The 113,444-nt window shown below is 68.2% G+C and carries 109 protein-coding genes and 7 tRNA genes (1 of these 116 running past the window's edge); 38 read left to right on the forward strand and 78 right to left on the reverse strand.

The window, feature by feature from the left end; all coding sequences use genetic code 11:
- Positions 1 to 696 (forward strand): class I SAM-dependent methyltransferase (locus K6T84_RS06775; RefSeq protein ID WP_329786661.1); only part of this gene is annotated, 696 nt, incomplete at its 5' end.
- Between the two features lie 63 nt (positions 697 to 759).
- On the opposite strand, the gene K6T84_RS06780 is transcribed toward K6T84_RS06775, so the two are convergent.
- Positions 760 to 1,191 carry a DinB family protein gene (locus K6T84_RS06780; RefSeq protein ID WP_225401959.1) on the reverse strand — a complete coding sequence of 144 codons (432 nt, stop codon included), beginning with the start codon at positions 1,189 to 1,191 and terminating at the stop codon, positions 760 to 762.
- A 297-nt stretch (positions 1,192 to 1,488) separates the two neighbouring features.
- Positions 1,489 to 1,911, reverse strand: a complete 423-nt coding sequence (locus K6T84_RS06785) for an NUDIX hydrolase (protein ID WP_225401423.1) — start codon at positions 1,909 to 1,911, stop codon at positions 1,489 to 1,491.
- A gap of 93 nt (positions 1,912 to 2,004) precedes the next feature.
- Here K6T84_RS06785 and K6T84_RS06790 point away from each other — a divergent pair, with 93 nt between their 5' ends.
- The 6 genes from K6T84_RS06790 (at position 2,005) to K6T84_RS06815 (ending at position 6,355) form a co-directional block, all read left to right on the forward strand.
- Positions 2,005 to 2,784: a GntR family transcriptional regulator gene (locus tag K6T84_RS06790; protein WP_225401422.1), complete on the forward strand. Its 780-nt coding sequence runs from the start codon at positions 2,005 to 2,007 to the stop codon at positions 2,782 to 2,784.
- A 100-nt stretch (positions 2,785 to 2,884) separates the two neighbouring features.
- Entirely contained in the window at positions 2,885 to 3,307 is a 423-nt protein-coding gene (locus K6T84_RS06795; protein WP_225401421.1) for a plasmid replication, integration and excision activator, read from the forward strand.
- Complete coding sequence (locus K6T84_RS06800; RefSeq protein ID WP_225401420.1) at positions 3,304 to 4,620, forward strand: FtsK/SpoIIIE domain-containing protein; 1,317 nt, start codon at positions 3,304 to 3,306, stop codon at positions 4,618 to 4,620. The genes K6T84_RS06795 and K6T84_RS06800 overlap by 4 nt, the downstream gene beginning before the upstream one ends.
- On the forward strand, positions 4,617 to 4,943 hold the full coding sequence (locus tag K6T84_RS06805; protein WP_225401419.1) for a hypothetical protein: 327 nt from the start codon (positions 4,617 to 4,619) through the stop codon (positions 4,941 to 4,943). The genes K6T84_RS06800 and K6T84_RS06805 overlap by 4 nt, the downstream gene beginning before the upstream one ends.
- Positions 4,944 to 4,946: 3 nt before the next feature.
- Positions 4,947 to 5,186 (forward strand): helix-turn-helix transcriptional regulator, encoded by a 240-nt coding sequence (locus K6T84_RS06810; protein WP_225401418.1) that lies wholly within the window; start codon positions 4,947 to 4,949, stop codon positions 5,184 to 5,186.
- The gene (locus K6T84_RS06815; RefSeq protein WP_225401417.1) at positions 5,186 to 6,355 is read left to right on the forward strand and encodes a site-specific integrase; all 1,170 of its coding nucleotides are present in this window, start codon (positions 5,186 to 5,188) and stop codon (positions 6,353 to 6,355) included. Before K6T84_RS06810 ends, K6T84_RS06815 begins: the two co-directional genes overlap by 1 nt.
- 26 nt (positions 6,356 to 6,381) lie before the next feature.
- On the opposite strand, the gene K6T84_RS06820 is transcribed toward K6T84_RS06815, so the two are convergent.
- From K6T84_RS06820 to K6T84_RS06830, 3 genes are all read right to left on the reverse strand, one after another.
- Positions 6,382 to 6,455, reverse strand: a tRNA-Phe gene (locus K6T84_RS06820).
- A 30-nt stretch (positions 6,456 to 6,485) separates the two neighbouring features.
- Positions 6,486 to 6,559 (reverse strand) — tRNA-Asp (locus K6T84_RS06825).
- A 32-nt stretch (positions 6,560 to 6,591) separates the two neighbouring features.
- Positions 6,592 to 6,664: transfer RNA gene (locus K6T84_RS06830), tRNA-Glu, on the reverse strand.
- Between the two features lie 134 nt (positions 6,665 to 6,798).
- Here K6T84_RS06830 and K6T84_RS06835 point away from each other — a divergent pair.
- Positions 6,799 to 6,871, forward strand: a tRNA-Lys gene (locus K6T84_RS06835).
- A gap of 207 nt (positions 6,872 to 7,078) precedes the next feature.
- Entirely contained in the window at positions 7,079 to 8,176 is a 1,098-nt protein-coding gene (locus tag K6T84_RS06840; protein ID WP_225401416.1) for a Fic family protein, read from the forward strand.
- A 28-nt stretch (positions 8,177 to 8,204) separates the two neighbouring features.
- Here K6T84_RS06840 and K6T84_RS06845 read toward each other — a convergent pair whose 3' ends face one another.
- From K6T84_RS06845 to K6T84_RS06860, 4 genes are read right to left on the reverse strand one after another with little or no spacing between them, the layout of a single operon-like run.
- On the reverse strand, positions 8,205 to 9,110 hold the full coding sequence (locus tag K6T84_RS06845; RefSeq protein WP_224864536.1) for a class I SAM-dependent methyltransferase: 906 nt from the start codon (positions 9,108 to 9,110) through the stop codon (positions 8,205 to 8,207).
- A 38-nt stretch (positions 9,111 to 9,148) separates the two neighbouring features.
- Positions 9,149 to 10,501 (reverse strand): amidohydrolase family protein, encoded by a 1,353-nt coding sequence (locus K6T84_RS06850; RefSeq protein WP_225401415.1) that lies wholly within the window; start codon positions 10,499 to 10,501, stop codon positions 9,149 to 9,151.
- Positions 10,495 to 11,646: a CoA transferase gene (locus tag K6T84_RS06855; RefSeq protein ID WP_225401414.1), complete on the reverse strand. Its 1,152-nt coding sequence runs from the start codon at positions 11,644 to 11,646 to the stop codon at positions 10,495 to 10,497. Before K6T84_RS06855 ends, K6T84_RS06850 begins: the two co-directional genes overlap by 7 nt.
- Entirely contained in the window at positions 11,643 to 12,575 is a 933-nt protein-coding gene (locus K6T84_RS06860) for an enoyl-CoA hydratase/isomerase family protein (RefSeq protein ID WP_225398553.1), read from the reverse strand. The genes K6T84_RS06855 and K6T84_RS06860 overlap by 4 nt, the downstream gene beginning before the upstream one ends.
- 110 nt (positions 12,576 to 12,685) lie before the next feature.
- On the opposite strand from K6T84_RS06860, the gene K6T84_RS06865 reads away from it, so the two are divergent.
- Together K6T84_RS06865 and K6T84_RS06870 are read left to right on the forward strand one after the other, a co-directional pair.
- The gene (locus K6T84_RS06865) at positions 12,686 to 14,200 is read left to right on the forward strand and encodes a class I adenylate-forming enzyme family protein (RefSeq protein ID WP_225398552.1); all 1,515 of its coding nucleotides are present in this window, start codon (positions 12,686 to 12,688) and stop codon (positions 14,198 to 14,200) included.
- Positions 14,197 to 14,502, forward strand: coding sequence for a hypothetical protein (locus tag K6T84_RS06870; protein WP_224864531.1), 306 nt, complete (start codon positions 14,197 to 14,199; stop codon positions 14,500 to 14,502). Before K6T84_RS06865 ends, K6T84_RS06870 begins: the two co-directional genes overlap by 4 nt.
- Here the strand turns inward: K6T84_RS06870 and K6T84_RS06875 are convergent, their stop codons facing one another.
- From K6T84_RS06875 to K6T84_RS06945, 15 genes are all read right to left on the reverse strand, one after another.
- Positions 14,503 to 15,159 (reverse strand): fatty-acid--CoA ligase, encoded by a 657-nt coding sequence (locus K6T84_RS06875; RefSeq protein WP_225398551.1) that lies wholly within the window; start codon positions 15,157 to 15,159, stop codon positions 14,503 to 14,505.
- 16 nt (positions 15,160 to 15,175) lie between these two features.
- On the reverse strand, positions 15,176 to 15,703 hold the full coding sequence (locus K6T84_RS06880) for a hypothetical protein (RefSeq protein WP_224864529.1): 528 nt from the start codon (positions 15,701 to 15,703) through the stop codon (positions 15,176 to 15,178).
- Entirely contained in the window at positions 15,700 to 16,308 is a 609-nt protein-coding gene (locus K6T84_RS06885) for a TetR/AcrR family transcriptional regulator (protein WP_225398550.1), read from the reverse strand. Before K6T84_RS06885 ends, K6T84_RS06880 begins: the two co-directional genes overlap by 4 nt.
- A 96-nt stretch (positions 16,309 to 16,404) precedes the next feature.
- Positions 16,405 to 17,553 carry an acyl-CoA dehydrogenase family protein gene (locus K6T84_RS06890; protein WP_224864527.1) on the reverse strand — a complete coding sequence of 383 codons (1,149 nt, stop codon included), beginning with the start codon at positions 17,551 to 17,553 and terminating at the stop codon, positions 16,405 to 16,407.
- 9 nt (positions 17,554 to 17,562) lie between these two features.
- Complete coding sequence (locus tag K6T84_RS06895) at positions 17,563 to 18,708, reverse strand: thiolase family protein (protein ID WP_225398549.1); 1,146 nt, start codon at positions 18,706 to 18,708, stop codon at positions 17,563 to 17,565.
- A gap of 5 nt (positions 18,709 to 18,713) precedes the next feature.
- On the reverse strand, positions 18,714 to 19,508 hold the full coding sequence (locus K6T84_RS06900) for an enoyl-CoA hydratase/isomerase family protein (RefSeq protein ID WP_224864525.1): 795 nt from the start codon (positions 19,506 to 19,508) through the stop codon (positions 18,714 to 18,716).
- A complete protein-coding gene (locus K6T84_RS06905; RefSeq protein WP_224864524.1) occupies positions 19,508 to 20,689 on the reverse strand; it encodes a CaiB/BaiF CoA transferase family protein in 1,182 nt (393 codons plus the stop codon). The genes K6T84_RS06900 and K6T84_RS06905 overlap by 1 nt, the downstream gene beginning before the upstream one ends.
- On the reverse strand, positions 20,689 to 21,879 hold the full coding sequence (locus tag K6T84_RS06910; protein WP_225398548.1) for an acyl-CoA dehydrogenase family protein: 1,191 nt from the start codon (positions 21,877 to 21,879) through the stop codon (positions 20,689 to 20,691). Before K6T84_RS06910 ends, K6T84_RS06905 begins: the two co-directional genes overlap by 1 nt.
- A gap of 63 nt (positions 21,880 to 21,942) precedes the next feature.
- Complete coding sequence (locus K6T84_RS06915) at positions 21,943 to 23,649, reverse strand: thiamine pyrophosphate-binding protein (protein WP_225398547.1); 1,707 nt, start codon at positions 23,647 to 23,649, stop codon at positions 21,943 to 21,945.
- 21 nt (positions 23,650 to 23,670) lie between these two features.
- The gene (locus K6T84_RS06920) at positions 23,671 to 24,660 is read right to left on the reverse strand and encodes an acyl-CoA dehydrogenase family protein (RefSeq protein ID WP_224864521.1); all 990 of its coding nucleotides are present in this window, start codon (positions 24,658 to 24,660) and stop codon (positions 23,671 to 23,673) included.
- On the reverse strand, positions 24,660 to 25,817 hold the full coding sequence (locus K6T84_RS06925; RefSeq protein WP_224864520.1) for an acyl-CoA dehydrogenase family protein: 1,158 nt from the start codon (positions 25,815 to 25,817) through the stop codon (positions 24,660 to 24,662). Before K6T84_RS06925 ends, K6T84_RS06920 begins: the two co-directional genes overlap by 1 nt.
- Complete coding sequence (locus tag K6T84_RS06930; protein ID WP_224864519.1) at positions 25,814 to 26,596, reverse strand: enoyl-CoA hydratase/isomerase family protein; 783 nt, start codon at positions 26,594 to 26,596, stop codon at positions 25,814 to 25,816. The genes K6T84_RS06925 and K6T84_RS06930 overlap by 4 nt, the downstream gene beginning before the upstream one ends.
- Positions 26,593 to 27,510, reverse strand: a complete 918-nt coding sequence (locus tag K6T84_RS06935; RefSeq protein WP_224864518.1) for an acyl-CoA dehydrogenase family protein — start codon at positions 27,508 to 27,510, stop codon at positions 26,593 to 26,595. Before K6T84_RS06935 ends, K6T84_RS06930 begins: the two co-directional genes overlap by 4 nt.
- Positions 27,507 to 28,658, reverse strand: coding sequence for an acyl-CoA dehydrogenase family protein (locus K6T84_RS06940; protein WP_225401413.1), 1,152 nt, complete (start codon positions 28,656 to 28,658; stop codon positions 27,507 to 27,509). Before K6T84_RS06940 ends, K6T84_RS06935 begins: the two co-directional genes overlap by 4 nt.
- Before the next feature lie 2 nt (positions 28,659 to 28,660).
- A complete protein-coding gene (locus K6T84_RS06945; RefSeq protein ID WP_225401958.1) occupies positions 28,661 to 29,785 on the reverse strand; it encodes a CaiB/BaiF CoA transferase family protein in 1,125 nt (374 codons plus the stop codon).
- A 164-nt stretch (positions 29,786 to 29,949) separates the two neighbouring features.
- Here K6T84_RS06945 and K6T84_RS06950 point away from each other — a divergent pair, with 164 nt between their 5' ends.
- Genes K6T84_RS06950 through K6T84_RS06970 form a run of 5 tightly spaced genes read left to right on the forward strand, consistent with a single transcriptional unit; the run spans position 29,950 to position 36,029 of the window.
- Entirely contained in the window at positions 29,950 to 31,560 is a 1,611-nt protein-coding gene (locus K6T84_RS06950; RefSeq protein WP_225401412.1) for an SMP-30/gluconolactonase/LRE family protein, read from the forward strand.
- The gene (locus K6T84_RS06955) at positions 31,557 to 32,285 is read left to right on the forward strand and encodes a GntR family transcriptional regulator (RefSeq protein WP_225401411.1); all 729 of its coding nucleotides are present in this window, start codon (positions 31,557 to 31,559) and stop codon (positions 32,283 to 32,285) included. Before K6T84_RS06950 ends, K6T84_RS06955 begins: the two co-directional genes overlap by 4 nt.
- Positions 32,282 to 33,796: an AMP-binding protein gene (locus K6T84_RS06960; protein ID WP_225401410.1), complete on the forward strand. Its 1,515-nt coding sequence runs from the start codon at positions 32,282 to 32,284 to the stop codon at positions 33,794 to 33,796. The genes K6T84_RS06955 and K6T84_RS06960 overlap by 4 nt, the downstream gene beginning before the upstream one ends.
- A 2-nt stretch (positions 33,797 to 33,798) precedes the next feature.
- Positions 33,799 to 34,572, forward strand: a complete 774-nt coding sequence (locus K6T84_RS06965; protein ID WP_225401409.1) for an SDR family NAD(P)-dependent oxidoreductase — start codon at positions 33,799 to 33,801, stop codon at positions 34,570 to 34,572.
- Positions 34,569 to 36,029 carry an acyl-CoA synthetase gene (locus K6T84_RS06970; RefSeq protein ID WP_225401408.1) on the forward strand — a complete coding sequence of 487 codons (1,461 nt, stop codon included), beginning with the start codon at positions 34,569 to 34,571 and terminating at the stop codon, positions 36,027 to 36,029. Before K6T84_RS06965 ends, K6T84_RS06970 begins: the two co-directional genes overlap by 4 nt.
- Positions 36,030 to 36,047: 18 nt before the next feature.
- Here the strand turns inward: K6T84_RS06970 and K6T84_RS06975 are convergent, their stop codons facing one another.
- The 3 genes from K6T84_RS06975 to K6T84_RS06985 all read right to left on the reverse strand — a co-directional run bounded on the left by K6T84_RS06975 (position 36,048) and on the right by K6T84_RS06985 (position 37,514).
- The gene (locus K6T84_RS06975) at positions 36,048 to 36,470 is read right to left on the reverse strand and encodes a PIN domain nuclease (RefSeq protein WP_225401407.1); all 423 of its coding nucleotides are present in this window, start codon (positions 36,468 to 36,470) and stop codon (positions 36,048 to 36,050) included.
- A complete protein-coding gene (locus tag K6T84_RS06980; protein WP_224864510.1) occupies positions 36,461 to 36,670 on the reverse strand; it encodes a type II toxin-antitoxin system VapB family antitoxin in 210 nt (69 codons plus the stop codon). The genes K6T84_RS06975 and K6T84_RS06980 overlap by 10 nt, the downstream gene beginning before the upstream one ends.
- Positions 36,671 to 36,731: 61 nt before the next feature.
- A complete protein-coding gene (locus tag K6T84_RS06985; RefSeq protein ID WP_224864509.1) occupies positions 36,732 to 37,514 on the reverse strand; it encodes an enoyl-CoA hydratase in 783 nt (260 codons plus the stop codon).
- A gap of 173 nt (positions 37,515 to 37,687) precedes the next feature.
- On the opposite strand from K6T84_RS06985, the gene K6T84_RS06990 reads away from it, so the two are divergent.
- The 3 genes from K6T84_RS06990 (at position 37,688) to K6T84_RS07000 (ending at position 40,110) form a co-directional block, all read left to right on the forward strand.
- Positions 37,688 to 38,338, forward strand: a complete 651-nt coding sequence (locus K6T84_RS06990) for a TetR/AcrR family transcriptional regulator (protein ID WP_224864508.1) — start codon at positions 37,688 to 37,690, stop codon at positions 38,336 to 38,338.
- Positions 38,339 to 38,503: 165 nt separating this feature from the next.
- Positions 38,504 to 38,941 carry a Zn-ribbon domain-containing OB-fold protein gene (locus tag K6T84_RS06995; RefSeq protein WP_224865670.1) on the forward strand — a complete coding sequence of 146 codons (438 nt, stop codon included), beginning with the start codon at positions 38,504 to 38,506 and terminating at the stop codon, positions 38,939 to 38,941.
- 14 nt (positions 38,942 to 38,955) lie between these two features.
- A complete protein-coding gene (locus K6T84_RS07000) occupies positions 38,956 to 40,110 on the forward strand; it encodes a thiolase family protein (protein WP_225401406.1) in 1,155 nt (384 codons plus the stop codon).
- Positions 40,111 to 40,120: 10 nt separating this feature from the next.
- Here K6T84_RS07000 and K6T84_RS07005 read toward each other — a convergent pair whose 3' ends face one another.
- The 8 genes from K6T84_RS07005 to K6T84_RS07040 all read right to left on the reverse strand — a co-directional run bounded on the left by K6T84_RS07005 (position 40,121) and on the right by K6T84_RS07040 (position 47,838).
- Entirely contained in the window at positions 40,121 to 41,146 is a 1,026-nt protein-coding gene (locus K6T84_RS07005) for a CaiB/BaiF CoA transferase family protein (protein ID WP_224864506.1), read from the reverse strand.
- Positions 41,143 to 42,099 carry an LLM class F420-dependent oxidoreductase gene (locus K6T84_RS07010; RefSeq protein WP_224864505.1) on the reverse strand — a complete coding sequence of 319 codons (957 nt, stop codon included), beginning with the start codon at positions 42,097 to 42,099 and terminating at the stop codon, positions 41,143 to 41,145. The genes K6T84_RS07005 and K6T84_RS07010 overlap by 4 nt, the downstream gene beginning before the upstream one ends.
- A gap of 4 nt (positions 42,100 to 42,103) precedes the next feature.
- Positions 42,104 to 42,514: a methylmalonyl-CoA mutase C-terminal domain-containing protein gene (locus tag K6T84_RS07015; RefSeq protein ID WP_224864504.1), complete on the reverse strand. Its 411-nt coding sequence runs from the start codon at positions 42,512 to 42,514 to the stop codon at positions 42,104 to 42,106.
- Positions 42,515 to 44,092 carry a methylmalonyl-CoA mutase family protein gene (locus K6T84_RS07020; protein ID WP_225401405.1) on the reverse strand — a complete coding sequence of 526 codons (1,578 nt, stop codon included), beginning with the start codon at positions 44,090 to 44,092 and terminating at the stop codon, positions 42,515 to 42,517.
- 80 nt (positions 44,093 to 44,172) lie between these two features.
- Complete coding sequence (locus K6T84_RS07025; protein WP_225398532.1) at positions 44,173 to 45,027, reverse strand: MlaE family ABC transporter permease; 855 nt, start codon at positions 45,025 to 45,027, stop codon at positions 44,173 to 44,175.
- A 3-nt stretch (positions 45,028 to 45,030) separates the two neighbouring features.
- Positions 45,031 to 45,834: an MlaE family ABC transporter permease gene (locus K6T84_RS07030; protein WP_224865669.1), complete on the reverse strand. Its 804-nt coding sequence runs from the start codon at positions 45,832 to 45,834 to the stop codon at positions 45,031 to 45,033.
- Positions 45,835 to 45,961: 127 nt separating this feature from the next.
- A complete protein-coding gene (locus K6T84_RS07035) occupies positions 45,962 to 46,780 on the reverse strand; it encodes an enoyl-CoA hydratase/isomerase family protein (RefSeq protein WP_224864501.1) in 819 nt (272 codons plus the stop codon).
- Positions 46,777 to 47,838, reverse strand: coding sequence for a phosphotransferase family protein (locus K6T84_RS07040; RefSeq protein WP_224864500.1), 1,062 nt, complete (start codon positions 47,836 to 47,838; stop codon positions 46,777 to 46,779). Before K6T84_RS07040 ends, K6T84_RS07035 begins: the two co-directional genes overlap by 4 nt.
- Before the next feature lie 119 nt (positions 47,839 to 47,957).
- Here K6T84_RS07040 and K6T84_RS07045 point away from each other — a divergent pair, with 119 nt between their 5' ends.
- Both K6T84_RS07045 and K6T84_RS07050 read left to right on the forward strand, forming a co-directional pair.
- The gene (locus K6T84_RS07045) at positions 47,958 to 49,448 is read left to right on the forward strand and encodes an acyl-CoA carboxylase subunit beta (RefSeq protein WP_224864499.1); all 1,491 of its coding nucleotides are present in this window, start codon (positions 47,958 to 47,960) and stop codon (positions 49,446 to 49,448) included.
- Positions 49,448 to 49,837, forward strand: coding sequence for a lipocalin-like domain-containing protein (locus K6T84_RS07050; RefSeq protein ID WP_225401404.1), 390 nt, complete (start codon positions 49,448 to 49,450; stop codon positions 49,835 to 49,837). Before K6T84_RS07045 ends, K6T84_RS07050 begins: the two co-directional genes overlap by 1 nt.
- On the opposite strand, the gene K6T84_RS07055 is transcribed toward K6T84_RS07050, so the two are convergent.
- The 12 genes from K6T84_RS07055 to K6T84_RS07110 form a co-directional block, all read right to left on the reverse strand.
- On the reverse strand, positions 49,824 to 50,792 hold the full coding sequence (locus K6T84_RS07055; protein ID WP_225401403.1) for an NADPH:quinone oxidoreductase family protein: 969 nt from the start codon (positions 50,790 to 50,792) through the stop codon (positions 49,824 to 49,826). The two genes, K6T84_RS07050 and K6T84_RS07055, sit on opposite strands and share 14 nt — an antisense overlap.
- Positions 50,792 to 51,388, reverse strand: a complete 597-nt coding sequence (locus K6T84_RS07060; protein WP_225401402.1) for a TetR/AcrR family transcriptional regulator — start codon at positions 51,386 to 51,388, stop codon at positions 50,792 to 50,794. The genes K6T84_RS07055 and K6T84_RS07060 overlap by 1 nt, the downstream gene beginning before the upstream one ends.
- Positions 51,389 to 51,395: 7 nt before the next feature.
- A complete protein-coding gene (locus K6T84_RS07065; protein WP_225401401.1) occupies positions 51,396 to 52,694 on the reverse strand; it encodes an acyl-CoA dehydrogenase family protein in 1,299 nt (432 codons plus the stop codon).
- 14 nt (positions 52,695 to 52,708) lie between these two features.
- Complete coding sequence (locus tag K6T84_RS07070) at positions 52,709 to 53,467, reverse strand: SDR family NAD(P)-dependent oxidoreductase (protein WP_224864494.1); 759 nt, start codon at positions 53,465 to 53,467, stop codon at positions 52,709 to 52,711.
- Between the two features lies 1 nt (position 53,468).
- Positions 53,469 to 54,515, reverse strand: a complete 1,047-nt coding sequence (locus K6T84_RS07075) for a phosphotransferase family protein (RefSeq protein WP_225401400.1) — start codon at positions 54,513 to 54,515, stop codon at positions 53,469 to 53,471.
- A 177-nt stretch (positions 54,516 to 54,692) separates the two neighbouring features.
- On the reverse strand, positions 54,693 to 55,871 hold the full coding sequence (locus K6T84_RS07080; RefSeq protein ID WP_224864492.1) for an NAD(P)/FAD-dependent oxidoreductase: 1,179 nt from the start codon (positions 55,869 to 55,871) through the stop codon (positions 54,693 to 54,695).
- 36 nt (positions 55,872 to 55,907) lie between these two features.
- On the reverse strand, positions 55,908 to 56,732 hold the full coding sequence (locus K6T84_RS07085; RefSeq protein WP_224864491.1) for a mycofactocin-coupled SDR family oxidoreductase: 825 nt from the start codon (positions 56,730 to 56,732) through the stop codon (positions 55,908 to 55,910).
- 126 nt (positions 56,733 to 56,858) lie between these two features.
- The gene (gene tuf / locus K6T84_RS07090; protein ID WP_224864490.1) at positions 56,859 to 58,049 is read right to left on the reverse strand and encodes an elongation factor Tu; all 1,191 of its coding nucleotides are present in this window, start codon (positions 58,047 to 58,049) and stop codon (positions 56,859 to 56,861) included.
- 90 nt (positions 58,050 to 58,139) lie between these two features.
- Complete coding sequence (fusA, locus tag K6T84_RS07095; protein WP_224864489.1) at positions 58,140 to 60,242, reverse strand: elongation factor G; 2,103 nt, start codon at positions 60,240 to 60,242, stop codon at positions 58,140 to 58,142.
- Between the two features lie 74 nt (positions 60,243 to 60,316).
- The gene (gene rpsG / locus K6T84_RS07100; protein WP_224864488.1) at positions 60,317 to 60,787 is read right to left on the reverse strand and encodes a 30S ribosomal protein S7; all 471 of its coding nucleotides are present in this window, start codon (positions 60,785 to 60,787) and stop codon (positions 60,317 to 60,319) included.
- Positions 60,787 to 61,161: a 30S ribosomal protein S12 gene (gene rpsL / locus K6T84_RS07105; RefSeq protein WP_007767794.1), complete on the reverse strand. Its 375-nt coding sequence runs from the start codon at positions 61,159 to 61,161 to the stop codon at positions 60,787 to 60,789. The genes rpsG and rpsL overlap by 1 nt, the downstream gene beginning before the upstream one ends.
- Before the next feature lie 264 nt (positions 61,162 to 61,425).
- Positions 61,426 to 62,055, reverse strand: coding sequence for a TetR/AcrR family transcriptional regulator (locus tag K6T84_RS07110; RefSeq protein WP_225401399.1), 630 nt, complete (start codon positions 62,053 to 62,055; stop codon positions 61,426 to 61,428).
- A gap of 154 nt (positions 62,056 to 62,209) precedes the next feature.
- Between K6T84_RS07110 and K6T84_RS07115 the strand changes: the two genes are divergently transcribed.
- Together K6T84_RS07115 and K6T84_RS07120 are read left to right on the forward strand one after the other, a co-directional pair.
- A complete protein-coding gene (locus K6T84_RS07115) occupies positions 62,210 to 62,572 on the forward strand; it encodes a DUF3060 domain-containing protein (protein ID WP_224864486.1) in 363 nt (120 codons plus the stop codon).
- Positions 62,569 to 62,985, forward strand: a complete 417-nt coding sequence (locus K6T84_RS07120; RefSeq protein ID WP_225401398.1) for a DUF3060 domain-containing protein — start codon at positions 62,569 to 62,571, stop codon at positions 62,983 to 62,985. Before K6T84_RS07115 ends, K6T84_RS07120 begins: the two co-directional genes overlap by 4 nt.
- A gap of 7 nt (positions 62,986 to 62,992) precedes the next feature.
- Here the strand turns inward: K6T84_RS07120 and K6T84_RS07125 are convergent, their stop codons facing one another.
- From K6T84_RS07125 to K6T84_RS07185, 13 genes are all read right to left on the reverse strand, one after another.
- Positions 62,993 to 63,757: a crotonase/enoyl-CoA hydratase family protein gene (locus K6T84_RS07125; RefSeq protein WP_225401397.1), complete on the reverse strand. Its 765-nt coding sequence runs from the start codon at positions 63,755 to 63,757 to the stop codon at positions 62,993 to 62,995.
- Positions 63,754 to 64,458, reverse strand: a complete 705-nt coding sequence (locus K6T84_RS07130; protein ID WP_225401396.1) for a PaaX family transcriptional regulator C-terminal domain-containing protein — start codon at positions 64,456 to 64,458, stop codon at positions 63,754 to 63,756. The genes K6T84_RS07125 and K6T84_RS07130 overlap by 4 nt, the downstream gene beginning before the upstream one ends.
- A 23-nt stretch (positions 64,459 to 64,481) precedes the next feature.
- Complete coding sequence (locus K6T84_RS07135) at positions 64,482 to 65,417, reverse strand: crotonase/enoyl-CoA hydratase family protein (protein ID WP_224864482.1); 936 nt, start codon at positions 65,415 to 65,417, stop codon at positions 64,482 to 64,484.
- A gap of 24 nt (positions 65,418 to 65,441) precedes the next feature.
- The gene (locus K6T84_RS07140; protein ID WP_225401395.1) at positions 65,442 to 67,082 is read right to left on the reverse strand and encodes an acyl-CoA dehydrogenase family protein; all 1,641 of its coding nucleotides are present in this window, start codon (positions 67,080 to 67,082) and stop codon (positions 65,442 to 65,444) included.
- 266 nt (positions 67,083 to 67,348) lie between these two features.
- Positions 67,349 to 68,107, reverse strand: coding sequence for a deoxyribonuclease IV (locus K6T84_RS07145; protein ID WP_224864480.1), 759 nt, complete (start codon positions 68,105 to 68,107; stop codon positions 67,349 to 67,351).
- Between the two features lie 5 nt (positions 68,108 to 68,112).
- Positions 68,113 to 69,576, reverse strand: coding sequence for a glutamate-cysteine ligase family protein (locus K6T84_RS07150; RefSeq protein WP_225401394.1), 1,464 nt, complete (start codon positions 69,574 to 69,576; stop codon positions 68,113 to 68,115).
- A gap of 153 nt (positions 69,577 to 69,729) precedes the next feature.
- Complete coding sequence (locus tag K6T84_RS07155) at positions 69,730 to 73,680, reverse strand: DNA-directed RNA polymerase subunit beta' (RefSeq protein WP_224864478.1); 3,951 nt, start codon at positions 73,678 to 73,680, stop codon at positions 69,730 to 69,732.
- 38 nt (positions 73,681 to 73,718) lie between these two features.
- Positions 73,719 to 77,273, reverse strand: coding sequence for a DNA-directed RNA polymerase subunit beta (rpoB, locus tag K6T84_RS07160; RefSeq protein WP_225401393.1), 3,555 nt, complete (start codon positions 77,271 to 77,273; stop codon positions 73,719 to 73,721).
- Between the two features lie 356 nt (positions 77,274 to 77,629).
- Positions 77,630 to 78,676 carry an ABC transporter ATP-binding protein gene (locus tag K6T84_RS07165; RefSeq protein ID WP_329786662.1) on the reverse strand — a complete coding sequence of 349 codons (1,047 nt, stop codon included), beginning with the start codon at positions 78,674 to 78,676 and terminating at the stop codon, positions 77,630 to 77,632.
- A 96-nt stretch (positions 78,677 to 78,772) separates the two neighbouring features.
- Complete coding sequence (locus K6T84_RS07170) at positions 78,773 to 80,293, reverse strand: carotenoid oxygenase family protein (protein WP_225401392.1); 1,521 nt, start codon at positions 80,291 to 80,293, stop codon at positions 78,773 to 78,775.
- A 101-nt stretch (positions 80,294 to 80,394) separates the two neighbouring features.
- Positions 80,395 to 80,781 carry a 50S ribosomal protein L7/L12 gene (rplL, locus tag K6T84_RS07175; protein ID WP_224864475.1) on the reverse strand — a complete coding sequence of 129 codons (387 nt, stop codon included), beginning with the start codon at positions 80,779 to 80,781 and terminating at the stop codon, positions 80,395 to 80,397.
- Positions 80,782 to 80,820: 39 nt separating this feature from the next.
- On the reverse strand, positions 80,821 to 81,447 hold the full coding sequence (rplJ, locus tag K6T84_RS07180) for a 50S ribosomal protein L10 (protein WP_224864474.1): 627 nt from the start codon (positions 81,445 to 81,447) through the stop codon (positions 80,821 to 80,823).
- A gap of 229 nt (positions 81,448 to 81,676) precedes the next feature.
- Complete coding sequence (locus K6T84_RS07185; RefSeq protein WP_225401391.1) at positions 81,677 to 82,114, reverse strand: anthrone oxygenase family protein; 438 nt, start codon at positions 82,112 to 82,114, stop codon at positions 81,677 to 81,679.
- A gap of 71 nt (positions 82,115 to 82,185) precedes the next feature.
- On the opposite strand from K6T84_RS07185, the gene K6T84_RS07190 reads away from it, so the two are divergent.
- Genes K6T84_RS07190 through K6T84_RS07200 form a run of 3 tightly spaced genes read left to right on the forward strand, consistent with a single transcriptional unit; the run spans position 82,186 to position 83,090 of the window.
- Positions 82,186 to 82,509, forward strand: coding sequence for a winged helix-turn-helix transcriptional regulator (locus K6T84_RS07190; RefSeq protein ID WP_224864472.1), 324 nt, complete (start codon positions 82,186 to 82,188; stop codon positions 82,507 to 82,509).
- Positions 82,510 to 82,552: 43 nt separating this feature from the next.
- Positions 82,553 to 82,783 (forward strand): hypothetical protein, encoded by a 231-nt coding sequence (locus K6T84_RS07195; RefSeq protein WP_225401390.1) that lies wholly within the window; start codon positions 82,553 to 82,555, stop codon positions 82,781 to 82,783.
- Entirely contained in the window at positions 82,773 to 83,090 is a 318-nt protein-coding gene (locus tag K6T84_RS07200; protein ID WP_224864470.1) for a type II toxin-antitoxin system PemK/MazF family toxin, read from the forward strand. Before K6T84_RS07195 ends, K6T84_RS07200 begins: the two co-directional genes overlap by 11 nt.
- Before the next feature lie 7 nt (positions 83,091 to 83,097).
- Here the strand turns inward: K6T84_RS07200 and K6T84_RS07205 are convergent, their stop codons facing one another.
- Positions 83,098 to 84,012: an ROK family protein gene (locus tag K6T84_RS07205; protein ID WP_225401389.1), complete on the reverse strand. Its 915-nt coding sequence runs from the start codon at positions 84,010 to 84,012 to the stop codon at positions 83,098 to 83,100.
- Positions 84,012 to 88,157, reverse strand: coding sequence for a glycoside hydrolase family 38 N-terminal domain-containing protein (locus K6T84_RS07210; protein ID WP_225401388.1), 4,146 nt, complete (start codon positions 88,155 to 88,157; stop codon positions 84,012 to 84,014). Before K6T84_RS07210 ends, K6T84_RS07205 begins: the two co-directional genes overlap by 1 nt.
- Before the next feature lie 126 nt (positions 88,158 to 88,283).
- Between K6T84_RS07210 and K6T84_RS07215 the strand changes: the two genes are divergently transcribed.
- The 5 genes from K6T84_RS07215 to K6T84_RS07235 all read left to right on the forward strand — a co-directional run bounded on the left by K6T84_RS07215 (position 88,284) and on the right by K6T84_RS07235 (position 93,426).
- Entirely contained in the window at positions 88,284 to 89,189 is a 906-nt protein-coding gene (locus tag K6T84_RS07215; RefSeq protein WP_225401387.1) for an alpha/beta fold hydrolase, read from the forward strand.
- Positions 89,186 to 90,541: an ABC1 kinase family protein gene (locus K6T84_RS07220; RefSeq protein WP_225401386.1), complete on the forward strand. Its 1,356-nt coding sequence runs from the start codon at positions 89,186 to 89,188 to the stop codon at positions 90,539 to 90,541. Before K6T84_RS07215 ends, K6T84_RS07220 begins: the two co-directional genes overlap by 4 nt.
- A 5-nt stretch (positions 90,542 to 90,546) precedes the next feature.
- Positions 90,547 to 91,452, forward strand: a complete 906-nt coding sequence (locus K6T84_RS07225) for an alpha/beta fold hydrolase (RefSeq protein WP_224864465.1) — start codon at positions 90,547 to 90,549, stop codon at positions 91,450 to 91,452.
- 57 nt (positions 91,453 to 91,509) lie between these two features.
- A complete protein-coding gene (locus K6T84_RS07230) occupies positions 91,510 to 92,373 on the forward strand; it encodes a cyclopropane mycolic acid synthase family methyltransferase (protein ID WP_224864464.1) in 864 nt (287 codons plus the stop codon).
- 162 nt (positions 92,374 to 92,535) lie between these two features.
- Complete coding sequence (locus K6T84_RS07235) at positions 92,536 to 93,426, forward strand: cyclopropane mycolic acid synthase family methyltransferase (RefSeq protein WP_225401385.1); 891 nt, start codon at positions 92,536 to 92,538, stop codon at positions 93,424 to 93,426.
- A gap of 57 nt (positions 93,427 to 93,483) precedes the next feature.
- Here the strand turns inward: K6T84_RS07235 and rplA are convergent, their stop codons facing one another.
- From rplA to K6T84_RS07290, 11 genes are all read right to left on the reverse strand, one after another.
- Complete coding sequence (rplA, locus tag K6T84_RS07240; protein ID WP_225401384.1) at positions 93,484 to 94,191, reverse strand: 50S ribosomal protein L1; 708 nt, start codon at positions 94,189 to 94,191, stop codon at positions 93,484 to 93,486.
- A 152-nt stretch (positions 94,192 to 94,343) separates the two neighbouring features.
- Positions 94,344 to 94,772 (reverse strand): 50S ribosomal protein L11, encoded by a 429-nt coding sequence (gene rplK, locus K6T84_RS07245; protein WP_224864461.1) that lies wholly within the window; start codon positions 94,770 to 94,772, stop codon positions 94,344 to 94,346.
- A gap of 25 nt (positions 94,773 to 94,797) precedes the next feature.
- Positions 94,798 to 95,583, reverse strand: a complete 786-nt coding sequence (gene nusG, locus K6T84_RS07250; RefSeq protein ID WP_224864460.1) for a transcription termination/antitermination protein NusG — start codon at positions 95,581 to 95,583, stop codon at positions 94,798 to 94,800.
- A gap of 23 nt (positions 95,584 to 95,606) precedes the next feature.
- Positions 95,607 to 96,038, reverse strand: a complete 432-nt coding sequence (gene secE / locus K6T84_RS07255) for a preprotein translocase subunit SecE (protein WP_224864459.1) — start codon at positions 96,036 to 96,038, stop codon at positions 95,607 to 95,609.
- 47 nt (positions 96,039 to 96,085) lie between these two features.
- Positions 96,086 to 96,158, reverse strand: a tRNA-Trp gene (locus K6T84_RS07260).
- 189 nt (positions 96,159 to 96,347) lie between these two features.
- Entirely contained in the window at positions 96,348 to 96,848 is a 501-nt protein-coding gene (gene hadC, locus K6T84_RS07265; RefSeq protein WP_224864458.1) for a (3R)-hydroxyacyl-ACP dehydratase subunit HadC, read from the reverse strand.
- 8 nt (positions 96,849 to 96,856) lie between these two features.
- The gene (gene hadB / locus K6T84_RS07270) at positions 96,857 to 97,285 is read right to left on the reverse strand and encodes a (3R)-hydroxyacyl-ACP dehydratase subunit HadB (protein ID WP_224864457.1); all 429 of its coding nucleotides are present in this window, start codon (positions 97,283 to 97,285) and stop codon (positions 96,857 to 96,859) included.
- Positions 97,272 to 97,748, reverse strand: coding sequence for a (3R)-hydroxyacyl-ACP dehydratase subunit HadA (hadA, locus tag K6T84_RS07275; protein WP_224864456.1), 477 nt, complete (start codon positions 97,746 to 97,748; stop codon positions 97,272 to 97,274). Before hadA ends, hadB begins: the two co-directional genes overlap by 14 nt.
- An 11-nt stretch (positions 97,749 to 97,759) precedes the next feature.
- Positions 97,760 to 97,927, reverse strand: coding sequence for a 50S ribosomal protein L33 (gene rpmG / locus K6T84_RS07280; RefSeq protein WP_024440978.1), 168 nt, complete (start codon positions 97,925 to 97,927; stop codon positions 97,760 to 97,762).
- Positions 97,928 to 97,964: 37 nt separating this feature from the next.
- Positions 97,965 to 98,038, reverse strand: a tRNA-Met gene (locus K6T84_RS07285).
- Between the two features lie 39 nt (positions 98,039 to 98,077).
- Positions 98,078 to 98,150 (reverse strand) — tRNA-Thr (locus K6T84_RS07290).
- 126 nt (positions 98,151 to 98,276) lie between these two features.
- On the opposite strand from K6T84_RS07290, the gene K6T84_RS07295 reads away from it, so the two are divergent.
- Positions 98,277 to 98,993 carry an MBL fold metallo-hydrolase gene (locus K6T84_RS07295; protein ID WP_224864455.1) on the forward strand — a complete coding sequence of 239 codons (717 nt, stop codon included), beginning with the start codon at positions 98,277 to 98,279 and terminating at the stop codon, positions 98,991 to 98,993.
- Between the two features lie 20 nt (positions 98,994 to 99,013).
- Positions 99,014 to 99,847: a DUF8453 domain-containing protein gene (locus tag K6T84_RS07300; protein ID WP_224864454.1), complete on the forward strand. Its 834-nt coding sequence runs from the start codon at positions 99,014 to 99,016 to the stop codon at positions 99,845 to 99,847.
- A gap of 4 nt (positions 99,848 to 99,851) precedes the next feature.
- On the opposite strand, the gene K6T84_RS07305 is transcribed toward K6T84_RS07300, so the two are convergent.
- Genes K6T84_RS07305 through K6T84_RS07315 form a run of 3 tightly spaced genes read right to left on the reverse strand, consistent with a single transcriptional unit; the run spans position 99,852 to position 101,821 of the window.
- Positions 99,852 to 100,895: a patatin-like phospholipase family protein gene (locus tag K6T84_RS07305; RefSeq protein WP_408066070.1), complete on the reverse strand. Its 1,044-nt coding sequence runs from the start codon at positions 100,893 to 100,895 to the stop codon at positions 99,852 to 99,854.
- 12 nt (positions 100,896 to 100,907) lie between these two features.
- The gene (cynS, locus tag K6T84_RS07310; RefSeq protein ID WP_456341107.1) at positions 100,908 to 101,360 is read right to left on the reverse strand and encodes a cyanase; all 453 of its coding nucleotides are present in this window, start codon (positions 101,358 to 101,360) and stop codon (positions 100,908 to 100,910) included.
- 23 nt (positions 101,361 to 101,383) lie between these two features.
- Positions 101,384 to 101,821 carry an SRPBCC family protein gene (locus K6T84_RS07315; RefSeq protein ID WP_224864451.1) on the reverse strand — a complete coding sequence of 146 codons (438 nt, stop codon included), beginning with the start codon at positions 101,819 to 101,821 and terminating at the stop codon, positions 101,384 to 101,386.
- Positions 101,822 to 101,877: 56 nt separating this feature from the next.
- Here K6T84_RS07315 and K6T84_RS07320 point away from each other — a divergent pair, with 56 nt between their 5' ends.
- Entirely contained in the window at positions 101,878 to 102,393 is a 516-nt protein-coding gene (locus K6T84_RS07320) for a hypothetical protein (RefSeq protein WP_224864450.1), read from the forward strand.
- Positions 102,386 to 103,003, forward strand: a complete 618-nt coding sequence (locus K6T84_RS07325; RefSeq protein WP_224864449.1) for an RES family NAD+ phosphorylase — start codon at positions 102,386 to 102,388, stop codon at positions 103,001 to 103,003. The genes K6T84_RS07320 and K6T84_RS07325 overlap by 8 nt, the downstream gene beginning before the upstream one ends.
- An 11-nt stretch (positions 103,004 to 103,014) precedes the next feature.
- On the opposite strand, the gene K6T84_RS07330 is transcribed toward K6T84_RS07325, so the two are convergent.
- Entirely contained in the window at positions 103,015 to 104,124 is a 1,110-nt protein-coding gene (locus K6T84_RS07330) for a 6-phosphofructokinase (RefSeq protein WP_225401383.1), read from the reverse strand.
- Complete coding sequence (locus K6T84_RS07335) at positions 104,121 to 105,284, reverse strand: zinc-binding dehydrogenase (protein WP_225401382.1); 1,164 nt, start codon at positions 105,282 to 105,284, stop codon at positions 104,121 to 104,123. The genes K6T84_RS07330 and K6T84_RS07335 overlap by 4 nt, the downstream gene beginning before the upstream one ends.
- 53 nt (positions 105,285 to 105,337) lie before the next feature.
- On the opposite strand from K6T84_RS07335, the gene recC reads away from it, so the two are divergent.
- The 3 genes in view from recC to recD are tightly spaced (at most 5 nt apart) and all read left to right on the forward strand, a layout consistent with a single transcriptional unit that may run on beyond the window.
- Complete coding sequence (recC, locus tag K6T84_RS07340) at positions 105,338 to 108,622, forward strand: exodeoxyribonuclease V subunit gamma (protein ID WP_225401381.1); 3,285 nt, start codon at positions 105,338 to 105,340, stop codon at positions 108,620 to 108,622.
- Entirely contained in the window at positions 108,622 to 111,909 is a 3,288-nt protein-coding gene (gene recB / locus K6T84_RS07345; protein ID WP_225401380.1) for an exodeoxyribonuclease V subunit beta, read from the forward strand. Before recC ends, recB begins: the two co-directional genes overlap by 1 nt.
- 5 nt (positions 111,910 to 111,914) lie before the next feature.
- Positions 111,915 to 113,444: the 5' portion of an exodeoxyribonuclease V subunit alpha gene (gene recD / locus K6T84_RS07350; protein ID WP_225401957.1), read on the forward strand. Its footprint extends 210 nt past the window's final position; only the first 1,530 of its 1,740 coding nucleotides appear in the window; it begins with the start codon at positions 111,915 to 111,917; its stop codon lies off the right edge, out of view.

Here is a 113,444-nt window from a genome sequence, read left to right on the forward strand (position 1 = left end):
AACCGAAACGGAGGTCGCCTGAAACACCCCGATCCACAGGTATTGACAATTCCTCAGATCGGAGCCGGATCCGGGTCTATTGCTAGTTGGCTCGCGCGCGAGGCCGGTGATCCGACGCTAGTTACCACCACCGACATTGACACCCGGCTGCTTGGGCCGCTCGCGGATGCGGGAATCCAAGTGCTTCAACACAATGTGCTTACCGACGAGTTTCCGGCGGGCTCCTTCGATATCATCCACATTCGGGCGGTCCTCGAGCACATCGCACACCGTGAGCATGTCCTCGACCGGATCAGTTCGTGGTTGGCGCCTGGCGGCTGCTTGGTGGTCGTGGACTGCGCATCGTTCCCCCTGGCCAGCAGCCACAACCTGATTTTCCGTACGGCGATCGAAGCGTATATCGACATGGTTGCACTGACCGGCACCGACTATGAGTGGGCTCGCAGATTTCCGGAGCCGCTGCAGCGGCGGGGATTTCGTGATATCGGAGTTTCGGCGATGGTGCCCACGGTGCAGGGCGGCACTCCATTCGCTAAATTCTGGAGTCTCACCCTGGAAGCAGTTCGACCTCGGCTGCTCAATGCCAAGTTGATCGGGAATGAAGAGATCGACCGGGCGCAACACCTACTGGCCGATCCTGAATTCTTCGATCTCGGACCAGGATTTTTAGCGGCCTGGGGACACCGCCCACACTAAGCACGGAACAGGCCGGACAATGAGCGAAAATTAAATGCAACCGGAAACGAGTTACATTCGGCATCACATCTGGCGGCGAACATCTATCAAATGGTGATGCAGCTCATGGAGCGTGTGGGTAGCAACCCAGCGAAGCGAACGCTCTCCCGGCTCCGGGTCTGGGTACGGATAGGGATAGATGATTGTTCGATCCCAGTCGGCAGCCGACAGTCTGCGAAAAACATTCGATAATAACAGCGCTGAGTCATGGAGTTCTCGCGCGACATCACCGGGGCGTTGGTCGTTATAGCCGTCGTGCTCAACCCTCTCATCACGCCCCATCGATTCCGCGACGGGCCGGTCCCGACGGCGAGCGGCCAAAACCCTTTCGCGCTGCACATACAATAGATCGCGGACGTGACATGCATACTCCAGCGGCGACCACACGCTCGGAGAAGGTCGAAGTTGAAGGGAGGTCGCACTGGCAGCCTGAAGCAGGCCAACGTAGGCATCGATTAGCGGAGTCGCTGCTGCAGCAAAGTCATCTACGACTAGCTCGTAATCAAAACCACATTCAACGCATCCAGCCACATTGTCTCCCTAACCTACGTTTCCGGATGAAATTACAAGCGCGGCAAGAATACCGCCTTGTAACCATTGCCGCTCCACGGACCGAATAACATACTCGTCATCAAGCCAACCTTCCACTCGGGGACGAAGCCGAGAGATCCCACTGCAGCGAACTGACCAACGAACCTCTGCGCCGCCCGGTCCGCGGAGAGACCTACGAAGCATAAACCGGTACGCCCTCGCCTACATGAGATTGATCCCGTCATGCACTCGCGACTGCGGCAGCTCTTCGAACGCATCCAATACACGTATCCCAAATGCGGGCGTCATCATTCTCTGTACGTCTCCGGTTGTTACCCAACGGATTTCACGAGCCTCATCGGTCACATGAGGTGCGCCACCAAGCGATCGGCAGCGGTACACCAGAGCGACGATTCCGTGGGTTAGGTTCTTGTAGACGCCGGTGAGCCGCTCGACCGTCACCGCAAGTCCGGTTTCTTCCAGCACCTCGCGCCGTACGCCGTCCTCGAATGACTCATCGAGTTCGAGGACACCGCCGGGGGCTTCCCAATGGCCGTTGTCATCGCGTTTGATGACCAGGACGCGGCCGTCGCCGCGGACCACGATGCCGGCGACGCTGACCGAATGCTTCGGCGTGGTTGCCATGCGAGACTCCATTCTCCGGCCGACCTCCGATAGTGACAGGGTCGTGTTGACTCCTTACACTAGTCGTCTAGACATGCAAGGGAAGGCTCGTAGGTGCTGCAACTTGGCCAGATCGACCGGGCGGACGACAAACCGCCGTATCGACAGATCGCCGGAATGCTGCGCGAGGCGATCAACTCTGGCCAGCTCACCGCAGGAGAACGCGTACCGTCCGAAGCCGCGTTAAGCGGGCACTTCGGGGTAGCCCGCATGACTGTCCGCCAGGCCGTACAGGAGCTGCGTTCGGAGGGCCTGGTGGTCTCCGAGCACGGTCGCGGAGTGTTTGTCCGCCCCGCGCCCCCGATCCGCCGACTTGCATCCGATCGGTTCGCGCGGCGACATCGAGCCGAGGGCAAGGCAGCGTTCACCGTCGAGGCAGAGAAATCGGGTTACACACCACAGGTCGACAACATCGCGGTGACGCGTGAGACGCCGAACCCGGCTGTAGCCGAACGCCTCCGATTATCGGAAGGCGACGAAGTTGTGGTGCGATCACGGCGTTACCTCGCCGATGGCCGGCCAGTTGAGACGGCGGTCTCCTACATTCCTGCCGCATTCGCCCGCGATACGAAAATTGAGCAAGTCGACACCGGGCCTGGTGGCATCTACGCGCGGCTTGAGGAAGCCGGCCACACGCTTGCCCGATTCACCGAAGAGGTTGGCGCGCGGATGCCCACCCCTGAAGAGCGCCGAGTCCTGCAACTCGCGGCCGGCGTGCCGGTGCTGACCGTGGTCCGAACGGCTTTCGACACCGACGACGTCGCTGTCGAAGTATGCGACACAGTCAAGGCAGCACCCGCCTACCTGCTCGAATACGGCTTCTCGGCCCGCTGAGACTTCGCGAGACAACCAATCACCGCACTACCCTTGACAAACTCCCCTAGGCAACTAGGGTCGATAGTCATCTAGTCGATCTCGTCGAAAGGTTTCCGCAATGTCCATCCGCAAATGGCTCCAGATCGGCAACGATCAGGTGTTTTCACTCGGCGCGTACCTGGTGTCCGAGGTGACGCCGATGATTGATTTCGACAAGTCCGCCGGTGACAACCGCGTCCAGGCGACCGACCGCGATACCGGTGTGCCGATGTGGCAGGTCGAAGTGCTCGACGGCGATCCCGCGGCACCGAAGCGCAGCCGAACCGTGACCGTCAAGTTCGCCGCCCAAACACAGCCGACTGCACCGGCCAACACCAGCGGAACGCCGTTTACCCCTGTGGTGTTCGAAGGTCTGATGGCCCTGCCGTACATCGAGCGGTCGGGCGATTTCTCGCGGATCGCTTGGTCCTTCCGAGCTTCGGGAATGACAGCGCCGACCAAGACCTCCACTGCGGCCAACACGGCTAAGGCGTCAGCATGAACCCCGACCCGTTCGCACCCGTCGATCCAGACACACCGCTGCGGCTCGACCATCTCCTGCACCTGGTGACGAATCTCGTCATGTGGGTCGCGGTCATCGTGATGATCGCCGGTTCCGCCTTGATCTACTGGCGGTTGAGCTCACCGGAATCCTACGAAGAACAGTTCGCGGGACCTGCCCGCCTCATTCGTTGGCGGCTTTGGGCACACATGTCGTGGCAGCGCCTCTGCAAGCGTTGCGGCCTGTCAGCCTCCGAACAGGTCACTCATCGCGATCGCGAAGGACGCCAGGTGACCTCAATCCGCTGGTTCCATCCGAAGCTGGTGGGAACGGAGGTGACCCCCAGCAGCCTGCGTCTGACGGTGCGGGCCAGGATGGGCCAGACCGTCGATGACCTGGAGAGGGCCGTTCCGGCGATTCGTGACGCCGCGCGTGCCCACTCGGCACGTTCGGTTGTGGTCTCGCCCGGCACCATTCGGATCGACTTGGTCATGCGCGAGCAGCTATCCACAGTCGGCAACGCGGCGCCGACGACGACGGTCACCACAGCACGAGTCAGGCTGGGGCGGTGCGAGAACGGCTCCGCCTGGACTCTTCCACTGAGCGGCCGGCACACCCTGACCGTGGGTTGCTCCGGCGCAGGTAAAGGTTCCGTCTTCTGGGGTATCGCCGGCGGACTTGGCCCCGCGGTGGCCGCCGGCGTGGTCCGACTGGTGGGAATCGATCTCAAATACGGCATCGAGTTGTCGGTTGGCTCAGCGTTGTTCACCAAGATCGCAACCACCGAATCCGATGCCGTGAAAACTCTTGCCGCACTGGAACAGTTGATGGATAAACGCGGTACTGCGATGGCGGGCCGCGTACGCGATCACACACCGACTGCATCGGCTCCGCTGACGGTGTTGCTGATCGACGAGCTGGCCGGAGTCACCGCGTACATGAGCGACCCTGCTCTCCGTAAAGAAGCCTCAGCATCGCTGTCGCGGATTCTGACCAAGGGCCGCGCCCTGGGGATCGTGGTGGCCGCGTTCCTGCAAGACCCACGCAAGGAAGTCCTGCCGATGCGCGGCCTCTTTACCCAAACCATCGCACTCCGGCTGCGGTCTCGCGACGAGGTCGCGATGGTGCTCGGCGACGGGATGGCCGACGCCGCACCTGCACATCGGATCAGCCCCGATGCACCGGGCACCGGCTACGTCGTCGCCGTGGACGGCCAGGTGACCAAGGTGCGATCGGATTTCTGGACTGACGATCAAATCCGTGCCATTGCAAAGCAGTACGGTCGTACTTCGGGGCGAAAGGCAGCGCAATGATCGACAGCCTGCCCCTCGTCGAACCGCCTGACCGGGAACGGTTGGCCCGGCGCGCCGACGATCTTCGACAGCGTGCCGCGCTGGTTCGCCGATGCGGATGGGACCAGTACCGCCATCGCTGGTCCAGCGGCGAAGTCCTCGGTGTCGCGCTGGTCCTGGATGACCAGGCTGAACTGCACGGCCGCGGTGAGACGACCGACTCCGCCCTTTCCACCTGGGCGTTCACCCTGTGGGGAATCGTCTGCGGCGAATCCGACACCGCCGCCGGGCTGCCGTTTACGCGCGCCTGGTTCGACGCCATCCGGTGCCAGGCCACGAGGTGAGAGATGACGATTACTCATGGCCTGCGGGATGCCCTCGTCACCGCCGGCACGTTCCCCGAGTTACTCACCGCCGAGCAAGTATCGGCATTACTTGGCGTCTCCGCTGCAACCCTCAACCGCTGGGCTGCACTGCGCGAAACCACCGGTGAGCAGATCGGACCGCCCTGCTACACACTCTCGGAGCGGGTGCGCCGCTGGGACTGTGCTGAGGTCCGGGCCTGGCTGAAACAGGTGCGGCGGTAATGGCCGGCAACACCCCACGCGGCATCCGCAAGCGCCTCAACGCCGCCGGGGAGCCCCGCTACCAAGTGCGCTACCTGGTCCGCGATCCGCAGACGCCCTCCGGCTGGGTGGAGACGTCAGCCACGTTCCCGACGCTGCGTGAGGCGAAGGCGTTCAAATCCGAACGCGACAACGAAGCCGCGCTCGGCGCCCGCCGCTTCGATCCCCGCCTCGGCCGCACACCGCTGAACCGGATTTGGACGCAGTTCGCGGACTCCAAGAAGCCCGCGGTGTCACCGAAGACCTGGAGCGGATACGCCCAGCACTGGGAACTGCGGATCGCGCCGCGCTTCGGCCATGTGCCGGCCGACGAGATCACCCGCGCCGCTGTCCAAACGTTCGTGGACGGGTTGAGCGTCGGCCCGTGGGCGAAGGTGTCCACGCTGCGGCTACTGCGGTCGATCCTCGACGTCGCCCACCAGGACGGCCGTATCCACCGCAATCCCGCCACCGGCGTCTCAGCGGGCCGCATTCCGGAGCGGGAACGTCACCGCTACCTCACCACGCAGGAAGTCCAAACACTCGCCGCCGCGTGCGGGGATCAGGGCGACGTCGTGACCATCCTGGCCTACACCGGGCTGCGCTGGTCCGAACTCGTCGGCCTCCGCGTCAAGGACATCGACCTCACCGCCCGACGCCTCTACGTCCGCCGGGCCGCGCCCGAGGTTGAAGGCCGCATAGTTATCGGACCGCCGAAGACCCGCGCCGGCATCCGGACCATCCCGCTCCCCCAGGTCGTCATCGACATCTTCAAGGGGCGCATCACCGGGCGGGAACCCGACGAACCCGCCGTCACCTCACCGAACGGAGCAATGCTGCGATCGAACAATTGGCGCCGGCATACGCACTGGAACAAGGCACTCACCAAGACCGGGCTGGTACCGCTGACCATCCATGATCTACGCCATACCTACGCCAGCCTGGCCAGAAAATCCGGCGCGGATCTGCGCTACGTGCAGAAAACCATGGGCCATTCAACACCGACCGTCACCGCGAACATCTACAGCGACCTCTACGCCGACGAGCTGGATCAGGTGGCAACGAACCTCGATCAGCTTCACGCGAGCGAGATTCAGACACCGAAGACCGGACAAGAACCGGACGAATCAAACCGACAACCGAGTGCATGAACCGTGTCTATGCAGGTCAAACCAAGTGGCCAGGGCCGGGATCGAACCGGCGACCTTCCGCTTTTCAGGCGGACGCTCGTACCAACTGAGCTACCTGGCCGGAAGGCACCAGGTGCCTCGCCGCGTAAAGCGACCCTGACGGGACTTGAACCCGCGACCTCCGCCGTGACAGGGCGGCGCGCTAACCAACTGCGCCACAGGGCCTTGCTGTTCGCTCCGCCGTCACGCGATGCGAGTACCCCCAACGGGATTCGAACCCGTGCTACCGCCGTGAAAGGGCGGCGTCCTAGGCCACTAGACGATGGGGGCCAGAACCGAATCTCTCCGAGGCACTCGCAACGTTTCACGTTGGGAGCTTGGCTAGCTTAGGGCACGGTGGGCCCAATCCTCAAACGCGCCCCCGCTCGGGCCGGATCGGGGAGGCAGTATCCTGTTCCGGCGCGGCCCCTATAGCTCAGTTGGTAGAGCTACGGACTTTTAATCCGCAGGTCCCAGGTTCGAGCCCTGGTGGGGGCACTTCAGGCATCGCCGGTGCGGCGGCCTAGCCGCCCGGCACCCAACCCGGCCGATGTGATGCTTTTCATATCGGCCGATTCGCGCCCGAGGCCGACCGGACCTGCGACGTCCGGAGATATGCAAACCAACTTCGCATATGACCCGGATATGTAAATTTTTCCGTGGAAACTTTACATATGACCCATCGGGCTGGGATCGTAGAACTCCATGACCAGCTGGCGACCGGATCGTCCTTACAACGAACTGCCACCGCCTCCACACGCCGACGAGCTCGAGACACGCCCCGTCCTCAGGGCTGCGATCAGCGCGAATAAGGCTTTGGCCCAGCTGGATCAGGCCGCCGTCTCGATCCCTGACCCGACGGTTCTGATCAACTCGCTTCCCGTCCTGGAAGCGCAGGCAAGCTCGGAGATCGAGAACATCGTCACGACGACGGACGAATTGTTCCGGCACCTCGACAACGATGAAAGTGCTGATTCCGCAACTCGCGAGACGCTGCGCTACCGCACAGCCCTACGCATCGGCTTTGAACTGGCCAAAGACCGGGGAGTGACCAGCGCAACCGCCGCCGCCGTCTGCAGCGCGATCAAAGGTCGCGAGATGAAGATCCGCGCCGTTCCCGGCATACGGATCGCGAACCCCGCAACGGCGGAAGTCATCTACAGTCCCCCGGAAGGGCGTGACGTCGTCGCCGAGAAGCTCAGCAATTGGGAACGCTTCGTCCATCGTGAGGACGGTCTCGACCCACTGGTCCGCATGGCAGCTGCGCACTATCAGTTCGAAGCCATCCACCCGTTCTCTGACGGCAACGGGCGGACTGGGCGGATCTTGAACGTGTTGATTTTGGTGGACGCCGGCCTGCTCCGGTTACCCGTCCTCTATCTGTCGCGGTACCTCATCGACTCGAAGAACGACTACAACCGACTCCTTCGTTCGGTAACGGCCGAGTCCGCCTGGGAAGAGTGGGTCCTCTACATCCTGACCGGTGTCGAACGGACTTCGCGGTCCACTCTTCGAAAGATCGCGGCCATCCGTGCGCTACAAGAAGACTTCGGACGAAGGGCACGTGCGGTGTCCAAGGGCGGCGGAGACTCTGAGTTTCAGTCGGTCCTCTTCGAACAGCCCTACTGCCGGATCAACACCGTCGTGGAGCGCTGCGGGGTATCGCGCCCGACCGCCACCTCCTGGCTCGGAGCCTTGGCCGAAGCCGGCCTGCTCCAAGACGTCAAGGTCGGCCGCGACCGGTTGTTCATCAACCGAGAGCTTCTGCACCTGCTGATTCGGCCCGAACCCACGGACTTGTAATCCGCAGTCCGTAGGTTGACATCGCGCCTCAGGCCGGCAGCACCGCGCTCAGATACGTCAGATCCCCGAACGCCACCGCCAGGGCATCGTCGCCGTACTGCAGGCCGGCATCGTGATAGAGCTCGGTGACCTGCCTGCCCGACACCGTCCAGCCGGCACCGGTCAGGTACTCGACGATGTGGCTGCGCTCGCCGTGGTAGACCAGATCGCCGATCTCGACCTCCATCCCCAGCGCGGACAGCTTCTCCCGGTGCTCGCGCCACTCCGGGCTGGAGAACACCGAGGTGTCCTGGATGAACTCGCATGCCAGCCGACTGCCCGGGGCGCTGAGCCCGGTGATGGTGTCGAACAGCGCGTCCTGGGCGTCGGGCTGCAAATAGACCAGCAGGCCCTCGGCGCTCCACACGGTGGGCGCGGACGGGTCGAATCCGGCGGCCTTGAGCGCACTCGGCCAGTCGTCGCGCAGGTCGATGGCGACCGTGCGGCGCTCCGCGGTCGGCTCGGCGCCGAGCCCGGCCAGGGTCGTGGTCTTGAAGTCGATCACCTCGGGCATGTCGATCTCGTAGACGACGGTGCCCTCCGGCCAGGCCAGCCGGTAGGCGCGGGAGTCCAGCCCGGAGGCCAGGATCACCGCTTGACGGACGCCGGCCTCGGTGGCGGCCAGGAAGTGCTGGTCGAAGAACCGGGTCCGTACCGCCATGCCGTGGCTCATCTTGTCGGGGTCGAATTCGTCGCCTTCGGCGTAGTCGACCTGGCCGTCGACCATGCGAGTGAAGAAGTCGATGCCCACCGCGCGCACCAGCGGCGCCGCGAACGGGTCGTCGATCAGCTTCTGCGGCCGTGAGCTGGCCAGCGCCCGCTGGGCGGCCACCATGGTCGCGGTCGCCCCCACACTGGTGGCCAGGTCCCACTTGTCACTGTCCGAACGCGTCATTGCCGTGCCTTCCCTGATCCGCAAAGTACATAGACAGGCTACACACTGCCGGGGCGCTGGTGCACCACCTCGCCCGCGACGACGGTCATCGCCACCAGATCCGCGTCGAGCGCGGCCAGCACCTCCTCGGGCCCGCCGGCCAGCACGCACACGTCCCCGGGTTCGCCGGGTGCGATGGTGCGCGGCGTCGCGGGGCGGTCGGCCCGGCCACAGAACAGCTGCAGCGCTTCGCGGGCCGTGACGGCCTCGGCCACGCCCAGCACGGCCCCGGCGCGGGTCTTCCGCTGCACCGCGGCGCGCATCGCCGCCCAGGGATCACCGTCACCGAACGGTGTGTCGGTGGACAGTGCCACCGGAATCCCTTTGCGGCGCAATGTTTCCAGCCGCCATAGCTCATGGTGGTCTTCCGGAGTTATGTCGGCCAGGTAGCTATCGCCGCGTTCGGCGACGAAGCCGGGCTGGGTGACGACGGTGATGCCGAGCGCGGCCAGGTCCGCCAGCCGGTCGTCGGGCACCACCGCGGCGTGCTCGATCCGGTCGTCGCGGTGCGTCCCGGCGCTCTGCCATGCCGCGATCGCGACGGTGAGCTGCGCGTCGGTGACGCAGTGCAGGGCCACGCCGTGGTCACGGGAGTGGTTGTGCGACAACGCCGTAGTGAGCTCATCGAGGTCCAGTCGGGCGTCGTCGAGAATGATCTTGGCCGGGCCGAGCGTGACGCCGGGCGCCGCGGCGGTCCCGGCGGGCGCCAGGCAGTGCAGGCGCTGCAGCAGCTCGCCGCGGCGGCGCGCCGCGCCGAACGTGGTGATGTCAGCGCTCGTGAAATCCGGTGTGGCATCGGTGATCCCGGTGACCCCATAGCCGGCCAGCCTGCGACTCAGCCGGGTCAGCGACGGTTCCCGGTGCGGCACCGGCGGCACCGGATCGCCGTGCGCCCGCAGCAATCGGCCGTCGGCGGGCCCGGCCATGCCGAGCCGGGCCAAGCCGGTGGAGCTGAGTACCCACAGTGCGCCGCTGCGGTGTGCCACCCGAACCGGGACGTCGGGTGAAATCCGGTCCAGCAGTGCGGCATCAAGCTCCCCGGCGACGGATTCGTGGTAGCCGTAGCCGCGCACCCAGCCGTCGTCGTCAACGTGGGCGGCCCGCAGCGCAGCCTCGAACTGCTCAGGAGTGCCCACCTGCGGCGGGCCCAGACACACCGACTCGCATGCTGCCGCCGCCGACCGCAGGTGCAGATGGTGGTCGTGCAGCCCGGGTAGCACGGTGGCGCCGGCGGCGTCGTAGACGTCTTCGCCGCGGCGCGGCCGTAGCGCCTCGGCGACCTCGGTGATGGTCTCGCCCAGCCGGATGTCGACGCCCGCGCCGTCCAGCGTCCTGGCCCGCTGGATCAGCACCGCGACACCAGCTCCCCGACCCGGGCGTTGTCGGCGCCCAGCGCCGGGCCGGCGGCCTCGATCCGCGGGCGCTGCGGCGCCAGCACGGGATGCTCGCCGGCGCAGTGCAGTGGCAACGCGGCGTAGCCCGCCGCAACCGACGCCAGCGACACACCGATCACCTCACCGCCGCCGCGCCCCAGCGCATCGACCACCGCGACGGCCGACTCGATCCCGGTCAGCGGATCGGCGATGGCGTCGCCGCAGAACACCGGCCCGCCCGCCTCGTCAAACCCCACCAGCCCGCCGGCCACCGCGGCGTCGTCGCCGAACCCGGGGAAACTCCCGTCGGCATGGGCGGTGATCTGCAGCCACACCCGCCCGGGCCGGGCGGGCACGTCGAACGGCCCCAGGCCGCGGCGGGCCAGCGCAGCGGGACGCGAACCCTCCAGCACCACGTCGGCGGCACCCAGCAGCTGGGCAAGAAAGGCCCGATCGGCGTCGAAATCGACCGCGCAGGACAGCTTTCCGCCGTTCACCCAGTCGAAGAACTCGCGCGGTCCCAAACGGCTGCCGTCCGGGCGGGCCGGACTTTCGACCTTGACCACCGTCGCACCGGCCTGCGCCAGCAGCCGCCCGCACAACGGTCCGGCCCACAGCGAGGTCAGGTCGACCACCAGGGCACCGCGCGGCCCGCGGGCCGGTCCGCGCGGTCCGGCCGGCCGGATGGCCGCCGGTAATGCGGCGGCCTCCCCCAGCGCCGCCGCGGGGATGTCAAGCAGCCGGGCCCGGGCCACCACCTCGGCCACCGGCCTGTCGGAAGCCCAACCGGCCAGCGCCGCCCAGGGTTCGCCGGGCTGATCGGAGCTGATCAGCGCGCCGACGGCGTCGACGTCGTCGGGCCGGGACAGCGTGAGCGCCCACCAGCCATCCGTCGCAGCCAGCAACCGGGAGGCTCCCCCGGCCGAACAGCGACCGGCCCGGGTCCAGCCCCGCAGCGCGGCGCGCCCGGCCAACAGGGATGCGGCATCAACGCCGAGGCCCAACCGGCCCAGCACCTGCCCGGCGTGTGCCAGCACCGCGGCGCGGGAGAAGTCGGGCGGCCCGTCGGGCGCACCGGTCAGCCAGGCCAATCCCGAGGCGCCCCAATCGGATGCCACGCTCACGAGACCTCGTCGACCAGGCCCCACCGCAGCGCGGTGCGCGCATCGATGGTGCGCCCGGACAGGATCAGATAGCCGGTGCGCCACCGCCCGATCCGGCGGGTGATGCTGACGGTGCCGCCGGCACCCGGGACCAGCCCCAGGCTCAACTCGGGCAGGCCCAGCACGGTGTCGGGGTGCGCGGTCATCCGCCCGCAGTAGGCGGCCATCTCCAGGCCACTGCCGAGCACCTGGCCGTGGATCTCGGCGCGGCAACGAGCTCCGAGCCGGGAGGTCAGTGCGTCCAGCGCCAGGGCGGGGCTGTACCGGGTGCGCGCCAGATGGGCGCTGGCGACATCGGTGAACCTGCCGAATTCGGCGAGGTCGCCGCCGCTGCAGAACGACGGTCCGGTCCCGCTGAGCACCACCTCGCTGATCGAGGTGTCGGCCCGGGCGACGGCCAGCCCGTCCAGCAGTCCGGCGCGCATGGCGTTGCTGAAGGCATTGTGGCGCCCGGGCCGGTTGAACCGCAGCGTCAAGGTGTCGCCGTCGCGGTCGATCAGGACCGGGTCGGGTGTTTCGGGCACCTCGGCAGGCCCCCGCTCGGCGAGCCACCGCGCGAATTCCGGTCCGCCCTGCAGCGTCGAGTAGGCCAGCGACTCGGTGGTCACCCCGGCCGACGCGGGCGCGGTGGGGTCGACGGCGCGCAGCACGTCGTCGCAGATCGCGGCGGCGTGCGGGTGGGCCCGGCAGTGGGCCTCGATCTCGGCGAGGGCACGGGGCACCGAGAGCACCCGGATCACCCGACGATCGGTGTCGTCACGCTCGGTCAGGGTGAAGGTGGCACGGTCGAGCCGAGGGTCGGCGGGGTCGAACCTCGATCCGGTCGCGATGACGATCCCGGCGCCGGGCTCGGTGTCGGGTTCCCCGTCGAGGTCGACAACGCTGATCATGACGCATGTCAGGGTAGGCGACGGAAAAGGCCCAGCAGACCGACGCGGACGGTATCGAAACTACCGAAAAATGATAATGTCGTTCTCATGACGGTTACCGGAGCCGCACGGTGAGCATTTCGTTGTTGCTGGAGATGGCCATGTCCGGCGACCCCGACCGGGTTGCCGTCGTCTCCGAGACCGCCCGTCACACCACCGCCGAACTCAACGCGCTGGCCGACGCCGGCGCGGGCGTCATCAACGCCACCGGGGCGCGCAGTGTGGCCTATGTCGGGATGGGCGGCGACATGCTGCCGCTGCTGCTGTTCTCCGCGGCGCGCGCCGGACAGCCGTTCGCCCCGTTGAACTACCGGCTCAGCGGCCCGGCGCTGCGCGAGCTGATCGACCGTCTGCCGGCGCCGCTGGTCGTGGTGGACAAAGAGTACCGCGACCTGATCAGCGAAGCGGGCGACGTCGGTGTGGCGCTGATGGATTCGGATGAATTCTGCGCGGCCGCCCGTACCACCGCACCCGACGTGCAGTGGCCCGACCCCGACGACGTCGCAGTCATCCTGTTCACCTCCGGCACCACCTCGCGACCCAAAGCCGTTGAGCTGACCCACAACAACCTGACCAGTTATGTCACCGGCACGGTGGAGTTCGGTTCGGCCGACGCATCCGACGCCGCACTGATCTGCGTCCCCCCCTATCACGTCGCCGGCGTCGGCGCCGCACTGAGCAATCTCTATGCCGGCCGAAAGATGGTGTACCTGAGGCGGTTCAGTGCCCCCGAGTGGATCCGGCTGGTCGCGGGCGAGCGGGTCACCACCGCCACCGTCGTGCCGACCATGCTGGAGCGCATCGTCGCCGAACTCGAAGCCCACCCCACTGCGCTGCCCACCTTGCGCAACCTCGCCTACGGCGGTTCGAAAGTGGCACTGCCGCTGGTCCGTCGGGCCCTGGACCTGCTGCCGCAGGTGGGCTTCGTCAACGCCTACGGCCTGACCGAGACCAGCTCCACGGTCACGGTGCTCACCCCCGAGGACCACCGCGAGGCGTACGAGTCCGGCGACGAGGCGGTGCGCAGGCGGCTGGGTTCGGTGGGCCGGCCGGTCCCGGGCCTGGAGGTGGTGATCCGCGACGACGACGGACGGCCGGTACCAGCCGGGCAGCCCGGCGAGCTGTTCGTGCGCGGCGAACAGGTCTCGGGCACCTACACCGGCATCGGATCGGTGCTCGACGCCGACGGCTGGTTCCCCACCCGCGACCTGGCCGTGCTCGACGACGAGGGCTACCTGTTCATCATCGGGCGTTCCGACGACACCATCATCCGCGGTGGCGAGAACATCGCCCCCGCCGAGATCGAGGACGTGCTGGTCGAACACCCCGAGGTCAGCCAGGTCGCGGTGGTGGGGGCACCCGACCCGGAGTGGGGCCAGATCATCGTGGCGTGTGTGGTCCCCACGCCCGGGAAGTCGCCGGATCCCGCCGTCCTGCGAGAGTATGTTCGAGAGCAGCTGCGCGGGTCCCGGACCCCGGACCGGATCATCTTCCGCCCCGAACTGCCGACGACGCCGACCGGCAAGGTGCTGCGTCGCAACATCGTCTCCGACCTGCAAAATGCCGATATCGAAGGGGCACAATGATCAAGTCCGGTACCCGCCTGAAGAGTCAGGTCTGCGACACCCAGGTGATCGTGGTCAAGACCGCCGACAGTCTCGATGAGCTGCGCGCCGGCGGTGCCCCGATGGTGCCGCTCGACTCCGACACGGCAGGCGGGGACGCGAGCTTGGACCCGGAGTTCGCCGCGGGTGCGGTGATGGGCAAGCGCTACGTCGACGACGCCGGCGCCGAGGTGCTGGTCACCAAGGCCGGCGCGGGCACGTTGAGCATCGGCACGGTGCCGATGTCGATCAAAGAAGCCAAGCCGCTGCCGGCCAGCGACTGATCAGACGCGCATCAGGTGCGCCAGGTGGCCGACGAACACCGGCGGATAGACCCCCACCCCCGCCCGGGTGATCCAGTCGTCGGAGAAGGCCGGTTGGCTGATCCAGGCGCCCGCTCTAGCGGCGGCCACCTCCTCGGTGGTCTCCTGCAGCATGAACACCTCGCGGGGGTTGTCGAAAGCCTGGAATACCAGGACCTTCCGGATTCCCGCCGCGGCGAAGTCGTGGGCGGTGGCGTGCACGTGGGCGATCAGCGTCGCGGCGTCGGCGACTTCGGCTACCGCGGCCACCACTGCCTCCGGCGGTTCGGCGGATTGTTGGGTCGGACTGGGGTCACCGTCCCCGACCGCGATGCGTTCCACCAGTGAGCCGGCGAACACCGCCGGGATGTCGTCGACGCCCACGGCGTCGAACCACTGCATGAACGCCCGGTTGCGCAGGATGTCGACCACCGGCTGCTCGGCGCGGATGGCCAGCACCGCCAGTACCCGGCCGGGATCGACCGCCGAGGTGTAGACGAGTACGTGCCGGGCTCCCAGGTGGGCCAGGGCGTCGCGCTGGCGTTCCAGCAGCGGCCAGACCCGGCTCGGGTCGGGCACCCGGTAGTCGGTCACCAGCACCAGGGAACGCGACAGTGCCTCAGGCTCGATGTCGGTCAACGCCGGGTTGCGGAGCTCAGCTGGCCGGGCTCAGGTCCGCGGCCACCGAGGGACACTCCGCCGGGCCGCGCCGGAACAGCTCGACGCGCGCGGTGGCTGCCGCCGGGTCTGCGCCGGCCGCCATCAGCGCCTGGGCCTTGAACACCCGGGCGGCCGCGCTGAGCCGGTGCTCGCGCATGTCGACGTCGGAGTCCAGTTCCGCCGGCACCGCACCCCACAGGATGACCTCGGTGCCGCCGTGTTCCAGGGCGTCGCGCACTCCGTCGCGCACCCGGTCGTCGCGCGCGAACATCTCGGCGCACACCGCGATGGTCTGCGGGTGCGGCCACTGCTCCCACTGTTTGAGCACCGACGCCAGCTCCAGCGCCCGCACACCGAGGATCTCCAGCGGCCGGGTGTCGCCGACGTCGCGCAGCAGCACGGTCACGTCCCAGCCGGCCGCCGCCCGGTCGTATAGCCATCCGCCGGCTGCGGCGACCACGTCGGTGGCGCTGCCGCCGACGACGTCGAACCGGTACCGGGATTCGGACTCGGCGGTGTTCACCGCACGGCTCCCTGCGGAGCGAAATCTCGCGCCAGCGATTCCGCGTACCCCGTGAACACGTCGGTCAGAGGTATTGAAGGATCCAGCAGCCATGACATCTCCATTCCGTTGACAAATGCGATGATCTCCGCGGCCTTGGCGTCCGCGTCGAGGTCTGTGCGATAGCGGCCGGCGGCCATGCCGCGCCGAATCAGGTCGGCGACGATCTCCAGCGAGCTGCGGTAGCGCTCCAGCATCCGGTCGTGCAGAGGCGCCTCGGGCTGGACGTTCTCGGCGAGCAGCACGGTGAACGTGCCGACCAGCTCTGGCGCCCTGGTGAACCGTTCGGCCACCCGCTGGATCTCTTCGATCAGGTCGCCGCCGCGGTCGGCGTGGATGTCGTCGTCGGCGTCGCGGGCGTCGAGCACGGCGTGCAGCAGTTGTTCCTTGGACGCGAAGTGGTGCAGCAGGCCGGCCGCGCTGACGCCGGCGATCCGGGCGATCTGCGCAAGCGAGGTGTTGCGCCAGCCGTTCCGGGCCAGCAGATGCTCAGCGGCCAGCAGAATCCGCTGCCTGCGGTCCTCACCTTTGGCGAGAAGTGTGGCGTACGGCCGGGGTGACGTCACCGGTCTCCTTCGGGGGGTAACCAACCAAGTGAACACACAGTAGGTTGGTTAGGGCCATTGTGACAAGGGTCTCATCGAAGAATTTTTCTCCCCGGCTTACAACCCGAGCGATTTGGCGATGATCACCTTCATCACCTCCGAAGTCCCGGCATAGATCCGGGCCACCCGCGCATCGGTGTACAGGCGCGCGATCGGGTACTCCATCATGTAGCCGTAGCCGCCGAACAGCTGCAGACAACGGTCCACCACCCGGGCCTGCATCTCGGTGCAGAACAGTTTCGTGCGCGCAGCATCGGCCCCCGACAGCCGTCCCTCGACGTGGTCGATGACGGCCCGGTCGAGCATGCACTGGGCGGCCTCGATCTCGGTGGAGACCGCGGCCAACTCGAACTTGGTGTTCTGGAACGACGCCACCGACGACCCGAACACATTGCGGTTCTGCACATAGTCGATCGCCGCGGCCAGCGCCGAACGGGCCTGGGCCACCGAGCCCACGGCGACGGTCAGACGTTCCTGGGCGAGGTTGTGCCCGAGGTAGCCGAATGCCGCGCCCTCATCCCCCAGCCGGTTGGCCACCGGCACCCGAACGTCGGCGAACGACAGCTCGGCGGTGTCCTGGACCTTGCAGCCCATCTTGTCCAGTTCGCGGCCCCGCTCGAAGCCCGGCATCCCGTCCTCGACCACCAGCAGCGTCAACCCGTTGCGCCGGTTGTCGGGGTCGGTGGCGGTGCGGGCCACCACGATCACCAGGTCGGCCTGAATACCGCCGGTGATGAAGGTCTTGGCGCCGTTGAGGACGTAGTGATCGCCGTCCCGCACCGCGGTGGTGCGCATGCCGGCCAGATCCGATCCGGTGCCGGGTTCGGTCATCGCGATGGCCGTCAGCAGCTTCCCGGCGGCCAGCCCGGGGAACCACCGGGCCCGCTGCTCGGCGTCGGCGTAACGCAGGAAGTACGGCAGGATCACCTCGAGCTGGGTGCGCACCGTGGACAGCGTGACCAGGGCGCGGGCCGCCTCCTCCTGCAGCACCACGTTGTAGCGGTAGTCGTCGACGCCGCCGCCGCCGTACTCCTCGGGAATGGACATGCCCAGCATCCCCAGTGAGCCCAGGTGCTCGAAGACCGAGCGCGGCATCCGGCCGGCCTTCTCCCATTTGGGGTATTCGGGTACGACGTGCTTGGCAACGAAGTCGCGGGCCAGGGCGCGAAACGCCTCGTGGTCTGGCGTGAACAGATCCCGGTGCATGCGCCGGCCCTAACCGACCAGCTCGACGATAGTGGCGTTGGCGGTCCCGCCGCCTTCGCACATGGTCTGCAGCCCGTAGCGAATCCCGTTGTCGCGCATGTGATGAATCATCCGGGTCATCAGCACCGCACCGGAGGCGCCCAGTGGATGACCCAGCGCGATCGCCCCGCCCAGCGGATTGAGCCGCTCCTGCGCGGCGCCGGTCTCGGCCTGCCAGGCCATCGGCACCGGAGCGAACGCCTCGTTGACCTCGAACACGCCGATCTCGTCGATGCCCAGCCCGGCCCGCTTGAGCACCTTCGCCGTCGCCGGGATGGGACCGGTGAGCATCAGCACCGGGTCGGCGCCGATCACCGCGCCGGCGGTGTAGCGCACCAGCGGGGTCAGCCCGCGGCGGGCGGCCTCCTCTTCGGTCATCACCAAAAGCGCTGCGGCACCGTCGGATATCTGCGAGGAGTTGCCGGCGTGGATCAGCCCTTCGTCGCGGAACGCCGGCTTGAGCCCGGCCAGCTTCTCGGGCGTGGTGCCGCGGCGGATGCCCTCGTCGGCGTCCACGACGCCGGCATCGGTGGCGACCGGCACGATCTGATCGGCGAACGCCCCGGCGTCCTGCGCGGCGGCGGCCCGCTCATGCGAGCGCGCCGCGTACTCGTCGACTTTGGCTCGGTCGAAACCCCACTTCTCGCAGATCATCTCGGCACCGATGCCCTGGTTGAACTGGAATCCGTCATAGCGGGCAAGGGCTTTCGGCCCGTAGGGCTCTCCGGTGGCGCGCGCGGCCCCCAGCGGCACCCGGCTCATCACCTCCACCCCGCCGGCCACCACGATGTCCTGCTGACCCGACATCACCGCCTGCACCGCGAAGTCCAGCGCCTGCTGACTCGACCCGCAGGCCCGGTTGACAGTGGTGCCCGGGATGCTCTCCGGCCAGCCCGCGGCCAGCACCGCGTACCGGCCGATGTTGGACGACTGGTCGCCGACCTGCGAGACGCAGCCCCACACCACGTCGTCGACGACGTCCGGGTCGGTTTCGGTGCGATCCATCAGTTCGTTGAGCACGATCGCGGACAGGTCCGCGGCGTGGGTGCCGGCCAGGCCGCCGTTGCGTCTGCCGACGGGGGTGCGTACCGCGCCGACGATCACCGTTGCTCGCATCTGGTCTACTCCTTCGGTTTCGTCGGCCATCCGCCGGTGAAGCGCGGCGTGCGCTTCTCGGCGAATGCCGCGTAGGCCTCCGCGGCGTCGGTGCCCGCGAAATTGAGTATCTGGGAACGTGTTTCGCCTGCCAGCGCCTCGGCCAGGGTGGCATCGGCGCCCTGGTTGAGCAACGCCTTGGTCTGCGCCAGGGCCCGCGGCGGCCCGGCGGCCAGCCGGGTGGTCAGGTCGTCGACGAATCCGTCGAGCTCCTCGGCTCCCACCACCCAGGTCACCAGGTTCAGTGCCTGCGCTTCGGCGGCGTCGATGGTCTCGGCCAGCAGCGCCAGCCGCTTGGCCTGCTGCAGCCCGACGAGTTTGGGCAGCAGCCAGGACCCACCCAGGTCGATCGAGAGCCCGCGTTTGGAGAAGATCTGGCAGAACGTCGATTCCGGGGTCGCTACCACCAGGTCGCAGCCCAGCGCGAGGTTCCAGCCGGCGCCCACGGCCACGCCGTCGACCTTCGCGATGGTGGGGATCGTCAGCGCATGCAGGGCCAGTGCGACGTCGGAGAGCCGGCGCAGCTTCTCCACCGGGTGGGAGTCGTCTCCGGTGCCGATGTCCGCACCCGAGCAGAACGCACCGCCGGCGCCGGTGATCACCAGCACCCGCAGGTCCGGGTCGTCGGCGGCGTCGCGCAGCGCGTCGCGCAACTGCCGCCACAGCTCCGGGTTGATCGCGTTCTTGCGGGCGGGCCGGTTGAGGGTGAGCGTGCGCACCCCGCCGCGGTCAGCGCGCAGCAGGACGGGTTCGGCGCTCATCAGATCGCACCGCTGTCGCGCAGGCCGGCGATCTCGGCGTCGGTCAATCCCAGTTCGCCCAGCACCGCATCGGTGTGTTGGCCCAGGCCCGGCACCGCGCCCATCGGCGGGTCGTAGCCGGCGATCACCGGCGGCGGCAGCAGCGACGGGATCTGCCCGGCCGGGGTCTCGATATTGCGCCACCGATCGCGCTGCGCCAGTTGCGGATGCGCCAGCACGTCGCTGGGCAGGTTGTAGCGGGAGTTGCCGATTCCGGCCGCGTCGGCGGCGTCCTGGATGTGCGCCAGATCGTGTCGGGCGCACCACGCCGCGATCGCCTCGTCCAGGATCGCGCGATGCGCCACCCGGTCGGCGTTGCCGGCGAAGCGCGGGTCGTCGGCGAGGTCGTTGCGGCCCAGCAGTTCGCGGGCCAGCCGCTGCCACTCCCGGTCGTTGGTGGTGCCCAGCACCACGGTGTGCCCGTCGCCGGTCGCATATGCGCCGTAGGGGGCGACGGCCGGTGAACTCATGCCCAGCGGCTGCTGGTCGATGCCGGAGTGCCGCGCATAGGTCAGGTGGTAGCCCATCATCTCGGCCATGGTGTCGAACAGGCTCACGGTCACCGACGGCGCGGGTGCGCTGCGGTCACGGCCGATCAGCACCGCCATGATCGACAGCGCGGCGTACAGGCCACTGGTGACGTCGGCGACCGGCGGCCCGGGTTTGGCTGGGGCGCCGGGGTTTCCGGTCACCGAGCACACTCCGGACTCGGCCTGCACCAGCAGGTCGTAGGCCCGCTTGTGCGACAGCGGGCCGTCGGCCCCGTAGCCGTCGATCTCGAGGCTGATCACTTTCGGGTGCCGGCGCGCCATGTCGGCCGCCGACAGGCCCAGTCGCGCGGTGGCGCCGGGGGCCAGATTGGACACCAGCACGTCGGCGCGGTCCAGTAGCCGGTGCAGGATGTCTCGTCCCGCTTCGCTTTTCAGGTCCAGCGTCACCGATTCCTTGCCCCGGTTGACCCAGACGAAGTGTGCTGCCTGGCCAGCAACCACGTCGTCGTAGTAGCGGGCAAAGTCACCGCCGTCGGGGTTCTCGACCTTGATGACGCGCGCCCCGAAGTCCGCCAGTGCGCGGGTGCACATCGGGGCCGACACCGCCTGTTCCAGCGCCACCACCGTGACACCGGCCAGCGGTGCGGGCATCAATAGCTCCTCGGCAGGCCGAGGACGTGCGAGCCGAGGAAGTTCAGGATCATCTCCTGGCTGACCGGCGCGATCTTCATCAGCCGCGACTCACGGAAGAACCGGGAGATGTTGTACTCCTCCGAGTAGCCCATTCCCCCGTGGGTCTGCAGCGCCCGGTCGGCCGCGGCGAAACCGGCGTCCGCGCAGAGGTATTTGGCCATGTTGGCCTCACGCCCGCAGGACTTGCCGTTGTCGTAGAGCCAGGTGGCCTTGCGCAGGATCAACTCGGCGGCGTCCAGGCGGGCCAGTGAGTCGGCGAGCGGGAACGCGATGCCCTGGTTCATGCCGATCGGCCGGTCGAACACCACCCGCTCGTTGGCGTATTTGACCGCACGGTCCAGGGCGACCCGGCCGATGCCGAGGGCCTCGGCGGCGATCAGCATGCGCTCCGGGTTGAGCCCGTGCAGGATGTAGGAGAAGCCCTTGCCCTCTTCGCCGATCCGGTGTTCGGCCGGGACCCGCAGGTCGTCGATGAAGACCTCATTGGAGGACACCGCATTTCGGCCCATCTTGGGGATCGGCCTGATGTCGACGTGGTCGCGGTCGATGTCGGTGAGGAACAGGGTGAGCCCCTCGGTGGGTTTGCCCCCACGCCTCTCCACGTCGTCGCGGGACTCGGTGCGGGTCAGCAGGAGGATCTTCTCGGACTCGAGCGCTTTGGAGATCCAGACCTTGCGGCCGTTGACCACATAATCACTGCCGTCACGCTTGGCGAACGTGGTGATCCGTGACGTGTCAAGACCCGCAGTCGGTTCGGTGACGCCGAAGCACACATGCAGGTCACCACTGACTATGCGCGGCAGGGTTTCGGCTTTCATCTCGTCCGAGCCGAAGACCACGACCGGTTGCATGCCGAAGATCGACATGTGGATGGCGCTGGCGGCGTTCATGCCACCACCGGAACGTGCCACTTCCTCGGCCAGGATGGTGGCCTCGGTGATGCCCAGCCCGTGCCCGCCGAACTCCTCGGGGATGGTCATGCCCAGCCAGCCGCCGCCGGCGATGGCGTCGTAGAACTCCCGCGGGAATTCGTGCGCCTGGTCCTTGGCCATCCAGTAGTGATCGTCGAACTTCGCCGCGAGTTCGGCGACCGACCTCCGGATCAGTTCCTGGTCCTCGGTCAGCTCGAAGCTCATTCCGCCGGACATGCTCTCCTCCAGCCCATCAGCGCGTGGAAATTCATTAGGCGAAAACGAGAATAACATTCTCGTCTATTGGGTGCCCTCCGCGTACCAGGTACGGAATTCCGCGTAGTTGGGCATCTCCTCGGAGTTGGCCTTCGGATCGATGCAGACGTGGATCACCGAGGTCCCGCCGCGGGCGAAGGCTCGCTTGACCGCCGGCCCGATCTCGGCCTCATCCTCGACGAATTCGCCGTGGCAGCCCATGCCCTGCGCGATCGTGTCGAACCGGACGTTCTTGCTCCAGTGCACCCCCGGCTGCGGCGACGGCTGCTCGAAGGTCCGCTTGTACACCCCGACTTCCAGGCCCCATTGGTGGTCCACGCCGACCACGCAGACCAGCGGCAGGTTCAGCCGCGCCGCGGTCTCCAGCTCGGCGATGTGGAACAGGAACGCCGAGTCGCTGGTCAGCAGCATCACCGGCCGCTTGCCGCCTTCGGCCACCGAGGCTCCCACGGCATAGGGCAGCCCGGTGCCGAGGTGCCCGAAGTTCTGGTTCCACATCACGTCGTGCGGCTTGGCCTGCGAATAGGTCCACTGGAAGATGACGGTGGCGCCGCCGTCGCGGACCATGATGCCGTCCTCGGGGAACGCCTTGCTGGCCTCGACCACGTAGCGCGCCGGGTGCACCGGACTGCGGCCCGACGGCGCGGTGGCCGCCAGCTCGGCCAGCTGGTCGGCGTCCTGCTTGACCCACCGGGCCAGATCGGCCGACGCGGCGCGCGGGGTCTTCTTGAGGGCCTCGACCAACTGCGGGACCACCCCGCGCAGGTCACCCACCAGCGGCACGTCGATGGGCCGGTTCACCCCGATCGCCAGCGGGTCCTGCTCGACGTAGATCCACTTGCGGTCGGCGTTCTTGTCCGCCCAGTGCCGAGTCGTGCCGTAGTGCACCGGCTCGCCGAGCTCGGTGCCCAGCGCCACACAGACATCCGAGGCGGCGACGGCTTCGACGGCGGCGCTGGAGAACCCGTACGGGAAGGTGCGGTCCTCAAGCCCCGGGATGAACGCGGTGCCACCGGAGGTCTGGATCACCGGACAGGCCATCAGCTCGGCGAGCTCACGCACCGCCGATCCGGTGCGCGAGGTGTGCACTCCGTGGCCCACCAGCAGGATCGGGCTGGCGGCATTGCGGATGATCTCGACGGCTTGGGCCAGCTCGGCGGCCCCGGCGCGCTGATTCACCAGCCGGTAGCGGTGCGGCTCGGGCGGGCCGGCGACGTCGAGCTCTTCGAGGATCACCTGCGACGGGTATTCGATGTAGGCCGGCCCGGGGGTGCCCGACATGGCGCGGCGGATCGCCTCGTGCACGATCTCATCGGTCTGGTCGGCGTACTCGATGGACGCGCTGTACTTCACCGACGGCGCGAAAAGCTCTTCCTGGCGCACGAACTGGATACGGCCGCGCCGCACCCGGCGCTCGGTGATTCGGGCCCGCTGGCCACCCAGGAACACCACCGGGGAGTTCTCCACCTTCGCGCACATCATCGCCCCGGCGATGTTGGCCACCCCGGGGCCCAGCGTGCCGATGCACAGCCCGGGCCGCCCGGTCATCCGGGAGGCCGCCTCGGCCATGAACCCGGCGCTCTCCTCGTGGTGCGGCGCCACCACCGACCAGCCGCGCTGCTCGGCCTCGACGAACATGTGCACGAAGTTGGGGTCGGGGATGCCGAACAGCGTGTTGACGCCCTCGGCTTCGAACAGCTCCAGAATACGACGATAGACGGGTACACCCATGATCGAAACTCCTTGTTGTACTTACTGATATCGGTGAGCGAGCTTTCTGCGGTGCGCTGCCGGTGAACCGAACAGCGACCGGTTGAACGTGGCGCGTTTGAGGTAGACGTGGATGCCGCTCTCCCACGTGTAACCGATGCCGCCGTGCAGCTGCATCGCCTTGCCGACGACGTCGACGGCGGCACCGCAGGCGTAGGACTTGGCCATCGCCACAGCGGTGTCGGCGTCGGTGTCGGCCAGCACTGCGTCGATGGCCTCGCGGATCAAGGCGCGGGCCACCGAGTTCTTCACCAGCATGTCGGCGCAGGCGTGCTTGACAGCCTGGAAGGATCCGATGGGCCGGCCGAACTGGGTGCGGGTCTGCGCGTAGGACACCGTGGCTTTCAGCATCGCCTCGGCCAGCCCGAGGCTGTCGCAGGCCACCGCCAGCGCCGCCCGATTGCCCAGCGCCGCTGTTCGGTTGGCGGCCAGCACCGCATCGACCTCGACGCCGTCAGCGGTCACGGTGGCGACGCTGCGGGTCTCATCGAGCAGCGGCTGCGCGCTGACGGTCAGGTCATCGGCCACCACCACGACGTCGGCGCCGCCCGCGTCGGTGGCCGCCACCAGCAGCCGGTCCGCCCCCGCCGCGTCCGGCACGAAGTCGGCGCGTCCGGTCAGCCGGCCGTCGGCCGAGACGGTGAATTCACCCAGCACCGCGGTCGCGCGGATCGTGCCGTCGGCGATCCCGGCCAGCAGCGGGTCACGAACGGCGCTGTCGGCCACGGTGTTCAGCAAAGCGACGGACAGCACCGCGCCGCCGAGGTAGGGCGTGCTCGCCGCGGCCCGGCCCAGCTCCTCGCAGATCACTGCGACCTCGGCGAAGCCCGCCCCCGACCCGCCCAGCTCCTCGGGTACCTCCAGCCCAGCCCAGCCCGCCGCGACCAGCGTCGTCCAGTCCGCGCCCCGGGAAAGCACGTCGGCGGCGACGGCCCGCAGGTCGTCATGCAGCTCGGTGAATTCCGTTGCCATCAGGGCACACTCGGTTCTCGCGGTAGGCCCAGGCCGCGCTCGCCGATGATGGTGCGCTGGATCTCGCTGGAGCCGCCCGGGATGGTCCACTCCCAGGATCCGATGAAGTCCAGCACCCAGGCGCCGGACTCCCAGCCGCCCGACGCCGGTTTGGCCAGCACGGTGTGGGCGGCGGGCCCACCGATCTCGGCGCCGAAGTCGGTGACCCGTTGCAGCAGTTCGCTGTAGAACAGCTTCACGATCGAGGCGTCGGCCGGCCCGGCGCGGCCCGCCTCGACGTCATGCACCAGCTGTCGGCACATCGCCCGCAGCCCGGTGATCTCGATCTCCAACTGCGCCAGCCGATCCGCCACCACCGGGTCGTGTTTGGGGGCGGCCTGCACCAGCCGGCGAAAACCCGCGCCTCCCAGCCGCTCGGCCAGCTCCAGCATGGTCAGTCCGCGTTCGGCGCCCAGCGTCGCCTGCGCCACCTGCCATCCGGCGTTCTCCGCGCCGATCAGATTCGCCGCGGGGATCAGCACGTCGTCGAGGAAGATCTCGCAGAAATGGTCGTCGCCCACTGCGTTTCGGATCGGCCGCACCTGCACACCGGGGCTGGACATGTCCAGCAGGAAATACGAGATGCCCTTGCGCTTGGGGGCATCCGGGTCGGTACGGGCCAGCAGCAGGCACCATTGGGCGTGCCGGGCGCCGCTGGCCCAGAGCTTCTGGCCGTTGACCACATAGTCGTCGCCCACCCGGCGGGCGGTGGTACGCAGCGACGCCAGATCCGAGCCCGCTTCGGGTTCGGAGAAGCCCTGCACCCAGATCTCGCCGTCGCAGACCGCCGGCAGATGCCGCCGTTGCTGCTCCTGTGTGCCCGCGGCCAGCAGGGTGGCCGCCGCGTGGTGGATGCCGACGAACGCCAGCACCAGCCGGGGTGCGTCGTGGGCGGCCAATTCCTGGTACAGCACGGCCTGATCGGCCACCGACATGCCGCCGCCCCACTCCCGCGGCCAGTGCGGCACCGCGAAGCCGGCGCTGTGCAGGGTGGCGAACCAGCTCCGTTGGAAGGCGACGAACTCGGCTTCGCTCACCCCGGTCTGACTGCGGCGCCAGTCGGCGGGAATGTTCTCGCGACACCACTGGCGTACGTGGCCGCGGAAGTCCTCGGTCATGTTCTGCTCGCCCGGTTCTTGACGGCCAAGAGCCGGCGGCGGTGTTCGTCGGTCTTCATGGTGGCGACCTCGGCGGCGAACCCGGCCTGCAGCGGCCCGCCGAGAACCTGCGACAGGTACATGTTGACCACCCGCTTGGTGCCCTGCAGCGCCTCCGGCGGCTGGGCGGCCAGCCGTTGCGCCAACTGCTGGGCTTGGGCGTGCAACTCCTCGGGCGCCACCGTCCGGCTGGCCAGCCCGAGCTCGACGGCGGTGGCGGCGTCGATCCGGTCGCCGGTGTAGAGGTATTCGCGCGACCGCAGGATCGGGGTGAGCAGCGGCCACAGTGCGGCCCCGCCGTCGCCGGCCACCAGCCCGACCGCCACGTGCGGGTCGGCGAAATAGGCTGTCTGCGAGATCAGCACGATGTCGCAGAGCAGGGCCACGCTGCAGCCCAGGCCGACGGCGGGGCCGTTGACGGCCGCGATGATCGGCAGGGGAAACCGCAGCATCTCCTCGACGATCTGGGCGCCCTCGCGGATGCTCTCGTCACGGGCCGCCTCGTCGTCGAGGAACGTCTCGATCCAGTTCAGGTCGCCGCCTGCGGAGAACGCCCGGCCCGCGCCGGTGAGCACCACGACCCGGGCCTGCTTGTCTGCGGCGATCTGACGCCACACGTTGGCCAGGCCCCAGTGCAGGTTGGCGTTGACACTGTTCAGTTCGGCGGGGCGGTTGATCGTGACCGTGCGAATCGGTCCGTCACCGGTGACGGTGATCTCCTGCGGCAGGTCGTATTTCATGCGTAGAGCCCCCTCAACCCGGCTCTCCCGGCGCGCTGCACCAGCAGATCTCGAGTGCGGGAGAGTCCCCACGGCAGTCGTCGCAGCGGTTGGCTGTAGCGCGACAGCCAGGACAGCACCGTCTCGTCGCAGAAGCCGACGGCACCATGCAGCTGGTGGCAGACCCGGAATACCACCTCGGCGGCCTCCAGTGCCGCGGCCCTTGTCGCGAGCGCGTCGTCGACCGCCTCGGGCCGCCCGGCCGCGATGCTCGCCAGGGCGTACTTGGCCAGCATCTCCAGTCCGGCCCGCTCCACCTCGGCGTCGGTCAGCTGGAACTGCACGCCCTGGAACCGCGACAGCGGCTGGCCGAACTGTTCGCGCAGCCGCACATGCTCCACGGTGAGATCCATTGCCCGGTCGAGCATTCCCAGCAGAGTCCAGGCCGGCAGTACCAGGCCGAGCGCGACATCGGCGGCGCCGTCGCCGGAGATGCCGGTCAACGTCAGATCGGCCACCAACGCCGGCCGGACCGCAGACTGCACCACCACCGCGCTGCGCGCCCCGCCCAGCGTGACCGCGACCCAGCGCTTGTCCAGCCCGGCCACCGCGGCGGCGGGGGCGTGCTCATCGATGATGATCAGCCCGTCGACATCCAGATCGGCCGGTGCTGCAAGGCATTCGGCGACCGGGTAGGGCACGCAGTGGTAGCCGGCGCTGCGGCACAGCGCCGCGGCCGCTTCGAGTTCGTCGGCGTCGGTGCGGGGCCGTAGATCGAATGCACCCAGTTGACGCAGGACCGGGCCCAGCAGGCCGTCGCGACCGGCGGGATCGGCGTCGGCACGGATCACCAGCTCGTCGCCGCCGGCCGCTTCGAATGCCCGCCGGGCGGATTGTCCGTATTCGATTGCATCCAAACCGAGTTCGAGGTTCATCGCGCCACCGCCAGCAGGGCACGGGACAGCAGGATGCGCTGCATCTCGATGCTACCGGAGGACACCGTCGCCGCCTGCGAGTAACGCCAGTGGTCGTCGACCTCGGCGCGGAACCACTGATCGTCGGCTTCGGCGGCGATCTCGGCCAGCACCTCGGCGCTCTCCTGGTCCAGTCGGGTGACCGCGATCCGGTAGGCGGCGGCATCACCGGGCGAGACCTGACCGCCGGCCTGCAGCGCCACCACCCGGTAGGCCATCAGCCGGGCCCGCCGGCAGTGCGTGAGCATGCGCATCCAGCGCGCCACCAGCTCGGCGGGCAGGGTGTCCCAGCGCTTCCCGAGTGCCTGCGGTGCTGCGGCCAGCAGGCGTTCGCAGCGCGCGTAGCGGGCGATCCCGACCCGCTCGAAGGCCATCACGTCGGCCACGATCGACCAGCCGGCGTCCACCTCGCCGAGCACGTCGGCGTCGGTGACCCGCAGGTCGTCGAAGAACACCTCGTTGAGGTGGTGCGGGCCCATCATGGTGCGGATCGGGCGGACGGTGATCGCCGGATTGTCCATCGGGACCAGGAATATGGTCAGGCCCTGCTGTTTTCGCTGGGCCCCGCCCTTGCCCACCCGGGTGGTGCGGGCCAGCAGGAAACACCACTGCGCCATGGTGGCGTAGGAGGTCCAGATCTTCTGACCGTTGATCAGCCAGCCGTCACCGTCGCGGCGGGCGAAGGTGCGCAGCGACGCCAGGTCCGAGCCGGCCTCGGGCTCGGAGAACCCCTGGCACCAGATCACCTCGCCGGCCGCGATCGGCGGCAGGTGGCGGCGTTGTTGCTCGGATGTGCCGTGCCGCATGATGATCGGCCCGACCCAGTTCACCCCCATGTATTGGGCGCCGCGCGGTTCGTGATGCGCCCACATCTCCTCGCGCACCACGGTCTGCTCCCACACCGACGCGTCCGCCCCGCCGAACTCCTGCGGCCAGGACAGGCAGAGCAGTTCGCGTTCGGCCAGTGTCCGGCAGAAGCGTTGTGCCGCAGCCAGGTCGGCGGGGTCGTCGGTGAACGCGCCCGGGAACTCCGACGGCAGCTCGGCCGCGATCAACTCCCGCAGCTGTCCGCGAAGTTCGTCGGCGCGCGCGCCCATCTCGAAATCCATGCTCACACCAGGCCCAGTTCGGTCAGCACCGCCGCGGTGTGGGCGCCCAGCTCCGGCGCCGGCCCACCGACCCGGCCGGGGGTCTGCGACATCCAGGTCGGCACCCCGGGGAAACGCACCGGGCCATGCGAGGTGTCAACGGTTTCGAACAGTCCGACGGCGTTGAGGTGCGGGTCGTCGAACAGGTCACCCGGGCTGTTCAGCGGGGCGGCCGGTATCTCCAGCTCCCGGAACAGCGTCAGCCACTCCTGCGTGCTGCGCCCCTTGATGGTCTGCGCCAACAGCCCGTAGACGGTGTCGATCTGGCGGGCCCGTTGCGCCAGGGTGGCGTACTGGTCGGACGCCCAGGACGGCTCGACGGCGGCGATGAAGGCGTTCCAGTGCTTGTCGTTGTAGATCAGTGCGGCGATCTGGCCGTCGCTGGTCTCATATGGGCGCCGGTTGGGTGCCACGGTGCGCGGGTAGACCGCCGGACCCAGCGGCGGGTCGAACATGGCGCCGTTGGCGTGTTCGACGAGCATGAACGAGGCCATGGTCTCGAACATCGCGACCTCGACCTCTTGGCCCTGCCCGGTGCGTTCCCGGTGGAACAGCGCCATCATCGTGGCGTAAAGCGCGGTCAGCCCGGCGATCTTGTCGGCCATGATGGTGCCCACGTAGTCGGCCCGGCCGGTGAGTTGTTGTTGCACGGCGGGCAGTCCGCATTCGGCCTGGATGGTGTCGTCGTAGGCCGGCCGGTCGCCGTCGGGACCGCGCCGGGAGTAGCCGTAGCAGTTGGTGTAGACGATGCCCGGGTTGAGCGCGGCCACGTCGTCGTAACCCAGGCCCAGTTTGGCGATCGCCTTGGCCCGCATGGAGTGGATGAACACGTCGGCGCGGGCGATCAGCGCCGCGATCGCCTCCTTGCCGGCATCGGTGCGCAGGTCCAGCACGACGCTGCGTTTGCCGCGGTTGACGTTGACGAACACCCCGCTCATGTCCGGGGCCGGGCCCGCGGAGATGTAGCGGGTGGCGTCACCCTCGGGTGGCTCGACCTTGACGACGTCGGCCCCCATGTCGGCCATGATCTGCGTGCAGTACGGCCCCATCACCATCGTCGTCAGGTCGACGACGGTCACGCCGCGCAGCGGTCCGGCCGCCGGGACCCCGACCGTGTTTTGTTCGGACAAAATACTCCGTTCTGCGTAGTGAAGAACACTATTCCGCAGTGCTTATTGGTGCGTCAAGGCTCGGGTACGCATCTGTCCCCACTATTGTCTGGACTAACGCATTCTTGATAGCGTCCGAAGTCATGGTCCCCCGCGAAGTGCTCGCCAGCCCCACGGTCGCGCCGGGCTGGCGGCTGGAACGCCTCACCGAACCGAGTCGGCTGTTCGGCGCCAACGGCCTGCGGACCGGTCCCGACGGCCGGGTCTACGTCGCCCAGGTGACCGGCAGCCAGATCAGCGCGCTGGACGTGCACACCGGCGAGCTCGCCGTGGTGAGCGCGCGCGGCGGCGACGTCGTGGCGCCCGACGACGTGGCGTTCGACGGCGCCGGCAACCTGTACGCCACCGAGGTGATGGATGGCCGGGTCAGCGTGCTCGACCCGTCCGGCGCCGGCCGCGTGCTGTGCGACGGCCTGCCGTGCGCCAACGGGATCACCGTGCACCGCTCATCTTCGGGAGATCACCTGTTCGTCGGGGAATGCCGCGACGGCGGGCGTTTGATGGAACTGGACCGGGCCACCGGCGCGCCGCGCATGCTCGCCGAGAACCTGCCGTCGCCCAACGCCATGGAGGTCGGACCGGACGGCCTACTGTACTTCCCGGTGATGACCGCCAACGAGATCTGGCGGATCGATCCGTTCGCCGATGACGCTGTGCCGCAACGGGTCATCGGTGATCTGGGGGTTCCCGACTCGGTCAAGTTCGACGTCGACGGCTGCATCGTCTCCACCCAGGCGGCCAGCGGCCAGGTGTTGCGCATCGACCCGCGCACCGGCGAGCGCACCGTGCTGGCGCAACTGACGCCGGGCCTGGACAACTGCACCTTCGCCGACGGCCGGCTGTTCGTCTCCAACTTCACCGGCGAGGTCACCGAGATCGCCGGCGGCACGACCACCGCAATACTGCCCGGCGGACTGAACTGGCCGCTGGACCTCACCGTCGACGGCGCCGGCAAGCTCTACGTCGCCGACGGCACCTACTTCTACGCGGTCGGCACCGGCGGCCGGCTCGAGACACTCGGAATGCTGTTCAGCCCAGGCTATCCCGGCTTCGTCCGTGGCGTGACCGCCGTCGGCCCCGGCGAATTCGTCGTCACCACGTCCGGCGGTCAGGTCAGCCGGTACGTCCCGGCGCGCTCGCACAGCGAGGTGCTCGCCGACGGCTTCGACCAGCTTTACGGCGTGGTGGTCGGTTCGGCCGGTGTGGTGGTCACCGAGTTCGGCACCGGCCGGGTGCTGGCGGTGCGCGGCGGGACGGTCGACGTGCTGGCGCAGGATCTGGCGCGTCCGATCGGGATCGCCCTGACCCAAGACGGCAGTTACCTGGTAGCCGAGTCCGGCGCCGGACGGGTGGTGCGCATCGGGACCGGCGGCGCAGGCAGCACCGAGACGGTGGTCGACGACCTGGTGCGGCCCCAAGGCCTGCTGCTGGCCGACCGCACGCTCTACATCGTGGACGCCGGCGCCCGCCAGGTGTTGGCCGTCGACCTTGAAACCGGTGCGCGGCAGGTGATCGCCGACGGGCTGCCGATCGGGCCGCCGCCGAGCGTCACACCCAAACCACTGCGGGGCATGCCACCGTTCTCCGGTCCCCAGGGTCCGTTCCCCGGCATCGCCCGTGGCCGCGACGGCACCCTGTACGTCTCGGCCGACGGCGACGGCAGCGTACTGGCCCTACGGCCGGCCCGATCGTGACCGACCACCGCTACCTGCGCGTCGCGCGGGAGCTGCGCAAGGAGATCGCCGAAGGGGTGTATCCGGTCGGCTCGCAGCTGCCCACCGAACACGAACTGTGCGACCGGTTCTCGGTCAGCCGCTACACCGTCCGCGAAGCACTGCGGCGGCTGCGCGAGGACAACCTGGTGGTCTCGCGGCCCCGGGCGGGCACCGTGGTGGTTCCCCGCACCGCGACGAGCTGCTACGCCCAGGACGTGGTGTCGATTAACGACCTGGTCGCGTTTGCCGCCGGTTCGTCATTCGAGATCGACTCCAACGCCATGGTCACCGTCGACGAGGAGATCGCCGCCCGCACCGGCCTGCCGATGGGCGCCGAATGGCTTGCGGTGCGCGGTATTCGACGCGTCGATGGCCAGGACACGCCGATCTGCCGCACCGAGTACTACATCAACCGGACGTTCGCCGGCGTGGGCCGGCTGCTGCAGCGGCATTCCGGCCCGATCTTTCCGCTGATCGAGGACGTGTTCGGGGTCAGCGTCGTCGAGGTGCGCCAGCACATCCGCGCGGTGATCGTCGGCCCGGAACTGGCCGAGGCGCTGCGTGTCGGACCCGGCACCGCAGCCCTGCAGATGCAGCGCACCTACACCACCTCCGAGGACGAGGTCGCCCAGGTCACGGTGAACACCCATGCCGGTGACGACTACCGGTATTCGATGACGCTGCACCGGGTCAGCGGCCCGTGACGACGCTGGCCGATGCCCTGGCGCGGGCCGCCGAACAAACCCCCGACCGGGTTCTTGTGGTGGACGGCGAGATCCGGCTGACCTGCCGGGATCTGCAGACCCGCGCGACGGCGCTGGCGAAGACGATGCTGGCGAGAATGCCGACCGGCAGCGTGGTGTCGTTCATGCTGCCCAACTGGCACGAGGCCGCCGTCGTCTACCTGGCCGCGACACTGTCCGGGATGGTGGTCAACCCGATCCTGCCGTCGCTGCGGGACGCCGAGCTGGAGTTCATCCTCGTCGACTCCCGCTCCCGAATGCTGTTCGCGCCGAGTGAATTCCGCGGCCACGACTACGCGGCCATGCTGGCCCGGGTCAGCGCCGCCCTGGTCGACCCGCCCGAGGTGGTGCTGGTGCGCGGCGATCCGGCCGGCTACGAAGGCTTGTTCGAGGGCGGCGATGACGCGGTTTTGCCGACACTGGACCCCGCTGCGGTTCGACTGTTGCTGTACACCTCGGGGACCACTGGCCAGGCGAAAGGCGTGCTGCACAGTCATAATTCGATTCACGCGTTGCTGGCCCAACTGGGCGAGCACTGGCTGATCGCGCCGGGCGACCGCTTTCTGGTGCCCTCCCCCATCGCGCATATCGGCGGATCGATCTACGCGTTCGAGGCGCCGCTGCTGCTCGGCACCACCGCGATACTGATGGACACCTGGGACGCCGATGAGGCGGTAGCGCTGATGCTCACCGAGAAGTGCACGCACATCGCCGGGGCGACACCGTTTCTGGCGCAACTGCTGGCCGCGGCCCGCCGCGCCGGAACCCGGCTGCCGGACCTGAAGGTATTCGTCTGCGGCGGCGCATCGGTTCCCGAATCGCTGATCCGCGAGGCCGCCGACTACTTCTCCAACGCCGCCGTCACCCGGGTGTACGGGTCCAGCGAGGTTCCGGTCACCACCATCGGCGCTCTCGGCCCCGATGAGCGCAGCTATGCCGCGCAGACCGACGGCCGGGCCGGGTTCGCCGACATCAAGCTGGTCGCCCACCCCGGCGCTCCCCCCGGCGAAGGCGAGGTCTGGGTGCGGGGGCCGCAGATGCTGGTGGGCTACCTGCACTCCGAGGGCCCGTGCTTCGACGGCGACGGCTATTTCGCCACCGGCGATCTGGGCCGCTGGGTCGACGGCGACTATCTGCTGATCACCGGCCGGCTCAAGGACGTGATCATCCGCAACGGGGAGAACATCTCCGCGCGCGAGGTCGAAGACATCCTGGCCGGCCATCCGGGCATCGCCGAGATCGCCGTCGTCGGGCTGCCCGATCCGCGCACCGGGGAGCGGGCCTGCGCGGTGATCGTCGCAGCCGCCGACACCGCACCCGACGTCGCCGAGCTGCGAGCCCTGCTGGCCGAGCGCGGGGTGGCGCGGTTCAAAGCCCCCGAGCAGGTGCTGGTCTGGGATGCACTGCCCAAGAACGACGCCGGCAAGGTCGTCAAACAACAGATCCGGGCGACTCTGATCGGAGGGACGTGACCATGCAGGTGGCGATTGTGACGGGCGCCAGCAGCGGCATCGGATTCGGCTGTGCCACAAAACTTGCCGAGGCCGGCATGGCGGTATTGGGCACCGGCCGCGATGAGCAGCGGCTGGCCGATCTGGCGGCTGCGGTGGGAGACCCCGATCGCGTCGCCACCCTGGCCGTGGACCTCACCGCCGACGACTCCCCGCAACGTATCGTCGACGCCGCGCTGTCCCGGTGGGGCAGGATCGACTACCTGATCAACAACGCCGGGGTCGGCAGCCCCAAGCCGCTGCACGAGACCGACGACGAATCCCTGGACCACTTCCTGAATCTGATGCTGCGCGCGCCGTTTCGGCTGACCCGGGAGGTGCTCGGCCACCTCGCGCCGGGTTCGGCGATCATCAACGTCACCTCCACCTTCGCGGTGGTCGGCGGCCTGCGCGGCGGGGCGTACTCGGCGGCCAAGGGCGGACTGACCGCGCTGACCACCCACATCGCCTGCCAGTACGGCGCGCAGGGCATCCGGTGCAATGCGGTGGCGCCGGGCGTCACGGTCACGCCGATGGTCGAAAAGCGCCTCGATGACCCACGGTTCCGCAAGATCAACACCGAGATGACGCCGGCTCCGCGGCTGGGCCGGGTGGAGGATATCGGCGGCACCGTCGCCTTCCTGTGTTCGGAGGCAGGCTCTTTCATCAACGGCCAGACCATCGTCGTCGACGGCGGCTGGAGCTCCACGAAATACCTCTCGGAGTTCGGGCTCGACTCCGACTGGGTTCAACGGTGAATCTGTTCACCAGCCTGGATCAGGCTGCGACCCGATTCGGCGAACAGGGCGCGGTCTATAGCGGCGAGCGCAGACTGCACACCTGGGGCGAACTGGCCGACCGCGCACGGCGATTGGCCGGTTCGCTGCGCGGGCAGGCACCCCCCGGCGCGCGGATCGCGATCGCCAGTGAGAACCGGCCCGAGATCGTCGAGCTGATGTTCGCCACCTGGGCCGCGCAGTGCGTGGTGGTGCCGCTCAACTACAAACTGCACCCGCGAGAGATGGCCCAGATTCTCGATGACGCCGGCGCGCGCATGGCGTTCGCCTCGCCGAAACTGGCACCGGGCCTGAGCTCCGCTACAGCAGTCGAAACCATCGGCAGCGCAACCTATCTGGACCGATTCAACGCCGCACCCGCCGCGCCACCAGAATCGGACCCGTCGCAGCCGGCGTGGCTGTTCTACACCAGCGGCACCACCGGACGCTCCAAGGGCGCAGTGCTGACCCACCGCAACCTGATGGCGATGACGCACGCGCACCTGGCCGACCTGGATGACCCCGACGAGCACTGCTCGCTGATCCACGGCGCCCCGATGTCGCACGGGTCCGGGCTCTACATCGCACCGTATGTGCTGCGCGGCGCCCGGCAGGTGGTGCCCGCATCGGGGGCGTTCGACGCGGGCGAGTTTCTCGATCTGTGCGATCACCATCCGGGCGCCACCGCGTTTCTGGCGCCGACCATGGTGGCCCGCCTGGTGGACACCGGACGGGCGTGCCCGGCGAACCTGCGCACGATCATCTACGGCGGCGGGCCGATGTACCTGGGCAACCTGAAGAAGGCGATGGCCGCGTTCGGGCCGGTGTTCGCCCAGCTCTACGGTCAGGGCGAGGCACCGATGACCATCACCGGCCTGACCCGCGCCGACCACAGCGGCGACGACGCCGTCCTGGCTTCGGTCGGCCGGGCGCGCACCGGAGTTCAGGTCGCGGTGCTGCGTGAGGACGGCAGCGTCGCACCGACCGGCGAAGTCGGCGAGATCGTCTGTCGCGGTGAGGTGGTGATGGCCGGCTACTGGAACAATCCCGCCGCCACCGCCGAGGCGCTGCGTGACGGCTGGCTGTTCACCGGCGACAAGGGCTCCTTCGACGACCGCGGTTACCTGACCCTGCGTGACCGGTCCAAGGACGTAGTCATCAGCGGCGGCAGCAACATCTATCCGCGCGAGGTCGAGGAGGCGTTGCTGTGCCACCCCGGCGTCGCAGAGGCGGCGGTGGTGGGCACCCCCGATCCGGAGTGGGGCGAGATCGTGGTCGCGTTCGTCGTCGGCAAGGTGTCCGCCGCTGAGCTGGACACCCATCTGCTCGAGCGCATCGCCCGGTTCAAGCGCCCGAAGCGCTACGAGTTCGTCGACGCGTTGCCTAAGAACAGCTACGGCAAGGTGCTCAAACGGGAGCTGCGCGAGCGGTTGGTCTGAACCCCGGCGGCGCATGCCCTAGTCGACGGTCCCTGGCGGCGCCACCCATTCCGTGGGCTGACCGGTGACGGCCGCTATCCGATCGAAGTCACGGTCGTAGTGCAGCACCACGAGTCGGGCGCGTTCGGCAGCCGCGGCGATGAGCAGATCACCGAGCTTCACCGCACGGTGCAGGCCTTCCGCGGCGAGCACCCCTTGCACCTCGAACGCTCGGTCCATGACCGCCTGATCGATGGTCGCCTGAGGCCAGAGTGACCGAGCTTGCCGGGTGCGTTTCCAGTCCAGCCCGTTGCGCGCGCTGACTCCTGCTTCGAGGTCGGTGACGGTGCATCGCGCCACCAGCCCGGCCTCCATCAGCGGGAGAAGTCGCTGCGCCACAGTCGGCTTGGTCACCCGAGCGACGGCGGAGGTGTCGCCGAGAAAATAGGCTCTTAGGCCCACGCAGACCTGCGCTGCTCGTCGGCGGCCAGCTCCGCACTGCCTGCTACCGCCTCAGGGTGGAGCAGGGCCTGACGGCGCTGAGCGAGCGCCAACACCTCCGCCAGGGCCTCGTTCACCGTCGCCTTGGCCGTCGACGTACCGAGCAGCAGCCGTACCTGCTCGAGCTTGTCGTCGTCGACGTCAATCAGCCGCTTCGTCATCCGTCAAGTATATCCAATGAAGGAGAAAAGGATATCCTCGATGAACTCTGCCCCTGACCTGTCAGTCGACCTTCGCCTTCATCTGCTCAAGGTCGACCAGCACCGGCCACCCGCACACCGACAGCGCGTTGCCGTGCCCGGTCTCGTGGATGTCGAAGGCGGTTTGGATCGCCGAGTGGAAGCCCTGCACATCGAGGGTCTGGTTGACCGCCCGCTTGGCCTGCCGCAGCGCGAATGACGGCATGGTGGCGATGTGCTCGGCCAGCCGGCGAGTCTCGCCGTCGAGCTCATCACGCGGCACCACCTTGTTGACCATCCCGGTCTGCTCGGCCTCCTGCGCGGTCATCGCCCGGCCGGTGAACAGCATCTCCTTGGCCTTGCGCGGCCCCAATTCCCAGGTGTGGCCGTGGTATTCGACGCCGCCGATCCCCATCAGCACCACCGGGTCGGAGAACTGGGCGTCATCGGAGGCGATGATCAGGTCGCACGGCCAGCACAGCATCAGCCCGCCGGAGATGCACCGGCCCTGCACCGAGGCGATGGAGGGCTTGGGCACGTTGCGCCACCGCAGGGTGTACTCCAGGTAGCGCTTGCATTCGTGTTTGTAGATGAATTCCAAGGTGATCTTGTCCGGCACCGGGCCACCACCCTTGAGGTCGTGGCCGGCCGAGAAGTGCTTGCCGTTGGCGCGTAGCACGATCACCGCGACGTCGTCGTCGTCGGCGGCGCGGGTCCAGGCCGCATCGAGCTCATCGAGCAGTTCGGCGTTCTGGGCGTTCGCCGCCTCGGGGCGGTTCAGGGTGATGGTCGCGATCTTCTCGGCAACCTCGTAGTCGATGTACATGGGCTTCCTTCACCTCGTGTGGGTCAGCTGTACGAGAAGACCGTTCTCATTCCTGGGAAGTTACCATCTTCCCCAACGGGATGGCAGAGCGCCGACGACCGGCCCCGGAATGGGGCAATTCTCCGGTAGGGTGCAGTGGTGTTCTCCCAAAAAGGCAACCGTCGGAGCTGCTGGTGAGCAACCCCGAAGAGGAACCGGTCTGGAAGCAGCGGGCGGTTGAGCGGTCGATCAAGACCGCGCGGCTGCGCGCCGCCCAGCGTGTTCAGCGGTTCCTGGACGCCGCCCAGTCCATCATCATCGAAAAGGGCAGCACCGACTTCACCGTCCAAGAGGTCGTCGAGCGCTCCCGGCAGTCGTTGCGCAGCTTCTACCTGCAGTTCAACGGCAAACACGAACTTCTGCTGGCGCTCTTCGAAGATGCACTGACCCGCACCGCCGACCAGATCCGCGCCGCCACCGAGAACAAGACGAGCCCGCTGGAACAGCTGAAGGTGGCCGTCGAGCTGCTCTTCGACCTGTCCCGGCCGGACCCGATCGCCAAACGGCCACTGTTCACCGACTTCGCGCCCCGGCTACTGGTCACCCACCCCACCGAGGTCCGGGTGGCGTTCACCCCGCTGCTCGGGATGCTCACCGAGTTGATGGAAGCCGCCGCCGAGGCCGGCGAGCTGCGACCGGGGGTCAACGCCCGGCGGATGGCGGCGATGACCATGCAGACCGTCATGTTCGTCGCGCAGTCCGCCGCCGACTCGGACGATCCGGCCGCGCGTCCGATCACCAGCGACGAGGTCTGGGACTTCTGCGCCCACGGCCTGGCCACCTGATTCCTCCCGTTTTTCCTCCCGCTTTTCCTCCCGCTTTTCCCGCGAGCGTGCAGAAAAGTACGCGACACGCCGGGTCGACGCGGACGGTTCTGCACGGTCGCGCCGGGGGTGGGTCCATAGCCGAGGCCATCCCGCGCTACCCAACACGCAGCGTCGTATGCTCTAATTGAGAACGTGATTTCCACAAAGCGCAGGGCACTGGCTCCCGACGTCACCAACTTCCCCGACGAGAACCCGGCCCTCATCGGCAGCCAGTGCGCCGACTGCGCGGCGACGGTCTGGCCCCGCCAGGACCACTGCCCGCGCTGCAGCGGCGGCCAGATGAGCGACCTGCTGCTGCCCCGTCAGGGCACGTTGGAGGCTTGGACCACCCAGGGCTTCGTCCCGAAGCTGCCCTACGCCGGCGGGGAGACCGCCGAGGGATTCACCCCGTTCGGCGTCGGCCTGATCCGGCTCGGCGATGTGGTGCAAGTAGAGGCCCGCCTGACCGAATCCGACCCCGCCAAGCTGAAATTCGGCATGCCCGTCGAGCTGACCATGGTGCCGTTCTACGTCGAGGACGACGGCACCGAAGTTGTCACCTGGGCTTTCCAGCCCGTCTGAAGGAGAACCGCGACATGACCGCAAACACCAACGATGTGGCGATCATCGGCGTCGGACTGCACCCGTTCGGCCGGTTCGACAAGTCCGCCATGCAGATGGGCGCCGAGGCGATCCACACCGCCCTGGCCGATGCCGGAATACAGTGGAGCGACATCCAATTCGGTGTCGGCGGCAGCTACGAGATCTCCAACCCGGACGCGGTGACGCGGCTGGTCGGGCTCACCGGCATTCCGTTCACCAACGTGTTCAACGCCTGCGCGACGGCGGCGACGGCCACCCAGGTCTGCGCCGACAACATCCGCTCCGGCAAGTACGACATCGGTATCGCGATCGGCATGGACAAGCACCCCCGCGGGGCGTTCACCGACGATCCGGCCAAGCTGGCGCTGCCGGCCTGGTACGCCGAGAACGGTCAGTTCGTCACCACCAAGTTCTTCGGCATGAAGGCCAACCGCTACCTGCACGACCACGGGATCTCGCAGCAGACGCTGGCCAAAGTGGCCGCCAAGAACTTCCGCAACGGCGCATTGAACCCGAATGCGTTCCGGCGCAAGCCGATGTCCGAAGACGCGATCTTGGGCTCGACGGTGCTGAATTATCCGCTGACCCAGTACATGTTCTGCGCGCCCGACGAGGGTGCCGCCGCGGTCATCATGTGCCGTGCGGACATCGCGCACCGCTACACCGACAAGCCGGTGTACCTCAAGGCCACCGAGATCCGCACCCGCACCTTCGGCGCCTATGAGGTGCACGGCACCTCGGCCCCGATCGAAGAAGACGTCGCGCCGACTGTCCATGCCGCCAAGGCTGCGTTCGAAATCGCCGGTGTGGCACCGGAAGACGTCGACGTGGTGCAGTTGCAGGACACCGACGCGGGCGCCGAGGTCATCCACATGGCCGAGTGCGGGTTCTGCGCCCACGGCGATCAGGAGAAGCTGCTGGCCGACGGGGCCACCGAGATCTCCGGGTCGCTGCCGGTCAACACCGACGGCGGGCTGATCGCCAACGGCGAGCCGATCGGGGCCTCCGGACTGCGGCAACTGCACGAGCTGGTGCTGCAACTGCGCGGCCAGGCCGGCGAGCGCCAGGTTCCGGGTGAGCCCAAGGTGGGCTTTGCGCAGGTCTACGGGGCGCCGGGCACGGCGTCGGCGACGATCGTCACGGTCTGAGCCGGCGCGCTCAGTCTTCCAGTTCCGGCGCCGGCCGGTAGGACGGCTCGTACCCCGCCACGCGGATCGGGCTGCCCACCAGCCGGAAATCGCCTGCCTGAACAACCATTTCGGGATGCTCGGCCAGCGCTTCGGGCAGGGTACGCACGGCGGCCGCGGGCACCCCGAGCGGCCGCAGCCGGCGCTCCCAACCGGCTGCGGTGTCGGCCGCGAGCGCCTCGGTCACCACGGCCAGCACCTCCTCGCGCCGGGCGACGCGTTCCTCCATGGTGGTGAAGCCCTGCAGGCCGGCCTCCACCGCGAAGGATTTCCAGAACCCGTCGTGGGTGACGAACAGTGCCAAGTACCCGTTGGCAGTCGGAAAGAGCTGCGCGGGAACGTAGTACGAGTGCGCGCCGTGGGCATAGCGTTGCGGCACCAAGCCGTCGTTGAGATACGCCGACGCCCGATAGTTCAGCTGGGACAACATCACGTCCAGCAGCGATACCTCCACCTGACCGCCGCGGCCACTGACGATCTGGGCCAGCAGTCCCAGCGCCGCCGTGAGCCCGGTGGAGTTGTCCGCCGAGGAGTAGCCCGGCAGCATTGGGGGCCCGGAAGGGTCGCCGGTCATGGCCGCCACCCCGGTGGCCGCCTGGATCACGTAGTCGAAGGCCGGCTCGTCCCCGCCGTCCAGGCCGAAGCCGGTCAGCGCCACACACACGATCCGCGGGTTGAAGCGCGACAGTGCGTCATAGGTCAGCCCCAGCCGGCGGATCACCGACGGTTTCATATTCACCAGCAGCGCATGGGATTCGGCCACCAGCTCGCCCAACCGGGCCTGCCCCTCCGGCGACCGGAGGTCCAGCTGAATGCTGGACTTGTTGCGGTTGAGGCTGGCGAAGTAGCTCGGGCCGACCTGCCGCGAGATCTCCCCACCCGGCGGCTCGATCTTGATGACCTCGGCCCCGAGATCGGCAAGCAGCATGGTGGCGTACGGCCCGGCCAGCATTACCCCCACTTCGAGGATGCGAATCCCCGACAGTGGTCCGCTCACCGAAACTCCTTGCCCAGCTCCGCGATCACCTCACGGGTCCGGTACTTCGACGCCACCAGCTCGTCACGGGTGTCGCCGATCGGCAGCAGCCGCACCGACAGGTCGGTGACCCCGGCGTCGGCGAACTGCCTGAATCGCTTGAGGATCGACTCCTCATCACCCGCCGCGCACAAGTCTCCCACATCGCGGGCCGAACCCCGGTCCAGCAGCCGCTGGTAGTTGGGCGAGGTCTCGGCCTCGGCCAGAATCCGATTCGCACGCTCCTTGGCGGCCTCGATCTCGCTGTTGGCGCACAACGTGACCGGGATACCGGCGACAATGCGCGGTGCGGGCTTGCCCGCCTCGGCGGCGGCCTTGTTGATCTTCGGCGCGATGTGCTCGGCGATGGCCTTCTCGTCGGCCATCCACAGCGACGTGCCGTCGGCGTGCTCACCGGCGATCTGCAGCATCACCGGACCGAGCGCGGCCACCAGCACCGGCATCGGCGAATCCGCGCCCAGCGCAGTGGGATTGTGCACGGTGAAGTGATCGTTCTCCACGTCAACGGGGCCGGGCCCCGACAGGGCGGCGCCCAGCACCTGCAGGTAGTCGCGGGTGTAGGCGGCCGGCTTGTCGTAGGGCAGGCCGAGCATGTCGCGGATGATCCAGTGGTGCGACGGCCCGACCCCCAGCGCCAGCCGGCCTCCCGAGATGGCGTTCACCGAAAGCGCTTGACGCGCAAGGGCGATCGGATGCTGGGCCTGCAACGGCACCACCGCGGTGCCGAGTTCGATCCGGGTCGAGTGCGAGGCCATCAGCGCGACCATGGTCAGCAGGTCGAAGTCGTCGGGCACCTGCGGCATCCACGCCGTCGACAGTCCCGCCGAGTCGGCCCACTCGATGTCGGAGATCAGCTTGGTGACCTTGCGGGCCATGTCGCCGCGCTCGGCCCCGATCATCACCCCCAACCGCATACCGTCACACCTCCGCTTTCGCGACGACCTGCCGGACGCCGGTCACCAAGTCGTCCAACGACGTTCCGGTGGGGAACACCGCCGCCGCACCCAGCGCGGTCAGCTTGGGCACGTCGGCCTGAGGGATGGTGCCGCCCACGACCACCGCGATGTCGGCGGCGTCGGCGGCGTGCAGCCCCTCGATGACGCGGGCGGTCAGGGCGACGTGCGCGCCGGAGAGGATGCTCAACCCGATCACCGCCACGTCCTCCTGCAGTGCGGTGGACACGATATCCTCCACCTTCTGCCGGATGCCGGTGTAGATGACCTCGAAGCCGGCGTCACGCAGGGTGCGGGCGACGATCTTGGCGCCCCGATCATGGCCGTCCAGACCGGGTTTGGCGACCAGCACCCGGGTCGGGGAAGAAGTAGTCATCTAAAACACCACCGGTTGTTGGAACTCGCCCCAGACCGCCTTGAGCGCCGAGACCATCTCACCCACCGTGCAGTAGGCGTTGGCGCAGTCGATCAGGGAATGCATCAGGTTGTCGTCGCCTTCGGCGGCACGCGACAGCGCGGCAAGTTTGGCGGCGACGTCGGCGTCGTCGCGTTCGGCCTTGACCCGGGCCAGCCGTTTGAGCTGGACGTCGCGCCCTTCGGCGTCGAGCTCGTAGGTGGCGATCTCCGGCGCCGGCTCGTCGGAGGTGAACTTGTTGACGCCGACGACGGGCCGCGCGCCGTCTTCGATCTCATGGTGGATCTTGAACGCCTCGTCGGCGATCAGCCCCTGCAGGTAGCCGTCTTCGATGGCGCGCACCATGCCGCCGTGGGCCTCGAGGTCCGCCATGATCTCGATGATGCGCTCCTCGGTGGCGTCGGTGAGCGCCTCGACGAAGTAGGAGCCGCCGAGCGGGTCGGCCACCCGGGTCACCCCGGTCTCATAGGCCAGGATCTGCTGGGTGCGCAGCGCCAGGGTGGCGGACTCCTCGCTGGGCAGCGCGAACGGCTCGTCCCAGGCTGCGGTGAACATCGACTGCACCCCGCCCAGCACTGCGGCCATCGACTCGTAGGCCACCCGCACCAGGTTGTTCTGGGCCTGCGGCGCGAACAGCGACGCCCCGCCGGCCACGCAACCGAACCGGAACATCGACGCCTTGTCGGCCTTGGCGCCGTAGCGTTCCCGCACGATGGTGGCCCAACGGCGCCGTCCCGCACGGTATTTGGCGACCTCCTCGAAGAAGTCGCCGTGGGTGTAGAAGAAGAACGACACCTGGGGCGCGAACTGCTCGATGCTCATCCGCCCGCGCGCCACCACGGTGTCGCAGTAGGTGACGCCGTCGGCGAGGGTGAACGCCATCTCCTGCACCGCGTTGGCGCCGGCGTCGCGGAAGTGTGCGCCGGCTACCGAGATCGCGTTGAACCGGGGTACCTCGGCGGCGCAGAACTCGATGGTGTCGGCGATCAACCGCAGCGACGGCTCCGGCGGCCAGATCCAGGTGCCGCGGGAGGCGTACTCCTTGAGGATGTCGTTCTGGATGGTGCCGGTGAGCTTGGCGCGCGGCACACCCTTGCGCTCGGCGACGGCCACGTAGAACGCCAGCAGGATGGCGGCGGTGCCGTTGATGGTGAAGCTGGTGCTGATCTTGTCCAGCGGGATGGAGTCGAACAGGATCTCGGCGTCGGCGAGGGTGTCGACGGCCACCCCGACCCGGCCGACCTCTTCACCGACCTCCGGGTCGTCGGAGTCGTAGCCGCACTGGGTGGGCAGGTCCAGGGCGACCGACAGTCCGGTGCCGCCCTGGTCGAGCAGGTAGCGGTAACGACGGTTGGATTCCTCGGCGGTGCCGAAGCCGGAGTACTGCCGAAACGTCCACAGCCGGCCGCGGTAGCCGGACTCGAAGTTGCCCCGGGTGAACGGATAGGTCCCCGGCGCCGGGGGTTCACCGCGCCGGTCATCCGGTCCGTACACCGGTTTCAGGGGTATCCCCGAGGAGGTCTGCACTGGATCGCTCATCAATGGATACGGTACTTCCAAAAAATGAGAATGCCAATACCACCGTGCCCTCCGAGTCGTCTCCGCACGGCGCGGGGTGATTATCCGGCCAGGTTGAAGTTGCCGCTGGCGCCGTAGACCGACAGCGACACCAGCAGCGTCACCGACACCACCACGATCAGCGACGTGCGCACCGCGTTGCCCACCGCCACCCCGACTCCCGCCGGGCCGCCGGCGGCGAAATAGCCGAAATAGGTGTGGATCAACAGGATCGTGATCGCCATCAGGAACGCCTGCAGGAACGACCAGAGCAGGTCGATCGGGTTCAGGAACGTCCGGAAGTAGTGGTCGTACAGGCCGGCCGACTGCCCGAACAGAAAGACCGTGGTGAACCGGCTGGCGATGAACGACAGGATCACCGCGATGGCGTACAGCGGGGTGATCGCGAACAGGCCCGCCACGATCCGGGTGCTGACCAGGTAGGCGATCGGGCGGATCGCCATGGACTCCAGTGCGTCGATCTCCTCGTTGATGCGCATCGCCCCGAGCTGCGCAGTCACCCCGGCGCCGAAGGTGGCGGCCAGCCCGATGCCGGCGACCACCGGCGCCGAGATCCGGACGTTGATGAACGCCGCCAGGAACCCGGTGAGCGCCTCGATGCCGATGTTGCCCAGCGAGCTGTAGCCCTGCACGGCCAGCGTGCCGCCGGCGGCCAGCGTCAGGAATCCGACGATCACCACGGTGCCGCCGATCATCGCCAGCGTTCCGGTGCCCATGCTGATCTCGGCGATCAGCCGGACCACCTCCCGGCGATACCGGGTCAGCGCAAACGGGGTGGTGCCGATCGCGCGGCCGTAGAACAGGGTGTGGTCGCCGATGCTCCCGAGCGCGGCTATCGGTCGCCGCAGCTGCCGGGTGACTCCCGGGTAGACGGCCGACAGGGCACGTAGCGCCACGGCTCAGCGCGCCGTCATCTTGATGCCGATCGCGGTGACGACCACGTTCACCACGAACAGCGACATGAAGGCGTAGACCACGGTCTCGTTCACCGCGTTGCCGACGGCCTTGGCGCCGCCGCCGGAGATGGTCAGGCCGCGGTAGCAGGCGACCATCCCGGCGATCAGGCCGAACAGGGCCGCCTTGATGCAGGAGATGATCAGCTCGGGCACGCCGGTGAGCAGGGTCAGCCCGGCCGCGAACGCGCCCGGGTTGACGTCTTGGACGAAGACGGAGAAGGCGTAGCCGCCGAGGATGCCGATGATCACCACCAGGCTGTTGAGCAGCAGCGCGACCAGCCCGGCGGCCAGCATCCGCGGCGTCACCAACCGCTGCACCGGGTTGATGCCGAGGACCTCCATGGCGTCGATCTCTTCGCGGATGGTGCGCGAGCCCAGGTCGGCGCACATCGCGGTGGCCCCGGCCCCGGCGACGATCAGCACCGTCACCATCGGCCCGACCTGGGTGACCGCACCGAACGCCGCCCCGGCGCCGGACAGGTCGGCCGCGCCGAGTTCGCGCAGCAGGATGTTCAGGATGAAGCTGACCAGCACCGTGAACGGGATCGCCACCAGCAGGGTGGGCGCCAGCGACACCCGGGCCACGAACCAGGACTGGTCCAGGAACTCGCGGAACTGAAACGGGCGCTGGAACAGGAATTTCACCGCGTCGACCGACATCGAGAACAGTCCGCCGACGGCTTCCATCGGCCCGGCGAGACGGCCCATGACCTCGTTCGGGGACCACCGGGCGACCAGGTCCCTCATCGCCATACGCGGGCTCCTCCGACCGATCCGTACTGATGCCAGAGGATACTAACCGATTCATCGATTCTGCGATATGTGCTTCTGATTTTTATGCACACTCATTCTCGCTTTAGAGCAATGAGCTCATTTATAATCGTCCGTCGATCCGCAACGCCGGATGCACCCACTCCGGTGACCGGCGCTCCTTGAACGCCCGAAAGCCCTCGACGGCCTCCGGCGCGCCCAGGCTGTTGCTCATCCCGATCCGGTCATACAGACCCAGGTAGGAATCCAGCGTCGCCTTGACCACCGCCCGCGCCGCCGGCGCGGTCCGGCAGCACTGGGCCAGCACGTCGTGCGCGGCGCCCAACAACTCGTCGTGCGGGACCACCCGCGCGATCATTCCCCACTCGAGTGCCTCCTGCGCGCCGAACGTGCGGCCGGTGAACATCAGATCTCGGGTGCGGACGGGGCCGACGACCCGCGCCAGCATCTGGCTGTAGTAGGTGTCGGCGATGCCGCGGAACAGCTCGGGCACCCGGAACGTGGCCCGGTCGCTGACCACGGCGACGTCGCTACACAGGGCGATCTGCAGCCCGCCGCCCTGGCACAGTCCGTTGACCGCCGAGACCACCGGCTTGACCGAGCTGCGCAGCGCGTCGAACGGGGTGACGTCCATCCCCAGCGCGGACCCGAAGGTGATCCAGTCATCCGCCCCGCCGCCGCCCATGTCGCCGCCGGGGGCGAACACGTCGCCGGTGCCGGTGATCAGCAGCCCGGCCAGGTCGGGGTCCTCATTGACCCGGCCGACGGCGTAGCGGATACCGAAGTACATCGCGGGCGTCATCGCGTTGCGGGCTTCGGGGCGGTCCAGCGTGCAGACCGCGATCGGGCCCTCCCGCCGAAACGTCAGGAACGGCGTGCCCAGCCAATCCCCCTCCGGTGGCCGCGGCGCTGCAGCGTTCATGTTCGGCAGACCTCTTCCACCAGCTCCAGCGTTTCCAGTTCGCGCACGGCCCGACAGGCGCGGCGCAGCATGGCCACGAACATGTCGTCGCCGCGGTCGGTTCCGCTGGCGAACACCAACCCGAGCGCACAGATCAGCGGTGCCTGTAGGACGCCGAATCGGTAGTCACGCCAACAGGTCTCCCGGTCGTAGCCGGTCACGCCATGACGCAGCAGCGCGGAGTGATAGGCGGTGACCAGATCGGCCTCGATCGCCGAACGCAGCTGTGGCTCCAGGCTGGTGGCGGTGAAGAAGGCCAGATCCCGGGCCGGCAGGCCGACGCCCAGCGTCTGCCAGTCGACGATCCAGATCCGGTCCCCGCCAGGACTGAACAGCATGTTGTCGAGCCGGTAGTCGCCGTGGATCAGCGCGAACCGGCCCAGCGGCGCCGACACCCAGGGGGTGATCACGTCCAGCGCGGCGGTCAGCGTCGCGCAATCGGCGTCGCCGAGTTTGTCCCCGAGGCGCTCCACGCATGTCGCCGCGCACATCCGGGCGATGTCGCCCATGCCCTTGGCGCCAGCCTCGTCGAGCTGGGTCATCGCCAGGCCGGGGAAGGTCAGCCAGCGGTCGTCGCACCAGGTCGGCGCGTGCAACCCGGCCAGTGCGGTCACCGCCAGATGGGCCTGCCGCTCGCCACAGCCGGCAATCTGATCACCCTGGACCGCGGGAGCGCAGTCGCCCAGAAGCAACGCGTATTCGGTTGCGTCCTCGTTGATCTCGCAGTGGTAGACCTGCGGGATCGGTATCGCGACCAGATCGGCGACCGACGAGTAGAACGCACATTCGCTGCGGTAGCCCAGCACCACCCGATCGCGTACGGCGTCGTCGCCGGCGGGCAGTTTGATCACGAAGGTCTCCGGCAGGCCGGCCGAACCGCCGGCATAGCTCGCCGACACCCGGTAGGTGGCCCCGGTCTGCCCGGTGCCCACCGGCGTCACCTCGACGGCGGTCACCTCGACCCCCAGGGCGCCCGAAAGCCACTCCCGCGTCACGTCCTGCGGATGCCGGGGGATCATCGGTCGCACTCCGGCGCAACGGAACTCATCGACCGATGCCCGACCGGGCAGTCACTTCCACCCACGCCCGGAGACGCTACAGTAAGAATTTCAGTATGGTCAACGAAAGGGCGTCGCAGATGACGAACAGCTGGCAGGAGACGCTGGAAGACCTGGACCGGCGGCGCCAGCGCACCCGTGGCATGGGCGGGCCCGAGCGGTTGGCCAAACACCGCGGGAAGGGCAAGCTCGACGCGCGCGCCCGGATCGCGCACCTGCTGGACCCGGGCACCTTCCGGGAGCTGGGGTCGATGGTCGGCGGCGAGATCCCGGCCGACGGGATCGTGGTGGGCTCCGGTCTGGTCAACGGCGCCCCGGTGATGGTCGGCGCCGAGGACTTCACCACGCTGGCGGGCAGCATCGGCCCCGGCGGCAACGCCAAGCGGTACCGCATCGCCGAACTGGCGCTGCGCGACAAGATCCCGCTGGTGATGTTGCTCGAAGGCGCCGGATTCCGGCCCACCGGTGAGCACTACGGCCGCACCCCGACCGACCTGATCGCCCAGGCGCAGTGTTCGGGCCGGGTGCCGACGGTCGCCGCGGTGCTGGGGCCGTCGGCCGGGCACGGCGCGCTGGTCGCGCCGGTCTGCGACTTCCGGATCATGAGCCCGCACGGCGCGATCTTCACCGCCGGGCCGCCGGTTGTCAAAGAGTCGACCGGCGAAGACATCACCAAGGAAGACCTGGGCGGCCCCGAGGTGGCCCTGCCCAGCGGCGTCATCCACAACATCGCCGACGACGACGCAGCCGTGCTCGACGACATCCGCCGGTACCTGGCCTACTTCCCGTCCAGCGCGTGGTCCTACCCCGCGGCGTTGCCCGCCGGGTCGGAGAGTGAGCCCCGGGCGACTCCCGAGCTGCTCGACATCGTCTCGCGGGACAACCGCCGGGTCTATGACATGCGTTCGGTGCTCGACGTCGTCTTCGACCGGCCGGACTGGTTCGAGGTGCAGCCGCGCTTCGGCCGGGCGATCATCTGCGCGCTGGCCCACCTGGGCGGGCACCCGGTGGCGGTGGTGGCCAACCAGCCGCAGGTGCTGGCCGGCTCGATCGACGCCGACGCCGCCGACAAGGCCGCCCACTTCATCCAGGTGGCCGACTCGTTCCACTTGCCGATCGTGTTCCTGACCGACAACCCCGGCATGCTGCCGGGCAGCCGCTCGGAGCGCACCGGGGTGCTGCGGGCCGGCGCCCGGATGTTCGCCGCCCAGACCGCGGCCAGCACCGTGAAACTGCATCTGACACTGCGCAAGGCCTACGGCTTCGGGTCCATGGTGATGTCACTGCTCGGCTTCGACAACCAGGTCGCCACATTCGCCTATCCGGGCGCGACGATGGGCGCGATGAGTGCGGCCGCACTCAGTTCCGCCTCGCACGCCGGTGAGGATCTGGCCGCCAAGCTGGCCGCCACCGAGTTGCAGGCGTCGTATCACTCCGCCTCGCAGCTGGGCTTCGACGAGCTGATCGACCCCCGCGAGACCCGCGACGTGCTGCTGTACGCGCTGCGGCGCGGGCTGCGCAGTCGTCAGGCGGCCGCCGAGCCGGTGCAGCGCACCGTCATCATGGCCTGATGAGTTCTCTGCGCGAGGCACTGTTGGGCGGCTGGGAGTTGTCGTCCTTCGAATCCCGTGACACCCAGACCGGCGCGGTGTCGTATCCGCTGGGCACCGCACCGCGCGGCCTGATCCTCTACACCGCGGACGGGTACATGTCCGCGCAACTGAACGGCGGCGACGACGCCGAGCTGGACGGCTACATAGCCTACGGCGGCCGGTTCGACGTCGACGAGGACACCGCGACCGTGCATCACCGGGTTAGTGTGTCGATACTGCCGGAGCTGCTGGCGGCGCCGCAGCTGCGGCAGGCCCGCGTCGACGGCGACCGGCTCACCCTGTCGGCGACCACCACGAATGACGGTGTGAAGAGCGACAATTCGCTGGTGTGGGTCAGATGTCGATGATCACTTTGCCGATGGCCTTGCGGTCGGCCACGTAGCGCAACGCTTGGGCGGTCTCGGCGAGCGGGAAGCGCGCACCGATGTACGGGCTGACCCTGCCGCTGGCGAACAGCTGCTGCAGTTCGGCGAGGTCGCGTTCGTTCTCCTGCGGGAAGTCGGTGGCGAAGGTGCGGATCTCCATGCCGACCACGGCGATCCCCTTGAGCATCACCAGGTTCAGCGGGATGGCCGGGATGGACCCGGCGGCGTAGCCGAGCGTGACGAACCGCCCGCCGCGGGCCAGGCCGCGCAGCGCCGGCTCTGCATACGGCCCACCCACCGGGTCGAGCACCGCCTGCGCGCCGTCGCCGGTGATCTCACGGATCCTGGTCTTGAGGTCTTCGCGCTCGTAGTCGATCACTGCTTCGGCGCCCCGTTCGGTGCACACCGCCAGCTTGTCCGGACTCGAGGCCGCGGCAAGCACTTTCGCCCCCAGCGCCACACCTAGATCGACCGCGGCCAGGCCAACACCACCGGCCGCGCCCAGCACCACCACCCAATCACCTTGGCGCACTTGGGCCACCGAGCGCAGTGCGTGATAGGCGGTGCGGTAGGTGACGCCGAAACCGGCGGCCGCCGCGTAGTCGATTCCATCGGGGATGGCGCTCACCGCCGCGGCGGGTACCAGCGCCTGCTCGGCGAACCCGCCCACGAATGACGCCCCCGCCACCCGGTCGCCCGGCGCGAACTCGACACCGTCGCCGACCGCGATCACGTCACCGGCGAGCTCGCTGCCCGGGGTGAACGGCGGCGGGATCTTCAGCTGGTACCTACCGTCGATCAGCAGCACGTCGGGGAAGTTCACCGCCGCCGCACGCACCCGCACCACCAGGGTGCCCGGTGCGGGCGTCGGGTCGGGAAGCTCTTTGAGCACAAGGCTTTCCGGCGGTCCGTACTGTTCGCAGACGATCGCGTGCATCAGGCTCCCAGTCCTCGTAGGCAGAATTGCACCAGGTGGTCGACGTCGGCACGCTTGGGTGCGGCGGCGCCGCCCAGGTAGCGGCGCATGGTCGCCAGCGTGGCGGTGAACACCACATCGGCATCCCGGTGCGGGTCCGAACTCCCCAGCGCCGCAACCGGTTCGGTGAGCAGATCGCGCAGTGGTGCCAGGATCTGGTCATCGGAGACCCCGGCCGTGCTCAGTTGGGTGCTGGCCGCTCGGCTCAGGCTCAACAGGTGCGGATCGGACACCTGCGCCACCGTACCCCGTATCCATCGGGCGATCTGAGCCGCGGGCGTGGATTCCTTGGCCAACTGGTGCGCCAGATAGGAGACGACGATTCCGACCCCGCGTTCCATCACCGCCTGGAACAGTTCGTCCTTGCCGGCGAAGTAGCGGTAGAACGCCTTGTTCGACGAGCCGGCCTCGGCGACGATGTCGCTGACCCGGGGCTCCTCGGGCGCGACCCGTGCCAGCACCGTCACCGCGGCCGACAGGATGCGCTCCACCTCGGCGGTGGCCAGTTGCTGGCGGTCGTCGAGCGCCCGGTGGACGGCGGCGTCGACCCTGTTCACGGCGAGCTCATGGCACCGCGGGGATCCGGTCGACCAGGTCGCCGTACTTGGCCCGGGCTGCCTCGATGCGGTTGTCCAGGAACTCGCTGGGCCACTCCGGGTCCTCGGCGTCGTAGCCCTTGAGCAGCAGCCGGGCCAGGTTCACCTTGTGCGCCTCGGTGGGGCCGTCGGCCAGCCCGAGCGCGACCCCGCCGAGCAGCACGTTCACCAGCGGTAGCTGCTCGGTCAAGCCCATCGCGCCGTGAACCTGAATGGCGCGCAGGCCGATCGACTTGAGCACCTGCGAGGCCAGGATCTTGCAGACCCCGATCTCGGCGCGGGCCGCCTCCTCGCCCGCGGTGTCGATCAGCCAGGCGGCGTGCAGCACCGTCAGCCGGAACGGGATCAGCTCGGCGTAGGAGTCAGCGATGAACTCCTGCACCAATTGCTTGTCGGCCAGTGAACTGCCTTGGGTGAAGCGGCTTTTGGCGCGGCGGGCCATCATGTCCACGGCGCGCTGGGCCACCCCGATGGACCGCATCGCGTGGTGCAGTCGCCCACCGGCGAGCCGGTTCTGCAGGATTGCGAAGCCCTGGCCGGGCTCACCGAGGATGGCCTCCGCCGGCACCCGCACGTCGTCGTAACGCACCAGCGAATGCCCGGCCTCGTGGTGCTGCGAGCCGACCAGGTGATGGGTGGCCTGGATATTCAGCCCGGGTGTGCCGGCTGGGATCAGGAACGTCGACGCCCCGCGGTGCACCGGCACGTCCGGGTCGGTGATCGCCACCACGATGAAGAACGACGCCACCGAGGCGTTGGAGGAGAAGTACTTTCGCCCGCTGATCACCCAGTGGTCGCCGTCGCGCACGGCTTTGGTGGTGAACACCCGCGGGTCGGCCCCGCCCTGCGGTTCGGTCATCGAGAAGCAGGAGAAGATCTCCCCGGACAGCAGGCCGGCCAGGTAGCTGTCCTTCTGAGCCTGGGTGCCGAACCGGGCCAGGATCTCGGCGTTGCCGGTGTCGGGGGCCTGGGTGCCGAACACGATCGGCGCCCAGCTGGACCGGCCCAGGATCTCGTTGATCAGCGTCAGCTTGACCGCGCCGAAACCCTGACCGCCCAGTTCGGGGCCCAGATGCGGTGCCCACAGCCCCTGTTCGCGCACCCGCTGCTTGAGCGGGTCCACAATCTTGCGGCGCTGGTCGTCCAGCGGCAGGTATTCGCAGCCCGGGAACAGCACCTCAAGCGGTTCGACCTCGTCGCGCACGAATGCCCGGATCCAGTCCAGCTTCTCCTGGAACTCCGGTTCGGTGGAGAAATCCCATGCCATGTCGAAATCCTCTCTTACGGAATGCCGCCGTCGGCCCGCAGGATCGAGCCGGTGGTGAAGCTGGACGCATCCGACATCAAAAACAGTGCGGCACCGATGATCTCGACTGGCTCTCCAGCCCGCTGCAACGCGTGGCCGCGGAACGGGTTGGCGTCGCCGAAGTTCCACGCCTTGGAGATGTCGGTCAGGAACGGCCCGGGCATCAAGGTGTTCACCCGCACCGTGGGGCCGAAGGCCTGAGCCAGCGCCTCGGTCATGGCGTTGAGCCCGGCCTTGGATGCGGCATAGGGGATGAACGACGGGTGCGGGCGCAGCGAACCGTGTGTGCTGACGTTGACGATCGACCCCCGCCCGGCGGCCAGCATCCGCTCACCGACCAACGCGGACAACCGAAACGGGCCCTTGAGGTTGAGGTTGACCACGGCGTCGAACATCTTCTCGGTGACGTCGGTCTGCTTGTCGTACACCGGCGACATGCCGGCGTTGTTGACCAGCACGTCAACCCGCCCGAACCGCTGATACACCGCGTCGACCAGTCCGTCGAGCTGATCCCAGCGCCCGACGTGCACCGCATAGGGCATGGCGCTGCGCCCGGTCTGCGCCTCGATCTCTGCGGCGGTCGCCTGACACGCCTCCAGCTTGCGGCTGGCGATCACCACGTCGGCGCCGCAGTGCGCGGCGGCCAGCGCCATCTCCCGGCCCAGCCCGCGGCTGCCACCGGTGACCAGCACCACCCGGTCGGTCAGGTCGAACAGCGCGTCGGCGTAACCCATCTCACGCTCGCTTCGCGGGTAGGGAGCGGGCGAGATCGGCGGCTGCGGCGATCAGCTGCGGGATCATCGGGCCCATCGCCGCCGCGACCGCCGGGTCGACCTTGTCACTGTTCACCGAGGCCGCGTACGTCTTCTCCAGCACGATCCCGAGCTTGAAGTTCGCCAGCACCAGGTAGTAGTCGATGTTCTCGGTGGAGCGCCCGCTCACCCGCTCGTAGTGCTCCAACAGCTCGGATCGGGTCGGCATCCCGGCCAGGTCGGCGTAATAGCCTTCGGTGCGCGGGTTTTCGCCGTCGTAGCCGAGCAGCGCCCAGGCCAGATCCAGCAGCGGATCACCGATGGTCGTCATCTCCCAGTCGATGATCGCGACCAGCTTCGCCGGGGCGCCGTGGCCGTACATCACGTTGGCGAACTGATAGTCGCCGTGCATGATGCCCGGGGTGTAGTGCGCCGGACGGTTGGCGCGCAGCCAGTCGGCGGCCTCGTCCAGGCCGGGCAGCTCGCGCACCCGGTAGTTGTTCAGGAAGGCCAGCCAGCGGTCGACCTGGCGCTCGTGGAATCCGTCCGGGCGGCCGAACCCGTCGAGGCCCTGGGCGCGCCAGTCCACCCGGCCCAGCCGTGCCGCGCCGTCCACCAACTCGAAGGCCAGACCGCGACGGGCATCCAGGTCGGTGTCGAACGGTGCCGGCCAGGCGTTGCCGGTGGAGTTCCAGCCGTGGACCTCGGCCATCACGTAGCAGGGCTGGCCCAGCACATCGCCGGCGTCGTCGGCGGCGATCAGCGCGGCATGCGGCACGTCGGTGCCGGCCAGCGCGCGCACCAGCCGGATCTCGCGGCGCAGGCCGTCGAGGCGGGCCGCGTCGGCGCGGGCGCCGGGCATCCGCAACACCATCGGCGCCCCGCGACCGGCCACCCGATAGAGCGCATTCTGCGAGCCGCCGGACAGCGGTTCCAGCCGCGGCATCTCGCCGTTGCCGGGGGCGCCGGCGGAGTCGAGCCAGCGGCCCAACGCGGCTTCATCGAGTCGTGATCCCTGCACATCCGCCATCGCCTGCACCTCCCGATCTCTGTATGGAGAATAGCGTTCTCCGGTCAATTGCGCGAGCGTGCACAAGCATCCGGTATTTCCCCAGGTCGGGGTCGACATTTGTGCACGCTCGACGAAGGGGGGGCGACGCGAGAGGGCGAAGGGGGGCGACGCGAGGGGGCGAAGGAGGCGACTCCCCTAGGTGGCGAGCACCTCGGAGATCGGGGCCCGCGCGGCGATCTTGGCGCGCATCGCCATCACCTTGCCGGGCCGGCCGCCGCCGACCACACCGGCCAGCACGCCGTCGCGCTCGTAGTAGGCCAGGAACTTGTGCCCATCGTCCTCGACCACGTGCACGGTGTCGCCTGCCCCCGGCTCACCCAGGCACTGGATCTTGACGTCGTACTGGTCACTCCAGAAGTACCCGGGCACCGCCACGTCGTGCAGAGACTCGCGGCCCAGCATGTTGGGCACCATCACCCGCACCTGGGTGACCACGTTGCTCCAATGCTCCACGCGCGACTGGTGCCCGTCATGACCACGCCAGAACGCGACGTCGCCGACGGCCCACACATCGGGTGCGCTGGTGCGCCCGATCGCATCGCAGAGCACGCCGTTTCCGACCTCGATGCCGCTGCCGTCCAGCCAGCCGGTCGCCGGTGTCGAACCCACACCGAGCACCACCAGATCGGCGGCCAGCTCCGAGCCGTCGTCGAGCACCACCGTCTCCACGCGCCCGTCGCCGCGGACCTCGGCGACTCCGACCCCGCAGCGCACGTCGACGCCGTTGGCCCGGTGCAGCCGCGCCACCATCTCACCGATCTGGGTGCCCAGCACCGCCGCCAACGGAGTCGGCTGAGGCTCGACGATCACCACGCCCACACCGAGCTTGCGCAGGCTGGCAGCCGCCTCGGACCCGATGAAACCGGCGCCGACCACCACGGCGCGACGCGCGGCGGCCGCGTCACCGCGCAGCAGCAAGCTGTCCTCGAAGGAGCGGACCACCCGGATACCGTCCAGGTCGCCGAGGCTCGGGATGCGCCGCGGCACCAGCCCGGTGGCGATGACGAGCTGGGCGTAGGCCAGGGTGCTGCCGTCGGCCAGCGTCACCGTGCGGGCCTCGGTGTCGACGCCACGGGCGCCACAGCCCAGGCGCAGGTCGATGTCGTGGGTGGCGTAGAACTCCGGCGGTTCCAGGGTGGTGTCGTCACGCTCGCCGCGCAGCACCTCTTTGGTCAGCGGCGGCCTGTCATAGGGCGGGCGGGTCTCATCGGAGACGATCGTGATGGGCCCGGAGTACTCCTCGCGTCGCAGCTCCTCGGCGGTACGCACGGCCGCCAGGCCGCCACCGACGATCACGATTCCGTGCTCGGGCACGTGGGTCCCCCTCGTTCTCCTGGTCGGGCAGAACGATCAGTATTTCAAAGCGCCCTTGTCGACCGGGATCTGCACACCCGACAGGACGCCGGAGCCCTCGCCGGCCAGCCAGGCCACCACGTCGGCAACCTGCTCGGATGAGATGAAACCGTTGGGGTGCAACGGCATCGGGGGGAACGCGTGCAGATAGTCGTTGTGCTCGCCGAAGATCTTGCCCATCAGCTCCGGCTCGATCATCGGGGTGTCCACCGAGTACGGGTGAATCGAGTTGACCCGGATCCCGTACTTGCCGGCCTCCAGCGCCAGGGTGTTGGTCAGAGCCACCAGGCCGTACTTGGACGCCGCATAGTGGCCGTTGCCGGGAGTGGCCTTCACCCCGGCCGAGGAGCTGACGATCACGATCGAGCCGCCGTTGCCGGCCTCGATCATCGCCGGCACCGTCGCACGGATGGTGCGCCAGGTACCGGTCAGGTTGACGTCGATGACGGTGTTCCACTGTTCGTCGGTGAGCTCCCACAGCCGGCCCCAGCTCAGCACGCCGGCGTTGGCCACCACGATGTCGAGCCGGCCGAACTGCTCGACGCCGTCGGCGACCAATGCGCTCAGCGCGGCGTCGTCGCGGATGTCGACGGAGCGGGCCAGCACCTTGCGGCCTTGAGCCTCGACCCCGCGTACCGTCTCGGCGAGGTCGTCGGGCGTGGCCGCCGGATAGCTGATGCACTCCGACACCGGCGCGCAGATGTCGGCGGCGATGATGTCGGCACCCTCGGCCGCCAGCCGGATGGCGTGCGCCCGGCCCTGACCGCGCGCCGCACCGGTCACCAACGCCACCTTGCCCTGCAAGCTCTGGTTTTCATTCACGCGACGAGGCTAGCAGCTCGGAACTGGAACGTGTTCTAGATCCCGGCGTTCCGGCCGAACCACACATCCGGCACAACAAAAACCCCCGGCCGATCGGCCGGGGGCTCTTGTCTGTCAGAACAGGTACTACTTGACGACCTTGGTCACCTGGCCGGCGCCGACGGTACGACCACCCTCACGGATGGCGAACCGCAGGCCCTCGTCCATGGCGACGGGCTGGATCAGCTTGACGGAGATGTCGGTGTTGTCACCGGGCATGACCATCTCGGTGCCCTCCGGCAGCGTCACCACACCGGTCACGTCGGTGGTGCGGAAGTAGAACTGCGGACGGTAGTTGTTGAAGAACGGCGTGTGGCGGCCGCCCTCGTCCTTGGACAGGATGTAGACCCGGCCCTCGAACTCGGTGTGCGGGGTGGTGGTGCCGGGCTTGACCACAACCTGGCCACGCTCGACGTCCTCACGCTTGATGCCACGCACCAGCAGACCGACGTTGTCGCCCGCCATGCCCTGGTCCAGCAGCTTGCGGAACATCTCCACACCGGTGACGGTGGTCTTGGTCGAGGTCGGGCGGATGCCGACGATCTCGACCTCTTCGTTGACGTTGATCACGCCACGCTCGACACGACCGGTCACCACGGTGCCACGACCGGTGATGGTGAACACGTCTTCCACCGGCATCAGGAACGGCTTGTCGGTCTCGCGGACCGGGTCCGGGATGGACTCGTCGACAGCGGTCATCAGGTCCTCGATGGACTTGACCCACTTCTCGTCGCCCTCGAGCGCCTTCAGAGCCGAGATCCGGATGACCGGAGCGTCCTCGTCGAACTCCTGGCTACCCAGCAGCTCACGGACCTCCATCTCGACGAGCTCGAGGAGCTCCTCGTCGTCGACCATGTCGGACTTGTTCAGCGCCACCAGGATGTAGGGCACACCCACCTGGCGGGCCAGCAGCACGTGCTCGCGGGTCTGCGGCATCGGGCCGTCGGTCGCGGCGACCACCAGGATCGCGCCGTCCATCTGGGCGGCACCGGTGATCATGTTCTTGATGTAGTCAGCGTGACCCGGGGCGTCCACGTGGGCGTAGTGACGCTTCTCGGTCTGGTACTCCACGTGGGAGATGTTGATCGTGATACCGCGCTGACGCTCTTCGGGAGCGTTGTCGATCTGGTCGAACGCCCGCGACTCGTTCAGGTCCGGGTACTTGTCGTGCAGAACCTTGGTGATCGCTGCCGTCGTGGTGGTCTTGCCGTGGTCAACGTGACCGATGGTCCCGATGTTGACGTGCGGCTTCGTCCGCTCGAACTTCGCCTTCGCCACTTCTTGTCCTCCTGGACTTGTTGGTGCTGGGTTACAGCAGGATTGATCTTTTTCGTTTGTGCCACCGTAGCGGCGCGGGTTTGTAGCTAGTTACTCGCCCGTTGCCTTCGCGATAATCTCCTTCGCCACCTGCGCCGGCACTTCAGCGTAGGAGTCGAACACCATGGAGTAGTTCGCCCGGCCCTGGGTCTTCGACCGGAGGTCGCCGACGTAGCCGAACATCTCCGACAACGGCACCTGCGCCTTGACGACGCGCGCACCGCTGCGCTCCTCCATGGCCTGGATCTGACCACGGCGGGAGTTCAGGTCGCCGATCACGTCGCCCATGTAGTCCTCGGGCGTGGTGACCTCGACGGCCATGATCGGTTCCAGGATCACCGGCTGCGCGGCGGCAGCAGCCTTCTTCAGCGCCTGCGAACCGGCTACCTTGAACGCCATCTCCGAGGAGTCGACGTCGTGGTAGGCGCCATCGGTCAGCGTGACCTTAATGTTGACCAGCGGGTAGCCGGCCAGGATGCCGTACTGCATGGCGTCCTGGGCGCCGGCGTCGACCGCCGGGATGTACTCGCGGGGCACGCGGCCACCGGTGACCTTGTTCTCGAACTCGTAGGTCGCGCCGTCCTCGCCGGTGAACGGCTCGATGTCGATGAGAACCTTCGCGAACTGGCCCGACCCACCGGTCTGCTTCTTGTGGGTGTACTCGACCTTCTCGACCTTTTTGCGGATGGTCTCCTTGTAGGCCACCTGCGGCTTGCCGACGTTGGCCTCGACCTTGAACTCGCGGCGCATCCGGTCCACCAGGATGTCCAGGTGCAGCTCGCCCATGCCGCCGATCACGGTCTGGCCGGTCTCCTGATCCAGGTGCACCTTGAAGGTGGGGTCCTCTTCGGCCAGCTTCTGGATGGCCAGACCCAGCTTCTCCTGGTCGCTCTTGGTCTTGGGCTCGATGGCGACCTCGATGACCGGCGCCGGGAACGTCATCGACTCCAGCACGATCTGGTTGGCCGGGTCGCACAGCGTGTCACCGGTGGTGGTGTCCTTCAAGCCGATCACCGCGTAGATGTGGCCGGCGGAGACCGACTCGACCGGGTTCTCCTTGTTGGAGTGCATCTGGAACAGCTTGCCGAGCCGCTCCTTCTTGCCCTTGGTGGAGTTGACCACCTGGGCACCGGACTCGACCTTGCCCGAGTACACCCGCACGTAGGTCAGCTTGCCGAAGAACGGGTGCACCGCGATCTTGAACGCCAGCGCGGCGAACGGCTCGTCGGTGCTGGGCTTGCGGCTGATGACCTCGTCCTCTTTGCCGGGCACGTGGCCCTGCACCGACTCGACGTCCAGCGGCGACGGCAGGTAGTCGACCACCGCGTCCAGCATCGGCTGGACACCCTTGTTCTTAAAGGCGCTGCCGCACAGCACCGGGTACAGCTCGGAGGTGACGGTCAGCTTGCGGATGCCGCCCTTGATCTCCTCGATCGAGAGCTCCTCGCCGCCGAGGTACTTCTCCAGCAGGGCCTCGTCGGTCTCGGCGACGGCCTCCAGCAGCGCGGTCCGGTACTCGTCGGCCTTGTCGGCCAGGTCGGACGGGATCTCGATGGTCTCGTAGGTCTCACCGAGCTTGGTCTCGCCGCGCCACACCTTGGCGTTCATCTCGACCAGGTCGACGATGCCCTCGAAGTCGTTCTCGGAGCCGATCGGCAGCTGGATCACCAGCGGACGGGCACCCAGGCGCTCCTCGATGGTGCGCACGGTGAAGTAGAAATCCGCACCCAGCTTGTCCATCTTGTTGACGAAGCAGATGCGCGGGACGTCGTACTTGTCGGCCTGGCGCCACACCTGCTCGGACTGCGGCTCGACACCCTCCTTGCCGTCGAACACGGCGACGGCGCCATCGAGCACTCGCAGGGACCGCTCCACCTCGACGGTGAAGTCGACGTGTCCCGGGGTGTCGATGATGTTGATCTGGTTCTTGTTCCAGAAGCAGGTCACCGCGGCGGAGGTGATGGTGATGCCGCGCTCCTGCTCCTGCTCCATCCAGTCGGTGGTGGAGGCGCCGTCGTGCGTCTCGCCGATCTTGTAGTTGACCCCGGTGTAATAGAGGATCCGCTCGGTCGTCGTCGTCTTACCGGCGTCGATGTGCGCCATGATGCCGATGTTGCGGACCTTGTTCAGGTCGGTGAGCACGTCCTGTGCCACAGCAGTCTTCCCACTCTTTGTCGTTACTTCAGTTGCTTGTTTGTAGCTGGTCCCGGCGGGTCAGGCCGGCGTGATCACCAGCGGTAGTGCGCGAAGGCCCGGTTCGCCTCGGCCATCTTGTGGGTGTCCTCGCGTCGCTTGACGGCGGCACCCAGGCCGTTGCTGGCGTCGAGGATCTCGTTGGCCAGGCGCTCGATCATGGTCTTCTCGCGGCGGGCCTTGGAGAAGCTCACCAGCCAGCGCAGCGCCAGCGTGGTGGAGCGGTCCGGCCGCACCTCGACGGGCACCTGGTAGGTGGCGCCACCGACGCGGCGGCTGCGGACCTCCAGGGCCGGCTTGACGTTGTCCAGCGCGCGCTTGAGCGTCACGACCGGGTCGGTACCGGTCTTGTCGCGCGCCTGCTCCAGCGCGCCGTAGACGATGCGCTCGGCCAGGGACTTCTTGCCGTCCATCAGGATCTTGTTGACCAGCTGGGTGACCAGCTGCGACCCGTAGACCGGGTCGGAAACCAGCGGACGCTTGGGAGCGGGACCCTTGCGCGGCATCAGCTCTTCTCCTTCTTCGCGCCGTAGCGGCTGCGGGCCTGCTTGCGGTTCTTGACTCCCTGGGTGTCCAGCGAGCCGCGGATGATCTTGTAGCGCACACCGGGGAGGTCCTTCACCCGGCCGCCACGCACCAGCACCATCGAGTGCTCCTGCAGGTTGTGACCCTCACCCGGGATGTAGGCGGTGACCTCGACCTGGCTGGTCAGCTTCACGCGGGCGACCTTACGAAGCGCCGAGTTCGGCTTCTTCGGGGTGGTGGTGTACACGCGGGTGCACACGCCTCGACGCTGCGGGCTGCCCTTGAGGGCCGCGGTCTTGACCTTGGCGACCTTGTCGCGGCGACCCTTGCGGACCAGCTGCTGAATGGTTGGCATCTACCGGCTTCCTGTATCGCTGTTCAAACTCTGTAAAACGTGCAGTCCTGTGCCCTACCGCTTATCCCGCGGTCGGGCGTGTCGCATGGGCCACTGCGGATTTCTCCGCTGCATAATGGACACGCGAATTGGGCCCGGCCGCGCGCGTTATGTCTCCAAACGCGCCTATGTGGCCAGGCACGAGCTACCACGATACCCGTCAGCACTCCGGCAGGTCAAAGCGCGGCCCCTGTATCCCCTGTGGCCCCTTCCGCCCGCTGGGTATCAGGCGGTACGGCCGTCCATGGCCGAGGCCAACCGGCGCACCATGTCGGCGAATACCGCCTCGGTGTCGACGTCGTCCATCACCCCGGTCATCTCCAGCAGCACGAAGCCGTGCATGGCCGCCCAGAACTCCAGGGCAGCGTGAAACGCCCGCTCCCCTTCGAGCCCGTAGGACATCAGCACCTCGATCACCGGGGCCGCGGCGCGGGTGGCCGCCGCCGTGTACTCCGGGTCGTCGCCGCCCAGCGGCATCCGGGTGAACGCCGAATAGCGGCCGGGGTGGTGGTGGGCGTAGCTGCGGTAGGCGCCGGCCATCACCAGCACCGCGTCGTCGCCGCTGCGACCCTTACCGACCTGGGTGAGCATCTCCAGCAGGTCGTCGATGACCCGCATCCGCATCGCTCGGCGCAGGTCGTTGAGACTGTGCACGTGGTTGTACAGCGACGGGCCCTTGGTGCCCAGCTGGGCGGCCAGCGCGTTGATGGTCAGTGCGTCCCAGCCCTCGCGGTCCAGGAAGTTCAGCGCGGCGTTGACGATGATCTCGCGGCTCAGCTTGACCGGCCGCGCCCCGGATTTTCCGTTGGCGCGTAGCCGCCCGCCCGCCGACGGCGGGTCTGATCGAGCTGGCATGGCGTACGCCCTTCGGATCGTGTGGTCCGGCTGGGGAACCGACGGGAGATCAGCACAGAACTCTAATCCACGGATAACCGGGGGAACCGCGGTACGGCCGAGCCGCCGCGACGTAAGCTTTGGCACCAGTTGGGACCGGCGAGAGGGGCCGAAGATGAAATCGACCGCACTGTGTGCAGCAATGCTGTGCGTCGGGGCCGGTTTGTTCGGTGCCGCCGAGGCGACCGCCGTGCCCGGCGACATCCACGTCTACGGGGTGCACGAGACCCGTTCGCTGGACTGCCAGGGCGGCACACTGTTCATCAACGGGGTGAACAACACCGTGTACGCCTTCGGGGACTGCTGGGCGGTGACCATGCAGGGTTCGCAGAACACCGTGATCGCCGAGAACATCGTCAACGACGTCACGGTGTACGGCTACGACCAGACCGTCTACTACCACAACGGCGACCCGTTCCTGTACGACCGCGGACGCGAGCTGGGGATGACCAACCGGCTCGCGCGCGTACCGGCGTGACCCACGGCCACACCCGAAATTCCTGGACGACCCTGCTCGCCGGTGTCACGCTGCTGGCACTGATCGCCGGTACGGCCGGCTGCGAATCCGAACCGCCGCACCGGTCGGCCCGGATCTCGAAGAACTATGACGGGCGATTCATCAACACGATCACCTACGACTCGTTCGGGACCACCTCGGAGCTGAACTGCGCCGACGGCAAGTCACTGAACGTGACCGGGTCCAACAACCGGCTGACGGTTCGTGGCCGCTGCGCGACGGTGACAGTCGCCGGTGCCGACAACCGGATCAGCGTCGACCGGGTGGAGACAGAGCTGACGATCAGCGGGATCAACAACTCGGTGGCCTACCGCAGCGGCGACCCGAAGCTGGACGACCGGGGTTCGGGCAACACCATCAGCGACCGGCGCTGATCAGGCTTCAAGTCCTGGCGCCGTGCCGGCCCGCGCCTTTGGCGAACCGGCCCGCACCTTTCAAGGCTTCTTCGGCTACCCGCTCGATGCTCTCGAATTCCTGTGCCATCGCATCGGTTTCGCTCATCCCCCACTGGTTCAGCGCCGAGAGCCGATCGGAGCGCAGGCAGCCCTGCGGCAGCTCGGCGAGCTCGGCAGCCAACTCCTCGGCAGCCCGGCGTGCGTCACCGCTGGGCACCACCCGATTGGCCAGTCCGATCGCTTGGGCCTCGGCGGCGTCCACCGCCCGCCCGGTCAGGATCATGTCCATGGCGCGACCGTGGCCGATCAGCCGGGGCAGTCGCACCGTTCCGCCGTCGATCAGCGGCACCCCCCAACGGCGGCAGAACACCCCGAAGACTGCGTCGGTCTCGACGACGCGCAGGTCGCACCAGAGCGCGAGCTCCAGTCCGCCGGCCACCGCGTAGCCGCTCACCGCGGCGATCACCGGTTTGGACAGCACCATCCTGGTGGGGCCCATCGGGCCGGGTCCGCTGCGGTGGGTCTGGTTGGAGTCGGCGGTCCCGAGCGCCTTGAGATCGGCTCCGGCACAGAAGGTTCCGTTGTCGCCCCAGAGCACGGCCACCGACGCGGTGTCGTCGCGGTCGAATTCGCCGAAGGCCTGATACAGCTTGGCCGCGGTCGGCCCGTCGACGGCGTTGCGCGCCTGCGGCCGGTTCAGGATCACGGTGGTGATCGCACCGCTGCGCTCCACCCGCACCGCATCTGTCATCTCTCCACCTGCCCCGCTTGGCGCCGCGACGTCAGCTCGGCGACGAATTCGGAGTACCGGTCACGCAGTCGCTGCCCGGGCCAATCCGCCGGGAGCAGCTCCGGCGGCAGCACCGGGTCGCGGCGCAGGTGCCGAACCATCGCGGCGGCGACCGCGAAGCGATCGGGAATGCCATCGGCATCGGCCATCACCTTGAGCAACCCGTGGCCGGTGTCGGCCCATTCGGTCAGATCCCACAGTGTGGCGGCGAGCTCGGCGGGGTGTTCATCGCGCGCGGTGAGCGTTCGGGTGTGCACGCTGAGCTCGGGGCCGAGCTCGACGGCGATGTTGTCCGGGCGCATCCAAATCCCTTCGCGCAGTTCGGCGAACCGCAGGGAAGTGAGTCCGGAGCGCAGCGCCGCGCGGGTCCTGGCATCACTGCCGATGCTGGTGACCACCACTGCGATCCAGTCGCCGTGCCAATCCCGCGTCGTCGGATTCAGCGCCTCGTCCTGCCGGCGCTGGCGATCGAGCAGACGCTCAGAGAGGCCGTAGCCGTCGGCGGAGCGGATCAGGTCACCCGCGGCGACCATCCGGGTCAGTGCCACCCGCATGGCGGTCTCCTTGACCAGCCCCGCTGTCAGCCTGAGCAATTCAGCCGGAGTCGCCGAGGCCGGGTGCGCTCCCAGCAACAGTGAGAGCACCACCGAACGTGCCGTCATCCGGTCCTGAACACCGTGCATGCCTATACCCCGGACGTGCTTCGCCCGTAGTCGCCGAACGGCTCGTCGCGGTGGCGGACCGCGTCGCGGAAGCCGTGCGCCACCGCGTCGGCGACGAACGCGTGCCCCTCCCGGGTGTGGCGGGCCACCCCGTCGAAGACGGTGCTGACCATCCGGCTGGTGGCCACCCCCTGTTGCAGCAGCGCGGTGTTCAACGCCAGCTTGGCCATGATGAGCTGGTTGACGGGCATCGCGGCGATGCGGGCCACCAGTCGCTCGGTGCGCTCCTCGAGGTCCGCCGGGCCGGGGGCCTCGATGGCCAGGCCCCATTCGGCGGCCTGCGCGCCGGTGATGCAATCTCCGGTCAGCAGAAGGCGTTTGGCGCGCTGGTCGCCGAGCCGGTGCGCCCACAACCCGGCGGCCGGCACTCCCCATACCCGGGTCGGCGGGTAGCCGATCTTGGCGTCGGAGGCCGCGATCACCTGGTCGGCGTGCAGCGCGATGTCGGTGCCGCCGGCCACGCAGTAGCCGTGGATCTTGACCACCGTCGGTTTGTCGGCGTGCATCAGCGCGGCGAACCCGCGGACGAACCGGCTCATCATCTGGTAGTCGACCATCGGATCCCAGGGCTGGTCCGGGCGATGGTTGGCGGCCTGGATTTTGCCGTCGAGCACGCTGCCGCGATAGTTCTCACCGCCCGCCGACGACGAGCCTTCGGCGTAGGCGCCCAGGTCGAAGCCCGCACAGAACCCCTCGCCGCGGCCCGACACCAGGATGACGTGCACGTTCGGGTCCAGGTCGGCGCGCTCCACCAGCGCCGACAGTTCCAGCGGGGTGTCGGCGGTGATCGCGTTACCGTGCTCGGGGCGGTTGAAGGTGATTCGGGCTATCCGGTCGGTGACCTCGTAGGTCATCGTGCGCAGATTATCGAACTCAACGGGCGCGATGTGGTGTCGCATGAAACCGCCTTTGCCTTAGCCCCTTTACGAGCCTTTCACCAAGGCACGCTCCAGGATCGGCCCGATATCCAGGCCCGTCGGGAGCGTACCGAACGCCCCGCCCGACTGTCCGCCGAAACGGGTGGCCAGGAAGGTTTCGGCGACGGCCGGGTGGCCGTGGCGCACCAGCAGCGCACCTTGCAGCGCCAGGCAGATGTCCTCGGCGATCTTGCGGGCCCGGTACTGCGCCGCGTCGAGGTCCCCGAGCTCGCTCAGCGTCGCCTTGAGGTTCGCCACGTGCGAGCCCAGCCGGCGGTCATCGGCTGCCGGGCCGGCCAGCTCGTCGAAGAGCACCGCCACCGAGTCGGGCTGGGTTGCCAACGCGCGCAACGTGTCCAGTGCGCTGACGTTGCCCGAGCCCTCCCAGATGCCCATCAACGGCGCCTCCCGGTACAGCCGCGGCATCAGCGAGTCCTCGATGTAACCGTTGCCGCCCAGGCATTCCATCGCCTCGGCGGCGTGCGGGGTAGCGCGCTTGCACACCCAGTACTTGGTAGCCGCCAGGCCGATCCGGCGCAGCAGGGCCTCCCGGTCATCACCCTGGACCGCGCGATCGGTGGCGCCGGCCATCCGCATGGTCACGATGGTGGCCGCTTCGGCCTCCACCGCCAGGTCGGCCAGCACGTTGCGCATCGCTGGTTGGTCGATCAAGTAGGCGCCGAAGGCCTTTCGGTGCTGGGCGTGGTAGGTGGCGCGGGCCAGGCCCATCCGCATGCTGGTGGCGCTACCCAGAGCGCAGTCCAGCCGGGTGAGGTTGACCATCTCGATGATGACCGAGACGCCGCGGCCCTCCTCGCCCACCAGCCAGGCGGTGGCCCCGTCATACTCGACCTCGCTGGAGGCGTTGGCGTGGTTGCCGAGCTTGTCCTTGAGCCGCTGCAGCCGCATCCGGTTGCGGGTGCCGTCCGGGAGAATCCTGGGCAAAAAGAAACAGCTCAGCCCGCCGGGCGCCTGGGCCAGCACCAGGAAGATGTCGCCCATCGGCGCGGAGGTGAACCATTTGTGCCCGGTCAGGGTGTAGCTGCCGTCACCGTTGGCCACCGCCTGGGTGGTTCCGGCCCGCACGTCGGAACCGCCCTGCTTCTCGGTCATCGACATGCCCGCGGTGAGGCCGGCCTTGTCCGCCGGGATCGCCAGCTCCGGGTCGTAGACCCGGCTGGTCAGCAGCGGCTCGTAGGTCTTGGACAGCTCCTGGTTATAGCGCAGCGCGGGGATCACCGCGTAGGTCATCGAGATCGGGCACATGTGGCCGGGTTCGGCGGTCCAGACGCCGGTCTGGGCGGCGCGCACCACGTGAGCACCCGGGCGCGGGTCGGCCCACGGCGCGGCGTGCAGCCCGTGCTCGATCGCGGTGCGCATCAGCTCGTGATAGCCCGGGTCGTACTCCACTTCGTCGATTCGATTTCCGACGATGTCGTGGGTGTGCAGGACGGGCCGGTTGCGATCGGCGAGCTCCGCCCAGCGCTGGGCCTGCTTCGATCCGGAGATGGCGCCGAGGTCGGTGACCTCGTCGACGCCCCACTGCCCACCCTCGCGGATCAGCGCCTCGATGAGCACCGGTGAGGTCGCCGGGTTGTAGCCCTGTAGGGGAGCGACTTGGTTGGTGACGATATGCGTGTCGGCCATGCCCGAGTATTACAGATTCGTCACATACGCACAAGACTCTGTAATTATTGATGTGGTCAAAATTGAAACGGCGGTCACGGTCCGAGGTCGGGAGGTTCCAGGCCGTGACCGCCGTAGCTTGTTGGGCTCTTCGGCGAGCTCAAGTAGTTTTAACACATCACCAACTAATTGTCATTCATCGGTGAGAGAATCAGTCGGTTTGGATGATCAGCAGACGATAACAGGGTGAACGGTCTCTGCTCGTCCGGCTCGGGAGGACGGCTCGATCAGCCGACGCGCTCCTTGAGGAATGCGATATCAGCCGCGCGGCCCTCCTCGGAGGTCTCGCAGATCACCGGGGCGCCGGCGGCTTTGACCACGGCCACCAGCAGGTCCGGGTCGATCTGGCCGGTGCCGAAGTTGGCGTGCCGGTCGCGGCCCGAGCCGGCCGCATCCTTGGAATCGTTGCAGTGCACCAGGTCGATGCGCCCGGTGATGGCCTTGATGCGCTGCACCGCGTCGGGCAGGGCCTCCCCGGCCGCCCAGGTGTGGCAGGTGTCCAGGCAGAACCCGACGCCGGTGTTGCCGATGTGGTCCCACAGCTTGGCGATGGTGTCGAAGTGCCGGGCCATCGCATGCTCACCGCCGGCGGTGTTCTCCAGATACACCGGGACCGTCGTCTCCAACTGATCCAGCGCCTTGCGCCAGCGGACGAACCCGGCCTGCGGGTCGGAGTCGTCGGCGGTGACGTGCCCGCCGTGCACGATCACGGCCTCCGCACCGATGTCGGCGGCGGCGTCGCAGGTCTGCTGCAGCACGGTGCGCGACGGGATGCGCACCTTGTTGTTGGGCGAGGCGACGTTGATCAGGTACGGCGCGTGCACGTAGATCGGCAGCGCCGCCCGTCGCAGCTGCTCGGCGTCCTCGCGGGGTTTGGGCGGCTTCCAGCTCTGCGGGTTGCCGAGGAAGATCTGCACCACATCGGCGCCCTCGGCCTGCGCGGCGGCCAGCGGATCGGCCGGGCGCACATGGGATCCGATCAACACGGCCGTCAGCTTAGTTCCCAAGTGTGCACCGGCCGGTTGGTGTGCATGTGCGTGCAGTATCGCCGCAGCATCTCGGCCAGCGCGTCCGGCCGGCTCATCCCCCGGGCCTGCAACGCCGTGACCGTCGACACCTGCCACGCGGCGCCGTTTCGCCCGGTGGCGATCCGGCCCTCGATGATGCCGAGGAACCGGTCGGCCACCTCCGCGGCGACGCCCCAGTCAGCCAGGCCCCGGCGTGCCAACGGCAGCAGCTCCCGTCGGGTCAGTTCCCCCATGCCGACCTCGCCCAGGCCCGGCCAGTACAGCCGCGCGGCCATCCCGTGTCGGGCCGCCCGGCGAAAGTTGTCGTGAGCAGTCGCGAAGCCCAGCCGGGTCCACAGCGGGCGCTGCTCCCGAGCCAGGACGCGCAGCAGGCCGTAATAGAACAGCGCGTTGGCCAGCATGTCGGCGACCGTCGGTCCCGACGGCAGGACCCGGTTCTCCACCCGCAGGTGCGGCCGTCCGTCGACGACGTCGTAGACGGGGCGGTTCCACCGGTACACCGTCCCGTTGTGCAGACGCAGCTCGGAGAGCTGCGGGGTCCGTCCGCACGCCAGCTCGGCGACCGGGTTCTCGTCGGAGACTTCTGGCAGCAGCGACGGGAAGTAGCGCACGTTCTCCTCGAACAGGTCGAAGATCGAGTCGATCCACCGCTCCCCGAACCACACCCTGGGGCGGACCCCCTGCTTCTTGAGCTCCTCGGGCCGGGTGTCGGTGGATTGGGCGAACAACTCGACGCGGGTCTCCGCCCACAGCTGATGGCCGAAGAAGTACGGGGAGTTGGCGCCCAGCGCCAACTGCGGGCCGGCCAACGCCTGGGCGGCGTTCCAGTGGCCGGCGAACTCCTCCGGCGACACCTGAAGGTGCAGCTGCATACTGGTGCACGCCGACTCCGGCGCGATCGACGCAGTCTGCAGTGTCAGCGGCTCGGGGCCGTCGATGTCGATGACGATGTCCTCACCGCGCGCGGCGACCACCGAATCGTTGAGCGCGGCATACCGGGCCGTGTCACTCATCCAGGCCCCGGTGAGGTGGTCGGGCATCAGAGTGGGCAGGATGCCGATCATCACGATCTGCGCACCGTTGCCGCGGGCCTTGGCGTCGGCGACGTTGAGGCTGGCGCGCAGGTCGGTCTCCAGCTCCAGGCCCCGACGCCCGGGCAGCGGACGCGGCTCAACGTTCAGTTCGATGTTGTAGGCCCCCAGCTCACGCTGGTACGCCGGATCGCCGATGGCGGCGAGTACTTGGGAATTCGCCATCGCCGGCTGGTAGTCCGCGTCGACCAGGTTGGTCTCGATCTCCATGCCGGTCAGCGGCGCCTCGCATTCGAAGCTGGACCGGGCCAGCATCGTCTCGAAAACATCCAGGCACTGCTGGACCTTGCGCCGGTAGCGCTGACGTTGGGTGTGGCTGTGGGCGGTGCGGTTCACCCTGTTCCCATACCCACCATGGTGGCTGCGCACGCCTGTGCCCGCTTCGAGTCGGAATCTCACGACGTGACGCGCCGCGAGTCTGTCGCCGGATTCCGACTCGGCGTCAACGAGAAGAGCCCCGGGCGCACCCGGGGCTCTTCTCGTCGTCGACTACCGGTAGTCGCTGTAGCCGTAGTCGTCCAGCGGAACGGCGGCACCGGTGGCGGCGCCGAAGTCCGGGCTGTAGTACTGATCCTCGTAGGACGGGATCGTGTACGCAGCGGCCCGGGCCTCCTCGGTCGGCTGCACCGCGATGTTGCGGTAGCGGTTGATCCCGGTACCGGCCGGGATCAGCTTTCCGATGATCACGTTCTCCTTCAGACCCTGCAGCTTGTCGCTGCGGCAGTTAATCGCCGCATCGGTCAGCACGCGGGTGGTCTCCTGGAACGACGCCGCAGACAGCCACGAATCGGTGGCCAACGACGCCTTGGTGATACCCATCAGCACCGGACGGCCGGCAGCGGGCTCGCCGCCCTCGGCCACCACCCGACGGTTCTCCGTCTCGAACTCGGCACGCTCGGTGAGCGAACCGGGCAGGAACTCGGTGGCACCGGAGTCGATGATCGTGACCCGGCGCAGCATCTGCCGGACAATGACCTCGATGTGCTTGTCGTGGATCGACACACCCTGAGCCCGGTAGACCTGCTGGACCTCCTTGACGAGGTGGATCTGCACCTCGCGGGGGCCCTGGACTCGCAGCACCTCGTGCGGGTCGGCGGAGCCCTCCATGAGCTGCTGGCCGACCTCGACGTGGTCGCCGTCGGAGAGCAGTCGCTCGGAGCCGTCCTCGTGCTTGAACACCCGCAGGCGCTGACGCTTGGGCAGCTTGTCGTAGACCACTTCCTCGCCGCCGTCGTCCGGAACGATGGTGATCTTGTAGAACTTGTCGCCCTCTTCGAGGCGGACCCGTCCGGCGACGTCGGCGATCGGCGCCTTGCCGCGCGGGATCCGGGCCTCGAACAGCTCCTGCACACGCGGCAGACCACCGGTGATGTCGTCACCGACGCCACCCTGGTGGAAGGTACGCATGGTCAGCTGGGTACCGGGTTCACCGATGGACTGGGCGGCGACGATGCCGACGGCCTCGCCGATGTCGACCAGCTTGCCGGTGGCCATCGACCGGCCGTAGCAGGTGGCGCAGACGCCGGTTCCGGTGGCGCAGGTCAGCACCGAGCGCACCTTCACCTGCGAGATGCCCGCACCCAGCAGCGCCTCGATCGACGGGTCGCCCAAGTCGTGGCCGCGCTCGACGACCACGTTGCCCTTGGCGTCCGCCGCGTCGACCGCCAAAGTGCGGGCGTACGCCGAGGTCTCGATGAACGGGTCGCGGATCAGCGAACCGTCGGCTGCCACCTCGGCGAGCTCCACCATGATGCCGCGCTCGGTGCCGCAGTCGTGCTCGCGCACGATCACGTCCTGCGACACGTCCACCAGACGACGGGTCAGGTAACCCGAGTCGGCGGTACGCAACGCGGTGTCCGCCAGGCCCTTTCGAGCACCGTGGGTGTTGATGAAGTACTCCAGCACGGTCAGGCCCTCACGGAACGAGGACTTGATCGGGCGCGGGATGAACTCACCCTTGGGGTTGGTCACCAGACCCTTCATGCCGGCCAGCGTCCGGGTCTGGGTGAAGTTACCCGTCGCACCGGAGTCGACGATCGTGATGATCGGGTTGTCGGCCGGGTAGTGGTCACGCAGCGCCTGACCCACTTCCTCGGTGGCTTCCTTCCAGATCTCCACCAGTGCCTCGTTGCGCTCGTCATGGTTGAGAGCACCACGCTGGAACTGCTTTTCGACCTTGTCGGCGCGATCCTCGTAGGAGTCCAGGATCTCCTTCTTGCGCGGCGGCACCAGCACGTCGGCCATCGAGACCGTGACACCCGAACGGGTGGCCCAGTGGAAGCCGGCGTCCTTGAGCTTGTCCACGGTCTGGGCGACCACGATCATCGGATAGCGCTCGGCCAGGTCGTTGATGATGACGGCCTGAACCTTCTTGTGCATCTGCTTGTTGACGAACGGGTACCCGGTCGGCAGCAGCTCGTTGAACAGCACCCGGCCCAGCGTGGTCTCGGCCATCCAGGCATCACCCGGACGCCAGCCGTTGAGACCGAACAGCTCGGTCTCGATCTCGGCCGGCGGACGCAGCTGGTCCAGACGCACCTTGATCTTGGCCCGCACGCTCAGCGCACCGCGGTCCACGGCCATGATCGCCTCAGCCGGCGAGGCGTACACGCCGTGCTCCGGGCGGTCCTTGGCGGCGGGGGTGTATTCGCCTGTGTCACCGTCGATCTCGGTGGTCAGGTAGTACAGACCGGTCACCATGTCCAGACGCGGCATGGCCAGCGGGCGACCCGAGGCCGGCGACAGGATGTTGTTGCTCGACAGCATCAGGATGCGGGCCTCGGCCTGCGCCTCCGCGCTAAGCGGAAGGTGCACGGCCATCTGGTCACCGTCGAAGTCGGCGTTGAAGGCCTCACACACCAGCGGGTGCAGCTGAATGGCCTTGCCCTCCACCAGCTGCGGCTCGAAGGCCTGGATGCCCAGGCGGTGCAGGGTGGGTGCACGGTTGAGCAGCACCGGATGCTCGGCGATGACCTCTTCGAGGACGTCCCACACCTGGGGCCGCTGGCGCTCCACCATTCGCTTGGCGCTCTTGATGTTCTGCGCATGGTTCAAGTCCACCAGACGCTTCATCACGAACGGCTTGAACAGCTCCAGCGCCATCAACTTGGGCAGACCACACTGGTGCAGCTTGAGCTGCGGGCCGACCACGATCACCGAACGGCCGGAGTAGTCGACACGCTTGCCGAGCAGGTTCTGACGGAACCGGCCCTGCTTGCCCTTGAGCAGGTCGCTCAGCGACTTCAGCGGGCGGTTACCCGGACCGGTCACCGGCCGGCCGCGACGGCCGTTGTCGAACAGCGCGTCGACGGACTCCTGCAGCATCCGCTTCTCGTTGTTGACGATGATCTCGGGCGCACCCAGATCGATCAGTCGCTTCAACCGGTTGTTGCGGTTGATGACCCGGCGGTACAGGTCGTTGAGGTCGGACGTGGCGAACCGGCCACCGTCGAGCTGCACCATCGGGCGAAGCTCCGGCGGGATCACCGGCACCGCGTCGAGCACCATGCCCATCGGGGAGTTACCCGACATCTGGAACGCCGCGACCACCTTGAGGCGCTTGAGAGCACGAAGCTTCTTCTGCCCCTTGCCGTTCTTGATGGTGTCGCGCAGCGACTCGGCCTCGGCGTCGATGTCGAAGGTCTCGATCAGCTTCTGGATCGACTCGGCACCCATGGCACCGGTGAAGTACTCGCCGTAGCGGTCCACCAGTTCGCGGTACACGGTCTCGTCGATGATCAGCTGCTTGGGAGCCAGCTTGACGAAGGTGTCCCAGATGTTGTCCAGGCGGTCCAGCTCACGCTGGGCACGGTCGCGCAGCTGACGCATCTCGCGCTCGCCGCCGTCGCGGACCTTGCGCTTCACGTCGGCCTTGGCGCCCTCGGCCTCCAGCTCGGCCATGTCGGCCTCGAGCTTCTGGGCGCGGGCCTCCAGGTCGGCGTCGCGCTGGTCCTCGACGGCCTTCTTCTCGACGACCATCTCGGCTTCGAGCGTGGACAGCTCGTTGTGCCGCATCTCGGTGTCGACGGCGGTGATGACGTAGGCGGCGAAGTAGATGATCTTCTCGAGATCCTTCGGCGCCAGGTCGAGCAGGTAGCCCAACCGCGACGGCACGCCCTTGAAGTACCAGATGTGGGTGACCGGTGCGGCCAACTCGATGTGGCCCATCCGCTCACGACGCACCTTGGCGCGGGTCACCTCGACGCCACAGCGCTCACAGATGATGCCCTTGAAGCGCACGCGCTTGTACTTGCCGCAGTAGCACTCCCAGTCGCGAGTCGGTCCGAAGATCTTCTCGCAGAACAGGCCGTCCTTCTCGGGCTTGAGCGTGCGGTAGTTGATCGTTTCCGGCTTCTTGACCTCACCGTAGGACCATTGCCGGATGTCCTCCGCGGTGGCCAGGCCGATGCGGAGCTCATCGAAGAAGTTGACGTCGAGCACGTAACTCCCTTTCCCCTTGCGGGTTTAGTAGCTAGAAATTAAGCGAGGTCTTCCACCGAGGCGGATTCGTTGCGGGACAAGTTGATTCCCAGGTTGGCCGCAGCCCGCTCCAGGTCCTCGTCCTCGCCTTCGCGCAGCTCGATCGCCGCACCGTCCTTCGCCAGCACCTCGACGTTGAGGCACAGCGACTGCAGCTCTTTGAGCAGCACCTTGAAGGACTCCGGAATGCCCGGCTCGGGGATGTTCTCGCCCTTGACGATCGCCTCGTAGACCTTGACGCGCCCCACGGTGTCGTCGGACTTGATGGTGAGCAGCTCCTGCAGCGTGTACGCCGCGCCGTAGGCCTGCATCGCCCAGCACTCCATCTCACCGAACCGCTGGCCACCGAACTGCGCCTTACCGCCCAGCGGCTGCTGGGTGATCATCGAGTACGGGCCGGTGGAACGGGCGTGGATCTTGTCGTCCACCAGGTGGTGCAGCTTCATGATGTACATGTAGCCCACGGTCACCGGGTACGGGAACGGCTCACCGGAACGCCCGTCGAACAGCATGGCCTTGCCGTCGGCGTTGACCATGACGTCGCCGTCGCGGTTGGCCAGCGTCGAGGCCAGCAGGCCCTGCAGCTCGTTCTCCTGGGCACCGTCGAACACCGGGGTGGCGGTGCGGGTGTCGGGCCCTGCCGAGTACAGCTCCTCGGGCAGCTTGCCGGCCCAATCCGGTACTCCGCCTGCGACATTGATGTCCCAACCGGTCTTGGCGATCCAGCCCAGGTGGGTCTCCAGGATCTGACCGATGTTCATACGACGGGGCACACCGTGGGTGTTCAGGATGATGTCGACCGGGGTGCCGTCCGGCAGGAACGGCATGTCCTCGGCCGGCAGGATCTTGCCGATGACGCCCTTGTTGCCGTGGCGGCCGGCCAGTTTGTCACCGTCGGAGATCTTGCGCTTCTGCGCGACGTAGACGCGCACCAGCTCGTTGACCCCGGCAGGCAGCTCGTCGTCGTCCTCGCGGGAGAACACCCGGATGCCGATGACCTTGCCGGACTCGCCGTGCGGCACCTTCAGCGAGGTGTCGCGGACTTCGCGGGCCTTCTCGCCGAAGATCGCGCGCAGCAGCCGCTCCTCGGGAGTCAGCTCGGTCTCGCCCTTCGGCGTGACCTTGCCGACCAGGATGTCGCCGTCACGGACCTCGGCGCCGATGCGGACGATGCCGCGCTCGTCGAGGTCTGCCAGCACCTCATCGGAGACGTTCGGGATGTCCCGGGTGATCTCCTCGGCGCCCAGCTTGGTGTCGCGGGCGTCGATCTCGTGCTCCTCGATGTGGATCGAGGTCAGCGTGTCCTCCTCGACCAGCCTGTTGGACAGGATGATCGCGTCCTCGTAGTTGTGGCCCTCCCACGGCATGATCGCCACGAGCAGGTTCTTGCCCAGGGCCATCTCGCCGTTGTCGGTACACGGACCGTCCGCGATCACCTGGCCGGCCTCGACACGCTGGCCGGCGTCGACGATCGGACGCTGGTTGGCGCAGGTGCCGTGGTTGGACCGGTTGAACTTGCGCATCCGGTAGGTCGCCCGGGTGCCGTCATCGGCCATCACCGTGACGTAGTCGGCGGACACCTCCTCGATGACACCGGCCTTGTCGGCGACGATCACGTCGCCGGCGTCGATCGCTGCCCGCAGCTCCATGCCGGTGCCCACCAGCGGCGCCTCGCTGCGCACCAGCGGAACCGCCTGACGCTGCATGTTGGCACCCATCAGGGCACGGTTGGCGTCGTCGTGCTCCAGGAACGGGATCATGGCCGTGGCCACCGACACCATCTGGCGCGGCGAGACGTCCATGTAGTCGACCTCGGACGACGACACGTACTCGACCTCGCCGCCCTTACGACGAACCAGGACGCGGTCTTCGACGAACCGGCCGTTGTCATCGATCGGCGAGTTGGCCTGCGCCACGACGTGGCGGTCCTCCTCGTCGGCGGTCAGGTATTCGATGTCGTCGGTGACGACGCCGTCGACGACGTTGCGGTACGGCGTCTCGATGAAGCCGAACGGGTTGACCCGGGCGTACACCGACAGCGAACCGATCAGGCCGATGTTCGGGCCTTCCGGGGTCTCGATCGGACACATCCGGCCGTAGTGCGACGGGTGCACGTCGCGGACCTCCAGGCCGGCCCGCTCACGGGACAGACCACCCGGGCCCAGCGCCGACAGACGACGCTTGTGGGTCAGGCCCGACAGCGGGTTGTTCTGGTCCATGAACTGGGAGAGCTGGCTGGTGCCGAAGAACTCCTTGATGGCGGCGACCACCGGGCGGATGTTGATCAGGGTCTGCGGCGTGATGGCCTCGACGTCCTGGGTGGTCATCCGCTCGCGGACCACACGCTCCATCCGGGACAGTCCGACCCGGATCTGGTTCTGGATCAGCTCGCCCACCGTGCGCAGCCGGCGGTTGCCGAAGTGGTCGATGTCGTCGACCTCGACCGGCACCTCGACGCCGCCCGGCACCGTCATGGTGGTGGTGACGCCGTCCTGAGCGGCCTGGTGCAGCCGCACCAGGTACTCGATGGTGGCCACGATGTCCTCTTCGGTCAACGTGGTCGGCGCGGTACCGGCGGTGACAGGCGCCGTCGGCAGGCCCAGCTTCTTGTTGATCTTGTAGCGACCCACCCGGGCCAGGTCGTAGCGCTTCTCCTTGAAGAACAGGTTCTCCAGCAGGGTCTGCGCGGACTCCTTGGTGGGGGGCTCGCCCGGCCGCAGCTTGCGGTAGATGTCCAGCAGCGCCTCGTCGGGGCTGGCGGCGGTGTCCTTCTCCAGCGTCGACATCATGATCTCGGAGAAGCCGAAGCGCTCGCGGATCTGCTCGGAGGTCCAGCCCAGGGCCTTGAGCAGGATGGTGACCGGCTGGCGACGCTTGCGGTCGATACGGACACCGACCAGGTCGCGCTTGTCGACGTCGAACTCCAGCCAGGCGCCGCGGCCCGGGATCACCTTGACCGAGTGCAGCGTCTTCTCGGTGGACTTGTCGATGCTGGCGTCGAAGTACACACCCGGCGAACGCACCAGCTGGGACACCACGACACGCTCGGTGCCGTTGATGATGAAGGTGCCCTTCTCGGTCATCATCGGGAAGTCACCCATGAACACCGTCTGGCTCTTGATCTCACCGGTGTTGTTGTTGATGAACTCCGCGGTGACGAACAGCGGGGCCGCATACGTCATGTCCTTGTCGCGGCACTCTTCGACCGGCGCCTTGACCTCGTCGAACCGCGGGTCGGAGAACGACAGCGACATCGAGCCGGAGAAGTCCTCGATCGGCGACAGCTCTTCGAGCACCTCTTCGAGGCCACCCTTGGGTGCGTTGCCGGTCAGCGCGGTGACCTTCTCGCGCCATTCCGGCGCACCGATCAGGTACTGGAACGAATCGGTCTGCACATCCAGCAGACCCGGGACCTCCAGCGGTTCGCGCAGCTTGGCGAAGGAGACCCGCTCGGGGGCTCCGGGCACGGAACTGTTCGGGGAATTTTCGGAGGTAGTACCTGAAGCGTTCTTCTTGCTCTGGCGGGAGACTGCCAAGATGCGTCCTTCCAGCACCTAATGCGGCCAGCGGGTCCCGGCTCTCACCAGACCCCGTTCGCTGCGAAATATCGACCGTTGGTTCGGCTGGCGAACGCTCTAGTCCGGTCTCACGCACAGCCAAACCACGAGGTCACAACCTTGAACGAGACTCAAGGCTGGTACTGCGGTGTCGGGTGCGGGTAAGGGTGGGCAGGAGGAAGCCAGCGCAACGTCCAACAATAGCGCAGGCTCACGCATTCCTCAACACCGGCGTCCCGGGCCCCTATAGGCGCTGGCTGGCTTCTGCCGGAGCCCCGTGGGAACGTTGTTGACCAGATTGGACCGTTTAGGTCCGTCCGTCAAGAGCCGACACGGGACAGTCGGGCAAACAATCAGCTCTGCGCCGGGATAGACGCGGTGGGCGCCTCGTCGGTGGGGAAGTCGTGCACCGCGAACTTGTGGGTGCCCTCCAGTTCGTCACGGATGACGGCTTGGGCGTTGGGCGGAAGGGTGTGCAGGATCTCGCGCACCCGGGCCTGGCGACGCCCGACGGCCTTGCGCTCCGGCATCCCGGGGCTGGCGACGATCTGCGGCGGCACGCCCTCCACCTCGTCGACGCCGCCGTCGGCGTGGCCGGCGTCGATGGCGGCCTGCTCGGCGGCCGCGGTGGCCTGGTCCTTCTCCTCGGACATGCCGATGGGACCGATGCGACGGCCGTTGAGGAACTGCTTGACGGCCGGCTCCTCGCTGGTCAGCAGGACCTCACGCGGGCCGAACATGACCAGCTTCTTGCGGTAGAGCATGCCGATGTTGTCCGGCACGGTACGCACGACGTTGATGTTGTGCGTAACGATCAAGATGGTGGCGTCGATCTGGGCGTTGATGTCGATCAGCAGCTGGCTGAGGTAGGCGGTGCGGACCGGGTCCAGACCCGAGTCCGGCTCGTCGACCAGGATGATCTTCGGGTCCAGCACCAGGGCGCGGGCCAGGCCGGCGCGCTTGCGCATACCGCCGGAGATCTCGCCGGGGAACTTGTAGCCGTCGTTGGGCATACCGACCAGGTCGAGCTTCTCCATGACGATGTCACGGATTTCCTTCTCGGACTTCTTGGTGTGCTCGCGCAGCGGGAAGGCGGTGTTGTCGTAGATGTTCATCGAGCCGAACAGCGCGCCGTCCTGGAACAGCACACCGAACAGCGTGCGGATCTCGTAGAGCTCCTTGGCCGAACACTGCAGGATGTCGGTCCCGTCGATCACGATCGAACCGCGCTCCGGACGCAGCAGGCCGATCAGCGACTTCAGGAACACCGACTTGCCGGTACCAGACGGGCCCAGCATGACGCTGACTTCGCCCTCGGGGATCGTCAACGTGACGTCTTCCCAGATCCGGGCCGATCCGAAGGACTTGGTCAGCCCGCTTACCTCGATGGCGACACCCATTGGTGAAGGTCCTTCCGCAATGTCTCGTAATGCCACCTACCTGCGTGTGGCTTGGGCCACTGTAGCGCACCGATGCGACCCGTATCGGCGGTCTGCTCAGTCGACAGGTGTCCAGTTCCCGTGGAAGCCAACCGGTACCCGCTGCGGCAGGTGCACGGTCGCAACGGACTCGCAGGTCGCCGCGTCCAGGATGATCAGTTGACCCTCGTCGTCGCCGCGGTGGTGGCCCATTCCGATCAAGATTCCGTCGTCCTCGCCCGCACCACCGGGGCGCGGCACGAAGGACATCTCACCGAGCACCAGCGCCGGGTCGAGTCCGGCTGTCGTCGCCGACCCGGTCGCGTAGTCGTGCTTGTAGAGCACGGTCGACATCTCGTCCCCGGTGTCACCGATGAAGCCGCCGGTGATCCCGACGGTGTAGGCGTAGCGGTGCTGCGCGCCCAACAGTGCCTCGTTGATCCGGGGGAACTCCTGCGGCCGGTCGTCGCGGGCCTCGGTGCTGACCGCACCGGTGTCGAGGTTTATGGTCCAGCGGTCCAGGGTGGGCGGTGCGTCACCGGGGCCGCGGCGGTCCACGTCGAACACCTTCGCGTAGCGCACCACGTCGAGCACCAGCAGTTCCTGCCCGGTCGGCGAGACCTCGCAGTAGGCGTTGAGCGGGTGGAAGACGTAGCAGGGCTCGACGTCGAACCAGCGCACCTGCGCTTCCCCCGCCCGGACCCATCCCTGGGCCTCGTCCTCGCGGGACATCACCCCGATGCGCGCCGGGTAGCCGGGGTTCCACGAGTACGGCAGCCCGCCCGGCGGCCGGCTGTCGCGGTTGACCATCGCGGTGAGCGGGCTGGGCATCCGGACCCGCCCGACCAGGCCGCTGAGCACCATCCGGGCCGGCGCCTTGAGCCAGCGCGGCATGCTCACCGGCAGCACCTGCGCGGAGTCGAAGGTGACCGGCAGGTCGTAGACCACCACGTATTTATCGGTGAGTGAGAAGTCGTGCATCATCGGCGACCCGGTCACCTCGATGTCGACGGTGCGCCGGGCCCGCCCGGCGGTGTCGATCACCGAGTACTGCACGGTGTTGCCGCGGGCGAACGAGTACGACACCGCGTGCAGTTCGCCGGTGATGCGGTCACGGTGCGGGTGCGCGGTGTAACCGCCGGACAGCGTGCCGTCGAAGTCGCAGGTGCCCACCGTGTCGAGTTCCTCGGTGAGCTCGTAGTTGGCGACGCCGCCCTCCACCAGCGCGAGCGTCTTGCCGGCGTGACCGAGCACGTTGGTGTTGGGGCCGACGGACTGCATGCCGGCCCGCACGTCGATCCGGGCCGGGCGCGGCTCGCCGAGTGCGGCGCAGACCGCCGGGGTGCGTATCCAGCGGTTGCGATACCACTGGGCCTGTCCGCCGCTCAGCGCCACGCCGTGCACCATCGGATCGCCGGTGAACCAGTGGTAGGTGGCCGGATCGACCTCGGCCACCGGGTTGGGTCCGTTGCGCAGGTAGCGGCCGTCGAGATAGTCCGGAATCTGTCCGGTGACCTTCAGATCGGTGACGGTGAGCTCGACGGGCACCGGGCCCATCACGCCTTCCAGATACGGATTCGCGTCGCGCACCGCCGTCATCGCCCCACTCCTATAACGCTGTTATCCCCGGCGTCATGGGTACAGTACAGCGAAAACCCCCGGAACCACGCGGGTTCCGGGGGTTTTCGCTGTAGTGGAAACTACTTGACGGTGACCGTGGCGCCGGCGGCCTCGAGCTTGGCCTTGGCCTCCTCGGCGGCCTCCTTGGCGACCTTCTCCAGCAGCGGCTTGGGAGCGCCGTCCACCAGGTCCTTGGCCTCCTTGAGGCCCAGGCCGGAGACGACCTCGCGGACCACCTTGATGACGCCGATCTTCTTGTCGCCGGCCGACTCCAGGATCACGTCGAACTCGGACTGCTCCTCGCCGGCCTCGGCGGCTGCCGGGGCGGCACCGGCCGCGGCCACGGCGACCGGGGCCGCAGCGGTGACCTCGAAGGTCTCCTCGAACTGCTTGACGAACTCCGACAGCTCCAGGAGGGTCATCTCCTTGAAGACGTCCAACAGTTCTTCGGTGGAAAGCTTGGCCATGATTTCGGTCCTTTCTTGATTCCGGTTAGGAAGTTGGGGTTATTCGGTCTCGGCCGCAGCCTCGGCGGACTCCGCCGGTGCCTCGGTCTCGGTCGGTGCTTCGGTCTCGGCGGGAGCCTCAGGCGCTTCGGCCGGGGCCGCAGCCACCGCCTCCGCGGGCTTCTTCTCCTGCAGTGCCGCGGCAAGGCGCGCCATCTGCGAAGCCGGGGCGGCGAACAGGCCGGCGGCCTTGGCCATGTTGCCCTTCATCGCGCCGGCCAGCTTGGCCAGCAGCACCTCGCGCGACTCCAGGTCGGCGATGCGCTCCACCTCGGCGACGGTCAGCGCGTGACCGTCCATGTAGCCGCCCTTGATGACCAGCGCCTTGTGGTCCTTGGCGAACTTCTTGATGGCCTTGGCGGCGTCGACCGGCTCGCCCCGGACGAACGCGATCGCCGTCGGGCCGGCGAACAGCTCGTCGAGACCCTCCACGCCGGCCTCGGCCGCAGCGCGCTTGACCAGCGTGTTCTTCGCAACCGCGTAGGTGGCCGAGCCGGCGAGGGAGCGTCGCAACTCCGCCAGGTTGGCAACCGTCAGACCGCGGTACTCGGTGATCACGGTGGCGGTCGAGTCCTTGAACTGCTCGACGATCTCCGCGACGGCGCCGGCCTTGTCAGCCTTCGCCATGCATACCTCCTGGTGTCGATGTATCTGGTGCCCACCGGAGAACGAAAAACGCCCCGACGCAGGATGCGGTCGGGGCGTCACAATGTGTGCGGTGCCTCGTCCTCCTGCGTGGGCCGCCGGGATGTTCCCGGACCTTCAACCGATTGCTCGGTGACCGACGGTCTTCGGTGGATCGGGAGACACCATAGCGTGCCGGTCGCTCTCCGGGCAAAACCGGCCGTAATCCGAGTCAGCGAAGGACGCCGACCACCAGCAGCACGAAGGCCGCAGCCAGCAGCGCCACCCGCAGCCAGTGCAGCCGGTCCCACCGGGCCGCGAGTTCCCGCGACACGTCGTCGACGCTGCGCCACGCCATGATCCGTTTGTTGATCGGCACCAGCACCGCCACCGACAGCACGACGGCCCCCGCCAGCAGGCCCGCGCTGGCACCGATGAGCCCGCGCTGCGGGCCGGCGACGGCGACGGTCGCCACCAGCAGCGCCAGCGAGACCAGGTACCAGAACGGCATCACCCGGCCGAGCAGTCCGCCGCCGTCACTGCGGAAGGTCCGGAAGGCCTCGTCCGGCAGCCGCCCGACGACCGGGGCGACGAACGCCACCACCGAGAACTCCGAACCCACCAGGGTCCCCACCAGCACTATCGCAAGAATCTCCACTATCTGCGTCACAGCGGTCGACTATCCGGGATATGCTGCCAAAAAACAAGGTACTAACAATTTTGTCAGCTAAAGGAGGTGCGATGGCCGCGTCGAAGACCACGGTCAGCGACTGTCCGATCGACGCCGCGCTGGCGGTCATCAGCGGCCGCTGGAAGGGCACCATCCTGTGGCGCCTGGCCGACGGTCCGATGCGCACCGCCGAACTGCGGCGCAGCATCCCGGGCATCACCGAGCGAATGCTCATCCGTCACCTGCAGGAACTGGTCGCCGACGGCATCATCGACCGCCACGACGCCGGGACGGTGCCGCCGTGCGTGCACTACTCGGTCTCCGAGTACGGACGGACGCTGTCGCCGGTGCTGGCCGGCCTGTGCGACTGGGGCCGCAGCCACCTCGCCCGCTGAAAGCAAGGGGTACTGCACTGCGTTACGTATTACAATTCGTTGCATGTCTTCCCTTACGATCCGCACGGACTCCGAAGTGGAACGGGCACTGGAGGCACTGACCCGCGACGGCCGGTCCCGCTCGGAGGTCGCCCGGGCGGCCATCTTGGATGCCGAACGAGCGCAACGCCGGGCCATGCTGCGCGCCGAAGCCGAACAGCTGCGCGACGATCCCGAGGACGTCGCCGCCTCACGCGAGCTGGCCGTTGAGATGGAAGCCATCCGTGCGTGGTGATCTGTACCGGCTGAAAGCGCCCAGGGATGCCCGCGGCCACGAACCGGCCGGCGAGCGCTACGCCGTCGTGGTGCAGTCCGACGACCTGCCGCTGTCGACCTGGCTCGTCGCGCCCACCTCGACCGGGCGCCGCGGCACCTCATTCCGACCGGAGATCGAGATCGGCGGCACCAAGACCCGAGTGATGGTCGAACAGCTCAGCGTGATCGATCCACAAGTCCGCCTGGGTGACTTCGCCGGCCGCCTCACCGGTGCGGAAATGGCTGCCGTAGACACTGCGCTGCTGGCGGTGCTGGGCCTGGACTAGGGCCTGCTCAACCCAACCCGGCCAGCACGCCGGCGCCCACCAGGCCGGCCTGCCCGCCGAGTTCGGCGGGCACCACCTGCAGCCCGGCCAGAAAGTCCAGCCGCGCGTACTCGCGCAGCGCAGCCCGCAGCGGGTCGAACAGCAGCGCGCCGGAGTTGGCGACGCCCCCGCCGATCACCACCAGGTCCAGGTCGCACACCGCTGTCACCGATGCGATCATCGCGGCCAGTGCGCGGGTGCCGCGCGCAAAAGCCCTCAGCGCCACCGGATCGCCGGCTTCGGCGGCCTTGCCCAGCGCCCGCGCGTCGGCGTCGGGACCTTCCGGTGTCCACCCGTCGGCCAGCGCCCAGCGCACCATCGCCGGACCGGAGGCGATGGTCTCCACGCAGCCCCGGCCGCCGCAGCGGCAGGGCTGCCCGTCCGGGTCGACGACGACGTGCCCGACGTGCCCGGCGTTGCCGGTGCGGCCCGCAAACGGGGCGCCGTCGAGCACCAGTCCGCCGCCGACCCCGGTCGAGACCACCATGCCCAGCATCGAGGCGGTCCCCCGGCCGGCGCCGAACCGATGCTCGGCCAGGGCCATGCAGAGGCCGTCGCCGCCGAGTCGCACCGGCACCCCGGGCACCGCGGCGGCCACCCGGTCACGCAGGTCGAACCCGCGCCAGCCGGCGATGTTGACCGGGCTGACCGTGCCGGCTCGGGCGTCGATGGGGCCCGCCGAGCCGATTCCGACCGCGCGCACCGGGCTCTCGGCGTGGGCCTGCACGTCGTCGATCAGCTCGGCGACCACCGACCAGACCACTTCGGCGCCCTGATCGCCGCGGGTGGGCCGGGTGGTGGCATAGGACAGGGTCCCGTCGTCGGCGACCAGGCCGGCGGCGATCTTGGTGCCGCCGACGTCCAGAGCTAGCGTCTCGGCCATCAGTCGACTCCCACCGTCTCGGCCGCCCGCACCGCCATCGGCACCGCCGGCGAGTAGACCAGGGCGCCCGCTCCGCCGACGCGGACCAGGGCCCACCAGGTGCCCGGCGTGGCCCACGCCGGCGGGTTCAGCGTGAACTCCAGCTCGACGCTGCCGCGGGCCGGGACCACCGCACCCACTGCGGCCGGCTCGGCCCACTCCCAGGTACCCCACGGGCTGACCAGGTGTGCCTCCACGGCCAGGTCGGCGTAGGCGTCGGTGCCGACGGTGACGCGCAGCCGGCCGGACTGTCCGGCGGCCACCGCGACCTCGGACAGGCCATCGACGTAGAGCAGCCGGTCGCCGCTGGGATCACCGACGCGCACCACCGCCACATCTTCGACCGGTTGCCGCCACGACGCCGGGACGTCGCCGGTGACATCGCAGCGCACCCGGATCGGATACAGCCCCGGCGGGGCCTCGGCGGGGACCACGACGGTTGCGGCGGTGTGCGCGTACTCCCCCGGCCCCAGCCGCACCGGGTCCGACGTCGGGCTGTTCCAGCCCGGCGGGCACTGCCAGGTCAGCGCCGCCGACAGCGGGGCGTCGATGCAGTCGCTGGCCACGCTCAATTCCAGGTTCAGCTGCTCGCCGGGCTGTGCGTCGAGCCGATGCGGATGCAGTGCCGGGGTCACTGGGAGGCCACCCAGCGGCGCCGGGCCACGGTTGTGCAACCAGTATCGGGCGTAAAGCGGTTGGGCTGCTTCGGCTTCCGGCGCCAACGGACCCGCGGCGCCGGCGGGTTCGACGTCGAGGCGGGCGGTAAAGGTGGCGATCTCGTAGCCGTGCAACCGGTCGGGGTCGGGGTGTTCGCGGGGCTGTTCCAACAGATCGGCGCGGCCCAGCACGCTCACCGCGCCCAGATCACTGCTCAGCGTGACCGCGGCGTCGGCTCCGTGAGTCTCCACCAGCCGCAGCGTCCACGTCTTCGGGTCCACGGGTTGGGCGCTGCCGCGCGGCGTCGGGTTGCCCGCCGCTTTGAGCGCCCCGAGGCCCACTGCGCCGGACGGGTCCAGGCGCAGCAGTGAGCCGGTCGCCGGCAGCGGGCCGTCACCGCCGCCGGTCACCACGGCCTGCAGCGGGTCGGCGAATTCGACGCTGCGCGAAGGGATCTGAGCCTGGCGCCAGTCGCCGTCGCCGGCCACCAGGGCGTAGTCGAAGGTGTGCGTCCAGTGCTGCAGCTGAAATGCGCTGCCGTCGGGGGCTGTTCGGCGCGGGTTGTCTTCCCACGCGGCCGAGGGCCAGCCGGTGCAGGACCGCATCAGCGCGGTGTGCAGGGTGCCGGCGGTGTCGACGGCGAAGCTGGGAACCCCGCGGTTGATCAGCGCGACGGTGCGCGCCTCGAACGGCGCCATGTCCACCGGCGTCCGCTGCTCCACGGTGATCTCGGCGTCCGACAGATCTTCGGCCAGCCGGGCAATCTCGCGCTCAAGGTCGTCGCCGGCGATCACCAGCACACCCAGGGCGCGTTCGCCGCTGAGGTCGGCCCCGGGAACCCAGACCTGCGTCAGCGGCTTCTCCGCGGGCACCCACACCCGGGCCCGGCCCTGCGCGTCGAGTTGGCATTGCAGCTCGGTGGTGTAGGCCGGATCGGCGGCGGCCAGCACCGCGCGGGTGAAGGCGTTGCGCTGCGGGCCACCAAGGGCGATCCGGACATCGGGCAGGTTGGAGTCGACGGCCAGGTTGCCGTAGCGCGGCCCGTCGGCGTCCGAACAGGTGGCGGTGACGCCGGCGCGCACCAACGCGACCATCAACTCCCGCGCCGGCGAGCCGTCGGTGATCACCTCCGCAACCGAGATCGCCTGAGCTGCTTCACCGACGCGGATCCGCGCCGTGGCCGACAGCCCGAACCAACGGTTGGCCGACGTGTCGAGCGTCCACTCGTACCGCGCGGTGTCCACCGAGCGGCCGCTGGGCTCGTGCAGCATTCCGAAGCCGCGGCCGATCACGGCGTCGGCCACCTCGGCGACCGGCATGGCGCCGGGTATCGGGCACGGCCAGCGCAGCCGCAGCAGGTGATCGACGCCGGCGAACTCTTCGATGGTGGTGGAGCAGTCCACCCGGTCGACGCCGCGCCACAGCGTCAGGGTCTGAGTGTAGGACAACACTTTTCGGATCCGCCCGGACACCACCAGCCGCTCCCCCAGCGGCCCGCGGTAGGCCTGCACGCTCACGTCGCGGGCGACGGCGGAGGTGAACAGGTTGCCACTGGGCACCAGGTGCCACGGACCCTCGCCCGACTGCGGGTGTTTGGGGTATTCGTCGTACACGGCCAACTGGTTGCCCAGCCCACCGTCGATCAGCATCTCCCGACCGTCATGCCGCCACGACGTGATGCCGCCACCGCGGTCCGGATCTGCGGTCAGCTGATGACGTTCGTTGCTGATCACGTTGCCCGGCAACGGTTCCCATCCCGAAGCCACTGAGCCGGGAAGAAGCCGGTAGGACTGCCACCCCAACGACGGCACGTCACGGGCCAGCCAGCTGACCGACCGCCCGTCGTGTTCGACGTGGGCGGGCAGCTCAACACCGTCGGCATCGAGTACCCGGACCCCGGCCGCCAACGGCGTCTGAAGCCGCGCAGTCACCACGTCGGTACGCGAGGAAGTCACCGGATTCCACACCACGGCAACGGAATCGGCGTCAGACCCCACCAGCCCCGACAGCACCGCCAGCGCATTGTCGCGCGCCTGGGTGCCCAGCTGCCAGGCGTCGCGCCAGCCGGTCAGCAGATCCAGGTACACTTGGTCGGCCTCGGAGCCGGTGATGGCGTCGTGGTGGGCGCCGTAACACAGCTGTGCCCACGCCTTGGCCAGTGCCGCCTCCGGGTAGCCGGCCCCGGTCAGCGCCGCGGCGAACACCGCGAAGCGTTCGGCGGCCAGGGTCGCCTGCTCGCCGGCCCGGTTGGCCTGCTTGGTGTCGATGTAGGAGACGTGACAGCCGGTGTAGATCGGGTTCATGTCACGGGTCTGCGGGGACGCTTCCCGCCCGTCCAGTTCGGCGCGCACCGCGGCGAAGAACTCGCTGGGCAGGCCGCAGACGAACCGCGGCCAGGTGTAGCGGGCGTTCCAATCGCGGTGGATCGCCACCACCCAGCGGTTGGGCGGGGTGAAGTCGGTACCCACCGGCAGCATCACGTTGCGGGTGGCGGCGATCTTCTTCATGTCGACGAACAACCGGTAGACGTCGTCTTCGGCGCCGGCCAACGATTCCTGGGCGTCCATCCACCAGCCGGCCGCGTAATGCGCGGGCATGTAGTGGGTCAGCAGGCCTCGCCCGGACGGTGAGATCCACTCGAACTCGGATGCGAACTGCATCCGGAGCGGATCGCCGCCGCCGGCCATCGGCCCCCACTGGTGAAACGGCCCCCGGGCCCACGCACTGGAGGACAGGCCGGCGTCGGCGACCATCCCGGGGAACTGTGGATCGTGACCGAACACGTCGAGCTGCCATGCCGTCGCCGGCGAAGCACCCATGATGTCGCGTTGAAATCCCATGCCCGCCAAGAGGTTCCGGATCGTCGTCTCGGCGTCAGTGAGGTTGGTCGAGGGTTCGTTGTAGGTGCCGCCCATCACCTCGATGCGGCCTTGGGCCATCAGCGCCCGCAGTTCGGCGCGGTCGCCGGGGTGGGTGTCCCAGTACGGCTTGAGGTAGTCGACCTCGGCCATCACGAACTTGTACTCGGGGTGCTCGCGAGCCCAGTCCAGGTGGGCGCGCACCAGGTTGATGCCGTTGGTCTGCCGGCAGGCGCCGAGCGGGTTCTCGGTCCACACGCTGGTGTAGTTGGACTGGGTGTTCCACCACACCGGGTCGTAGTGGAAGTGGCCGACCATGAACATCGTCCAGCCGGGTTCGGCCACAGTGAACTCGAATGCGGTGCCACCGGCCCGCGCGGCCCGCCGCTGGCCCGGCACCGGGTTCTCGACGGTCACCGGCACCTCGACCACGCCGCTTCCCGCCGCCACGGCCTGCCCGGCCAGGCCGTCACCGTCCACCCGCACCGCCGTGCCCGCGGCGGCGTCGCGGTATTCGACCCGGACCAGTTGCAGGGGCGCGTCGGTGGGCCCGACGAATTTCTCGGTCGATTCGGCGGAGATCACCTGCATCCGACCAACCTACGGAGCCGACCGTCCTGCGCGGAGCCTTTCGGGCTGGCAGGCTCGGGGCATGCCCGCCCTGGCCGCACCGGTGACCGATGAACGTGACGCGCTGCGTGGATTCCTGGCGGCCTAGTGCGCAGCAGAACCGGGCACGCCGACGCCGGTGGCGTGCGGATCTTCTACGAGGACCTGGGCAACCCCGACGACCCGGCCGTCGTACTGCTCGCCGGGCTGGCGGCGCAGCTGCCGACGTGGCCGGACGGATTCTGCGCGCTGCTGGTCGACGCCGGCTACCGCGTCATCCGGTTCGACCATCGCGACACCGGGCTGTCGACCAAGCTGGACGGCGCGCAGGCCCGGGGCTCACCGGCACGGCGCGCCTGGCGCTACCTCCTGGGCCGCACCAGCGCCGTCCCCTACACCCTGCTCGACATGGCCGACGACGTGCTGGCGCTGCTCGATCGGCTCGGCATCGCCCGGGCACATCTGGTCGGCGTGTCGATGGGCGGCATGATCGCCCAGATCCTGGCCGCCACCGCGGGAGACCGGGTGACCTCGCTGGGCGTGCTGATGTCGACGACCGGCAGGCGGATCTTCACCACCCCACCGGCCTGGCGGCTGATCCGGCTGGCGCTGCAGAGACCGCGGGACAGCCTGGCGTTCGAGGTGCGCCACCTGGCCGTCCTCAACGGGCCGGTGTTCGCACCGCCGGAGGCCGAATTACGCGCCCGGGTAGTAGCACTGCGAGAACGCTGCAACTACCCGGAAGGACGACGCCGCCACGTCGACGCCATCCTCGGCACCGGCAGCCTGCTCAAGTACTCGCGCGCGATCAGCGCACCGACAGTGGTGCTGCACGGCTCGGCTGACCCGATGCTGCGGCCGGCCCACGGCCGCGCGGTGGCCGACGCGGTCCCGGGTGCGCGGTTCGTGCTGATCGAGGGCATGGGCCACGATCTGCCGGCCGCGGTGTGGCAGCCGGTCGCCGGGGCGCTGACCGAGAACTTCCGCCGCCGGTTTGGCAGACTGCAGCCATGAGTTCGACCCCACCCCGGCAGGTGGCCCGACTGGACCGGGTGCCGTTGCCGGTCGAAGCGGCTCGCATCGGTGCCACCGGCTGGCAGATCACCCGCGCGGTCACCCGGGTCTTCACCCGCCTGCTCGGGCCGGGCCCGATCCAGCAGAAGGTGATCCGCGAGCTGCCCCAGACCTTCGCCGACCTGGGCCCCACCTACGTCAAGTTCGGCCAGATCATCGCCTCGAGCCCCGGCGCGTTCGGCGAACAGCTGTCCCGGGAGTTCCGTGGTCTGCTCGACGCGGTGCCACCGGCCGACCAAGACGAAGTGCACAAGCTGTTCATCGAGGAGCTCGGCTCCGAGCCGCAGGAGCTGTTCGCGTCATTCGATGAGACCCCGATCGCGTCGGCGTCCATCGCCCAGGTGCACTTCGCCACCCTGCGTACCGGCGAAGAGGTCGTCGTCAAGATCCAGCGGCCCGGCATCCGCCGCCGCGTCGCCGCCGACCTGCAGATCCTCAAACGGTTCGCGCAGCTGATCGAGTTGGCCCAGCTGGGCCGACGGCTGAGCGCCCAAGACGTCGTCGCCGACTTCTCCGACAACCTCGCCGAGGAACTCGACTTCCGCATCGAGGCGCAGTCCATGCAGACCTGGGTGTCGCACCTGCACGCCTCCCCGCTTGGCAAGAACATCAAGGTGCCCGACGTGCACTGGGACTTCACCAGCGAGCGGGTGCTCACCATGGAGCGGGTGTCGGGCGTCCGCATCGACGACGTCAAAGCGATCCGCAAGGCCGGCTTCGACGGCGTCGAGCTGGTGAAAGCGTTGCTGTTCTCCACCTTCGAGGGCGGGCTGCGGCACGGGCTGTTCCACGGCGACCTGCACGCCGGCAACCTGCTGGTCGATGAAGAAGGACGTGTCGTTTTTCTCGACTTCGGGATCGTGGGCCGCATCGACCCGCGCACACGCTGGCTGCTGCGGGAGCTGGTGTATGCGCTGCTGGTCAAAAAGGACCACGCCGCCGCCGGCAAGATCGTGGTGCTGATGGGCGCGGTCGGCACCATGAAGCCCGAGGCGCAGGCCGCCAAGGACTTGGAGAAGTTCGCCACCCCGCTGACCATGAAATCACTGGGCGACATGTCCTATGCCGAGATCGGCAAGCAGCTCGGCGCGCTGGCCGACGCCTACGACGTGAAACTGCCCCGCGAGCTGGTGCTGATCGGCAAGCAGTTCCTGTATGTGGAGCGCTACATGAAGCTGCTGGCACCGCGCTGGCAGATGATGTCGGACCCGCAGCTCACCGGCTACTTCGCCAACTTCATGGTCGACGTCAGCCGCGAACACAAAGACACCAACGAAGAGTCGGGAGCCTAGAGCCGATGGACGTGCGCAGCGGCACCGCCCGCTCGGGGGACCTGGAGATCTATTACGAGGACATGGGCAGCCCCGACGATCCGGCCGTCCTGCTGGTGATGGGCCTGGGCGCCCAGCTGCTGCTGTGGCGCACCGGATTCTGCGAGAAGCTGGTCGCCCAGGGGCTGCGGGTCATCCGCTACGACAACCGGGACGTCGGGCTGTCGACCAAGCTGGGCCGCAAACACGCCCGCGGCGCGCTGATCCCGCGGATGGCCCGGTTCTGGCTGGGCAAGCCCAGCTCGGCGGTGTACACCCTGGAGGACATGGCCGACGACGCCGCCGCGCTGCTGGATCACCTGGGCATCGCCAAGGCGCACGTGGTGGGCGCCTCGATGGGCGGGATGATCGCGCAGGTCTTCGCCGCGCGGTTCGCCGAGCGCACCGAGACGCTGGCGGTGATCTTCTCCAGCAACAACCGCCGGTTCCTGCCGCCGCCGGCGCCGCGGGCGTTGCTGGCGTTGCTCACCGGGCCGTCGCCGGACTCCCCCCGCGAGGTGATCATCGACAATGCGGTGCGGGCCAGCCGGATCATCGGCAGCCCGGCCTACCCCATCCCGGAGGCCCAGCTGCGGGCCAACATCGCCGAGGCCTACGAGCGCAGTTACTACCCGTGGGGCATCGCCCGGCAGTTCGGCGCCATCCTGGCCAGCGGCAGCCTGGCTGCCTATGACGCTCTTATCACCGCGCCAACGGTGGTCATCCACGGGCTGGCCGACAAGTTGATGCGGCCGTCGGGTGGGCGTGCCGTCGCCGACGCCATCGACCGCGCCCGATTGGTGCTGTTCGAGGGCATGGGTCATGACCTGCCCGAGGAATTGTGGGACCCGGTGATCGGCGAACTGACCACGACGTTTGCTGTGAGCCGCTAGCAGGTAGTCTGTGTGGGCCTTGCATACCCCCCACCAAAGATCGCGAGTAGAACCCCGATGACCAAACTGGAACCGAAGTACGAGGAACTGCAGTCGATCTACGACATCTCCAACGAGTTCTACGAGCTGTTCCTCGGCCCCACCATGGGCTACACCTGCGGGTATTACCCGAACAAGGACACCACCTGCGACGAAGCGCAACTCGCCAAGTTCGACCTGGCACTGGGCAAGCTGGGCCTGGAGCCCGGCATGACGCTGCTCGACATCGGCTGCGGGTGGGGGGCCTGCATGCAGCGCGCGATCGAGACCTACGACGTCAACGTCATCGGGTTGACCCTCAGCGGTGAGCAGCGTCAGTACGCCATCGACAAGCTGGCCAAGGTGGACACCAACCGCAGCATCGAGGTGCGGTTGCAGGGCTGGGAGGAGTTCACTGACAAGGTGGACCGGATCGTGTCGATCGGTGCCTTCGAGCACTTCGGCCGCGACCGCTGGGCGGACTTCTTCCGCATCACCTACGACGCGCTGCCCGCTGACGGCCGGATGCTGCTGCACACCATCACCGCGATCGCCGGTTCGGAAGACGCGCAGGCCAGGGGCTTGCCGCTGACGATGGACCTGGCCAAGTTCACCTTGTTCATCATGAAGGAGATCTTCCCCGGCGGGCAGCTGCCCTCGGCGTGGCTGCCCCGCAAGTACGCCGCCGAGGCCGGTTTCCGGTGCACCCGGGACGACGAGATCGGGCCGCACTACGCGCGCACGCTCGAAGACTGGGCGGCGATGCTGCTGGCAAACAAGGACAAGGCCATCGAGGTGCAGGGCCAGGTCGCCTACGACCGGTTCGACAAGTACCTCAACGGCTGCGTGAAGCTGTTCCGCGACGGCTACAACACCGTTCACCAGTACACCCTTCAGAAGTAGCACGGGTAGGTCTCGTCGGACGTTCATGCGCCTGGCGTGGCGGTCTCATACAAGTCAACCGATTCGCCCCCCCACCCGGTAAGCTGCCAACAGTCAACCGGCACGGGGGCCCAGACACGTCCGGTCACGACGGGTTTCATCAGGAAGGGCAACCAGGCACAGATGGTGGAGAAAGCGACACGCGCCGCGGGGATGCTGCCGAAATTCGCGAACATCCAGGCTCACTACGACCTGTCGGATGAGTTCTTCGCGCTTTTCCAGGACCCGACCCGCATCTACAGCTGTGCGTACTTCGAGCCCGAGGACCTCACGCTGGAGCAGGCTCAGATCGCCAAGGTCGACCTGAACCTCGACAAGCTGGACCTGCGTCCGGGTATGACGCTGCTCGACATCGGCTGCGGCTGGGGCGCGACGATGAAGCGCGCCGTGGAGAAGTACGACGTCAACGTCATCGGCCTGACCCTGTCGAACAACCAGCACGCCTACTCCCAGGGCCTGCTGGACGCGATCGACACCACCCGTTCGCGCCGGGTGCTGCTGAAGGGCTGGGAGGAGTTCCACGAGCCGGTGGACCGGATCGTCTCGATCGAGGCGTTCGAGCACTTCGGCTTCGAGAACTACGACGACTTCTTCAAGAACTGCTTCGAGATCATGCCGGCCGACGGCCGGATGGCCATTCAGAGCAGCGTCAGCTTCCACCCGTACGACCTGAACGCGCGGGGCAAGAAGCTGACGTTCGAAACGGCCCGGTTCATCAAGTTCATCCTCACCGAGATCTTTCCGGGCGGGCGGCTGCCCACCACCGACATGATGGTGGAGCATGGCGAGAAGGCCGGTTTCACTGTGCCCGAGGCGCTTTCGCTGCGGTCGCACTACATCCGGACCCTCAAGATCTGGGGTGACGCACTGGAGGCGCACCACGAGGAGGCCGTCGCGATCCAATCCGAAGAGGTCTACGAGCGCTACATGAAGTACCTGCGCGGCTGCGAGTACTACTTCGCCGACGAGGCGCTGGACGTCAGCCTGGTCAGCTACGCCAAGACGGCGGCGTAGCAACCCGACCACAACGTAAAAGCCCCCGCCGAGGCGGGGGCTTTTACGTACTCGGTCCTACTCGGCCGCGAAGTTGCGGGTGACGGCCGGGTCCACCGGGATGCCGGGGCCGGTCGTGGTCGAGATGGTGACCTTCTTCAGGTAGCGGCCCTTGGACGACGACGGCTTGAGCCGCAGCACCTCGTCGAGGGCGGCGCCGTAGTTCTCCGCCAGCTTGCTCTCGTCGAACGACGCCTTGCCGATGACGAAGTGCAGGTTGGCCTGCTTGTCCACCCGGAAGTTGATCTTGCCGCCCTTGATGTCGGAGACAGCCTTGGCGACGTCGGGGGTGACGGTGCCGGTCTTGGGGTTGGGCATCAGACCACGCGGGCCCAGCACACGGGCGATCCGGCCAACCTTGGCCATCTGGTCCGGGGTGGCGATCGCGGCGTCGAAGTCGAGAAAACCACCCTGGATCTTCTCGATCAGGTCGTCGCTGCCGACCACGTCGGCGCCGGCGGCAATAGCGGCGTCGGCCTTCTCGCCGACCGCGAAGACGGCCACCCGGGCGGTCTTACCGGTGCCGTGGGGCAGGTTGACGGTGCCGCGGACCATCTGGTCGGCCTTGCGGGGGTCGACGCCGAGCCGGATGGCCACCTCGACGGTGGAGTCCTGCTTGGTCGATGACGTCTCCTTGGCCAGCTTGGCGGCGGCCAGCGGGGTGTAGAGGTTGTCGCGGTCCACCTTCTCGGCGGCGGCGCGGTATGCCTTGCTGTTCTTGCTCATTCGTGCATCCGATCCAGTTGTTGGGTTGTGGTCAACGGGCCGAAGCTGGCCCTCCCACGGGGTTGTTTCTCGTCGAATGCTCCCTCGCGTTCCCTCGCTGGGGCTCGTTCCTCGCCCCGCTCAGTCATGCTCGGTCTATTCGCCGAGGGGGATCACTCTACGGTGATACCCATCGACCGGGCGGTGCCGGCGATGATCTTGGCCCCGGCCTCGATGTCGTTGGCGTTGAGGTCGGCCTTCTTGGTCTCGGCGATCTCGCGGACCTGGTCCCAGCTCACCTTGGCGACCTTGGTCTTGTGCGGCTCGGCCGAGCCCTTGGCGATACCGGCGGCCTTGAGCAGCAGCCGCGCCGCGGGCGGGGTCTTCAGCGCGAAGGTGAAGCTGCGGTCCTCGTAGACGGTGATCTCGACGGGGACGACGTTGCCGCGCTGGCCTTCCGTCGCGGCGTTGTACGCCTTGCAGAACTCCATGATGTTGACGCCGTGCTGTCCGAGCGCGGGGCCGACGGGCGGCGCGGGGTTGGCCTGGCCGGCTTCGATCTGAAGCTTGATCAGACCGGCGACCTTCTTCTTGGGGGCCATGACTGGGGTGTTCCTTTCCTACGTACTAAATCTTCGAGACCTGGGTGAAGGTCAGTTCGACGGGTGTCTCGCGTCCGAAGATGGACACCAGCACCTTGAGCTTCTGCTGCTCGGCGTTGACCTCGCTGATCGAGGCCGGCAGCGTGGCGAACGGGCCGTCCATGACGGTGACCGACTCGCCGACTTCGTAGTCGACCTCGATGACCGGCCGCTCCAGGCCGCCGACCTCGGAGGCGGCTGCCGAGGTGCTGGCGGCACCGCGAGCCTGCTTCTTGGCCGCGCCCTGCGGCAACAGGAACTTGACCACGTCGTCCAGCGGCAGCGATGTCGGCCGCGAGGTGGCGCCGACGAATCCGGTGACGCCCGGGGTGTTGCGCACTGCCGACCAGGAGTCGTCGGTCAGGTCCATGCGCACCAGGATGTAGCCCGGCAGCACCTTGCGGTTGACCTGCTTGCGCTGGCCGTTCTTGATCTCGGTGACCTCTTCGGTGGGAACTTCCACCTGGAAGATGTAGTCGCCGACGTCGAGGTTCTGCACGCGGGTCTCGAGGTTGGTCTTCACCTTGTTCTCGTAACCGGCGTAGGAGTGGATGACATACCAGTCGCCCGGCTTGGTGCGCAGCTCGGCCTTGAGCGCCACCGCGGGGTCGAGTTCCTCCTCGGCGGGCGCAGATTCCGCCGCGGCGGGCTCGGCCGGTGCAGTCTCCTCCACCGCCGGGGCCTCGGATGATGACTCAGCGGCAGACGACTCAGCTTCGTCGGCCACGTCGACCGGCTCGCCCGCAGGCGTATCGCCGTCGAAGGTAGTCACGGTAGTCAGTCCTTCCTATAACTTCACTCGCCGAACACCAGCAGCACCAGCCGGGCGAATCCGTAGTCCGCCCCGGCGACCAAGGCCACCATGAAGACCAGGAACGCCAGTACCACCGCGGTGTAGTTGATCATCTGCTTGCGGTTCGGCCAGATCACCTTGCGAAGTTCGCCGACGACCTGCTTGAGGTAGTTGAGGACGAACACGAACGGGTTGCGCGACGGGTCGTCCGACTTCTTCTTGGCCTTCTTGGCCTTCTTGACGGCGCCGAGCTCCTCGGCGGTGGACTCCAGGTCGCCGCCCTCGGCGGCACGGTGCCGGGCGCGCTTACCGGACGGACGCAGCGGGTCGCCGGCATCCCGGTTCGCCACGGCCGTGCGACTGCGACTGCCGGTGGGTTCGGCCTCGCTGTCGCCGTCGGCTGCGGCGTCGGGACGGTCGAACTCGTCGGTCACCGCATGCTCCTTCGTTCTTCTCGCTACGTTCCACCATGACACGTCTGCAGGGGCGACAGGACTTGAACCTGCAACCTGCGGTTTTGGAGACCGCTGCTCTGCCAGTTGAGCTACGCCCCTTCGCGGGCGCCCACACAATTCGCGCGCTCCCCGTTCGCTCACGGAAAGCGCGCTAGTGCTGGGAGAACCCCGAGGTTCGAGTGTACCTCGCCGCTACGGCCAGTTGCTAATCAGGCTGTTCGGCGAGGCTCACCGGAGTCGGCCCGCAGGGACGGCGAAGGAGAGCGGAAGCCGGGACAGCCCCATGGATCAGGCTGTTCGGACGACCTGACCGGAATCGGCGTCCCATTTGAGACTCACCGAATCGTCGCCCTCGTGGCCCATCATCGTGGTGAACGCCTCCAGCACGACCTCGCCGTCCTGGTTGGTCAAGATGTTGCGGGTGGTGACGATGTCGGCGCCGAACCGCTCGTTGACCGAGGAGATCTCCATCCGGGCGTACAGGGTGTCGCCGGCCTTGATCGGCTTGCGGTAGGTGAAGCCCTGGTCCACCTGGACCATTTGCATGCTGGTGTAGCCGGTGTCGACGTTGCGGAAGAAGTCCGATTGCACCAGCTTGGCCAGGATCGCCACGAAGGTCAGCGGCGCCACCAGCGAGTCGTAGCCCAGTTCGGCGGCAGCGGCCTCGTCATAGTGCGACGGGTCCTCGGCCTTGACGGCCCGAGCGTATTCCCGGATCTTCTCCCGGCCCACCACGAACGGTTCGGGGTAGCGCCAGATCAGGCCGCGGATGTCGGTCTTGATAGCCATTGTCTCCCCTAGGCCAGCTTCGCCGAGGCGACCGCCCGTCCGAAGATCTTCTTGCCACCGGTGGTGGCGGTGAGCGCGATCGTCACCGTCTTCGAATCGGCGTCCACGGACTTCACCCGGCCGGTGAAGACGATCTCGGCGCCCTTGCCGTCGTTGGGCACCGGCACGACCGAGGTGAAGCGGACGTTGTACTCGGTCACCGCGCCCGGGTCGCCCACCCAGGACGTCACATAGCCGCCGCCCAGGCCCATGGTCAGCATGCCGTGGGCGATCGCGGTGTCCAGACCCACCTGCTGGGCGATCTCGTCGTCCCAGTGGATCGGGTTGAGGTCGCCGGACACGCCGGCGTAGTTGACCAGATCCTGGCGGCTCAGGGGGATGACCCGCTCGGGCAGCTGATCGCCGACCTTGACCGAACTGAACTCACGCAGCGCCATCGGTGAAACCCTTATCTCCTTCGCCGGCGCGGCCCGCCAGCGTCGTGTACGTCTCCTGCACGATGTCACCGGCGTCGTTGGTGACGATCTGCCTGGTCATGATGATGTCGGTGCCGTGTGCACGGCGGACCGACTCGACCTCGATGTCGCAGTAGAGCCGGTCGCCTTCTTGGATCGGATGATGAAACGCCAGCTTCTGGTCGACCTGGACGATCTGAGCGTCGGAGACCGCGATGCCGACGTGCTCGAAGAACGCCGAGATCGCCTTGTGCCCGAACACCGAGATGTAGGTCAGCGGGGCCACCAGGCCGTCATAGCCCAGTTCTGCCGCCGCGCGCACGTCCAGGCTGGCCCCATCGTGGGCCTTGACCGCGTGTGCGTATTCGCGGATCTTCTCCCGCTCCACCTCGTAGTGGTCGGGATAGCGGTAGCGCGCCCCGGCGAGGCGTTCAGCCAACGACACGGATGCGCTTTCTAGCGAGATTCGCGGTGCGACTCGTGCTTGCCGCAGTTGGGGCAGAATTTCTTCAGCTCCAACCGGTCGGGGTCGTTACGGCGGTTCTTCTTGGTGATGTAGTTGCGGTGCTTGCACACCTCACAGGCCAAGGTGATCTTCGGCCGCACGTCTGTACTGGAGGCCACGTCTGTCGTCCTTCTTCACTCTTGCATTGCTTGGGAGTAGCGGTGGGGAGGCTCGATCTCCCGACCTCACGATTATGAGTCGTGCGCTCTAACCAGCTGAGCTACACCGCCCCGATCGGCGCTAGTCGGCACACCGACCGGCGTCCACCGAGCCCCCTAACGGAATCGAACCGTTGACCTTTTCCTTACCATGGAAACGCTCTACCGACTGAGCTAAGGGGGCCTGCCTGCTTCTGCCCGCGGCGTCCTGGTCCGGCGCCGCAAGCCTGTAGAAGGTTACAACCTCGCCCGCGAGGTCACCAAACCGCAATGACAGATACCTGCCCACGCCTGCTTTAGTCTGAAGGGCGTGCCAGATTCCGACCGGCTCTATTTCCGCCAGCTGCTGTCCGGACGCGATTTCGCGATCGGAGACCCGATGGCCGCCCAGATGCGCAATTTCGCGTACCTGATCGGCGATCGGCAGACCGGCGACGCCGTCGTGGTGGACCCGGCCTATGCGGCCGGCGATCTGCTCGACGCGCTCGAGGCCGACGGCATGCACCTGTCGGGAGTGCTGGTCACCCATCACCACCCCGACCACGTCGGCGGCAAGATGATGGGATTCGAACTCAAGGGCCTGGCCGAGCTGATGGAACGGGCCAGCGTGCCGATCCACGTGAACACCCATGAGGCACAGTGGGTTTCGCGGGTAACCGAGATCCCCATGTCGGACCTGACCTCGCACGAGCACGGCGACCGGGTGAGTATCGGCGACATCGAGATCGAGCTGCTGCACACCCCCGGGCACACGCCGGGCAGCCAGTGCTTCCTGCTCGACGGGCGGCTGGTGGCCGGCGACACGCTGTTCCTGGAGGGCTGCGGCCGGACGGATTTCCCGGGTGGCGACTCCGACGAGATGTATCGCAGCCTGCAGCAACTGGCCGCGCTGCCGGGTGACCCGACGGTGTTTCCGGGCCACTGGTATTCGGCCGATCCGAGTGCCGCACTCTCGGAGGTCAAGCGATCCAACTACGTATTCAGCGCCGGCAGCCTGGACCGCTGGCGCATGCTGATGGGCGGATGAGGGGATTGAGGGGATAGTCGATGGGATCAGTCGAGGACCGCTGGTACGACGTCGTTCACGCAGGGCCGGAGGCCTGGCTCGCGTGGGCTGCGTGGCTGGCGATCGGGATCACCGTGCTTGCCCTGATCTACCTGAATCGGCAATGGCAGCGCAATCGGCGGGCGGCGGCCGAACAGACCCGCCCGCATGTGGCGGTGTTCATGGAGCCGCACGCCGCCGACTGGCACGTCATCGAGCTGGTGGCCCGCAACTTCGGCAAGACCGCGGCCTATGACATCCGGTTCTCGTTCGCGCAGCCGCCGACGGTGGCCCGCTATGAGACGGCGTCCGACGGCTACGCCGACGTGGTCGCGCTGCAGCTGCCCGAAGAGCTGACTGTCCTGGCACCCAACCAGGAATGGCGCACGGTGTGGGACTCGGCGATCGACCGGGCCGAGCTCGGCGAGGGCATCGAGTCGCGGTTCACCGGGACGGTGAGCTACTCCGACACCCCCGAGGACCCGAAGAGCTGGTTCGGGCGGCGCAGCAAGCGCAACCGGTTCGAGAACAAGGTGACGCTGGACTGGGGTGATCTGCCCCCGGTACGCCGCGTCGAGTTGATGACGACGCACGATCTGGCCAAGCGGGAGAAGCAGAAGCTGGAGCTGCTACGCAGCCTGCTGAGCTACTTCCACTACGCCAGCAAGGAGACTCGCCCGGACGTGTTCCGGGGCGAGATCGAGCGGATCAACGGCGCGGCCCGCGAGATCCAGGACCGGCTGCGCGGTCGCGAGCAGCTGGAGGCCTCGGGCAACACCGACATCACGGTGCGGCTCGGTGACGCCAGCGCCGAGCTGGGCAAGCACCGGCACTGACCGGTCAGTCCTGCCCTGCGTCGTCGGGGTAGTGAGACGCCCGGTACCTGGCCAGGTAGGACCACCAGTCCCAGGTCGACAGGAACTTCTCCGTCGCGGCGTAGCCGTTGTCAAAGAGCTCTTGCAGGCGTTCACGGGAGATGCCGAAGTCCAGCACGCCGACGTCGGTCGGGCAGACCTTGATGGCCCGCGCGCTGACCCACGGCTGATTCAGGTAGGTCAGGTCGTGGCCGGCCAGCATGGTGCCGACCAGATCCTCCAGCAGCCGTGACTGCCCGAACATCCGCAGCGGCCATCGCCCGCCGAACGCCGCGCCAACGCCGCCGCCGGACAGCTCCGGCACCACGGTGACCCCGAACGTCGGCCACTTCGGCATCCGGCCGTCGGGCCGGTCGAAGGTATAGATCGGGAAGTTCGACAGCACCCCGCCGTCGACGAGCGTGGAGCAGCACCCGGTGGCGCTGGTCAGGGTCACCGGGCGGTAGAAGAACGGCACCGACATCGAGGCTCGCACCGCGTCGGCGACAGACTGTTCGTCGGGGTCCAGGCCGTAGACCCGCTGGTAGTCCCACGGCAGCTGGACCAGCTGGCCGGTGGTCACGTCGGTCGCGCTGACCACCGCCCGGTAGCGGCGCTCGGGCAGCAAGTCGTCGGCGTCGTAGGCCAGGTCACCCCAGGTGTGTACGCCGAGGTTGGCCAGCTCGGAACGGATCCAGGCGTGGGCGACGTCACCGCGGTACAGGCCGCTGTCGCGCAGGAACCCCAGCGCCGGGCCCAGCACCGGGATGGGTGCCGCGGCGTCGCGCCAGGTACGCAGCGGCACCGACAGCGCCAGCTCCTTGACCTGCGCGGGGCTCAGCTGGTCGCCCTGGGTGCCGGCGGCCAGGATGGTGCCGACCACCGATCCGCCGGACACCCCGGAGATGCGTTGCAGCGAATAGCCGGCGTCCATCAGTGCGACGGCCGCCCCGACCAGCCCGACGAACCGGACTCCCCCGCCGGACAGCACCAGGTCGGCGGTCAGCGGTGGGGTCTTCTCGGAGCGCACGGCGGCCATCGGTCAGTCCGCTGAATTCCACTCGTAGGCAAGGAATTTGCCGTCCAGCGTGATCACCACCCGGTCACCGCCGGCGTGCGGCTTACGAGCCAGGTCGACGCTGAAATTGATGGCGCTCATGATGCCGTCGCCGAACTGTTCGTGGATCAGTTCCTTGAGCGCCGGGCCGTAGACCGCCACGGCCTCATACAACCGGTAGATGGTGGGGTCGGTCGGCACCGCCGTGGGAAGCCCGCCGCGCATCGGCACCGCGGCCAGCACCGGGACCACCGAGGCGTCCAGCCCGAGCAGCTCGGCCACGATCTCACCCGACTCGACGGGGATGGGCTGCTGACCCAGCAGTGCCGAGGTGGTCCAGACCACCGGTCTGCCGATCGCGTCGGCCAACTGCTGCCAGGTCAGCCCCTTGGCGAGGCGGGCCAGCACGATCTGTTCGGTGATCTCATCGCGGTTCATAGGCTCCAGCATGCCCGTATCCCTCAGCCTTCGAAATGGTCGCGCAGGTTCTTCCACATCGCGGCGTGCGAGTTGCCGCCGTCGCGCAGCACGGTGGCCATCAGCAGCCGGGGGGCGGTGATGTCGACCTGCTCGTGCAGCCGGCTGCCGCCGTCGTGTGGGCGCACCGTGACGGTGGACCACATTTCGATGCCGGGCCGCTGCAGGGTGTGGCTGCGGATCTCGCCGGGGGTGTCGGTGCGCAGGTCCACTCGGCAGGTGAACCGGATCGGGATTCCGTGCAGGCGCATGCGATGCGGAGCCAGGTATCGGGTGGCGCCGTCGGTGCCGCCGGGAATCGCCCGGACATTGACCAGCATCGGGTGCAGGGCTTCGTAATTGACCAGGTCGGCTAGAAACGCGGTGACGCGCTCGGGCGGCGCTGCGATGTCGGCGGTGTGCTCCAAGCGTCCACGGGCCATGGTCATTGACCCTAACAAACTGTTTCGATTGTTTCAATCATGGTAGCCTGGGCGTCATGTCCCCCACCGTCGCCCCGATCGCGCGTCAGGTCGCCGAACGCGCCCGTGCCGACGCCGGTTTCGCCCAGGTGCTCGACGCGCTGCTGGACGCGCCGACAGCGCCGCAGGGCACCCTGGAGCGGATCGCCGCCCACGCGCTCAACGACCAGCGCCGCGCCGCGCTCACCGACGACTTCGTGGCCGGCGCACTGCCCACCCCGCAGGTCCAGGCGCTGCTGCGGCTGGGCACTCCGCAGGCCGTGCACCGGTTGCGCAGCCGCGGCAAACTCCTCGGCGCGGCGGTTGGCAACCAGACCTGGTTTCCCGCCTGGCAGTTCGACGCCGACCGGATCCGCCCCGATCTTCCCGAGATCCTGGAGCTGCTGGGCCGGTTCAGCACCGACCCGCTGGCCGGTGACCGGATCATGCGGCTCACCCATGACGAGCTGGGCGGCGTCTCGATCGCCGAGGCGCTGCGGGCTCCCAGCACCGTCGCGGCCGCCCGGCGCCTGCTGACCTCGCTCGGTGCCTGAGCTTCCCGCCGGGTACCGGGCGCCGCTGCCCGATGCCCGCCCGGCCGGCCTGCGCCGCCGGCGCGTCATCGCCGGGACGCAGCTGTGGCGCCTTGATGCGCAACATCCCGACGACTGGAGTTGGGGCGGGTTCCCCGGGCCGCGTTACCGCTTCGACCCCACCTCTGGAGGATTCCGGACCCGTTATGCCGCAACCGATCTGGTCGGTGCGTTCCGGGAACGCTATCGGCTGAGCGGGTTGCTGATCCCGTCCGATCACGGCGAGCATCACCTGGTGCGACTGATCGCCGCACGGCATCTGCGAGTGCTCGATCTGCGCACCGAACGCAACCTGGACGCCCTGGGGGTCGACGACCAGATCAGCACCGGCCAGCACGACGCGGTGTGGGATACCTGCCAACAGCTGGCCGACGCGGCGCGGCGCTGGTGGCCCGGACCCACCAAGTGCCCGGACGCGATCGTCTACCGCTCGCGCACCACCCCGGAGACGTCGGTGAACTATGCGTTATTCGGCGCCGAGGCATTCGAGGTGCAGGCGTGGCCGCTTAATCGGCGCCCCGAGGTGACCGCGGATCTGGTGCTGCGACACGGGTTCACCGTGCTGTTCTGATCGACCCACCCCTACTCGTCGCCGAAGCGGATTCCGACATCGCGCGCGGTCTGAATCGAATCACATTCCGGCGGAACGGTTTTCTGCCGACGGGTGGCCTCGGCCAGCGGCACATAGTCCACCGTCGGCGGGTTCAGCCCCACCATCACCCCGCTGTACCCCTCGTCGAGAGCCCGCACCGCCGCCGCCCCGAAACGCAACCCCAGCAGCCGGTCCTGCGAGGTCGGCGATCCGCCGCGCAGCAGGTGGCCGAGCACCACCGCACGCGACTCCCGCCCGGTCAGCGCCTCCAGTTCGGCGGCCACCTTGGCGCCCACCCCGCCGAGGCGTTCGGCCTGCCCCACCGACTTGGCCGCCACGGTGCGCTCGCCACCGACCGGTACGGCCCCCTCGGCCACGCACACGATCGAGTACGTCGAACCTCGTTGTGCGCGTTCGGCGATCAGTTCGGCAATGGGCTCCAGGCGGTAGGGGATCTCCGGGATCAGGATCGCGTGCACACCCGAGGCCATGCCGGCGTGCAGGGCGATCCAACCGGCGTAGCGCCCCATCACCTCGACCACGATGATCCGGCTGTGCGAGGTGGCGGTGGAGAACAGCCGGTCGATGCACTCCGAGGCGAACTCGACCGCGCTGGCGAATCCGAACGTCGCCGCGGTGCGATCCAGGTCGTTGTCGATGGTCTTGGGCACCCCGACCAGGCGCAACCCGGCCTCGTGCAAATGGTTTCCGATCGTCAGCGATCCGTCGCCGCCGACGGTCACCAGCGCGTCGATACCGTGTTCGGCGAAGCGCCCGAGCAGCTCCTCGGTGCGGTCCACCTCGATCCAGCTGCCGTCGGCCTGCTGCATCGGGTACGACGTCGGATTGCCCCGGTTGGTACTGCCCAGGATGGTGCCGCCCTGGTGAATGATGCCGCGGACCCGGTTGCGGGTCAGCTCGATCAGCCCACCGTCGGCGTAGTCGTCGGACAGCAGGATCCCGGTGAAGCCGTCCCGGATGCCGACCACATCCCAGCCGCGGTTGCGGGCGGCCAGCGTCGCGGCGTAGATCACCGCGTTGAGACCGGGCGCGTCACCGCCGCCGGTGCTGATCGCGATGCGCTTGATGCCGGAAGTCATGACACCTCCTGCAGCGGGCTCTTCGGGTCGATCAGTATCTTGGCGTGCTGCGCCGGGTCGGCCAGCGTGTCGAACGCCGCCGCCACCCCGCCGAGGCCGACCGTGCCGGTGATCAGCGGTGAGACATCTACCTTGCCCTCGGCGATCATGTGCAGGGTGTCACGGAATTCCATTGGCGTGTAACCGAATACGAACCGAAGGTCGATCTCCTTGTTGATCCCCATCGCCGGCCGGATGGCGTCGTGGTCCATGCAGACCCCGGCCACCACCACCCGGGAGTACAGCGGGGCGCCGGTGATGATCCCGTCGATCACGCCTGGCACGCCGACGCACTCGAAGATCACCGGGCGTTTCGGGCTGGCCGCACCGACTGCCTCGGCCGCCCGCCACAGATGCCACCAGGGCAGTCGTGCCTTGTACAGCTTCTCCACGGTGCTCACGGCCAGGCCGAGGGCGTCCGGTGCGGCCTCCAGGTGACCGTGGCCTGCCGCGGCGGCGTACGGCGAGTCCTGAGCCGGGTCCACCACGACGTCGGCGCCGCACCGGGTGGCCAGCGCACGCCGTCCGGGTGAGAAGTCGGCGGCGATCACGGTGCGCAACCCGCGGGCCTTGAGCATGCACACCACCGCCAGTCCGATCGGCCCGCAGCCGATCACGATGGCGACGTCACGCTTGCGGACTTCGCTGCGCCGCACCGCATGCCATGCAACGGCCATCGGCTCGGTGAGGGCGGCGGCCTGTGACGACAGTCCGTTGGGCACCGGCAATGCCAGAGACTGCTCGACCAGCATCTGCTCGGCGTAACCGCCCGGCGCCCACTGCGACAGCCCGACCGCATGAACGTCGTTCCCGGAGCGCACCAACGGCACCGCGACCACCCGGGTGCCGGCCCGCGGCGCCTTGCGGGTCCTAGGACCGTGATCAAGCACCTCGCCGCAGAATTCGTGGCCGAACACCACCTGCTGATCCGAGCGCATGAACCCGTCGTAGCCGGTCTCGGCCATGATGTCGGCGACGTCGTCGCAGTGCTGGCGGGCGTGCAGGTCCGAACCGCAGATTCCGCACGCCAGCACGTCAAGCAGCAGCTGGCCCTTGGCCGGTGTGGGAGTGGGCAGGTCGACGACTTCGAGTCGGGCGTTGCTGCAGCTGACCGCTTTCACGAGGTCCACACTACGAGCACGGTCTGTCGGCGGTGCGGTTTATGGTGGCGGCGATGGGACTGCACCTGCACCGCGCCGAACGTACCGACGCCCTCGCCGACGGCCTGGGCGCCCTGTTGGCGTCCCCGCCGGCCGACCCGTTCACCCAGGAGTTGGTGCTGGTCCCGGCCCGCGGGGTGGAACGGTGGCTGTCCCAGCGCCTGTCGCACGTACTGGGCGCCGGCCCCGAGGGCGACGGGGTGTGTGCGGGGGTTCAGTTCCGCAGCCCGGTTTCGCTGATCGCCGAGGTCACCGGCACCGGTGATGAGGACCCGTGGTCGCCGGACGCCCTGGCCTGGCCGTTGCTGGCGGTCATCGACGCGAACCTGGACGCGCCCTGGTGTGCCACGCTGGCAAGGCATTTGGGCCACGGTGATGCTTCCCCAGAAGGTGAGCTGCGCCGCGGCCGGCGTTACGCGGTGGCCCGTCGGCTGGCCGGGCTGTTCGCCTCCTATGCCCGGCAACGGCCGCAGCTGCTGGTGGACTGGAGCGCCGGCGCTCCCGGTGACCTACATGAGGACCTGGCCTGGCAGCCGCCGCTGTGGCGGGCACTGGTGGAGGCCGTCGGCATCGATCCGCCGCCGGTGCGGCACCGCGACACCGTCGCCCGGCTGCGCGGCGCGGCCTGCCAGACGTTGCCGGCGCGGCTGAGCCTGTTCGGGCACACCCGGCTGGCGTGCACCGACATCGAGCTGCTGGACGCCCTGGCCACCCACCACGACCTGCATCTGTGGCTGCCGCATCCCTCCGACGCGCTGTGGCGGGAGTTGCGCGGTGTGCACGGCAGCATCCCGCGCACACAGGACCAGTCCCGGCACAGTGCACACCATCCGCTGCTGGAGACCCTGGGCCGTGATCTGCGTGAGTTGCAACGCGCGCTGCCGCCCTCACCCGCCAGTGATGAATGCCTCGGTGCCGCAACACGTCCCGAGACCATCCTGGGCTGGCTGCAATCCGATCTGAGCGCCAACCAGGTGCGCCCCGAAGGCCGCACCGCGGCCGCCGCGGACCGCTCGGTGCAGGTGCACAGCTGCCACAGTCCGGCCCGGCAGGTCGACGTGCTGCGGGAGGTGCTGCTCGGGCTGCTGCACGACGACCCGACGCTGGAACCACGCGACATCGTGGTGATGTGCCCGGACATCGAAACCTACGCGCCGCTGATCGTCGCCGACTTCGGGCTGGGTGAGCTGGCCGGTGACACCCATCCCGCGCACCGGCTGCGGGTCCAACTCGCCGACCGGGCGCTCACCCAGACCAATCCCCTGCTGGCGGTGGCCGCCGAGCTGCTGGAGATCGCCGGCAGCCGGGCCACCGCCACCGCCGTGCTCAACCTCGCCCACACCGAACCGGTCCGGGCGAGGTTCGGCTTCACCGAGGAAGACCTGACCCAGATCACCACCTGGGTGCGCACCGCCAACATCCGGTGGGGCTTCGACCCGCACACCCGCGAGCGCTACGGCCTGGGCCAGATCGTGCACAACACCTGGCGTTTCGGGCTGGACCGCATCCTGACCGGGGTGGCGATGTCCGATGATTCGCACGCCTGGCTGGACACGGCACTGCCGCTGGACGACGTCGGCAGCAGCCAGGTGGAGCTGGCCGGGAAACTGGCCGAATTCGTCGCCCGGTTGCAGTCCGCCGTCGAGCGGCTCGACGGCACCCGCCCGCTGAACGACTGGATCGCCGCACTGCGCGACGGGGTCGCCGAACTGGCCGACAGCGGCGGCGAGGCCTGGCAGAGTGCGCATCTGCAGCGCGAGTTGGGCCAGGTTCTCGAGGGTGCGGCGGCCCGCGGCGACACCGAGTTGCGTCTCCCCGATCTGCGCGTGCTGCTCTCCGGGCACCTGGCCGGGCGCCCCACCCGGGCCAACTTCCGCACCGGAACGCTGACGGTGTGCACCATGGTGCCGATGCGGTCGGTGCCGCACCGGGTGGTCTGCCTGCTCGGCGTCGACGACGGGGTGTTCCCCCGCCTGGATCTGTCCGACGGCGACGACGTGCTGGCCCGTCGCCCGATGACCGGGGAGCGCGACATCCGTTCCGAGGACCGGCAATTGCTGCTGGATGCCATCACCGCGGCCACCGAGCAGCTGGTGATCACCTACACCGGCGCCGACGAACACTCCGGGCACTCCCACCCGCCCGCGGTGCCACTGGCCGAGTTACTCGACGCACTGGATGCGACCACCGCCGCGCCGCTGCGCAACCGGATCGTCATCGAGCACCCGCTGCAGCCGTTCGACTCCAAAAACGTCGAACCGGGCAAGCTGATCCCCGGGCAGCCCTTCACCTTCGACCCGACCGTGCCGATGGCCGCCCGGACCGCCGCCGGACGTCGCTGTGCTGCACAGGAATTCATCGACAACCCGTTGCCCGCACCGCCGGCCGGCGATATCACCCTCACCGACCTGCTGAAGTTCTTCAAGGACCCGATCAAGGGCTTCTTCGGCGCACTGAACTTCACGCTGCCCTGGGAAGTCGACGAGGTCGAAGAAGCCATGCCCATCGACATCGGCGGGCTCGCCGAATGGGCGATCGGCGACCGCATGTTGCGCGACATGCTGCTCGGCGCCGACCCGGCCGACGCCATCGGCGCCGAGTGGCGGCGCGGCAGTCTGCCGCCGGGACAGCTGGGCTGGCGTGCGGCCAAACAGATCCGGGACCGGGCGGCATTGCTGGCCGCCGCGACCGTCGAGCATCGGGTGGGCGAGCCGAAGGCTTACGACATCGACCTGGAGATCGGCGGTGGCCGCCGGCTGACCGGCACCGTCACCGGCGTATTCGACACGTCCACGGTGTCGGTGAACTACTCCAAGCTGCGCGACACGCACCTGCTGCAGTCCTGGATTGCTCTGGTGGCTCTGGCTGCCCAGCGTCCAGGCGTTGAGTGGACCGCACGCTGCATCGGCCGCGACCCGGGCGGCGAGCGCGTCCTGCAGCGGCTGTTCGCAGCACCGCAGCAGCCGGCCGAGGCGCTGCGAGAGTTGGTGTGGCTCTACGACATCGGGCGTTGCGAGCCACTGCCGCTGCCGATCAAAACCTCCTTCGCGTGGGCCGAGACCCGCCAACGCGGCCGGGACCCGGTCTGGAACGCCACCAAGAAATGGGCCCCGAAGTTCTACGACGGCGAGAATGCCGAGCACTCCAGCGTCCGGGTCTGGGGCCCGCACACACCGTTGCAGGCTCTGCTGGGCCCGCCCCGGCCCGGCGAGGAGGTCGACGGTGAGGACACCCGGCTAGGCGCGCTCGCGGCCCGGCTGTGGCTGCCGCTGCTGCGCGCAGAACGGCAGGCACGCTGATGGAACCATTCAACCTGCTGGGCCCGCTGCCGCAACGCGGCACCACCACGGTGCTGGAGGCCAGTGCCGGAACCGGCAAGACGTTCACGCTGGCCGCGCTGGTGACCCGCTATCTGGCCGAAGGGCTCGCCACCCTCGACGAGATGCTGCTGATCACCTTCAGCCGCGCGGCCACCCGGGAACTGCGCGACCGGGTGCGGCGCCAACTGGTGGAGACGGTGGCCGCGCTCGACAGTACCGCCACCACCGAGCCCAATGAGCTTGTCGCCCACCTGCTCGACGCCTCTGTGGAGGAACGGGACGTTCGCCGTCGCCGGTTGCGTGACGCGCTGGCCGGATTCGACGCCGCGACCATCGCCACCACCCACCAATTCTGCAATCTGGTGCTGAAGTCGCTGGGCATCGCCGGTGACACCAGCGCCGGCGTCGAACTGGTGGAAAGCCTCGACGATCTGCTGGTCCGCGTCGTCGACGACCTCTACCTCGCGCAGTTCGGCTCGCAGCGCGACGAGGTGGCACTCAGCTATCCCAAAGCGCTGGAACTGGCCCGGGTGGTGATCTCCGACCCGTATGCCCAACTGCGCCCGCAGGATCCCGAGCCCGGTTCGGCGGCCGAGATACGGCTGCGGTTCGTCAACGCGGTATCGGCGGAGCTGGAACTGCGCAAGCGCCGGCTGGGGGTGTTGGGTTACGACGACCTGCTGCGCCGGCTGGCCGGGGCACTCGAGCCGGAAGACTCCCCGGCCCGCGACCGGATGCGTCAGCGCTGGCCGATCGTGATGGTCGACGAGTTCCAGGACACCGACCCGATCCAGTGGCAGGTGATCGAACGCGGCTTCGTCGGGCATTCGGCGGTGGTGCTGATCGGCGACCCCAAGCAGGCGATCTACGCCTTCCGCGGCGGTGACATCCACACCTACCTGAAGGCGGCAGGCACCGCCGGGCAGCAGCACACGCTGGCGAAGAACTGGCGCAGCGACGCGGCGCTGGTCGACGCCCTGCAGACCGTGATGGGTGGTGCGGCACTGGGTGATCCGCGGATCGTGGTCCACGACGTGGCGGCCGCGGTCAGCGGATCTCGGCTCACCGACGCACCCAGCACCGCCCCGTTCCGGCTGCGGGTGGCCCGCCGCGGCGCATTCGGCGCCAGCCCCGACCGCGTCATCCCGATCGACACGCTGCGCGAGCACATCCCCGCCGACATGGCCGCCGACATCGCCGCACTGTTCGCCGCCGAGGCGAAGTTCGACGGCAAGCTGATCACCCCCGGCAACGTTGCGGTGATCGTCGAGACCGGCAAGGACGCCGGCTTCTGCCAGAATGCCTTGCAGCGGGCCGGGATTCCCGCGGTGTTCACCGGTGATGCCGACGTGTTCACCTCCGCCGCGGCGGCCGACTGGCTGTGTCTGCTGGAGGCGTTCGACGCGACCCACCGTGCCGGATTGGTGCGAGCCGCGGCGGCCACCGCGTTCTTCGGCAACACCGCAGCACAGCTGGCCGGCGGCGGCGACGCACTGACCGACACCGTCGCCTCGACGTTGCGGGACTGGGCCGATGAGCTGCGACTGCACGGGCCGGCAGCGGTGTTCGAGGCAGCCCAGCTGGCCGGCCTGAAGCGCCGCCTGCTCGGCGAGTACGGCGGTGAGCGCACCCTGACCGACCTGGCGCACGTGGCGCAGCTGCTGCACGAGGCCACGCACCGTGACCGGCTGGGCCTGCCGGCGTTGCGGGATTGGCTGCGCCGGCAGTGCGCGGAAAAGGGCGGGCAGCACAATCGGCGGCTGGACTCCGATTCCGCGGCCGTGCAGATCCTGACGGTGTGGGGCGCCAAGGGCTTGCAGTTCCCGATCGTCTACCTGCCGTTCGCGTTCAACCGGTGGGTGCCCGACGAGCCCATCCCTCGCTACCACGAAGAGGGCGTGCGCTGCCGCAATGTCGGCGGCCCGGCCAGCCCCGATCACGGTGTGGCACAACGGCTCAGTGTGACCGAGTCGGCCCGCAACGACATCCGGCTCGCCTATGTCGCGCTGACCCGGGCACAGTCTCAGGTGGTGGCGTGGTGGGCGCCCGCTCACAACGAGCCCACCGGCGTGCTGTCCCGGCTGCTGCGGGGCCGGGTACCCGGCCAGGCCGAGGTGCCCGATGTCTGTGAACCCAAGCCGACCGACGACGAAGCGCTGTCGAGGTTCAGGGAGTGGGAGGACGCCGGCGGACTGGTCATCGAGGACTCGGTGATCGCCCCGGCGGCCCCGGTCACGCTGGCGGCGCCGCCGGATGATCTTGCGGCCCGGCACTTCCACCGCCGCATCGACACCGGGTGGCGGCGCACCTCCTATTCCGGGCTGATCCGGCACGCCTCGGAAAGCGAGGCGAGCGGGGTGGCCGGGGTGCACAGCGAACCGGAGCTGGCCGCCCGCGACGACGAGGCCGACGACGTGCCGGTCGCCGTGGCGTCGCCGCCGGCGGGGGCCGATCTGATCTCACCGATGGCCGAGCTGCCCGCCGGGGCCGCGTTCGGCTCGCTGGTGCACGCCGTGCTGGAGACCGCCGATCCGCTGGCCGCCGACCTGCCGGCCGAACTGGAAGCCCAGGTGCGCCGGCACGCCGCCTGGTGGTCGGTCGAGGCGCCGCCCGCCGAACTGGCCGCCGCGCTGGTGCCCATGCACGACACGCCGCTGGGGCCGCTGGCCGGTGAGTTGACGTTGCGCGACATCGGCATCCGGGACCGGTTGCGGGAGCTCGATTTCGAGATTCCGCTCGCCGGTGGCGACGTTCGCGGCGCGATGCCGAATGTGCGGCTGGCCGAGGTCGGCACCCTGCTGCGCGAACACCTGCCCGCCGGCGACCCGTTCGCCCAGTATGCCGATCGGCTGGCCGGTGAGGCGCTGGGCGATCAGCCGTTGCGCGGCTACCTGTCCGGGTCGATCGACGTGGTGCTGCGGCTGCCGCAGCAGCGTTTCCTGGTGGTGGACTACAAGACCAACCGGCTCGGTGACACCGCCGCCGACTATGGCTTCGACCGGTTGACCGCGGCGATGCTGCATTCGGACTATCCGCTGCAGGCGCTGCTGTATACCGCTGTGCTGCACCGGTTTCTGCGGTGGCGGCTACCCGACTACGATCCCGACACGCATCTGGGCGGGGTGCTGTATCTGTTCGTGCGCGGCATGTGCGGGCCGGACACCCCCGTGCTCGACGGGCATCGGACCGGGGTGTTCGACTGGCGGCCGCCGACGCCACTGGTGGTGGCGTTGTCGGATCTGTTGCACGCGAGGCGGGCGGCATGAACGGGATGCTCGAGTGGCGGGTGGTGGCCGGGGCCACCGGACTGTTGCGGGACTTCAACCAGGCCGGGGTGATCGATGCCGCCGATGTGCATGCCGCCCAACGGATCACCCGATTGGCCGGTGAGCCCGAGGAGTCCGTCGCGTTGGCGTTGGCGCTGACGGTGCGGGCGCTGCGGCACGGCTCGGTGTGTTTGGACCTGTCGTCGGTGGTCGAGGCCGACGCTGCCGAAGGACTGTCCTGGCCGGAGCCGCAGGCCTGGCTGGCCGCGGTGCGCGGCAGCCGGCTGGTGCAGGAGAAGGTGCTGCGGCTCTACGAAACCCCCGCCGGTCGACTGCTCTACCTCGACCGGTATTGGCGTGAGGAGGAGCAGGTCTGCGCCGACCTGTTGGCGCTCTCGGCACCCGGCACGGCACCGACGCAGTTGCCCGCCTTCGAGCGACTTTTCCCGCCGGGCGAGTTCGATGAGCAGCGGGCAGCCGCCGAAATCGCGCTGTCGCAGCCGGTTACGGTGCTCACCGGCGGGCCGGGCACCGGCAAGACCACCACGGTGGCGCGGCTGCTGGCGCTGCTGGCCGAGCACGCCGAGCTGACGGGGGCATCGAGGTTACGGATCGCGCTGGCCGCCCCGACCGGCAAGGCGGCGGCCCGGTTGACCGAGGCCGTCGCCGCGGAGGTCGCCGCGCTGGAGCCCGTCGATCAGGCCAGGCTCGCCGGGTTGGGCGCCACCACCTTGCACTCGCTGCTGGGTTCGCGGCCGGACAGTTCGGTGCGGTTCCGTCACGACCGGGCCAACCGGCTGCCGCACGACGTGATCGTCGTCGACGAGACGTCGATGGTGTCGCTGACGCTGATGGCCCGGCTGTTGGAGTCGATGCGCCCGGATGCCCGGCTGATCCTGGTGGGCGATGCCGACCAGTTGGCGTCGGTGGAGGCCGGGGCGGTGCTGGCCGACCTGGTGGACGGGCTCGCCGCGCGCCCGGACACCCGGGTGGCGACGCTGCGGACGTCGCACCGGTTCGGGGAGTCGATCGGCGCGCTGGCCGTGGCGATCCGCGACGGCGACGCCGACGCCGCGATCGCGCTGCTGGCCGCCGGCGGCGAGCATGTGGAGTGGATCGACTCCGAGCACCCGGCCGCGGTGGCGCAGCAGTTGTGCGCCCTGGTGGTGCCGCACGCGCTGGCGGTGCGCCAGGCCGCATTGCTCGGCAATGCCGCGGTGGCGCTGGAGTCACTCGATGAGCACCGGCTGCTGTGCGCGCATCGCGAGGGCCTGCACGGGGTGCGGCACTGGAACCAGCAGATCCGCCGGTGGGTGACCGAGCAGACCGGCGACTCGCAGTGGTCGGAATGGTATGCCGGGCGGCCGCTGCTGGTGACCGCCAACGACTACGGGCTCGGGGTGCGCAACGGCGACACCGGGGCCGTGGTCGTGGGCGAGCAGGGGCTGCGGGCGGTGATCGCGGCGGCGTCCGGGCCGCTGGAGTTCGCCACCAGCCGGCTCGCCGAGGTCGAGACCATGTATGCGATGACCATC

The organism is Mycobacterium zoologicum (assembly GCF_020181635.2).
Classification (GTDB): Bacteria; Actinomycetota; Actinomycetes; order Mycobacteriales; family Mycobacteriaceae; genus Mycobacterium; species Mycobacterium zoologicum.

Bases quoted from the DNA above. Each gene is read 5' to 3' on its own strand.
- K6T84_RS06785 (WP_225401423.1), bottom strand. From the start codon at position 1,911: ATGGCAACCACGCCGAAGCATTCGGTCAGCGTCGCCGGCATCGTGGTC.
- K6T84_RS06795 (WP_225401421.1), top strand. From the start codon at position 2,885: ATGTCCATCCGCAAATGGCTCCAGATCGGCAACGATCAGGTGTTTTCA.
- K6T84_RS06800 (WP_225401420.1), top strand. From the start codon at position 3,304: ATGAACCCCGACCCGTTCGCACCCGTCGATCCAGACACACCGCTGCGG.
- K6T84_RS06805 (WP_225401419.1), top strand. From the start codon at position 4,617: ATGATCGACAGCCTGCCCCTCGTCGAACCGCCTGACCGGGAACGGTTG.
- K6T84_RS06810 (WP_225401418.1), top strand. From the start codon at position 4,947: ATGACGATTACTCATGGCCTGCGGGATGCCCTCGTCACCGCCGGCACG.
- K6T84_RS06815 (WP_225401417.1), top strand. From the start codon at position 5,186: ATGGCCGGCAACACCCCACGCGGCATCCGCAAGCGCCTCAACGCCGCC.
- K6T84_RS06840 (WP_225401416.1), top strand. From the start codon at position 7,079: ATGACCAGCTGGCGACCGGATCGTCCTTACAACGAACTGCCACCGCCT.
- K6T84_RS06845 (WP_224864536.1), bottom strand. From the start codon at position 9,110: ATGACGCGTTCGGACAGTGACAAGTGGGACCTGGCCACCAGTGTGGGG.
- K6T84_RS06860 (WP_225398553.1), bottom strand. From the start codon at position 12,575: ATGATCAGCGTTGTCGACCTCGACGGGGAACCCGACACCGAGCCCGGC.
- K6T84_RS06870 (WP_224864531.1), top strand. From the start codon at position 14,197: ATGATCAAGTCCGGTACCCGCCTGAAGAGTCAGGTCTGCGACACCCAG.
- K6T84_RS06890 (WP_224864527.1), bottom strand. From the start codon at position 17,553: ATGCACCGGGATCTGTTCACGCCAGACCACGAGGCGTTTCGCGCCCTG.
- K6T84_RS06895 (WP_225398549.1), bottom strand. From the start codon at position 18,708: ATGCGAGCAACGGTGATCGTCGGCGCGGTACGCACCCCCGTCGGCAGA.
- K6T84_RS06900 (WP_224864525.1), bottom strand. From the start codon at position 19,508: ATGAGCGCCGAACCCGTCCTGCTGCGCGCTGACCGCGGCGGGGTGCGC.
- K6T84_RS06905 (WP_224864524.1), bottom strand. From the start codon at position 20,689: ATGCCCGCACCGCTGGCCGGTGTCACGGTGGTGGCGCTGGAACAGGCG.
- K6T84_RS06910 (WP_225398548.1), bottom strand. From the start codon at position 21,879: ATGTCCGGCGGAATGAGCTTCGAGCTGACCGAGGACCAGGAACTGATC.
- K6T84_RS06915 (WP_225398547.1), bottom strand. From the start codon at position 23,649: ATGGGTGTACCCGTCTATCGTCGTATTCTGGAGCTGTTCGAAGCCGAG.
- K6T84_RS06920 (WP_224864521.1), bottom strand. From the start codon at position 24,660: ATGGCAACGGAATTCACCGAGCTGCATGACGACCTGCGGGCCGTCGCC.
- K6T84_RS06925 (WP_224864520.1), bottom strand. From the start codon at position 25,817: ATGACCGAGGACTTCCGCGGCCACGTACGCCAGTGGTGTCGCGAGAAC.
- K6T84_RS06930 (WP_224864519.1), bottom strand. From the start codon at position 26,596: ATGAAATACGACCTGCCGCAGGAGATCACCGTCACCGGTGACGGACCG.
- K6T84_RS06935 (WP_224864518.1), bottom strand. From the start codon at position 27,510: ATGAACCTCGAACTCGGTTTGGATGCAATCGAATACGGACAATCCGCC.
- K6T84_RS06940 (WP_225401413.1), bottom strand. From the start codon at position 28,658: ATGGATTTCGAGATGGGCGCGCGCGCCGACGAACTTCGCGGACAGCTG.
- K6T84_RS06950 (WP_225401412.1), top strand. From the start codon at position 29,950: ATGGTCCCCCGCGAAGTGCTCGCCAGCCCCACGGTCGCGCCGGGCTGG.
- K6T84_RS06965 (WP_225401409.1), top strand. From the start codon at position 33,799: ATGCAGGTGGCGATTGTGACGGGCGCCAGCAGCGGCATCGGATTCGGC.
- K6T84_RS06980 (WP_224864510.1), bottom strand. From the start codon at position 36,670: ATGACGAAGCGGCTGATTGACGTCGACGACGACAAGCTCGAGCAGGTA.
- K6T84_RS06985 (WP_224864509.1), bottom strand. From the start codon at position 37,514: ATGTACATCGACTACGAGGTTGCCGAGAAGATCGCGACCATCACCCTG.
- K6T84_RS07000 (WP_225401406.1), top strand. From the start codon at position 38,956: ATGACCGCAAACACCAACGATGTGGCGATCATCGGCGTCGGACTGCAC.
- K6T84_RS07010 (WP_224864505.1), bottom strand. From the start codon at position 42,099: ATGCGGTTGGGGGTGATGATCGGGGCCGAGCGCGGCGACATGGCCCGC.
- K6T84_RS07015 (WP_224864504.1), bottom strand. From the start codon at position 42,514: ATGACTACTTCTTCCCCGACCCGGGTGCTGGTCGCCAAACCCGGTCTG.
- K6T84_RS07020 (WP_225401405.1), bottom strand. From the start codon at position 44,092: ATGAGCGATCCAGTGCAGACCTCCTCGGGGATACCCCTGAAACCGGTG.
- K6T84_RS07030 (WP_224865669.1), bottom strand. From the start codon at position 45,834: ATGAGGGACCTGGTCGCCCGGTGGTCCCCGAACGAGGTCATGGGCCGT.
- K6T84_RS07035 (WP_224864501.1), bottom strand. From the start codon at position 46,780: ATGAACGCTGCAGCGCCGCGGCCACCGGAGGGGGATTGGCTGGGCACG.
- K6T84_RS07040 (WP_224864500.1), bottom strand. From the start codon at position 47,838: ATGATCCCCCGGCATCCGCAGGACGTGACGCGGGAGTGGCTTTCGGGC.
- K6T84_RS07045 (WP_224864499.1), top strand. From the start codon at position 47,958: ATGACGAACAGCTGGCAGGAGACGCTGGAAGACCTGGACCGGCGGCGC.
- K6T84_RS07050 (WP_225401404.1), top strand. From the start codon at position 49,448: ATGAGTTCTCTGCGCGAGGCACTGTTGGGCGGCTGGGAGTTGTCGTCC.
- K6T84_RS07055 (WP_225401403.1), bottom strand. From the start codon at position 50,792: ATGCACGCGATCGTCTGCGAACAGTACGGACCGCCGGAAAGCCTTGTG.
- K6T84_RS07065 (WP_225401401.1), bottom strand. From the start codon at position 52,694: ATGGCATGGGATTTCTCCACCGAACCGGAGTTCCAGGAGAAGCTGGAC.
- K6T84_RS07070 (WP_224864494.1), bottom strand. From the start codon at position 53,467: ATGGGTTACGCCGACGCGCTGTTCGACCTGACCGACCGGGTGGTGCTG.
- K6T84_RS07075 (WP_225401400.1), bottom strand. From the start codon at position 54,515: ATGGCGGATGTGCAGGGATCACGACTCGATGAAGCCGCGTTGGGCCGC.
- rpsG (WP_224864488.1), bottom strand. From the start codon at position 60,787: ATGCCGCGCAAGGGTCCCGCTCCCAAGCGTCCGCTGGTTTCCGACCCG.
- rpsL (WP_007767794.1), bottom strand. From the start codon at position 61,161: ATGCCAACCATTCAGCAGCTGGTCCGCAAGGGTCGCCGCGACAAGGTC.
- K6T84_RS07110 (WP_225401399.1), bottom strand. From the start codon at position 62,055: ATGCCAGCTCGATCAGACCCGCCGTCGGCGGGCGGGCGGCTACGCGCC.
- K6T84_RS07115 (WP_224864486.1), top strand. From the start codon at position 62,210: ATGAAATCGACCGCACTGTGTGCAGCAATGCTGTGCGTCGGGGCCGGT.
- K6T84_RS07125 (WP_225401397.1), bottom strand. From the start codon at position 63,757: ATGACAGATGCGGTGCGGGTGGAGCGCAGCGGTGCGATCACCACCGTG.
- K6T84_RS07130 (WP_225401396.1), bottom strand. From the start codon at position 64,458: ATGACGGCACGTTCGGTGGTGCTCTCACTGTTGCTGGGAGCGCACCCG.
- K6T84_RS07135 (WP_224864482.1), bottom strand. From the start codon at position 65,417: ATGCGACACCACATCGCGCCCGTTGAGTTCGATAATCTGCGCACGATG.
- K6T84_RS07140 (WP_225401395.1), bottom strand. From the start codon at position 67,082: ATGGCCGACACGCATATCGTCACCAACCAAGTCGCTCCCCTACAGGGC.
- K6T84_RS07165 (WP_329786662.1), bottom strand. From the start codon at position 78,676: ATGGGTGTCGCCATCGAGGTAAGCGGGCTGACCAAGTCCTTCGGATCG.
- K6T84_RS07170 (WP_225401392.1), bottom strand. From the start codon at position 80,293: ATGACGGCGGTGCGCGACGCGAATCCGTATCTGGAAGGCGTGATGGGC.
- rplL (WP_224864475.1), bottom strand. From the start codon at position 80,781: ATGGCCAAGCTTTCCACCGAAGAACTGTTGGACGTCTTCAAGGAGATG.
- rplJ (WP_224864474.1), bottom strand. From the start codon at position 81,447: ATGGCGAAGGCTGACAAGGCCGGCGCCGTCGCGGAGATCGTCGAGCAG.
- K6T84_RS07190 (WP_224864472.1), top strand. From the start codon at position 82,186: ATGGCCGCGTCGAAGACCACGGTCAGCGACTGTCCGATCGACGCCGCG.
- K6T84_RS07195 (WP_225401390.1), top strand. From the start codon at position 82,553: ATGTCTTCCCTTACGATCCGCACGGACTCCGAAGTGGAACGGGCACTG.
- K6T84_RS07205 (WP_225401389.1), bottom strand. From the start codon at position 84,012: ATGGCCGAGACGCTAGCTCTGGACGTCGGCGGCACCAAGATCGCCGCC.
- K6T84_RS07210 (WP_225401388.1), bottom strand. From the start codon at position 88,157: ATGCAGGTGATCTCCGCCGAATCGACCGAGAAATTCGTCGGGCCCACC.
- K6T84_RS07220 (WP_225401386.1), top strand. From the start codon at position 89,186: ATGAGTTCGACCCCACCCCGGCAGGTGGCCCGACTGGACCGGGTGCCG.
- K6T84_RS07225 (WP_224864465.1), top strand. From the start codon at position 90,547: ATGGACGTGCGCAGCGGCACCGCCCGCTCGGGGGACCTGGAGATCTAT.
- K6T84_RS07230 (WP_224864464.1), top strand. From the start codon at position 91,510: ATGACCAAACTGGAACCGAAGTACGAGGAACTGCAGTCGATCTACGAC.
- K6T84_RS07235 (WP_225401385.1), top strand. From the start codon at position 92,536: ATGGTGGAGAAAGCGACACGCGCCGCGGGGATGCTGCCGAAATTCGCG.
- rplA (WP_225401384.1), bottom strand. From the start codon at position 94,191: ATGAGCAAGAACAGCAAGGCATACCGCGCCGCCGCCGAGAAGGTGGAC.
- rplK (WP_224864461.1), bottom strand. From the start codon at position 94,772: ATGGCCCCCAAGAAGAAGGTCGCCGGTCTGATCAAGCTTCAGATCGAA.
- hadC (WP_224864458.1), bottom strand. From the start codon at position 96,848: ATGGCTATCAAGACCGACATCCGCGGCCTGATCTGGCGCTACCCCGAA.
- hadB (WP_224864457.1), bottom strand. From the start codon at position 97,285: ATGGCGCTGCGTGAGTTCAGTTCGGTCAAGGTCGGCGATCAGCTGCCC.
- K6T84_RS07300 (WP_224864454.1), top strand. From the start codon at position 99,014: ATGGGATCAGTCGAGGACCGCTGGTACGACGTCGTTCACGCAGGGCCG.
- cynS (WP_456341107.1), bottom strand. From the start codon at position 101,360: ATGAACCGCGATGAGATCACCGAACAGATCGTGCTGGCCCGCCTCGCC.
- K6T84_RS07315 (WP_224864451.1), bottom strand. From the start codon at position 101,821: ATGGCCCGTGGACGCTTGGAGCACACCGCCGACATCGCAGCGCCGCCC.
- K6T84_RS07320 (WP_224864450.1), top strand. From the start codon at position 101,878: ATGTCCCCCACCGTCGCCCCGATCGCGCGTCAGGTCGCCGAACGCGCC.
- K6T84_RS07330 (WP_225401383.1), bottom strand. From the start codon at position 104,124: ATGACTTCCGGCATCAAGCGCATCGCGATCAGCACCGGCGGCGGTGAC.
- recC (WP_225401381.1), top strand. From the start codon at position 105,338: ATGGGACTGCACCTGCACCGCGCCGAACGTACCGACGCCCTCGCCGAC.
- recB (WP_225401380.1), top strand. From the start codon at position 108,622: ATGGAACCATTCAACCTGCTGGGCCCGCTGCCGCAACGCGGCACCACC.